The organism is Streptomyces sp. NPDC002896 (assembly GCF_040295225.1).
Classification (GTDB): domain Bacteria; phylum Actinomycetota; class Actinomycetes; order Streptomycetales; family Streptomycetaceae; genus Streptomyces.
In genome coordinates, this window is record NZ_JBEOVA010000014.1 from 56,112 (window position 1) to 171,454 (window position 115,343).

Annotated in this window: 88 protein-coding genes, 2 tRNA genes, 3 pseudogenes and 1 riboswitch (1 of these 94 only partly in view); of the genes and pseudogenes, 35 read left to right on the top strand and 58 right to left on the bottom strand. The window is 70.0% G+C overall.

Annotation, left to right across the window (positions count from 1 at the left end; translation table 11 throughout):
* Nucleotides 1-62 precede the first annotated feature (62 nt).
* The 11 genes from eno to ABT009_RS25965 form a co-directional block, all read right to left on the bottom strand.
* A complete protein-coding gene (gene eno, locus ABT009_RS25915) occupies nt 63-1,358 on the bottom strand; it encodes a phosphopyruvate hydratase (RefSeq protein WP_351299494.1) in 1,296 nt (431 codons plus the stop codon).
* A 257-nt stretch (nt 1,359-1,615) separates the two neighbouring features.
* The gene (locus ABT009_RS25920; protein ID WP_351299497.1) at nt 1,616-2,419 is read right to left on the bottom strand and encodes a transglycosylase family protein; all 804 of its coding nucleotides are present in this window, start codon (nt 2,417-2,419) and stop codon (nt 1,616-1,618) included.
* A gap of 4 nt (nt 2,420-2,423) precedes the next feature.
* Nucleotides 2,424-2,653, bottom strand: a riboswitch (cyclic di-AMP (ydaO/yuaA leader).
* 171 nt (nt 2,654-2,824) lie between these two features.
* On the bottom strand, nt 2,825-3,766 hold the full coding sequence (locus ABT009_RS25925) for a transglycosylase family protein (protein ID WP_351299500.1): 942 nt from the start codon (nt 3,764-3,766) through the stop codon (nt 2,825-2,827).
* Between the two features lie 232 nt (nt 3,767-3,998).
* Nucleotides 3,999-5,294, bottom strand: coding sequence for a cytochrome P450 family protein (locus ABT009_RS25930; RefSeq protein WP_351299502.1), 1,296 nt, complete (start codon nt 5,292-5,294; stop codon nt 3,999-4,001).
* Nucleotides 5,295-5,606: 312 nt separating this feature from the next.
* A complete protein-coding gene (locus ABT009_RS25935; RefSeq protein ID WP_351299505.1) occupies nt 5,607-6,599 on the bottom strand; it encodes a nucleoside triphosphate pyrophosphohydrolase in 993 nt (330 codons plus the stop codon).
* A 94-nt stretch (nt 6,600-6,693) separates the two neighbouring features.
* Complete coding sequence (locus tag ABT009_RS25940; protein WP_351299507.1) at nt 6,694-7,356, bottom strand: SurA N-terminal domain-containing protein; 663 nt, start codon at nt 7,354-7,356, stop codon at nt 6,694-6,696.
* Between the two features lie 209 nt (nt 7,357-7,565).
* Entirely contained in the window at nt 7,566-8,213 is a 648-nt protein-coding gene (locus ABT009_RS25945; protein ID WP_351299510.1) for a type 1 periplasmic-binding domain-containing protein, read from the bottom strand.
* A 102-nt stretch (nt 8,214-8,315) separates the two neighbouring features.
* Complete coding sequence (locus ABT009_RS25950) at nt 8,316-8,657, bottom strand: hypothetical protein (protein ID WP_351299513.1); 342 nt, start codon at nt 8,655-8,657, stop codon at nt 8,316-8,318.
* Nucleotides 8,658-8,708: 51 nt separating this feature from the next.
* On the bottom strand, nt 8,709-9,536 hold the full coding sequence (locus tag ABT009_RS25955) for a glycoside hydrolase domain-containing protein (protein ID WP_351299516.1): 828 nt from the start codon (nt 9,534-9,536) through the stop codon (nt 8,709-8,711).
* Between the two features lie 318 nt (nt 9,537-9,854).
* Nucleotides 9,855-11,588: a peptidase M16 family protein gene (locus ABT009_RS25960; RefSeq protein ID WP_351299519.1), complete on the bottom strand. Its 1,734-nt coding sequence runs from the start codon at nt 11,586-11,588 to the stop codon at nt 9,855-9,857.
* A gap of 3 nt (nt 11,589-11,591) precedes the next feature.
* Nucleotides 11,592-12,542, bottom strand: coding sequence for a hypothetical protein (locus ABT009_RS25965; RefSeq protein ID WP_351299522.1), 951 nt, complete (start codon nt 12,540-12,542; stop codon nt 11,592-11,594).
* Between the two features lie 540 nt (nt 12,543-13,082).
* Here ABT009_RS25965 and ABT009_RS25970 point away from each other — a divergent pair.
* On the top strand, nt 13,083-13,526 hold the full coding sequence (locus ABT009_RS25970) for a hypothetical protein (protein WP_351299525.1): 444 nt from the start codon (nt 13,083-13,085) through the stop codon (nt 13,524-13,526).
* A gap of 83 nt (nt 13,527-13,609) precedes the next feature.
* On the opposite strand, the gene ABT009_RS25975 is transcribed toward ABT009_RS25970, so the two are convergent.
* Nucleotides 13,610-13,975, bottom strand: a complete 366-nt coding sequence (locus tag ABT009_RS25975) for a hypothetical protein (protein WP_351299528.1) — start codon at nt 13,973-13,975, stop codon at nt 13,610-13,612.
* Nucleotides 13,976-14,330: 355 nt separating this feature from the next.
* On the opposite strand from ABT009_RS25975, the gene ABT009_RS25980 reads away from it, so the two are divergent.
* The 3 genes from ABT009_RS25980 to ABT009_RS25990 are packed head-to-tail and all read left to right on the top strand — an operon-like array spanning nt 14,331 to nt 15,361.
* A complete protein-coding gene (locus ABT009_RS25980) occupies nt 14,331-14,660 on the top strand; it encodes a hypothetical protein (RefSeq protein WP_351299530.1) in 330 nt (109 codons plus the stop codon).
* Nucleotides 14,661-14,693: 33 nt separating this feature from the next.
* Nucleotides 14,694-15,041 carry a DUF6247 family protein gene (locus tag ABT009_RS25985; RefSeq protein WP_351299532.1) on the top strand — a complete coding sequence of 116 codons (348 nt, stop codon included), beginning with the start codon at nt 14,694-14,696 and terminating at the stop codon, nt 15,039-15,041.
* A gap of 11 nt (nt 15,042-15,052) precedes the next feature.
* Complete coding sequence (locus tag ABT009_RS25990; protein ID WP_351299535.1) at nt 15,053-15,361, top strand: hypothetical protein; 309 nt, start codon at nt 15,053-15,055, stop codon at nt 15,359-15,361.
* Nucleotides 15,362-15,672: 311 nt separating this feature from the next.
* On the opposite strand, the gene ABT009_RS25995 is transcribed toward ABT009_RS25990, so the two are convergent.
* From ABT009_RS25995 to ABT009_RS26020, 6 genes are all read right to left on the bottom strand, one after another.
* Nucleotides 15,673-15,993 (bottom strand): SMI1/KNR4 family protein, encoded by a 321-nt coding sequence (locus ABT009_RS25995; protein ID WP_351299853.1) that lies wholly within the window; start codon nt 15,991-15,993, stop codon nt 15,673-15,675.
* 795 nt (nt 15,994-16,788) lie between these two features.
* Entirely contained in the window at nt 16,789-17,331 is a 543-nt protein-coding gene (locus ABT009_RS26000) for a hypothetical protein (protein WP_351299536.1), read from the bottom strand.
* Between the two features lie 167 nt (nt 17,332-17,498).
* Complete coding sequence (locus ABT009_RS26005) at nt 17,499-17,819, bottom strand: hypothetical protein (protein ID WP_351299539.1); 321 nt, start codon at nt 17,817-17,819, stop codon at nt 17,499-17,501.
* 228 nt (nt 17,820-18,047) lie between these two features.
* Entirely contained in the window at nt 18,048-18,713 is a 666-nt protein-coding gene (locus tag ABT009_RS26010; protein ID WP_351299542.1) for a hypothetical protein, read from the bottom strand.
* Nucleotides 18,710-29,746: a LamG-like jellyroll fold domain-containing protein gene (locus tag ABT009_RS26015; RefSeq protein ID WP_351299545.1), complete on the bottom strand. Its 11,037-nt coding sequence runs from the start codon at nt 29,744-29,746 to the stop codon at nt 18,710-18,712. The genes ABT009_RS26010 and ABT009_RS26015 overlap by 4 nt, the downstream gene beginning before the upstream one ends.
* A 295-nt stretch (nt 29,747-30,041) precedes the next feature.
* Complete coding sequence (locus ABT009_RS26020; RefSeq protein ID WP_351299547.1) at nt 30,042-30,767, bottom strand: HNH endonuclease family protein; 726 nt, start codon at nt 30,765-30,767, stop codon at nt 30,042-30,044.
* Between the two features lie 343 nt (nt 30,768-31,110).
* Between ABT009_RS26020 and ABT009_RS26025 the strand changes: the two genes are divergently transcribed.
* Complete coding sequence (locus ABT009_RS26025) at nt 31,111-31,305, top strand: antitoxin (protein WP_351299550.1); 195 nt, start codon at nt 31,111-31,113, stop codon at nt 31,303-31,305.
* 259 nt (nt 31,306-31,564) lie between these two features.
* Here ABT009_RS26025 and ABT009_RS26030 read toward each other — a convergent pair whose 3' ends face one another.
* Entirely contained in the window at nt 31,565-32,476 is a 912-nt protein-coding gene (locus ABT009_RS26030; RefSeq protein ID WP_351299553.1) for an SCO6745 family protein, read from the bottom strand.
* A 112-nt stretch (nt 32,477-32,588) separates the two neighbouring features.
* On the opposite strand from ABT009_RS26030, the gene ABT009_RS26035 reads away from it, so the two are divergent.
* Nucleotides 32,589-33,191: a TetR/AcrR family transcriptional regulator gene (locus tag ABT009_RS26035; RefSeq protein WP_351299556.1), complete on the top strand. Its 603-nt coding sequence runs from the start codon at nt 32,589-32,591 to the stop codon at nt 33,189-33,191.
* A gap of 56 nt (nt 33,192-33,247) precedes the next feature.
* Here the strand turns inward: ABT009_RS26035 and mfd are convergent, their stop codons facing one another.
* From mfd to ABT009_RS26050, 3 genes are all read right to left on the bottom strand, one after another.
* A complete protein-coding gene (gene mfd, locus ABT009_RS26040; protein WP_351299559.1) occupies nt 33,248-36,778 on the bottom strand; it encodes a transcription-repair coupling factor in 3,531 nt (1,176 codons plus the stop codon).
* Between the two features lie 399 nt (nt 36,779-37,177).
* Nucleotides 37,178-39,757, bottom strand: a complete 2,580-nt coding sequence (locus ABT009_RS26045) for an ABC transporter permease (RefSeq protein WP_351299561.1) — start codon at nt 39,755-39,757, stop codon at nt 37,178-37,180.
* The gene (locus tag ABT009_RS26050) at nt 39,754-40,542 is read right to left on the bottom strand and encodes an ABC transporter ATP-binding protein (protein ID WP_351299563.1); all 789 of its coding nucleotides are present in this window, start codon (nt 40,540-40,542) and stop codon (nt 39,754-39,756) included. Before ABT009_RS26050 ends, ABT009_RS26045 begins: the two co-directional genes overlap by 4 nt.
* 595 nt (nt 40,543-41,137) lie before the next feature.
* Here ABT009_RS26050 and ABT009_RS26055 point away from each other — a divergent pair.
* Entirely contained in the window at nt 41,138-41,629 is a 492-nt protein-coding gene (locus ABT009_RS26055) for a DUF485 domain-containing protein (protein ID WP_351299565.1), read from the top strand.
* Between the two features lie 35 nt (nt 41,630-41,664).
* Nucleotides 41,665-43,293: a sodium/solute symporter gene (locus tag ABT009_RS26060; RefSeq protein WP_351299856.1), complete on the top strand. Its 1,629-nt coding sequence runs from the start codon at nt 41,665-41,667 to the stop codon at nt 43,291-43,293.
* Between the two features lie 200 nt (nt 43,294-43,493).
* Here ABT009_RS26060 and ABT009_RS26065 read toward each other — a convergent pair whose 3' ends face one another.
* From ABT009_RS26065 to ABT009_RS26075, 3 genes are all read right to left on the bottom strand, one after another.
* The gene (locus ABT009_RS26065; RefSeq protein WP_351299567.1) at nt 43,494-44,393 is read right to left on the bottom strand and encodes a cellulose-binding protein; all 900 of its coding nucleotides are present in this window, start codon (nt 44,391-44,393) and stop codon (nt 43,494-43,496) included.
* 334 nt (nt 44,394-44,727) lie between these two features.
* The gene (locus ABT009_RS26070) at nt 44,728-47,730 is read right to left on the bottom strand and encodes an SUKH-4 family immunity protein (protein WP_351299570.1); all 3,003 of its coding nucleotides are present in this window, start codon (nt 47,728-47,730) and stop codon (nt 44,728-44,730) included.
* Between the two features lie 8 nt (nt 47,731-47,738).
* Nucleotides 47,739-48,725 carry an HNH endonuclease gene (locus tag ABT009_RS26075; RefSeq protein ID WP_351299573.1) on the bottom strand — a complete coding sequence of 329 codons (987 nt, stop codon included), beginning with the start codon at nt 48,723-48,725 and terminating at the stop codon, nt 47,739-47,741.
* A gap of 280 nt (nt 48,726-49,005) precedes the next feature.
* Here ABT009_RS26075 and ABT009_RS26080 point away from each other — a divergent pair, with 280 nt between their 5' ends.
* Both ABT009_RS26080 and ABT009_RS26085 read left to right on the top strand, forming a co-directional pair.
* A complete protein-coding gene (locus tag ABT009_RS26080) occupies nt 49,006-49,512 on the top strand; it encodes a YwqJ-related putative deaminase (protein WP_351299576.1) in 507 nt (168 codons plus the stop codon).
* A gap of 55 nt (nt 49,513-49,567) precedes the next feature.
* The gene (locus tag ABT009_RS26085) at nt 49,568-50,062 is read left to right on the top strand and encodes an SUKH-3 domain-containing protein (RefSeq protein WP_351299579.1); all 495 of its coding nucleotides are present in this window, start codon (nt 49,568-49,570) and stop codon (nt 50,060-50,062) included.
* A 252-nt stretch (nt 50,063-50,314) separates the two neighbouring features.
* Here the strand turns inward: ABT009_RS26085 and ABT009_RS26090 are convergent, their stop codons facing one another.
* Entirely contained in the window at nt 50,315-51,628 is a 1,314-nt protein-coding gene (locus ABT009_RS26090; protein ID WP_351299582.1) for a sensor histidine kinase, read from the bottom strand.
* Between the two features lie 167 nt (nt 51,629-51,795).
* Between ABT009_RS26090 and ABT009_RS26095 the strand changes: the two genes are divergently transcribed.
* The 7 genes from ABT009_RS26095 (at nt 51,796) to ABT009_RS26125 (ending at nt 57,611) form a co-directional block, all read left to right on the top strand.
* The gene (locus tag ABT009_RS26095) at nt 51,796-52,653 is read left to right on the top strand and encodes a hypothetical protein (RefSeq protein WP_351299585.1); all 858 of its coding nucleotides are present in this window, start codon (nt 51,796-51,798) and stop codon (nt 52,651-52,653) included.
* Between the two features lie 28 nt (nt 52,654-52,681).
* A tRNA-Gln gene (locus ABT009_RS26100) sits at nt 52,682-52,753 on the top strand.
* A gap of 117 nt (nt 52,754-52,870) precedes the next feature.
* Complete coding sequence (glmU, locus tag ABT009_RS26105) at nt 52,871-54,319, top strand: bifunctional UDP-N-acetylglucosamine diphosphorylase/glucosamine-1-phosphate N-acetyltransferase GlmU (RefSeq protein ID WP_351299588.1); 1,449 nt, start codon at nt 52,871-52,873, stop codon at nt 54,317-54,319.
* A 114-nt stretch (nt 54,320-54,433) separates the two neighbouring features.
* Complete coding sequence (locus tag ABT009_RS26110) at nt 54,434-55,408, top strand: ribose-phosphate diphosphokinase (RefSeq protein WP_351299591.1); 975 nt, start codon at nt 54,434-54,436, stop codon at nt 55,406-55,408.
* Between the two features lie 257 nt (nt 55,409-55,665).
* Nucleotides 55,666-56,256 carry a 50S ribosomal protein L25/general stress protein Ctc gene (locus ABT009_RS26115; protein WP_351299593.1) on the top strand — a complete coding sequence of 197 codons (591 nt, stop codon included), beginning with the start codon at nt 55,666-55,668 and terminating at the stop codon, nt 56,254-56,256.
* A gap of 105 nt (nt 56,257-56,361) precedes the next feature.
* Nucleotides 56,362-56,961 carry an aminoacyl-tRNA hydrolase gene (gene pth / locus ABT009_RS26120; RefSeq protein ID WP_502989954.1) on the top strand — a complete coding sequence of 200 codons (600 nt, stop codon included), beginning with the start codon at nt 56,362-56,364 and terminating at the stop codon, nt 56,959-56,961.
* A gap of 92 nt (nt 56,962-57,053) precedes the next feature.
* Nucleotides 57,054-57,611, top strand: a complete 558-nt coding sequence (locus ABT009_RS26125) for a hypothetical protein (protein WP_351299598.1) — start codon at nt 57,054-57,056, stop codon at nt 57,609-57,611.
* A 73-nt stretch (nt 57,612-57,684) separates the two neighbouring features.
* Here ABT009_RS26125 and ppc read toward each other — a convergent pair whose 3' ends face one another.
* Nucleotides 57,685-60,417, bottom strand: a complete 2,733-nt coding sequence (ppc, locus tag ABT009_RS26130) for a phosphoenolpyruvate carboxylase (protein WP_351299601.1) — start codon at nt 60,415-60,417, stop codon at nt 57,685-57,687.
* 296 nt (nt 60,418-60,713) lie between these two features.
* On the opposite strand from ppc, the gene ABT009_RS26135 reads away from it, so the two are divergent.
* From ABT009_RS26135 to ABT009_RS26145, 3 genes and pseudogenes are all read left to right on the top strand, one after another.
* A complete protein-coding gene (locus tag ABT009_RS26135) occupies nt 60,714-61,754 on the top strand; it encodes an acyl-CoA desaturase (RefSeq protein ID WP_351299604.1) in 1,041 nt (346 codons plus the stop codon).
* Entirely contained in the window at nt 61,751-62,428 is a 678-nt protein-coding gene (locus ABT009_RS26140; RefSeq protein ID WP_351299608.1) for a TetR family transcriptional regulator, read from the top strand. The genes ABT009_RS26135 and ABT009_RS26140 overlap by 4 nt, the downstream gene beginning before the upstream one ends.
* Before the next feature lie 25 nt (nt 62,429-62,453).
* A pseudogene (locus tag ABT009_RS26145) lies at nt 62,454-62,546 on the top strand (Uma2 family endonuclease); the annotation flags it as partial.
* On the opposite strand, the gene ABT009_RS26150 reads toward ABT009_RS26145, so the two are convergent.
* Nucleotides 62,533-62,901, bottom strand: coding sequence for a VOC family protein (locus tag ABT009_RS26150; protein WP_351299609.1), 369 nt, complete (start codon nt 62,899-62,901; stop codon nt 62,533-62,535). The pseudogene ABT009_RS26145 and the gene ABT009_RS26150 sit on opposite strands and share 14 nt — an antisense overlap.
* Nucleotides 62,901-63,740, bottom strand: coding sequence for a trans-aconitate 2-methyltransferase (locus tag ABT009_RS26155; RefSeq protein ID WP_351299612.1), 840 nt, complete (start codon nt 63,738-63,740; stop codon nt 62,901-62,903). Before ABT009_RS26155 ends, ABT009_RS26150 begins: the two co-directional genes overlap by 1 nt.
* A gap of 190 nt (nt 63,741-63,930) precedes the next feature.
* Here ABT009_RS26155 and tamR point away from each other — a divergent pair, with 190 nt between their 5' ends.
* Nucleotides 63,931-64,428 carry a MarR family transcriptional regulator TamR gene (gene tamR / locus ABT009_RS26160; protein WP_351299615.1) on the top strand — a complete coding sequence of 166 codons (498 nt, stop codon included), beginning with the start codon at nt 63,931-63,933 and terminating at the stop codon, nt 64,426-64,428.
* Here tamR and ABT009_RS26165 read toward each other — a convergent pair.
* Entirely contained in the window at nt 64,387-65,160 is a 774-nt protein-coding gene (locus ABT009_RS26165; RefSeq protein WP_351299618.1) for a response regulator transcription factor, read from the bottom strand. The genes tamR and ABT009_RS26165 overlap by 42 nt on opposite strands.
* A gap of 272 nt (nt 65,161-65,432) precedes the next feature.
* On the opposite strand from ABT009_RS26165, the pseudogene ABT009_RS26170 reads away from it, so the two are divergent.
* Nucleotides 65,433-65,876, top strand: a pseudogene (locus tag ABT009_RS26170) (GNAT family N-acetyltransferase).
* A gap of 9 nt (nt 65,877-65,885) precedes the next feature.
* Here ABT009_RS26170 and galK read toward each other — a convergent pair.
* The 3 genes from galK to galT are packed head-to-tail and all read right to left on the bottom strand — an operon-like array spanning nt 65,886 to nt 69,087.
* On the bottom strand, nt 65,886-67,046 hold the full coding sequence (galK, locus tag ABT009_RS26175; RefSeq protein WP_351299621.1) for a galactokinase: 1,161 nt from the start codon (nt 67,044-67,046) through the stop codon (nt 65,886-65,888).
* Complete coding sequence (gene galE, locus ABT009_RS26180; protein ID WP_351299623.1) at nt 67,043-68,017, bottom strand: UDP-glucose 4-epimerase GalE; 975 nt, start codon at nt 68,015-68,017, stop codon at nt 67,043-67,045. Before galE ends, galK begins: the two co-directional genes overlap by 4 nt.
* Nucleotides 68,014-69,087, bottom strand: coding sequence for a galactose-1-phosphate uridylyltransferase (gene galT / locus ABT009_RS26185; RefSeq protein WP_351299626.1), 1,074 nt, complete (start codon nt 69,085-69,087; stop codon nt 68,014-68,016). Before galT ends, galE begins: the two co-directional genes overlap by 4 nt.
* 282 nt (nt 69,088-69,369) lie before the next feature.
* On the opposite strand from galT, the gene ABT009_RS26190 reads away from it, so the two are divergent.
* Nucleotides 69,370-71,040 carry a sodium:solute symporter family protein gene (locus tag ABT009_RS26190; protein WP_351299629.1) on the top strand — a complete coding sequence of 557 codons (1,671 nt, stop codon included), beginning with the start codon at nt 69,370-69,372 and terminating at the stop codon, nt 71,038-71,040.
* A 21-nt stretch (nt 71,041-71,061) separates the two neighbouring features.
* Nucleotides 71,062-71,337 carry a hypothetical protein gene (locus ABT009_RS26195; protein ID WP_351299632.1) on the top strand — a complete coding sequence of 92 codons (276 nt, stop codon included), beginning with the start codon at nt 71,062-71,064 and terminating at the stop codon, nt 71,335-71,337.
* Between the two features lie 30 nt (nt 71,338-71,367).
* Here ABT009_RS26195 and ABT009_RS26200 read toward each other — a convergent pair whose 3' ends face one another.
* The 4 genes from ABT009_RS26200 to ABT009_RS26215 form a co-directional block, all read right to left on the bottom strand.
* Entirely contained in the window at nt 71,368-72,114 is a 747-nt protein-coding gene (locus ABT009_RS26200) for a helix-turn-helix transcriptional regulator (protein WP_351299634.1), read from the bottom strand.
* Between the two features lie 252 nt (nt 72,115-72,366).
* Entirely contained in the window at nt 72,367-74,313 is a 1,947-nt protein-coding gene (locus ABT009_RS26205; RefSeq protein WP_351299637.1) for an outer membrane protein assembly factor BamB family protein, read from the bottom strand.
* A gap of 46 nt (nt 74,314-74,359) precedes the next feature.
* Complete coding sequence (locus ABT009_RS26210) at nt 74,360-76,279, bottom strand: outer membrane protein assembly factor BamB family protein (protein WP_351299640.1); 1,920 nt, start codon at nt 76,277-76,279, stop codon at nt 74,360-74,362.
* A gap of 293 nt (nt 76,280-76,572) precedes the next feature.
* Complete coding sequence (locus ABT009_RS26215; protein ID WP_351299643.1) at nt 76,573-78,384, bottom strand: ABC-F family ATP-binding cassette domain-containing protein; 1,812 nt, start codon at nt 78,382-78,384, stop codon at nt 76,573-76,575.
* A 262-nt stretch (nt 78,385-78,646) separates the two neighbouring features.
* Here ABT009_RS26215 and ABT009_RS26220 point away from each other — a divergent pair, with 262 nt between their 5' ends.
* The gene (locus ABT009_RS26220; RefSeq protein ID WP_351299646.1) at nt 78,647-80,260 is read left to right on the top strand and encodes a S8 family peptidase; all 1,614 of its coding nucleotides are present in this window, start codon (nt 78,647-78,649) and stop codon (nt 80,258-80,260) included.
* Nucleotides 80,261-80,281: 21 nt separating this feature from the next.
* Here the strand turns inward: ABT009_RS26220 and ABT009_RS26225 are convergent, their stop codons facing one another.
* The 6 genes from ABT009_RS26225 to rsmI form a co-directional block, all read right to left on the bottom strand.
* Entirely contained in the window at nt 80,282-81,178 is an 897-nt protein-coding gene (locus ABT009_RS26225; protein WP_351299859.1) for a 4-(cytidine 5'-diphospho)-2-C-methyl-D-erythritol kinase, read from the bottom strand.
* A 12-nt stretch (nt 81,179-81,190) separates the two neighbouring features.
* Nucleotides 81,191-82,075, bottom strand: a complete 885-nt coding sequence (gene rsmA / locus ABT009_RS26230) for a 16S rRNA (adenine(1518)-N(6)/adenine(1519)-N(6))-dimethyltransferase RsmA (RefSeq protein ID WP_351299649.1) — start codon at nt 82,073-82,075, stop codon at nt 81,191-81,193.
* 34 nt (nt 82,076-82,109) lie between these two features.
* A complete protein-coding gene (locus ABT009_RS26235) occupies nt 82,110-83,333 on the bottom strand; it encodes a resuscitation-promoting factor (protein WP_502989955.1) in 1,224 nt (407 codons plus the stop codon).
* A gap of 134 nt (nt 83,334-83,467) precedes the next feature.
* Nucleotides 83,468-84,346, bottom strand: coding sequence for a TatD family hydrolase (locus tag ABT009_RS26240; protein WP_351299654.1), 879 nt, complete (start codon nt 84,344-84,346; stop codon nt 83,468-83,470).
* 114 nt (nt 84,347-84,460) lie between these two features.
* Nucleotides 84,461-84,868 (bottom strand): hypothetical protein, encoded by a 408-nt coding sequence (locus tag ABT009_RS26245; protein ID WP_351299657.1) that lies wholly within the window; start codon nt 84,866-84,868, stop codon nt 84,461-84,463.
* A gap of 306 nt (nt 84,869-85,174) precedes the next feature.
* Entirely contained in the window at nt 85,175-86,056 is an 882-nt protein-coding gene (gene rsmI, locus ABT009_RS26250; protein ID WP_351299660.1) for a 16S rRNA (cytidine(1402)-2'-O)-methyltransferase, read from the bottom strand.
* 117 nt (nt 86,057-86,173) lie between these two features.
* Here rsmI and ABT009_RS26255 point away from each other — a divergent pair, with 117 nt between their 5' ends.
* The 5 genes from ABT009_RS26255 (at nt 86,174) to ABT009_RS26275 (ending at nt 92,927) form a co-directional block, all read left to right on the top strand.
* Entirely contained in the window at nt 86,174-87,913 is a 1,740-nt protein-coding gene (locus ABT009_RS26255) for a dolichyl-phosphate-mannose--protein mannosyltransferase (protein ID WP_351299663.1), read from the top strand.
* A gap of 146 nt (nt 87,914-88,059) precedes the next feature.
* On the top strand, nt 88,060-89,697 hold the full coding sequence (locus tag ABT009_RS26260) for a penicillin-binding transpeptidase domain-containing protein (RefSeq protein WP_351299665.1): 1,638 nt from the start codon (nt 88,060-88,062) through the stop codon (nt 89,695-89,697).
* 135 nt (nt 89,698-89,832) lie between these two features.
* Nucleotides 89,833-91,497, top strand: a complete 1,665-nt coding sequence (locus tag ABT009_RS26265) for a penicillin-binding transpeptidase domain-containing protein (protein ID WP_351299668.1) — start codon at nt 89,833-89,835, stop codon at nt 91,495-91,497.
* 75 nt (nt 91,498-91,572) lie between these two features.
* Nucleotides 91,573-92,085: a YbaK/EbsC family protein gene (locus tag ABT009_RS26270; protein WP_351299671.1), complete on the top strand. Its 513-nt coding sequence runs from the start codon at nt 91,573-91,575 to the stop codon at nt 92,083-92,085.
* Nucleotides 92,082-92,927: a DMT family transporter gene (locus ABT009_RS26275; protein WP_351299673.1), complete on the top strand. Its 846-nt coding sequence runs from the start codon at nt 92,082-92,084 to the stop codon at nt 92,925-92,927. Before ABT009_RS26270 ends, ABT009_RS26275 begins: the two co-directional genes overlap by 4 nt.
* 40 nt (nt 92,928-92,967) lie before the next feature.
* Here the strand turns inward: ABT009_RS26275 and ABT009_RS26280 are convergent, their stop codons facing one another.
* The gene (locus tag ABT009_RS26280) at nt 92,968-93,414 is read right to left on the bottom strand and encodes an organic hydroperoxide resistance protein (RefSeq protein ID WP_351299676.1); all 447 of its coding nucleotides are present in this window, start codon (nt 93,412-93,414) and stop codon (nt 92,968-92,970) included.
* A gap of 254 nt (nt 93,415-93,668) precedes the next feature.
* On the opposite strand from ABT009_RS26280, the gene ABT009_RS26285 reads away from it, so the two are divergent.
* On the top strand, nt 93,669-96,335 hold the full coding sequence (locus ABT009_RS26285; protein WP_351299678.1) for a S8 family serine peptidase: 2,667 nt from the start codon (nt 93,669-93,671) through the stop codon (nt 96,333-96,335).
* 70 nt (nt 96,336-96,405) lie between these two features.
* Here the strand turns inward: ABT009_RS26285 and ABT009_RS26290 are convergent, their stop codons facing one another.
* From ABT009_RS26290 to ABT009_RS26300, 3 genes are read right to left on the bottom strand one after another with little or no spacing between them, the layout of a single operon-like run.
* Entirely contained in the window at nt 96,406-97,167 is a 762-nt protein-coding gene (locus tag ABT009_RS26290; protein ID WP_351299681.1) for an energy-coupling factor ABC transporter ATP-binding protein, read from the bottom strand.
* Nucleotides 97,155-97,916 carry a cobalt ECF transporter T component CbiQ gene (gene cbiQ / locus ABT009_RS26295; protein ID WP_351299684.1) on the bottom strand — a complete coding sequence of 254 codons (762 nt, stop codon included), beginning with the start codon at nt 97,914-97,916 and terminating at the stop codon, nt 97,155-97,157. Before cbiQ ends, ABT009_RS26290 begins: the two co-directional genes overlap by 13 nt.
* A gap of 1 nt (nt 97,917) precedes the next feature.
* Entirely contained in the window at nt 97,918-98,973 is a 1,056-nt protein-coding gene (locus ABT009_RS26300) for an energy-coupling factor ABC transporter permease (RefSeq protein WP_351299687.1), read from the bottom strand.
* Between the two features lie 197 nt (nt 98,974-99,170).
* Here ABT009_RS26300 and ABT009_RS26305 point away from each other — a divergent pair, with 197 nt between their 5' ends.
* A complete protein-coding gene (locus tag ABT009_RS26305; RefSeq protein ID WP_351299690.1) occupies nt 99,171-99,536 on the top strand; it encodes an SsgA family sporulation/cell division regulator in 366 nt (121 codons plus the stop codon).
* A gap of 206 nt (nt 99,537-99,742) precedes the next feature.
* On the opposite strand, the gene ABT009_RS26310 is transcribed toward ABT009_RS26305, so the two are convergent.
* From ABT009_RS26310 to ABT009_RS26320, 3 genes and pseudogenes are all read right to left on the bottom strand, one after another.
* Nucleotides 99,743-100,411 carry an MSCRAMM family protein gene (locus tag ABT009_RS26310; protein WP_351299861.1) on the bottom strand — a complete coding sequence of 223 codons (669 nt, stop codon included), beginning with the start codon at nt 100,409-100,411 and terminating at the stop codon, nt 99,743-99,745.
* A 30-nt stretch (nt 100,412-100,441) separates the two neighbouring features.
* Nucleotides 100,442-102,664, bottom strand: a pseudogene (locus ABT009_RS26315) (MMPL family transporter); the annotation flags it as partial.
* A gap of 112 nt (nt 102,665-102,776) precedes the next feature.
* A complete protein-coding gene (locus ABT009_RS26320; RefSeq protein WP_351299693.1) occupies nt 102,777-103,367 on the bottom strand; it encodes a TetR/AcrR family transcriptional regulator in 591 nt (196 codons plus the stop codon).
* 200 nt (nt 103,368-103,567) lie between these two features.
* On the opposite strand from ABT009_RS26320, the gene ABT009_RS26325 reads away from it, so the two are divergent.
* Nucleotides 103,568-106,927, top strand: coding sequence for a S41 family peptidase (locus ABT009_RS26325; protein WP_351299696.1), 3,360 nt, complete (start codon nt 103,568-103,570; stop codon nt 106,925-106,927).
* A 198-nt stretch (nt 106,928-107,125) separates the two neighbouring features.
* Here the strand turns inward: ABT009_RS26325 and ABT009_RS26330 are convergent, their stop codons facing one another.
* The 4 genes from ABT009_RS26330 to ABT009_RS26345 all read right to left on the bottom strand — a co-directional run bounded on the left by ABT009_RS26330 (nt 107,126) and on the right by ABT009_RS26345 (nt 110,919).
* A complete protein-coding gene (locus ABT009_RS26330; RefSeq protein ID WP_351299699.1) occupies nt 107,126-107,335 on the bottom strand; it encodes a hypothetical protein in 210 nt (69 codons plus the stop codon).
* 169 nt (nt 107,336-107,504) lie between these two features.
* Complete coding sequence (locus tag ABT009_RS26335) at nt 107,505-108,416, bottom strand: SDR family oxidoreductase (protein ID WP_351299702.1); 912 nt, start codon at nt 108,414-108,416, stop codon at nt 107,505-107,507.
* Nucleotides 108,413-109,366 carry an alpha/beta fold hydrolase gene (locus ABT009_RS26340; RefSeq protein WP_351299705.1) on the bottom strand — a complete coding sequence of 318 codons (954 nt, stop codon included), beginning with the start codon at nt 109,364-109,366 and terminating at the stop codon, nt 108,413-108,415. Before ABT009_RS26340 ends, ABT009_RS26335 begins: the two co-directional genes overlap by 4 nt.
* Complete coding sequence (locus ABT009_RS26345) at nt 109,363-110,919, bottom strand: flavin-containing monooxygenase (protein ID WP_351299708.1); 1,557 nt, start codon at nt 110,917-110,919, stop codon at nt 109,363-109,365. The genes ABT009_RS26340 and ABT009_RS26345 overlap by 4 nt, the downstream gene beginning before the upstream one ends.
* Before the next feature lie 176 nt (nt 110,920-111,095).
* Here ABT009_RS26345 and ABT009_RS26350 point away from each other — a divergent pair, with 176 nt between their 5' ends.
* The gene (locus tag ABT009_RS26350; RefSeq protein WP_351299863.1) at nt 111,096-111,755 is read left to right on the top strand and encodes a MerR family transcriptional regulator; all 660 of its coding nucleotides are present in this window, start codon (nt 111,096-111,098) and stop codon (nt 111,753-111,755) included.
* A gap of 22 nt (nt 111,756-111,777) precedes the next feature.
* On the opposite strand, the gene ABT009_RS26355 is transcribed toward ABT009_RS26350, so the two are convergent.
* Nucleotides 111,778-112,596: an exodeoxyribonuclease III gene (locus tag ABT009_RS26355; protein WP_351299711.1), complete on the bottom strand. Its 819-nt coding sequence runs from the start codon at nt 112,594-112,596 to the stop codon at nt 111,778-111,780.
* Nucleotides 112,597-112,645: 49 nt separating this feature from the next.
* Between ABT009_RS26355 and ABT009_RS26360 the strand changes: the two genes are divergently transcribed.
* Nucleotides 112,646-113,128 (top strand): GNAT family N-acetyltransferase, encoded by a 483-nt coding sequence (locus ABT009_RS26360; protein ID WP_351299714.1) that lies wholly within the window; start codon nt 112,646-112,648, stop codon nt 113,126-113,128.
* 82 nt (nt 113,129-113,210) lie between these two features.
* On the opposite strand, the gene ABT009_RS26365 is transcribed toward ABT009_RS26360, so the two are convergent.
* The 3 genes from ABT009_RS26365 to ABT009_RS26375 form a co-directional block, all read right to left on the bottom strand.
* Nucleotides 113,211-113,284, bottom strand: a tRNA-Ala gene (locus tag ABT009_RS26365).
* 145 nt (nt 113,285-113,429) lie between these two features.
* Nucleotides 113,430-114,962, bottom strand: coding sequence for a divisome protein SepX/GlpR (gene sepX, locus ABT009_RS26370; RefSeq protein ID WP_351299717.1), 1,533 nt, complete (start codon nt 114,960-114,962; stop codon nt 113,430-113,432).
* A 198-nt stretch (nt 114,963-115,160) separates the two neighbouring features.
* On the bottom strand, nt 115,161-115,343 hold the final stretch of the coding sequence (locus ABT009_RS26375) for a GNAT family N-acetyltransferase (RefSeq protein WP_351299866.1). The gene runs 453 nt beyond the window's last position; only the last 183 of its 636 coding nucleotides appear in the window; its start codon lies beyond the right edge, outside the window — the gene reads right to left on this strand; its stop codon occupies nt 115,161-115,163.

Here is a 115,343-nt window from a genome sequence, read left to right on the forward strand (position 1 = left end):
CGACTGGCTAGACCGGCCTTGGGAGGACTGGGCCCCCAGAGACGCGTCAGCCCTTGCTCTGCTTACTGGTTCGCAGAGCGAAACCGCGGGAACGCGCTGCGGCCGGCGTACACCGCGGCGTCGTCGAGGATCTCCTCGATGCGCAGCAGCTGGTTGTACTTGGCGACGCGCTCGGAGCGGGCCGGGGCACCGGTCTTGATCTGGCCGCAGTTGGTGGCGACGGCCAGGTCGGCGATGGTGACGTCCTCGGTCTCGCCGGAGCGGTGCGACATCATGCACTTGAAGCCGCTGCGCTGGGCCAGCTCGACGGCGTCCAGGGTCTCGGTCAGGGAGCCGATCTGGTTGACCTTGACCAGCAGGGCGTTGGCGGCGCCGTCCTCGATGCCGCGGGCGAGGCGCTCGGGGTTGGTGACGAACAGGTCGTCGCCGACCAGCTGGACCTTGTCGCCGAGCTTGTCGGTGATGACCTTCCAGCCGGCCCAGTCGTCCTCGAACAGCGGGTCCTCGATGGAGACGAGCGGGTAGGCCGCGACGAGCTCCTCGTAGTACTCCGTCATCTCGGCGGCGGAGCGCTCCTTGCCCTCGAAGAGGTACTTGCCGTCCTTGTAGAACTCGGAGGCGGCGACGTCGAGGGCGAGGGCGATCTGCTCGCCGGGGGCGTAGCCGGCCTCCTTGATGGCCTCGAGGATGAGGTCGAGGGCCTCGCGGTTGGAGCCGAGGTTCGGGGCGAAGCCGCCCTCGTCGCCGAGGCCGGTGGACAGGCCGCGGCTCTTCAGCACCTTCTTGAGGGTGTGGTAGACCTCGGTGCCCCAGCGCAGGGCCTCGGAGAAGGACTCCGCGCCGATCGGGGCGATCATGAACTCCTGGATGTCCACGTTGGAGTCGGCGTGCGAGCCGCCGTTCAGGATGTTCATCATCGGCACCGGCAGCAGGTGCGCGTTGGGGCCGCCCAGGTAGCGGAAGAGCGGGAGGTCGGAGGCCTCGGAGGCGGCGTGGGCGACGGCGAGCGAGACGCCGAGGATGGCGTTGGCGCCGAGCGACGACTTGTCCGGGGTGGCGTCCAGGTCGAACATCGCCTGGTCGATCAGGCGCTGCTCGGTGGCGTCGTACCCGACGAGCTCCGGGCCGATCTGCTCGATGACGGCGAGGACGGCCTTCTCGACGCCCTTGCCGCCGTAGCGGTTGGCGTCTCCGTCACGGAGCTCGAGGGCCTCGAACGCACCGGTGGACGCACCGGACGGTACGGCGGCACGACCGGTGCTGCCGTCGTCGAGGCCGACCTCGACCTCGACCGTGGGGTTGCCTCGGGAGTCCAGGATTTCCCGGGCTACGACGACGTCGATGGACGGCACGAGCATCTCCTTCTGGGATGTGACGCTGGAAGTGCGGGGCTGTATGACTTCGGCCTTGCGACAAGAGCCTATCCGCCTCCAGGGCAACGGCCAGCCGACCGACCGGCCCGTGGACAAACTGAAAGCAAATTGTTTCTGAACGAAACAAAGTGAGACGGCATCCCGGTGCCTACGCGCACGCACCGGGACGAACCTCGCCCCGGCGCGCGGGGGGACACGCGCCGGGGCGAGGGGTCTGGGGAGATCTACGGGAGAGGGATCTCTCAGCCGAGGTGGAGCTGCTGGCCCGGGTAGATGACGTTGCAGTCCTGGACGACGTCCTTGTTCAGCTCGAACAGCTTCTTCCAGCCGCCCTTGACCTTGTGGCTCTTGGCGATCTTGCCGAGGGTGTCGCCCTCCGCGACCTTGTACTCGCCGTCACCCTTCTTGACCTTCTCGCCGGTCGGGGTCTCGACGGTCGCGGTCGCGCCGCTGCCCTCGGAGCCGGAGGCGGTCTGCTCCTCCGTGCCCTGCTCGGTGGTGCTCGGCGCGGTCGTGCTCTGCTCGGTCGTGCTCGGCGTGGTCGTGCTCTGCTCGGTCGTGCTCTGGCTCGACTCGCTCTGCTGGGTGCCGTCACTCTGCTGAGTGGTGGCGGAGTCCGTGGTGGCGGAGTCCGTGGTGGCGGTGGTCGAGCCGCCCTCGTACGGGGTGTTGGAGAGGTTCACGCCACAGGTCGGCCAGGCGCCCTTGCCCTGAGCCGCCAGGACCTTCTCGGCGACGGTTATCTGCTGTTCCTTGGTGGCCTTGTCGGCCGTCGCGGCGTACTGCGTACCGCCGTAGGCGGCCCACGTGGAGGCCGAGAACTGCAGGCCGCCGTAGTAGCCGTTGCCGGTATTGATGGACCAGTTGCCGCCCGACTCGCACTGGGCGACGGCGTCCCACTCGGTGGCGGTGGCGGCGGAGGCGGTGCCGGCCGTCATCAGCGGAGCGGCGATGGCGACGCCGGTCACACCGGCGAGTGCGGCGATGCGAGAAGTGCGGCCGAGAACGGACGGGCGACGGTGCGTGCCCTTGCTGGAACGCAGCATGGAGTGATCCCCTCACCGACGCCTGCGAGGTGAGCTGTCGGGTTCGGGCCGATGGGGTATCCCCTGCTCCTCAGGAGCTTGGGAAGAGTTGCCCGGTCGCACGTTTCGTTGCGTGCGACTTCACCCCAAGCCGGTTCTGGCCGTCGCCAGCCGAGACCATGTGCTCAGCTGCTCAACTGCCGTTGCCGGCACAAACCTTGGGTCCCCCGCTCCTGCCTACGGCGCTGGACGCGACGACTGAACCCGCATGGCCGTCGGCAGGATTCGGCGTGACGACCGCGAGTGCTCGCTGTGGCGAGCGGTCACGACCGTAAACATCCGCCAGAGCGGATTTCAAAGACGATCAGGGCTTCTGAGACTCATCTCTCACTCGCACCAAAACGGACAATTAGCCCTGAACTATCGCTATTTACCGGCCGATTCGAGACCGAGATCCAGGGTCTGACCGGGGAGGATGAGGTCGGGGTCGGCGCCGACGGTCTTCTTGTTCTCCTCGTAGAGGGCGGTCCATCCACCCTTGACGTCATGGGCGTCGGCGATCGCCCAGAGGTTGTCACCGGTGCGCACGGTGTACGAGCCGTCGTCGCCCCGGTCCGCGTCGGAGCGCGACGCGTGGCGGCCGGAGGGGTCGGAGGAGCGCGTGTCGGCGCCCTCCTGGGCGCTGTCGCCGCGGTGCCGGCCGGCTCCCGCACCTTCGGACGGGGACTCGGCAGACTCGGCGGCGTCTGCGGCGGCCGAATCCGAGGGCGAACTACCGTCGACCTCGCTGGACTTATCGGATTTGCCCGAATCGCCCTGCTTGCCCCCCTTGGACTCGCCGGAGGCTGCCGAGTCATCGGCGGCAGCGGAGGAGTCGTCGGTCGGCTCGTCGGACGCCGAGGGCTCCGCCGCGTCCGAGGAACCGGACGACGTGTCGGACGAGGAGTCCGACGTGTCCTTCGACACACCCGTGTCGACGTCCGCCGCGGCCTCGCCCTTGGTGAGACCGACAAGGAGAGAGCACGTCGGCCACGCCTTGGGTCCCTCGTCCGCGAGGATCTTCTCGGCGACGGCTATCTGCTGCGAACGGCTCGCCTTGTCCGCGCTCGGGGCGTAGTCGAGACCGCCGTAGTTCTCCCAGGTCTCCTGTGTGAGCTGCAGACCGCCGTAGTGGCCGTCGCCTTCGTTCGCGCTCCACGCGCCGCCGCTCTCGCACTCGGCGAGGTGGTCCCAGGTGGAGGCGTCCGCGGCGCCGGCGCTGGTGGCACCGAGCAACGGGATCGCGATGGCTGATCCGGCCACCCCCGCCGCGACGATGAGGGCCGGAGCCTGGCGGGGGCGACGGTGTCGGCCGTTCCCGGAGAGCATGCGGTTGCCTTTCGCGGTCGGGGACTTACCCGGCAGACGGAGCCAACCGGGCAAGACTGGGTCGACTGGGACAGCTGATACCCGAGTCGACGGTGAAAGTAGCGGGAGTCGAACGCTTGTCACAAGTCGATGCAGCGGAGATCACGTGAAAGTCACAAGGTTGACGGAGCGTCAGCTGCCGCCTCGAGTCGCTACTCGAGTCGCTCCTCGAGTCGCTTCTTGGCCAGGTCGGCTACGGCTGCGGGGTGAAGCGCACCGGCAGCGTCCGCAGGCCCCGCATGATGAGCCCGCCGCGCCACCTCAAATCGTCGGGATCCGCATCGAGTTGCAGGTCGGGAAGGCGCTTCAGCAGCGTGGCGAGGGCCGTCTGGCCCTCCAGCCGGGCGAGCGGTGCGCCCAGGCAGTAGTGGATGCCGTGCCCGTATCCGAGGTGCTGGTTGTCGCGTCGGGCCAGGTCGAGGGTGTCGGGTTCGGCGAATCGCTCGGGATCGCGGTCGGCGGCGGCGAGCACGACGAGGACGGGGTCGCCGGGTGCGATGTGCTGCCCGCCGATGGTGAGCGCCTCGGTCGCGAACCGCCAGGTGGCGAGCTCCACCGGCCCGTCGTAGCGGAGGAGTTCCTCGACTCCCGTGGCGAGCAGGTCCGTCTCGCCCGCCGCGAGGGACTTCTGCAGCCGCTCGCGCTGGACGGGGTTGCGCAGCAGCGCGTAGGTGCCGTTCCCGATGAGGTTGACGGTCGTCTCGAACCCTGCGAAGAGCAGGATGAACGCCATCGCGGCCGCCTCGTTCTCGGTGAGGTGCTCGCCGTGGTCGGAAGCGCGGATGAGCCCGGAGATGAGGTCGTCGTCGCCGTCCTCGCGCAGGCCTTCGCGCTTGCGGTGGATCAGCTCGGCGAGATAGCCGCGCATCTTCTTCACGGACCGGGCGACGCCCCCGCGCGGCCCGCCGCCGTGCCGGATCATCATGCCCGCCCAGTCCCGGAAGTCGTCCTGGTCCTCGCGGGGAACACCGAGCATGTCGCAAATGGCGTAAATGGGAAGGGGAAAGGCGAACTCGTGGATGAGGTCGGCGGTTCCTTTGCCTGCGAACTGGTCGATGAGGCGGTCGGTGAGTTCCTGCACGCGCGGCGCGAACTCCGCCACGCGGCGCGGCGTGAACGCCTTCGACACCAGCCGCCGCAGCCGTGTGTGGTCCGGCGGGTCGATGTTGAGCAGATGCGTCATCAGCTCCGCCTTGCGCTCCCCGGGGATGCCCGTCTTGCCCTTCGCGTGCGCGGGCTCGTCGTGGTGCGCCGGGTTCTTCGACAGCCGCTGGTCGGCGAGCGCCTGCCGCGCGTCCGCATACCGGGTCACGAGCCAGGCCTCGACCCCGCTGGGCAGCCTGGTGCGGTGCACGGGCGCGTGCTCGCGCAGCCAGGCGTACGCGGGGTACGGGTCGGCGGCGAACTCCCAGGTGAAGAGCTCGGGGGCGGGTTCCTCTGCGGGAGCGGGTCCCTCTGCGGGGGTCCCGGCCGGGTTCTGATCGTGCACGTCTCGACCGTATCCGCAGTCCGCGGTGAGGGCGGACTGCGGGCGGGCTGGGCGGCAGCGAGGGGGCAGCCCGTCGCACCGGGCGCGCCCGCCTGCCCGGCCGGCGCTCAGCCCGCGGCGGCGCCCTCCTCCGCGGTGCGTGTCGCGTCACGGCCGGAGCGGGCAGCGCCGTCTCCAGGTCGACGCCAGGGGGCGGCGAGCCGCCACACCCCGCGGCTCCCGGCGGCCTGTCTTCCGGCGGTGCCGACCCGAGCCGACCACGGCGGCGGCAGGCCCGGCCGACGCGTCGGCGGCAGGCCCCCGGGCCGGCGCTCAGCCCGCGGCGGCGCCCTCCTCCGCGACCCGTATCGCGTCGCGGTACGAGCGGGCCGCCGCTCGCAGTGCTGTTTCCGGGTCGATGCCCTCCGCTTCGGCGCGTGCGGCCAGTGCCAGCAGTTCGTACCCGATGCCGTCGCCGACGGGGAGAGGGACGTCGAGCCCGGCCGTGCGGGTGCGCGACGCGAGCTTGGCGGCGAGCGCGAGGGCGGGCTGGTGCAGCGGGATGCCCTCGGTCACGGATGTGCGCTGCTTCTCGACCGCCTTGGTACGCAGCCAGTGCGCCTTGACCTCCTCGGGTGTCTCCGCGGTGTCGTCGCCGAAGACGTGGGGGTGGCGGTGGATGAGCTTCTCGACGATCGTGCCCGCCACGTCGTCGATGGAGAACGCCTCGGTCCCGTCCTCGGGTCGACCCTCCTGTGCGATACGGGCGTGGAAGACGACCTGGAGCAGCACGTCGCCCAGCTCCTCCCGCAGTTCGTCGCGGTCGCCCGACTCGATGGCCTCGACGAGTTCGTACGCCTCCTCGATGCCGTACTTGGCGAGGCCCTGGTGCGTCTGGGTGGAGGACCAGGGGCATTCGGTGCGGATGCGGTCCATGACCTGGACGAGGTCGAGGAGGCGGGCACCCGGCAGGTCGTACGAGCCGGGGAGCAGCTCCAGATCGGGCATCTGGACGCGGCCCGAGCCGGCCAGCCGCGCAAGGCCGTCGGTCAGCCGCGGCTCGCCCTCGCCCGTGGCGACGACGGTCACCGTCCGCCCGCCCGCGCAGGCGTCCACCAGCTCCTGGGCCGTGGGGGCCGCCTGCTCGACCTCGATGCCCGCGTCCCGCAGATAAGGCAGCTGCGGGTGCGCCGCGTCCGCGCACAGCACGCGGTCGGCCGTGCGGAGCACCTGCCACGCGGGCCACGACAGCAGGCCGGGCGCGACGCGATGGCTGGTGGTGAGCAGGACGATGCGGCCGGGGTCATCGGAGCTGGTTGCGTTCACGCATCGAACGTAACCCACGACACCGACATCGCCCCGGCGCTCCGGGCGCCGGACAGCGCGCACCGCCCGGCCCCGCGGTCTGCCGCCGCGACGCCTACGCCTGTTTGTTCCCCGCCGACGTCACCTCGCGGATCCACGGCGTCTTGGCGTCCGCGCGCCGGCTCTTCTCCACGTCCCAGGTGCCGTACCGCGGGTTCAGGTCGACGTCGAGCGCCTTCGACGCGTCGGAGAGCGCCTTCCAGAACGTGGCCTGGCCCGCCGACGTGTTCATGTCGGCACCGAGCCGCTTCGCGAGCTCCTGGGCCTCCAGTTCGGTGCGGAGGCTCTCGTCGACGCGCTCCGGGGCGACGCTGTACTGCTGCAGCCAGGCCGCCTCCAGCTGCTTCGCGCCGCCGGCCTGCTGCTCGAGGCCCGTCCGCGCGTCCTGGACCTGCTTGCGTGTGACGTGCACCCCGGCGTCGGTGGCCGCGCGATGCACCACCCGGTCGAGGACCAGGGTGTGGAGGGTGTCACGGGTGAGGCCGCCGGTACTGGCGATGGCCTGCGCGTACTGCGTGTCGTCCGACGTGGCGGCGCGCTGGGCGTCCCGTACCTCGGACACCCGGCTCTCCAGCTGTGCGACCGTGATCCGGTCGCCGCCGACGACGGCCGCGGCCCCGGGACGTGCATCGTTTCCGCAGGCGGTGAGCAGCGGGGTTGCGGCAAGGAGTGCCACAGAGGAGACGGCGAGCGCGATGCGGCGACGGCGGCGGTGCAAGGAAACCTCCCGAGGAGATTGTGCGACGGTGCACAAAGTCTTGCGGTGATCGATGGTAGGCAGTGGCCACGCTCTCGGCCACCCCTCCACAAGCACTTCGTGCAGGGGATGCCCCAGAACCAACGATTCGCAGCGCGTTACGGCACCGGCCAGGCGCCGCCTGTCCCGGCCCGTCCCCCGCCTGTCCTTCCCTACTCCTGCGCGTCTCCCTACTCCTGCGCGTCGACCGCTCGCTCGACCGCCCCCGCCACGTCGGCCCGCAGCCCGTCCCCGGTCTTCGTGACGGTCACGTTCCGGGGCCGGGCGCTTCCGCCCCGCTCGGCGCCTGCGCCCACGAGTACGAACCCCACCTTCCGGTACTGCGGCGCGGCCTCGGCGGCGGCCTTCACCTCGGGCCCGCCCGTCGCGAGGACGACGTCGCACGAGCGCTGCAGCAGGCCGTTCAGATACGGCCGCGCGTTGGCCGCGGACTGCTCGCCCGTCACCGGTACGTAGCTCACGCGCGCGTGCGTCTTGAGCGACGCGTCCTGCATGCCCTGCCAGACCTCGGCGGCGGTGGTCCCGGCCGTGATCCCCTTCTTGCCGGTCAGCAGGCAGGCGTCGACCTCTGTGTAGTGCCGAGCCCGGGTGTCCGGGATCGGCGGCCTCCCGTCGTCCCGGAAGACGAGGAACCCCGCAACGGCAACCGCGGCCACCACGACGAGGGCGGTGGCGGTGACCGTGATCTGCCGGCCGGTCAGCGTCCTCAGCCGGCGGACGACGCCACGAGCGCGTGCGGCGACGCGCGACAGCTGTGCCGTCTCGCGCGCCGTCTTCGCCCGCTGCGCCTGGAGCACCTGTCTGACCCGCTTGGCCACCTGTTCGGCTCGCTTCTCTCGTGTGTTGCCTTCTCTTGCCTGCCGCCTCTTGCCTGCGCCTCCGGTGCGGCCTTGTGTCCGGCTACCGGTGCCTGGGGCGTACTACCGGTACCCGGGGCGTCCCATGCGGCGGGGCCAGACCGTCCAGGCGTGCACCGAGGCTCCCGCCATCGACAGGAGGATCAGCAGCGTGTCGTCCGCGAACGCCATACCGTGCGTGGTCTCGGGCGTCAGAGCGAGCTCAAGGACCCACGCCACCAGCACCGCGCTGAAGACTCCGAAGGCGCCCCAGTCCGCGCGGCCGCCCCTCCTCAGCGCGATCACGAGCGAGGGGACAGGGCACAGCAGCCCCAGGCTGACGACGGGAAGCGCCGCAAGACCCGCCCGGACGGCGAGCGGCCCCAGCACTGGCAACCTCAGCACCGGCAACCTTTCGATCCTCATCCCCTGCTCCCTCGATCGGTTCCTTCGGATTCGGCCTCGGCTCAGCCCGGCTCAGCCGGTGATGGCCACCGGCGCGTCCCAGGCGTCGCGGTCGACGGTGATGGTGTAACCGCCGCGCGACTCCTTGCTGTTGACCATGTACTGGTGGCCGCGGTGGTGCCCGGTGTAGAGCGTCGAGGCGAACGGCCAGTCGGTGGTCGTGGTGTTGACCTGGTCCCACTTGGCGTACCAGAGGTTCCCGGGCAGGTTCGTGCGGTCGGTCGCGGTGGCCAGCGCCTTCGCGCTGGAGCTGCTGAACCCGTAGAAACCGCTCCGGTACTGCTTCGCGTTGACGGCCTTGTGCCAGGCGCGCACGTACGTCAGGACCGCGTTGTTGCAGGACGTGTTGGTGATGTCGTACGGCTCCATGTCCAGGTAGAGCCCGCTGCCCGCCTTCATGCCGAGTGCGGACGCCTTGGCGACCGCGTCCGCACCGTCGGCGGCGCCCTGCGAGGCGGCGGTGCTCGCGTTGATGGTCTCGGGGCTCGACCCCGTCTGGCAGGGCGGCTGGGCCGCCACGTAGATCGGGATGAGCTTCCAGCCGACGGAGCTGACCGACTTCACCCAGGACGCGGTGAGGTTCGGCTGGGAGCAGCCGCGGTTCTTGCCACCCACGTACACGGCGGCGGCCCCGTAGAAGCCGGTGTGCCAGGCCTTCATCGCGGACAGGGAGGGCGCGGCGCAGGTGTCGAAGGCACGGCCCGTGTAGACCTTGGCCGCCGGCCAGCTGGTGGTGGCCAGGGAGTTCTGGGCCGCGATGCCGGCTCCCGCGAGCACCGCTGCACCTGCCGCGGCCCAGGCGATGTACCGACTCTTCCTAGACGCCCGATGGCTGGACATCCCCACCCCATTCACGACACGAGGTCGACTACGAGAGAAGCTCCGCCACGTGCCCTGCACCGGGCACGCCGGACGTGCCGGACGCGCGCAGGACGCATAGGCCGGGAGCTGAACAAACACGGCTGACGCCCAGTCACGGCGGAAGGGGCATGGACGCGCCCTCCATCGCTTGCATGACACCGCTTTCTGAGCGGATCGAACCGTAACCGACCGTTCCGGGCCGGGCGGGAAACATCGCGCCTTGATCACCACAAGAATCCCCCAAGGCACAGCAAAACCAGGCACAGCAAAACCAGAGGGAGCAGACCGGCGAGACCTTCAGGACGTCCCGGCGCCTGGCCCAGAGGTACGCCGAGTCCGCCGCTGGATCCGGACGGCGGGCAACGCCAGCCCGGCGGCGACGATCCAGAGGAAGACCGTCAGGGCGGCCCATTCGCCGGTAGTGGTCTCCGGATCCGAGACCCCGAAGATGGTGTAGGCGGCGGCCACGAGGGACCAGAGACCCGCGAGCACGCCGAAGATGACCAGTCCCGCCGTCTGCGCGCCCGTGCGTCGTGCGGGTGCCGGCCGTCCGGACCGCGCCGGACTCGCTCCGTCGGCGGCGGCCCCCGCGTCGGCTCTGGGCTGCTGCCGGGGCGGCAGCCAGACCGTGGCGGCCGGGTGCACCGCCGCGTCGATGGTCGCCATCGTATGGGCGTCGATCCCGTACAGCCCCGGCTCCACCTGTACGGCCAGGCCGTCGCTGCCGACGAGTTGGCGACCGCCGTCGGGCCAGCTCAGCTGGGCGGCGCACTCGCGGTAGAGCACCGTGATCGTCCGCTTCTCCGTGGTCAGGCTGACGCCCTCGTCCCCGACGACCAGCGCCGAACCGTCCTTGCGCACCGAGGGGAACTGCTTCCCGGCGACGGCGTGGAGCGAGGCGGTCGGGGCCGCCGCGAACCCGGCCCAGTCGGCCCTGTGGCCCGTGGGCACCTGCATCAGCGCCGTCCCGGCGGCCTCCAGTGCGACCGCGTGCAGATGCCCCGGCGTCGTGGCCCACAGTTCGGACCGCAGCTCGTCGGTGCCGCGCAGCGGCCGATGCGCGAGGAGGTCCTCCGCCGCGCCGGGCAGCCGCCGTACCGCTCCGTCGGGGGCCGTCAGCGCGGCGTCGGCGCGCGTGCGCACCGCCTCCAGATCGGCCGGCTCGATCCGGCCGGCCTGGAGCTTGGCCAGGACGTCGACGAAGCCGCCGAGCACCGCGTCCTGCTTGGCGGGCAGGGCGTCCGCGAAGGCCGTGACGACCGCGAACCCGTCGCGGCGCGACTCGTAGGAGGTCGCGGCCGTGTAGGAGTAGCCGCCCTCCTGGCGCAGTGCGCGCGACAGCTCGCGCTCCAGGACCCCCGAGTAAAGGCGGGCCGCGGTGGTGTCCGCCGGTACGCAGTCCAGCAGCACACCGCCCGTGCCCTCCGAGAAGTAGGCGGGTCTCTCGGGGAGGGCGGAGGTGACGGCCGGCATGGGGCGGCGGGCGCCGGCGGGCAGCTTGAGCCTCAGCCCGGCCGGGAGCCGTTCCCCGGCGATCCACAGCGCGGCGTTGTCCCTGGTGAACCAGGTCCCCGCCCAGTGATGTACGTCCTCCGGGCGCAGCTGCCGCACTCCCCACTCCGGGTAGCTGGGCAGGCCGTAGCCCTGTGCTCCGTAGCGCCACAGCGCGAGTTGGCCGGGGTCGCGGCGGGCCTCCTCGGTGCGCAGGATCTCCTTCTCGGTCTCCAGGCGCTCCATCGGCAGGTCGGCCAGCGAGGTGCACACGCCGTCCAGATAGGCGACGATCTCGTGCTCGGCGCCCTCCACGTGGAAGTGGGTGAACGCGGCCTTGGTCGCGCCGTTGAAGTGGTAGTCGGCCAGGCCCTGGCGGTGCAGTGCCAGGTGCTCCACCAGGTGTGTGACGCCGGCCCGGCTCAGCGTCTCGTCGGCGACGCCGACGCGGAAGACCAGCCCGGCTCGCATCGGTCCTGCGGAGTACGCGAAGAGCGTGGGTATGCCGTCGACCTCGGTGGAGTGGATGGTCTGGCTCATGGTTCAGCCTCTCGCGAGTGCGGCGGCACGGTGTCGGGTGAAGGCCTCTACGGGGTCGCCGAGGTACTCCCAGGGAAATTCGGAGGCCAGGTTGCCCATCGCCCGGAAGTGGACGGCGGCGCTCTCCGTGTCCCCGATGAGGGAGAAGAGCGCGGCGAAGGCGCCCTGGACGCTGACCCATCCGTAGGGGCGTTGAAAGGCCGGGTGGAGCACGGACCGCTGGGCGGCCTCGGTGAGTTCGGACCGGACGTAGGCCTGGCGCAGGTATTCGGTCCGCTTTTCCTTGTCGCGGAGGTCGAGCCAGTGCTCGAGGTGCGCCTCGGCCACGAGTCCGCCGTTCAGCGCGCCTTCGGGAGCGTTCAGCATGCACTCCCGGGCGAAGCCGTGCGCCGCTTCCCAGCTGCCGCTCCACTTCGGGCACAGCTGCTGCAACAGCCGTGACTGACCGGAGAAATGGCTCGGGTGGTACGCGGCCAGCCGGTCGTACCGGCGCCGCGCCTCGTTCTGCCCGAGCTGGAGTCCCCTGGCGGTGTTGAGGCGCTCGGACCAGGCCGCGTCGTGGGACGGGTCGAGGGCGGTGGCCCGGATGAGCAGTTGCTCGGCACGCCGCAAGTACGCGTGGAACTGGGCGAACTGCTCCCTGCTCACGTGCTCGGCGCGGGCCGACGTCCTGACGTCCCAGCCCAGCCGCACCTCACGGGTCCCGAGAAGCGTCAGGGCGAAGACGTCGGTCGGTACCGCGGCGACGAACTCGCGCAGGGGTTGTTCCACACCCGGGACGTCTGCCAGCACACCGAAGGCGAAGCTCCGGTTGGTCCCGTGCGGAAGCCCGTCGACGTACTGGCGAACCGCGGCCCAGTCGTTCGCGGCGGCGGCCTGCTCCAGCCAGGCGGCCTCGGGGAACGCCGAGGCGAGCTGGAAGTCGGGGGGCGGCAGGGGTGCGGCGGTTGGCATGGAGCGGATGGTAAATGGCGTAAGTGACCGGCTATCGGTGGCGATGGGGCGACCACACGACGGACATAAGGGGGCACGTGGGGCTACTGGCCGTCGATTTGGGTTCGGCTTGGGTCTGGTTTGGGTGTGCTTGACCCCGCCTTGATGCTCACTTGGCACTGCCTTGCCCTGAGCTTGCTTCTGGTCTGCACCTTGCGTGGAAGACTGACTGCGCGAGCGAGCGGCCCCGGCACCTGAACCGCGATGGGCGGCCGGGACTGGAGCCCGCGTCGGGGGGCTTGGCGTGTTCGCCTCCCCGCACCTCCATGCGCTCCGCTGCGCGCCCACGAAGTGCCATGAACCCGGCGGTCATGCATTTCTGCTGCGGCTCGCTTCGCACCACCCCCCACACATGCTCGGGACGCGCTTCGGTCACGCGTCTTCAGTTCGTCCTGCGCCTCCGCCGACCGGACCGGCGGGCCGGTAGGCACGCCCCGTGACCCACTGCCCCTGACCGTCCCCATCCATCCCCCGTCCGTCCTCTATCCACCGGAGTCCACCGTGGCACTCAACGCCCGCCGCAACCGCCAACTGCTCGAGACCGCGGCCCCCTTGCTGATAGAGGGCGAGCAGGTCGAACTCACCACCCTGGCGGCGGTCGGTTCGGTGTCCGTGCGCAAGCAGGCCCTCACGGCGGCCGTGGTCGGCGTACTCAGCGCGGGAACGGTGGTGGCGACCGTCCGCCCCCGCCCGATGTACATCGTCGTGACCGACCAGCGTCTGCTGTTCTTCGACGGCGCGGGCGGCGGCAAGCCGGGCCGCCTCCAGATGAACCTCCCGCGCCCCTACGTCTCGGCCGCGGAACCCAAAAAGGGCTTCCTGGGCCTGACCATGGTCACGCATCTGACGGTCGCCGGCCAGGAGAAGGGCCTGAAGGTCACGTTCCCGGTCCAGACCCGGGGGGACGGCCGACGGTTCACTTCGGCGCTCCCGGTCACTCGCTGAGGGATCGCGGGGTCGGCGTAGACCGCCGGGCGCCTCCGCCCGGCGGCCGAGCGTCCCGCAATGGAACCCGGGAAGCCGGGGGCTCATTGTTCGACCCATGCGTACCGATTCCACACCGCATCCCGGTCCTCGGCCTCCAGCAGAACTTGGACGCCCATCTCCCGGGGCAGGAGACAACCTTTTGGCCAGGTGATCTCCTCACCGGCGGCGGTTATCACCACATCTTCGGAGCCGTCGGAGATCTGGAGGTTGTAGAACGTCCGCTCCCGAAGTGCCGTGACCGTCGAGAAATCAGACTCGACAGTCACCATGACACAGTCGTCCTCACCATCGTCCAGTGTCAGCCCGAGGGATGCGGTCGCTGGAATCGATCGGTACACGTCCGCGAGGTCCGACAGAGGAACCTTTGAGTGCTGATACGAGGGATCCCAGACCTCGACGGTCACCATATTGGACATTCAGGCACCCTTCGCCTCACCCACTCGGTTCTGCCGCCGACCATCAGCGCGAATGGACTGCGGATTACAGACGACCCACGCAGATTTGCCGACTCGCGCGGACAGCCGCTATACCACTCCGGCCCGAAATCGATGAGGCATGGTCGGCGCGGCGTGCGCGCCGTACGAGCGCCGGCGGTCGCCGCGTGACCGGTGTTGTCCGATCACAGCGGCGGGGCGTCAAACACGGGCCACCTGTCACCTGTGGCCCCGTCGGGCCGCGGATTGCCTCACGGCCCTCCACGCCAGAGTGCATACCGGCAGAATCAATTGTTAGGCGCGACAGTCGTGTGTCATGCTCGGCCGCATGAGCGCTGAGGACGCGCGGTACCAGGAAGACCTGAGGACGCCGACACTGATCGCCATCGCACGCCAGCAGGAGGTCATCCGCCAGGCGGAAGAGACGATGCGGCAGGAGCGGGAAAGGCTCGCCGAGCTCGTCTATGCCGCCACCACGAGGACTCCGGCCAACCCCATCCCGTACGGCCGCGTCGAACACGGCGCGCGACTGCTCGGAGTCAAGCGCGACCGCGTCGCCAAGATCCGCGCCGCGGTACGAAAGAGCCGAGCCAGGGAAGCGGAGCCGTATCCCGAGGCAGGCGGCCCCGTAACCCCCTCGCTCCCCGCCGCAGCCTGACCGATCCGCTCCGCAGAGAGGAACCTGCCGCTCATGACCACCGCGCCCCTCGGGGGCGGGACATCCGTTCCCCCGATGCCCGAGAGGAACCCGAAGGCGCTCCGCGCCGCCATCGCCCAGTACGCGCCGAAGCTCCTCGTCGACTTCGACCGGCACTGGCGCCGGGACATCGCAGACGCCTACGACCTCGCTCCCGTCCCCGCCTTCATGGCCCGCTGGTGGAGCGAATACGCCCTCGCCCGTGACCCACAGCTCGAAGCCAGGGTCCATCAATTGGAGGACGAGGCCGCCCAGGAATCCGACTACGCCCGTGCGAAAGCCCTCATCGAAGAGGCCGGCGGCATCCGCCGTACGGCCGCGAAGACGGAACCCGGCCAGTGACAAGCGAATTCATGGGGCCACCCTGGCAAGCCGACTGGACGAAGGAAGCCGACGACAACAGGAACGCCCTTCCCGCCCAGGCCCGTGCGCTGGTCGACGCCGCACGCGCGGAGCTCGTCACCGCGAAAGACCCGTACTTCCGGGGCATCGACAGCGACCGCGATCTACCAGCCGGAATGAGCGTCGAACCCGTCCAGTCCACCCGCCCCGGCGGTGAGCACGTTCTCTACTTCGACCACGGACGCGGATGGCTGCGGTACCACTTCGTACCCCGCACCACCGATCCGCAGATCGTGATCGACGAGTGCTTCTGGCAGTAGCCCGGACGCCCCGCACTCCCCACCCCGGACTTCTCCCGCTCTGTGCTGTCGCCAACCCAACGGACGGTTTCGCAGGCACTCCGCAAGGCTTCCAGCGTGCCATCGGCGCCGAATTCGAGCGTGAGGCCGAGGGCGGGGTAGCCGTCGGCGAGCTGGCTCTCCCAGGCCGACCTCCGGAAAGAAACCCCGGCTGTCCGAGGACTTCCTGGCAACTCGCCCGACTCATACCGAACCGGAGTGGACCAAGGCCCGGAGCGGTTCGATATGAAGGAGCGACACCTCAGTCATCGGTAGCACCAGCGGCACAACCGTTAACCGGCCCTGAACCAGTCGCCTCCCGCCTCGCTAAGAGAATACTCAAGGTACTCCTGCAGCGAGAATGCCACACGCCAACGTCCGTCACTTTCGTGATCCCATACGAAGACATCGCCATCGCGCTGTGGCTCGCGAATAAAGCCGAACAGATCGCCACCCGGCCCTCCCCCGAAAAACAAGATCGGGTCGAACGGCATATAGAGCTCTCTTAGATCCGAAGACCTTCTCAGATCAATGTTCTCCCGAAGGATCTCCCGCGCTCCCCAGACGACAGGAAGTCCGTTGCGCCCGGATACGCCTCCGACCTCCAGAAGCAGGTGCGCAAATCACTCGGGATGCTGCACGCTAGAGCCGCCTCAATCTCTGCAAGCGCCCCCCCTCGGCCCCGTGCACAGCAGCCTCCGGGGAGAGACTTTCAATGATCTCGGCCCACATGGGATACCCCTAGCCTTCCCTCGAACAGTCCCCAGCCTCCAACCTAGCGAATCCGCGGCGAGAACCAGTGCCCCAATTGATCATCGACCAGGATCTAATCAGCCTAGAAAGGGACTCACTCCGTTACGGAAAGGCGGAGAACCCACCTCTTCCCATGTCTCGTGGTACAGATTCCGCCAATAGCCTTCCGGGTCTTCGAAGGCGGCAGGATCCACATCGCGCACCAACCAAAGATACTTCTCGCTCACAGCCCAAAGAAGTTCGTCGTCCGGATCGGGTGAGGCCTCCTCCCTGAGCTGGTCAGATGTGGCCCCAAACAGCTCTTCGTGCTGAATTGACTCTGCCCTTTCAGCTTCCTGCTCCGGGTGGGACTCGCCATACGGTAGCGAAGGCGTCCGAAAATTCGTGGAGTTGTCGACCACCCTCCATGGCCATTCCAGCGTGATGTACCGCGAATTCACCGCGGCGACCCGAGCGCTTGCCGACTCACAGGAGACGATGACTTCGATGCCTACTTGGGGAAACATATCTCGTCACCGCTGATCTGGCCGTGAGACGGGACTGGTGCGCGCGGCGTTCGACCCACGCACCGTTTATGGTATATGCCTAGGAGAGTCTCATGCAGGAACGGCAGGTGGACGTTCGCCCTGGCCTCAGCCCACAATCCGCTCTTGGTGTTAGGAACCGACCGCTTCGGCGAGGTCATTCCGCAACTGATCCATGAACGACCACAGGTCGTCGGCGGCGACGGACCATCCCGCATCATCCACTTCATAGGTAGAGCCGATAAGCGCGCCGAGAGACAGTCGATATACACAGCCCTTGGTTGCGCTCACCGCGAACATCGCACCCCCTCCGTCCGTTGCAAAAACGGTAACCGAATCCTGCAGAGAACCTTCCAACCGGGTTGGGTAGTTTCCTGCAGCGATCCCTTCGATGACTGAAGGCGCATCGTCGATCCAGATCCCGCTTTCAAGGTCGGGGAGTGTCACTGCCCCAAGCTTGGTGTAGTAGCCCAGCAGGTCACCTCGAATTCCCGCGGCCGACAAAGCATCCACGGCCTCGGCGCCTTCCGAAGAAGATACCCGGACCACCTCGTGCTCACCTGGACTGAAGCCATGAATTCGTTCAAAGCCGAACACGAATTCCTGCACCAATCGCTGCATCTCCCGAATCCAGGAGTCCCAGTCACTTGCGCTCGCCTCAAAATTAGTGACCATACAACTCCTCCACAATATCGGGATCAAAATTGCTCGAGATCGCTGTGCCGTCCAGTGGCAGGCGCGTCGTTCACGTCAGGAACTGCGCCGCTTCGGCGAGGCCATTCCGCAATCTCACTCCTCAACATTCACACATCCAGACGGCCAATCGAAACTGCCGCAGCTTGTCACTGTCCGGCGAAATTCATCACCATGTCGCGCTGCATTTCAAGAGCACGCCGACAGTTTTCATTTTCACGTTCAGCGTCGGGGGTGACTCTTGGAATGCGCTCCTCGTTGAGGGCGGCCTCATAGCAAGACGACAGAACGCCCAGGACCTCCCGGCTGCCCAGTGGGCGATTTCGCAGGCAATCCGCATACTCGGACACGGCCATTACGAGCGCAGCGAGGCCTGGCGCTGGGTCTTGATCAACCAGCGCATGGAGGTTGTCGAAGAATTCCTCTTCATCCCGAACTGCGACACTGGAGCCAGGATCCTGCAAGTTCACCCTGAAGTCTCTCAGGGCAGCCCTGATGAAGTGGACAGTATGAGCGCGGAAAGATGCTTCAAACGAGGGATGAAAGCTTTCCACTGTAGCTTCGATGCAGCTGATTTCTTCGTCTCTCTTCTGGCATACCAAAGATCGACGACTCCCAGCCTTCGCTTTCATAATCCCAGAGCAGCATCGCTACCTCTTGCCGCGCCTCGAATGATCAGCCTACATCGCCCCGAGATGCTAAACCTTCACAACCTTCGCGAGTTTATGAAAGGAGATCTGCTGCTCAACGACATCCGACAGGACAGAGGGATCGGCAATGCGTTCTTCCAAGCCGGTGAGCCAGATGTCGCTTCCCTTCCAGTCCAGCGGTAGCCGGGCCTTGGGCCACACGTCCACCATCTGACGCGCCAATCGAAGCCCGAACTCGACCAGCGACGGTTCTCCGGCCGCGGCGGCAATGAGTACCCCGTCTTCGAGTTCCCGCACCGCCGGCGGGAGGCCTCTCTCTTGCTGCAGGCTCACGTGTTCATACAGCGCATCGACGATGCTTGAAATCGTCGGCGGCTCCTCCAACGACAACCTGCTCTGCGCGACAAGACGCCGAGCGGCTGATTGATATTCGCCGGAGTGGCGCGCAAACGAAACGCTCTCTTGAATCCCGGAGGGAGTGACCAGTCGCTGACCAAGCGTCAATGCGATAACCGGAAATTCCCGAACCAGCGCATGGATATGCGTAGTGGGAAAGTATCCGTCGCCTGCCGTTGTACGGTCAAGAGTCACACCCTGAACGACTGGACCGATACGTCTCAGCAATCGCAAGGGCCGCCATTCCGAAAACCCCGGGAGGGCCGCACCCCAATCAGAGGTGACACGTTTTGCGGTTGCCGTGTCAGACTTACTCACGGATTCACCTCTATTGTCACATTCACGCCCGGAACGTTGATCGCGTTCTTATCAGCCTGTGCCTTGCCGATTCCCCGCCCGGGTTTTAGCACGAATTTATAGTCCCACACGGTTCCCGAGGCCGGATCATAGACGTCCGGCCGAGCGCTGCCGGCAGTCCCTCTAGCAACCGGAACACCACCCAGGTAGCTCTGTTCAGTCACTAGCCCACGATTCCCGTAGATGCCCTGGTAACGCTGCAGCAGCTTATCCGCGTAAGCGTGCTTAGCAGTTCCCTTGACCGGCCCACTGCCTCCCACCTTACGCGCGGCCCGCGTTGCAATGGCCTGAATAAGGTCTGAGTCCGACGGGTTCGTTGAGCCATTGCAGGCGCAGGCGACGCCGTTGGGCGCAACGCCTCCGTTGCAATTGTGAACCAGGACCGGCGTGTCGCCGGCCTCCACGTAGTACGTGTGGAGGGTGCCGATGGTGAGGTCGTAGGTCGTGGTGTTCGCGTGGTAGAGGCGGACACCGGTGACCTCGGCCGTGCCGGTCGGGGTCTGCAGGACGTCTCCGGTGTGGAGGTCCTTGGCCTCGACGAACGCCGACTGGGTCTCGTCGTAGAACGGGTGGTGGAACGTCGTCGTCAGACGCGCGCCCTCGGCCTCCCGGCCACTCGTGCCGGCCTTCGCGTCCTGGCCCGGCGATGCCGTGCTGACAGCCGCGACCGGAGCCGTCGCCGGCTCCTGGCCGCCATGCCCGTGACCGCTCGCTCCCAGTGCGCCGAGCACCGCCGCCGACGCCGCCAGGCCGAACGCCGCCTTGCGCGCCGCCTTCTTCGCCAGGGACTTCGCCCCGGCCCTCACTCCGTCCTTCAGCGCGCGCTTGGCACCGGACTCCGCCGTCTTCTTGATCGTCAGGTCGACGAAGTCATGGTCGGTATGCGTGACGATGACCGCGGTGACCTTGTGCGCCTCCGTACCCGCAACTCCCGGCACCGAGTTCGCGATCGTGTCACCCACCCGCACCTGGTCGATGGCCTTCGTCGAACCGTCGGCCATCAGCACCCGGGTCGCTCCGGTGAAGCTGTGCACGGGAACCCGGCAGCTGTCTCCTGAGTGCGACTGGCTCCGCGTCCCGGCCGCCTCCGACTCCGCCCCCGAAGCCGCCTCATCCGTGGCATCGGCTGCCGCCGAATCCCCGGCTTCCGTGGCCCCCTTGCCGAACAGCCCGCCCACGGCCTCCATCGCCTTCGGAGCCACCTTCGCCAGCAGCTTGCCGCCGAGCTCGCCCAGCTTGCCGCCCGCCGCGCCCACGACCGCGCCCTCGACCGCCGACCCCGCGAACGCCCCCACGCTGCAGTCGTCCCCGCCGTCCTGGGCGCACTTGAAGCCCTGCTCCACCAGGGAGCCCGCGGCGCCCGCGATGGCCGCGCAGCCGATCGTGCCGACGCCCCAGGTCGCCGCCTCGCAGCCGGCGAACACCGCCGTGGAGACCACGAACGAGGTGATAGCAGCGGCGTGGTGCTTGACGAACTTCGCCGCCGTCTTCGCCGCGCTGACCGTGGCGTGGTACGCCGTCCTGGCCGCGTGCGCCACCGCGTGGGCGGCCTTCTTGACCTTGCTGACGACCTTGTGCGCCGCGTGCTTGACCGCATGCACCACCCGGTGCACCACATGCGAGACCTTGTGGTACGCGGAATGCACCGCATGGACCGCCGCGTGATACGCCCGTCTCACATGTCGTGACGCGTAGTGGTAGACGCGCCGCGTCACCCGCACCGTCGCGTGGTACACGTCCCGCACCCGGTGCGCGATCTTGTGGGCCGCGTGCTTGACCGCGTGGACCACGCGGTGCGCCACGTGCTTGACCGCGTGGTACACCTTGTGCGCCACGTGGTGCACCGCGTGCGAGACCTTGTGCGCGACCTTCTTCGCGCCGCACACCACGTCGTACCAGGAGCAGTTGCCGGACTCGTCCGTGCCCGCCATCGGGTTGTCGTCGACGTATGCGAACGGGTTGGCCGCCACCGAGTTGGGCACCGCGTCCAGCGAGACGCTGTCCTTGTTCAGGAACTGGCCCGTGTCCGGGTTGTACCAGCGCGATGCCGTGCCCACGTCGCCCGTGCCCGGCTCCGTCCAGCCCGACTGGAAGCCCAGGTGGCCGGTCATGGAGCTGGTCGACAGCACCTTGCCCAGCGGGTCGTACGACGCCGAACCGGACAGGCCCGTCGCACCCGAGGTGAAGGTGCCGACCACGTCGCTGTGCTGGTCCGTCAGGGCCAGGACCGCGCTGCCGCCGCTCGGCTTGATGCCGATGACGCCGCCCGCCGGGTCGTACGTGTAGGTGTTGTCGCCGTCGGAGGCGATCGTGTTGTCCGCGCCCGAGTAGGCGAAGGTGCGCGTGGACTGCGCGCCCGTGTCCGTGTCGGTGACGTTCCGGCCGAGCGCGTCCAGCGTGTAGGACTGCGTGCCCGCCACGATCTGGTCGCCGAACGCGTCCGTCTTGTACGCCACCGAGCCGCCCGACGACGACTCCTGCGTCATCGTGCCGCGCGCCGAGTACGAGTACGTGTTCGTGCCGTCCGACGTCAGCTCGTCCCGGGCGTCGTACGTGTACACGTCCGAGCCGACCCGGATGCGGTTGCCCGACGCGTCGTACGTGTACTGCTTCGTCGTGCTGCCGTTGTTCCACGACGTCAGCCGGTCCGACCAGTCGTAGGTGTACGTGTTCGACGAGGCGCCCGACACACCCGTCGTCGTCTTCGACGTCAGGTTGCCGTTGTTGTCGTAGCCGTACGCGAAGCTCGCCGGCGTCGAGGCGCCCTGCACCAGGACGTCACCGGTCAGCTCGTGCGCGCTGTTGTAGCTGAAGGTGCGGGTCTGGCCCGTCGAGCCGTACTTGACCGTCTTCAGGTCGTTCAACTGGTCGTAGGTGTACGTCAGCTGGGTGCCGGTCGCCGCGTCGTTCAGCGATGACAGCCGGCCTGCCGTGTCGTAGCCGTACGACGTCGTGCCCGCCGCGTCCGTGCGCGTCAGCATCGAGCCGTCGTTGTTGTACGTGAAATTCGACGAACCCGCCGAACCCGACGCCGTGAGCACGTCGCCCCGGTCGTCGTACGTGAACGCGTCGTGCGTGGCGGCCTGGTAGTCGGCCTGGCCTGCGGTGCCCGCCACGTCTGTGTCCGCCGACAGGACCCGGCCGTCCGCGTCGTAGGTGAAGCTGCGCTTCGCCGTCGCCGCGTCCGCGCCCGAACCCGACATGGTCTTCAGCTGACCGTTGTTGTCGTACGTCATCGCCGACGTGACGCCGCCCGGCAGCGTGGCCGACGTGAGCTGGCCGTCCGCGTCGTAGGCGAAAGTGGTCGTCGAGTCGGCCGCCGACGTGTACGTGGACGTCGTCGGCTCGATCACCTTCTCCTGCTGGCCCCACGGCGTGTACGTGTAGCGCCAGGAGTTGCCGCGGCCGTCCGTGAAGCGGGTGCGGTTGCCCGCCGCGTCGTAGCCGAACGTCGTGGTGATCGACGTCGAGGCGTCGACCGGCTCGACCTCCTGCGTGATCGTGCCCGCCGCGTCGTACGTCCAGCGCGTGGTGTGGCCGTTCGCGTCGGTCGCGGCGGTCAGGTTGCCCACGCCGTCGTACGTCTGCGAGGTCTGCGTGAGCAGGTTGTTGTTCGCGTCGTACTGCTTGTTGTAGGTCGGGTCGCCCGAGGCGTTGTAGTCCGTCTCGGTCCAGGTGCCGTCCGGCAGGATCGTCTTCTGCTGGTTGCCCTCGAAGTCGTACGTGAAGTGGGTGGCGTTGCCCGCGCCGTCCGTCACCGAGGTGACGTCGCCGGCCCGGTTGTAGCCGTACGAGGTGGTCACCCCACCCGGCGACGTGGTCGACGCGACGTGCGCGCCGTACGGGTTGCCGGTGTTGACCGCGTACGAGTTCGTGGTCGTCAGCGTCTTCGTCGACGGGTAGCGCTCCAGCGTCGTGGAGGTCAGCTGCCTGCCGAGGAAGTCGTATGTGGCCTGACTGGCGGCACCTGTGGCGTCCGACGCCGACAGCTGGTCGCCGTTCGTGTCGTACGTGGCGTGCGTCTTCGTGCTGTCCGGCGCCGTGATCTGGGCGACGTTGCCCATCTGGTCGTACAGGTACGAGGTCGTCTTGCCGCCGGGAGTCGTCTCGGAGGTCTGGTTGCCCTCGCTGTCGTACGTCCACACGGTGGTGCCCGCGTTGGGCGAGGAGCCGCCCGCCGGGGTGTACGAGGGCAGCGTCTCGGAGACCTTGTCGCCGTTCGCGTCGTACGCCGTGGTCGTCGTCAGGCCGTTCGGGTCCTGCTCCTCGACCGCCTCACCGAAGGTGTTGAAACCGCTGGTGGTGACGGGGTGCACGGTCGCCGGATTCGTGCCGTCCGCCTCGGCCTGGACGGCGGGCGCGGTGGTGACCGCGAGGTTGCCCGCCTCGTCGTAGGCGTAGGTGGTCGTGTTGTGCTCGGCGTCCGTCATGGACGTCTGCAGGCCCTGCTTGTCGTAGGCGTACTTGGTGGTCTGCTCGTCCGAGGAGCCGACGGTGCCGCCGCTGCGGCCCTTGCCGTAGAGGGACGAGACCTCGGAGGCGGACAGGGCCCGCTGGTAGGTCTGGACGTTGTCGACCTCGCCGTTGACCACGTCGCTGGTGGTGCCGCCGGCGGTCTTGGTGCCGCCGATGGACAGCGGTCCGGTGCCGGTCCACGGCGAGGTGTCGGTGGCCGAGCCCGCCTGCGCGCCGTTGACGTACAGCTTCATCGAGCCGGTCGTCGCGTCGAAGACGCCGACCAGGTGCGTCCAGGTGTTCAACGTCGGCGCCGTGGAGGCCGTGGCGTCGTAGAACGCGGACGGGGAGGCTACGTCGGAGCTCGCCGCGTGGAGGCGGAACGCGTTGTCCGCCTTCGAGTACTGCAGGTAGAAGGAGGCCCGGTTGGTGCCGCCCTGTGCGACGAACGTGCGGTAGGTGGAGGTGTCGGCCAGGTTCACCCAGGCGGACACCGTGTAGGAGGCCGTGGTGTCCAGGACCGGACTGCTGGTCGCGATGACGTCGCCGGTGCCGGTGCTGGTCCCGTTGAACTTGGCCGCGTCGTCCGCCCAGGTCACGCCGGATCCGGCGGTCGCCGTGTTGCCGGTGCCGGAGGCGTCGGTGACGTTCGTGCCGGACGTCTGGTTGAGCTTCCACCAGCCCGCCGGGTGACCCGAGGCGTCCCCGTACAGGGTCTCGCTGAGCACATTGCCCATGTCGTCGTACGTGCTGGTGGTGGTGCGGTCGTATCCGGACGAGTCGTGGTCGTTCTCCGTCGCGATCTCGTCGTCCGGCGTGTACGAGACGGTCGAGACGCGGTCCACTCCCGTCGGGTCGACCGTGGTGGAGGTGGTCCGGGAGGCCGCGTCCACCTTGTAGTTGGTGACGGTCTCGCCGTTGTCGGTGGTGGAGGAGAGCAGGTTGCCGGCGGCGTCGTAGGTGTCCGACTCCAGCACGTACGTGCTGTTGGCGTCGGCACTGGTCTTCTTCACCGAGGCGGTCAGGCCGTCGTCGGTGTAGGTGTAGGACGTCGTGTTGCCCATGGCGTCGGTCACCGACGCGAGGCGCCCGGCCGGGTCGTAGGCGCGCGACGACTCGGTGAGCAGGGTCGCCGTCTGCGGGTTGACCGGGTCGCCCGTGTACATCAGGCCCTGCGTGAGCAGGTTGCCGTTGTCGTCGTACGTGTAGCGGGTGTCGACGCCCGCCGACGTCACCTCCTTGGTCTTGTTGCCGGAGGTGTCGTACGTGTACGTCGTGGTGTTGCCGTTGGACGCGCCCGCGGCTGCGTTGGCGTCCGACTCGGTCAGCACCTGGTCGTAGGCGTCGTAGGTCTGCGTCTCGGTGCGGGACTGGTCGCCGCCGCTCGCGTCGGAGACGGTCTGCGAGGTGACGTCGCCGTCGTCGTCGTAGACGGTGCTGGTGACGGCGGCGTGCGTGGCGCCCGTGACGCGGTCGGTGAGCTGCGGGTCGTGCTCCTCGATGACCTGGCCGCCCGCGTCGTACTTGTACGTCGTGGTCAGCCCGTTCGGATAGGTGTCCGAGACGACCTTCTGGCTCAGCACCTGGCCGAGACCGTCGTAGGCGTACGACGTGACGAGACCGATGGCGTCGGTGGTCGACGCGACGTCGCCGTTCTTGAAGTACGACACCGTGTTGACGGCGCCGCCGGGGCTGATCGTCTTCACGGGCAGGCCCTTGGGCACCGCTCCGCTGTCAGCTGCCGGGTAGGTGCTGGTGCCGTCGCTGTAGACGGTCGTGGTGGTACGGCCGTTCGGGAAGCCGGCCACGGCCGGACCCGTGATCGCGGTCTGGTTGCCCGCCGAGTCGTAGGTGTACGACGTCAGATACGTGGTGTCCGTAGCCGACGTCGAGCGGCCGTCGCGCTCGGTCAGCAGCTGGTCGTTGCGCGGGTCGGCGGTGGTCAGCTGGGCCGTGGTGTCGTCCGGGTAGTACGTGTAGTACTCGGTGTTGCACTTGTTCGCGGCCTGGTCCTGGCAGGACGTCGAGGACACCACGTTGCCGCGCACGTCATGACCGGTGACCGTCATCGAGCCGTTGGGGTCGGTGACCGTGTGCTCGAAGCCGCCGGTGTCGTAGCCGAAGCTCGTCTTGTTGCCGAGGCCGTCGGTCTCGGTCAGCGCACGGTTGCCGTTGGTGACGTCGTATGTGTAGGTGAGCGTGGCGTTGGTCGGCGAGGTCACGTTGACCGTCTCGACCGGGAGGAGCCCGGTGGAGTTCTTCGCGGCCTCCCACTGCTCCGACACGTCCGCGGCGGACAGCTGGGAGCGGTAGACGGCGGCCTCGGCGATCGAGCCGTTGAAGTAGGTGGCGTAGCCGGTGTTGTCGGTGGTGCTGTGGTGCGTCTCGTCAGGCCAGTTGCCGCCGAGGAAGCCGGCGCCCACGTAGGTGTAGGGCTGGTTGGTCATGGCGGCGGTGCCGCTCTGCGAGCCGACCAGCGCGTCGTCGAGGTACAGCGACTGCGTGCCGGCCGACGCCGACAGGACCACGTGGTGCCACTTGCCGTCGGTCACGGCCGAGGAGGAGACCAGCGGATTGTCGGAGCCGGTGGAGAACCAGAACTCGCCGTACAGCTTTCCGCTGCTGCCGACATACAGGACAGGGGTGTAGCCGGTGGCTGTCGTTCCGGAGCTCAACGGGTCACGCGAGGCGCTGAACAGCACTCCGTTCGCGGTCGAGGTCTTGAACCACATGCTGACCGACTCGTTGCCCGAACCGGGTACCAGCCCGGAGGGCAGGGTCACGGACGAACTGCTGCCGTTGAACGACGCCGCCTTCTGGTCGCTGAACGGTCCGGTGACGCCGAGGGTCGCCGCGTTGTACGTGCCGCTTCCGCCCCGCACCTCGTCGACGGCCGTGCTCGCGCCCGCCGCCTCGCCGAGCCGGAAGTACGCGGAGGGGGCGGCGCCGAGGACAGCGCCCCGGTACGTCTGGCTGGACCCGGCGACCGTGGGCGCCGCGAGCTTCCAGACGCCGCCGTTCTCGTCGGTGAGCTGGGTGAGCGTGGTGGTGGCCGTGTCGTACGTCATGGCCGCGTACGTCTTGCCGGACGGCCGCTTGATGGAGGTCAGCAGGCTCGCCGCGTGGGTGCCGTACTGGTAGAGGGAGTTGACGTCGGCGGCGACGAGCGGACGGCCGTACCAGGCGGCGTCCGCGATGGAGCCGTTGAAGTAGGTCGCGTAGCCGTCCTTCTCGGTGGAGCTCTGGTGCGGCTCGTCGGGCCAGTTGCCGCCGAGGAAGCCGGTGCCGAGGTAGTTGAACGACTGGTTCTTGCCGAAGGCGTCCGCGCTCTGGATGGAGACGGTGCCGGTGCGCGAGCCGACCTTGGCGTTGTCGAGGTACAGCGTCTGCGAGTTGCCCGCGGCCGACAGTACGACGTGGTGCCAGTGGCCGTCGGCGACGGAGGCGGAGGAGACGATCGGGTTGATGCCGCCGCTGTACCAGAACTCGGCGTTCAGCTTGCCGTCCGTACCGACGTAGATCGACGGCGTGTAGAACCCGGCGGCCTGCCCGGAGCCGATGGGCTGCGACGCGTACGAGTAGAGGACGCCGGGACCCGCAGAGGTCTTGAACCACAGGGAGAGCGCGCCCGAGTCGGTGTCGTTGCCGAGGTTCTTGGGCAGCGAGATGTCGGACGAGGTGCCGTTGAACCCGGCGGCCTTGGCGGAGGAGCCGGTCAGCGGGCCGGTCTGGCCCAGCGTCACGTTCTCGTACGTCGCGTTGGTGGTGCCCTCGTTGGCGAGGACGGTGTCCTTCGCCGTGGTGCCCGAGGTCTCCGACAGCGGCCAGTACGTGTGCGGGTCGAGGTCGAGCGAGGCGTTGTTGTACTGCGAGCCGCTCGTGTAGCCGTACGTGGTGCACGCCGTCGTGGACAGCGGCGAGCACACCTTCGTCAGCTGGTCGCCGGTGTAGCTGTAGGTCCAGGTCTGGGCGGTGGAGGAGTCGCCGGCGGTGACCGGGTCGGTGACGACGGTCGCGACGTGCGCTGCGGACGCGCCGCTCGGCGTGGACCAGGTCAGGTTCAGGGAGCGGCCGGAGACGGCGGAGGCCATCTTGGTGACGTGGCCGGTGGTCCAGGTGAGGTTGATGGTGCGGCCGTTGGCGTCGGTGACGGAGGTCAGGCCGTAGCCGCCGGAGCCCAGGGACTGGGTGAAGGTGTAGACCGTGTCGTCCTTGTCGGTCAGCGAGTAGCCGCCGGTGACCGACTTGAAGGTGGCGAAGCGGCCGTTGCCGGGCGTGAAGGTGCCGTCGCTGTTCTTGCCGTAGCCGACCTGCGAGCCGTCCGGGTAGGTGACGTAGACGCTGGAGACAGCTCCGGACGCGGTGTACTGCTCGGTGGCGCGCGAGTCGAAGATGCTCGACCAGCCGGCGCCGAACGCACCGGTCCAGCGCGGGTCGCGGGAGTTGTAGTCGCGTTCCACGTCCAGCGACGGGCCGACCGTGGAGATCGACGCGTCGGTGTCGGAGGTCGTGTAGTTGCCGATCGAGGCGTCGAAGCCGTGGTCACTGCTGTTCTGCGACAGCCCGGACGTGATCACGGGCTGCGGTACCTGCACGGACATGGCGTACGGGTCCGCGGGTGAGTACAGGCCGCCGTCGTACGCCTGAACGGTCCAGGTGTAGTTCTTGTTCCAGGCCAGCTTGCCCGCCGGGACGGTCCAGTCGCCCGTGGAGATCAGGCCGGAGTCGGCGATCTTGGTCCCCGTGCTGTCGTAGACCTTGAAGACGTACTGGTCGGTGCTGCCGCTCGTCGAGTTGGCACCGCCCGCCCAGGCCGTCAGCTCGGGCTGGGTGGTGTTCACGACCGCGTTGTCGCTCGGGAACTGCTCGTACAGCTGCGGAGCGGTGTTGCCCGTGTAGGTGACCAGGATGTGCGGGCCGTCGGCCGGGTCGTTGAAGGAGCCGAACTGCTTCCAGTGCAGGTTGTCGGTGGTCGACGCGTAGACGGCGAGTCCGTAGTCGGCGGTGGTGCCGCTGAACCAGCCCTGGATGGCGGAGGTGGACAGCGGAACCTGCACCCAGTCGCCGACGGTGCGGTCGGCGGCGGTGTTCGCGCAGGCGTTGGGCACGTTCGGCGTCACGTTGCCGATCGAGGAGCCGTGCGACGGGCCCGGATAGGTGGTGGCGGACTCCGGTGTCCACGCCTGGGTGACCAGGGCGACGTCGAACCGCTCGGGGGTGCAGGTGGAGGCCCAGGTGTCGAAGATGTCCAGATGCGCTTCGGTGACGGTGGCGTTGCTGCCGTCCCAGGCGGTGTCCCAGTGGTTGGAGAACCCGATCGCCTTGTGGGTGCCGGAGTCGTACGAGCCGGTCTTGATGGTCTGCTCGAAGGAATGGTCCTGGGCGTCGGGCGACTCGACGTAGGTGGTGGTCCAGCCGTCGTCGACGGTCGGGTCCACGGTGACCGGGAAGACGCGGCGCGGGTCGTGCAGCCAGCTGTCGTCCAGGGTCACCTTGAGCGCGTAGCCGCTCTTGTCGTGCAGGAGCTTGTACGTGACGTCGTAGGTGGTGGCCGGGTCCCCGGAGCGGCGGTTCACCTTCGAGTCGTAGGCGTACGCGGCGGGAATGCGCTCGACGGTCTTGCCGGCGGCGTTACGCAGGGCGACCGAGCCGTTCTTGGTCAGGACGGGCGTGAGGCCCTTGAGGGCGAGCGGGAAGGTCCAGCTGTTCCCGGCGTCCGCCGAGTGCAGGACGACCGCTTCCTTCAGCCCGGTGGCGATGGGGGCGAGCTCGAGATCGGTCCCGTCCAGGACGTTCTTGTACGTGACGGTGGAGCCGTCGGCCGTCCCCTTGACGGAGGCGGCGCCCTTCAGGCCGTACGCGAGGGAGTGCTTGCCGTCGACGGCGAAGGTGGCGAGGGCGGAGTCATCGGCCTTGCGGGCGAAGTCGACGGCGAGGGAGTTGGCCTTCTCGTGCCAGCGACCGTCCGGCCCGGCCCGCACGTCGACATCTATCGGCGCCCATTTCCCCTTTCTCACCTGGTAGTTGACGGGCGTCGGGGATATGTCCCGGGTCGTACTGCCGTCCGCGTTGTTGAAGACGGTCTCCGTACGGGACGACTTGCCCGCGTTCCGCTTGCTGGTCTTGGCGTTGAAGCCGGCACCGCCCTGGCTCCTGCCGCGCACGACGGCCGACTTGTGCGCGTGGTAGGCGGCGAGCTCTCCGCGTCCCTTGCCGGGGGCGTGGCCCGCGCCGCGGTGGGCCTCGGTGGCCTTCGCGGACACATGGTGCTTGTGCCCAGCCGCGGTCCCCGACTGCTGGTGCGGCAGCTTGCCCCATCGCGGGTCCTTGAACCAGGACGACAGCGAGGTGAGGCTCGGCAGCGAGATGGCGTCCAACTCCGCGCCGTCGGCCATGGCCTGCTGGGTCGTCAGCATCACCGCGAGCGCGGTCAGGACGAGAAACGCGATGCCGCGCCGCAGGCGGTGGACGCGACCGGTAGGGCGGACGCGACGAATGCGACGGACGGGGCGGAGACGGCGGAAAGGCCGAGCGCGCACGGCTTTGACTCCCGGACTCAGGAAGGCCACAGAAACGCGCTGATCTTGCACGCCGCGAACATCCCGTGCACAGGTAGGCGGACCGATCTTGGCCTTGCTTTGACCGTTTCTTGCTCAACCAGACCGACTTATACCGACTATCCGATTCATCCTTGTCAACTTCTTTGCGAGTTGGCCACCTTTGCGACCGGGTATCTTCATCCGACCGCGCCCGTACCGCACCGCACCGCGTCCGGACACGTGAACGCTCACGACTGGTTCGACGTCGACCCCCGCCGAGGCCGACGGGCACGCCTCAGCCCGCGTGGAACCGGCTCGGCGCCTCGGTCGGGGCGTCCCCGGGGGCCGGCAGCGGCTGCTGCGGACAGCCGGAGAGGACGCGCTTCATGGCGGCCTTCTCGGCGGCGGTCACCCACAGCCCGTACTTCTTCTTGACGGCCACCTGACGCGCCACGTAATCGCAGCGGAAGGCCTTGCGGGGCGGCAGCCACGTCGCCGTGTCGCCGTCCCCCTTGCTCCGGTTCTGGCTCGCACCCACGGCGAGGAGGTTCAGCGGGTCGTTGGCGAGCGCGATGCGCTTGCTCGCGTCCCACTGCTGGGCGCCCTTCTGCCAGGCGTCCGACAGGGCGACGAGATGATCGATGTCGACCTGACTGCGGCCGCGCACGAAGGTGATGTCCTCGCCGGTGTACGGATCGGGCGCAAGCGTCCCGGAGGCCACGGAACAGCCGTCGTCCCCGGCCTTGAACCTCACGTCCTTCAGGTCGCGTTTCAGCACGTCGTCGCGGGTTCCGCAGCCGTTCGAATCCGTGTCGGCCCATGGGCTGCCGAACTCGTCCCGGTCGAAACCGGTCTTGGGCGCCCTGCCCTTCACGGTGAGCGAGTCCACGGCGGCGAGAGCGGAACCCGCCGGCCCCGTGGCCGACGGCTCCTTCGAACCGGTGCCCGGACCGGCAGCCGGATCGTCGGGGACGCAGCCGGCGGCGGCCGCGGCGAACAGCACAGCGGCCAGGGCCGCCACGGCCGCCCGGGGTCCCCGCTTCGGATGCCGGGCACCTCCTGAGTCGCCGCGCGCGCCTCCCGAGTCGCCCCGTGCACCCCCTGAGTCGCCCGCGCCGCGCGACATTCGCGCTGCCGAGGGCCGGCCGGGGCCCTCCGTGCCGCCTATGTCGCTCCCTATGTCACCCACGCTCCCGAGCGTCACGGCGCTCTCCTCCCCTGTCCGCTCCCCGCACTCCGATAGACGCGGATCCGCCCGCCCACCGTAGCGGCGGGCTGGTTCGGGCCACGCCGTGACCCAGGCGAGCATTCTTCGCAACTCGGGCGTATGGTCGTGGGTGAATCCCTCCGGAAGGAGCTCTGGAATGGGCATCTTCGACAGATTCAAGGGCCAGGGCCGCCACAGGGCCGGGCACGCCTCCGAGACGACCGCCAAAGAGTCCGAGGAGAGGACCGGCGGCTTCTACGAGGACCGGGGCGGCCAGGGCGAGGCGGCCCAGCAGCAGCTGAACGAGAGGCTGACGGACCGGGAGCACGAGTCCGACCGGCCGCAGCCCTGACGGAGGGCGCAGCGCACGGAGGTGCAGCGCTCGCGACCGACGCCTCCCGATCGACACCTCCCGGCCGTCAAGTGACGAAGCCGTCCGCGGAGCCCGACTCCCGTGGGCGGCTTCCCGGTTGGAACGCCGGTCCGCCCGCGCAGGGCTCCGCGGCGGACCGTCCACAGGCAGACCAGGCGCGGTGACCGCCCTCTCACACCTCGGCGAGCAGGCGCCCGTGCCCGCCGCAGGCGCCCGCAACCGCCTCAAGCCCGCCCTGTCACACCTTGCCGATCCCCAGCGTCGTCTCCGACGGCAGAAGCCCCGAGCCGAGTACGGCGACCCAGAACTCCCCCAGCAGATCGGCGAGCCGGGCGGTGGCGTCCGGGCCGAGGGCCTCCCACGGGCCGGCGGCCAGCTCGTCCGTGTGCCGCTCCACCTCCGCGCGCAGGGCACGGCCCGCCTCGGTGGCCACGCCGTCCTCGTCCAACAGCCCGCGTGCGAAGAGCCGTTCGCGGGCGGACGTCCATCCCTCGTCGCTCCACCCGCGGCTGCGGAACGTGTCGGCCGAGGCCGCGCCTATGCCCGCGAAGGAGACCAGCGCCTCGGTCGGGTCGAGTCCGGCTATGAGCAGGGCGGCGAGGTGGCCGTCGCCGCGGTGCTCGCGCAGGATCGTCGCCGCGTGCCACAGCTGCTCGTGCGGGGCCTCGGGCCACGGCAGCTCGGCGTTGGCCGCGGCGAGCGGGCGGCCCGCGGTGTTCGCCGCCTCGGCGGCCCGGCGGGCGAGCGCGGCGGCCTCCGCGAGCTCCGGACTGTCCACCCGGTCACCGAATATCGCCCGATACGCCCGGTCGATCGCCCGCTCCCGTGCCTTCAGTACGTCCCCAGGCGCGGCTGTGCGCCAGGCGGGATCGACGTACTCGGCGACCATGCGCGGGCTGAAGCTGTAGAACGCGGAGGTCACACGCGCGGGCCCGGCCTCGCCCAGCGGGGCCGCACGGAACGGGAAGTAGCTCGGCCAGCGGAGCTCGGTCCCGTAACCGAACGCGGCCGCTTCCTCGAAGGACTCGGGCGCGTAGTAGAGCACGGCGTGCAGCGGCTCCAGCAGATGCCACATCTGCCTGACCCGGCCGAGCTCGATCCCCCTCGGCTGCGCCACCGTCCCGCTCGTCTTGCTGACGTTCTCCGACATGGCTTCGCTCCTCGTCGCACCTGTCGCACCCCACCCAAGAACTTGACAGTGACTAGATTGGCCGCCCAAGCCGCAACTTGTCAATGCCTAGATTCGGCGTAATCTGCTGGGCATGAACCCTCAGCGCTCCTACCACCACGGCGACCTGCGGCGGGCCGTGCTGTCGGCCGCCCTGGACGTGATCGCCTCCGACGGGCCGTCCGCGCTGAGCCTGCGCGACCTGGCCCGCCGGGCGGGCGTGTCGCACGCCGCTCCCGCTCACCACTTCAAGGACCGCACGGGCCTGCTCACCGCGATCGCGGCCGAGGGATACGCCCTGCTGGCCACCGCGCTCGAGGAGGCGAAGGACCTACGGGACGCGGGCGTGCGCTATGTCCGGTTCGCGCGCGAGCATGCGGCCCACTTCCAGGTGATGTTCGCGCCGGAGCTGCTGCGCGAGAACGACCTCGAACTCGCCACGGCCAGGGCGCTCGCAGGCGAGCGCCTGCGCACCGCGGTGGCCGCCGTCCCCTCGTCGGGCCGCGGCCCCGACGCCCGCCTCGCCGGCGTGGCCGCCTGGTCCCTGGCCCACGGCTTCGCCACGCTGCTGCTCAGCCACAACCTGGACGGACCGGTGGGCGACCGCGATCCCGAGGACGTCTTCCGCGCCCTGACGGGGATGCTGTTCCGGTCGGGCGCCACACCGGAACAGACAGCCGCGACTCCGGAGTCGTAAAACCCCGGAGTCGTGCAAACCCTGGTGCCGTGATAACCCCGGAGTCGTAATACCTGCTACGACCCGAGAATCGACGTCAGGAACTCCCCGGTCCACCCCAGCAGTTCCCGCCCGACCAGCGGCTTCCCGCCGACCTTGGCCGTCTTGGGCCGCGGCACGAGCACCTGGTGGACCGCGGGCTTGATGACCGTGCCCGGGTAGAGCCGCTTCAGCCGCAGCTCCTGCGACTCGCGCAGCTCCACAGGGGCGAAGCGGATGTTGTTGCCCTGCAGCACGATCTCGCCGACTCCGCACGCGCGCGCGAGCATGCGCAGGCCCGCCACCAGCAGCAGGTTCTCCACCGGCTCCGGCAACTTGCCGTAGCGGTCCACCAGTTCCTCGCGTACGGACTTGATGTCGTCCTCCGTGTTGACGGAGGCGATCGCGCGGTATGCCTGCAGCCGCAGCCGCTCGCCGGGCGCGTAGTCGTGCGGGACGTGCGCGTCGACCGGGAGCTCGATCTTGACCTCGAGCGGCGGCTCCTCCTCGACACCGCCCTCCAGCGACGCCCGGTAGTCCGCGACGGCCTCGCCGACCATGCGTACGTACAGGTCGAAACCGACGCCCGCGATATGACCGGACTGCTCTCCGCCCAGCAGGTTTCCGGCGCCGCGGATCTCCAGGTCCTTCATCGCCACGTACATGCCCGCGCCCATCTCCGTGTGCTGGGCGATGGTCGCGAGCCGCTCGTGTGCGGTCTCGGTCAGGGGCTTCTCCGGCGGGTACAGGAAGTAGGCGTAGCCGCGCTCGCGGCCGCGGCCGACGCGGCCCCGCAGCTGGTGGAGCTGCGAGAGGCCGAAGTTGTCGCCGCGCTCGACGATCAGCGTGTTGGCGTTGGAGATGTCGATGCCCGACTCGACGATCGTCGTGGAGACGAGGACGTCGTACTTCTTCTCCCAGAAGTCCACGACGACCTGCTCAAGCGTCGATTCGGACATCTGGCCGTGGGCCGTGGCGATACGGGCCTCGGGCACGATGTCGCGCAGCCGCGCGGCCGCCCGGTCGATCGACTCGACACGGTTGTGGATGTAGAAGACCTGGCCCTCGCGCAGCAGTTCACGGCGGATCGCGGCGCCGATCTGCTTCTCCTCGTACGGCCCGACGAAGGTCAGCACCGGGTGCCGCTCCTCCGGCGGGGTCGTGATCGTCGACATCTCGCGGATGCCGGTCACAGCCATCTCGAGCGTACGGGGAATGGGGGTCGCCGACATCGTCAGTACGTCGACGTTGGCGCGGAGCTTCTTCAGCTGCTCCTTGTGCTCGACGCCGAAGCGCTGCTCCTCGTCGACGATGACCAGGCCCAGGTCCTTGAACTTGGTTTCGGAGGAGAAGAGGCGGTGCGTGCCGATGACGATGTCCACGGAGCCTTCGCGCAGCCCCTCCAGGGTCGCCTTCGCCTCGGTGTCCGTCTGGAAGCGGCTCAGGGCTCGGACGTTCACGGGGAACTGGCCGTACCGCTCGGAGAACGTGCCGAAGTGCTGCTGCACCAGCAGCGTCGTGGGCACCAGCACCGCGACCTGCTTGCCGTCCTGGACGGCCTTGAAGGCGGCGCGGACGGCGATCTCCGTCTTGCCGTAGCCGACGTCGCCGCAGATCAGCCGGTCCATCGGGACCGTCTTCTCCATGTCCTCCTTGACCTCGGCGATCGTGGTCAGCTGGTCGGGCGTCTCCGCGTACGGGAAGGCGTCCTCCAGCTCTCGCTGCCAGGGCGTGTCCGGGCCGAAGGCGTGGCCGGGCGCCGCCATGCGCGCGCTGTAGAGCCTGATCAGGTCCGCGGCGATCTCCTTGACCGCCTTCTTCGCGCGCGCCTTGGTCTTGGTCCAGTCGGCGCCGCCGAGCCGGTGCAGCGTGGGCGCCTCACCGCCGACGTACTTGGTGATCTGCTCCAGCTGGTCGGTGGGGATGTACAGCCGGTCGCCGGGCTGGCCGCGCTTGGCGGGCGCGTACTCGACGACCAGGTACTCGCGGGTCGCGCCCTGCACCGTGCGCTGCACCATCTCGATGTAGCGGCCGACGCCGTGCTGCTCGTGGACGATGTAGTCGCCCGCCTCGAGGGTCAGCGGGTCGATGGTCTTGCGGCGGCGGGCGGGCATGCGCGCGCCGTCCTTGCCGGCCGCCTTCTGCCCGGTCAGGTCGGTCTCGGTGAGGACCGCGAGTTTCAGGGCGGGGTCGACGAAGCCGTAGTCGATCGAACCGCAGGAGACGTGCACGACGGACGGGGTGAGCTCGCCCAGGTCCTGGTCGAAGCGGGCCGCGATGCCCTCGCCGCCGAGCACCTCGACGGTGCGGGACGCGGTGCCGTGCCCCTCGGTGACGTAGACGGTGTGCCAGCCGTCGGAGATCCAGCCCTTGGTGTCGGCCAGCGCTCTGGCCGTGTCGCCGCGGTACGTCTCGGGGGCGTGCATGCCCAGCTTCAGCGTGTCGGCGTCAAGCTCCTCGTCGGCGGCGAACGGGGACACCGACCACCACATCATGTCCAGCTCACGGGCCCGGTCGCGGACGTCGGCGATGGACCACAGGGACGCGGCGCCGACGTCGATGGGCGCCTCGCCGCCCCCCGCGCTGGCCGCCCAGGAGGCCTGCAGGAACTCCTGCGACGTCGCCACCAGGTCCGCGGCTCGCGTCCGTACCCGCTCCGGGTCGCAGACGACGGCCATGCTGCCCTTGGGCAGGACGTCGAGGAGCAGCTCCATGTCGTCGACGAGGACCGGGGCGAGGGACTCCATGCCCTCGACCGCGATGCCCTCGGCGATCTTCCCGAGCAGTTCGCCGAGCTCAGGATGCTGCTCGGCAAGGGCTGCCGCGCGCTGCCGCACGTCGTCGGTGAGCAGCAGCTCGCGGCAGGGCGGCGCCCACAGGCCGTGCTGGGCGACTTCGAGGGAGCGCTGGTCGGCGACCTTGAAGTAGCGGATCTCCTCGACGTCGTCGCCCCAGAACTCCACGCGGAGCGGATGCTCCTCGGTCGGCGGGAAGACGTCGAGGATGCCGCCGCGGACGGCGAACTCTCCGCGCTTCTCGACGAGTTCCACGCGCGCGTACGCCGCGGCGGCCAGCGCGTCCACCGTCTCTTCGAGATCCGCCTGCTGTCCGGTGCGCAAAGACACCGGCTCGAGGTCGCCGAGGCCCTTGACCTGCGGCTGGAGCACGGAACGCACGGGTGAGACGACGACGGAGACCGGGCCGGTCTCGGGGTCGTCGGCGCTCGGGTGGGCGAGGCGCCGCAGGACGGCGAGGCGGCGGCCCACGGTGTCGGACCTCGGCGAGAGCCGCTCGTGCGGGAGCGTCTCCCACGACGGGTACTCCACGACTTCGTCGGCGGGCAGGAGGGACCTGAGCGCCGCCGCGAGGTCCTCCGCCTCCCGGCCGGTCGCCGTCACCGCCAGGACGGGGCGGTTCGTCTCGCGCGCCAGCGCCGCCACCGCGAAGGGGCGGGCCGCGGGCGGGCCGACCAGGTCGACGTGCATGCGGTTGCCGTCGGTGGCGGCCCTTACCGCTTCGGCGAGTGCGGGGTCCTTGACTACGGCGTCGAGCAGACCGTGCAGGCTCATGAAGGGCATCCGTCCGGAGTGAGAGGGGGCAACGCGAACCGCCCGACACGTTGTACGGGCCGGGGGCCTCCAGCGTACGACGCCGACGAGGCACTCACCCGTCCGAGCGATCGACTCGCCGCCCTGAAGGACGCCCCGGACGGGCTGCGCCAGGGTCTACGCCGCCGTCGATCTGCTGACCGACGACCCCCGCCCGGCCGGAACCGTCGCCTACCGCTCGCCTGAGGTCCGCCGCACGCATGTCGGCTTGTACTGCCTGCTCTACGAGATCGACGAGGGCACCATCACCAGCGTCGTCCTCCACATCGGACGCGTACCCCAGCTTTCAGGCAAAGGGGGCCGGGCCCGGTGGATCACTCCACCGGGCCCGACCCTTCCCCGTTCCCCCGCCCGCGGTGGCTACTCCGTCGCGATCGCGTTCAGCACGTTCATCCGGCCTGCCCGGAACGCCGGGACCAGTGCCGCGAACAGGCCCACGAAGGCCGAAGCCACGAAGACCGCGGTGATCGTCGGCCAGGGGATCTCGAGGACGGTCAGGCCCTCGAGGGCCAGCAGCTTCTGGGCCGTGGCGCCCCAGCCCATGCCCAGGCCGAGGCCCAGCAGGGCGCCGAAGAGGGCGATGACGACCGACTCGAGGCGGATCATGCGGCGCAGCTGGCGGCGGGAGAGACCGATCGCCCGCATCAGGCCGATCTCGCGGGTGCGCTCCACCACCGACAGGGCCAGGGTGTTCACCACGCCCAGGATCGCGACGATGACCGCCAGGGCCAGCAGGCCGTAGATCATGTTGAGCAGCTGGCCGATCTGGTCCTTCAGCGCCTGCTTGTAGTCGGTCTGGTCGCGGACCGTGTACTGCGGATAGTCGTGCAGGGCCGCCTTCAGCGACTTGTACGCGGCTGCTTCCTGGCCGTCCTTCGCCGAGGCGAAGAGCAGGACGTCGAGGGGCATCTTGTCGGCGGGCACGTACCGGGCGGCCGTCGCGATCGACGCGTACATCGCGCCCTTGTCGATGACGACGTCGTCGCTGGTGATCGCACGGACGGTCAGCTCGGCCGTCGACCCGTCCTTGAAGTCGACCTCGACCTTCGAGCCGACCTCGATGCGGTGCTTCTTCGCGAAGCCCTCGAAGACGGACATCGAGTCGGGTCGGTAGGCGTCCGAGAGATCACCGGCCACCGTCTCGGTCCGCAGGTCCTGCGCGTACGACGGGTCCGCGGCGTTGATCGTCTCGCCCTTGGACGTCCTGCCGTCCGGCGTGGTCAGTGTGGCGTCGAGCACCTTGTACTCGGTCACCCGCTCCACGTCCTTCGCGGACTTCGCCGCCTCGACCGCCTGCGGGGTGATCGGCTGCCCACGGTCGGACTGCACGATGAAGTCCGTACCGACGGTCTTGTCGAGCTGGTCCGTCGCGGAGGCCACCATCGAGGAGCCGACCACCGACAGGCAGGCGACCAGCGCGAGGCCGATCATCAGGGCCGCGCCCGTGGCGCCCGTGCGGCGCGGGTTGCGCAGCGCGTTGCGCTCGGCCATCCGCCCGACCGGGCCGAAGAGCCGCAGCAGTACGGCGCTGATGACCCGGACCACTCCGCCCGCGAGCAGCGGGCCGATGACGACGAAACCGATCAGGGTCAGGACCACACCGCCGCCGAGCCACAGCGAGCCCTCGCTGGCCTTGTCGGCGGCGGCCGCCAGGTACAGGCCGTAGCCGCCGGCGCCGGTGAGGAACAGGCCCAGCAGGACCCGTACCCGTCCGGCCCTCGCGTCGGCCGGGGCTCCGGCGTCGCGCAGCGCGGCCATGGGCGAGACCTTGCCCGCGCGCCGGGCGGGCAGATACGCGGCGAGCACGGTGACCACGACGCCGAGCACCAGGCCGACCACCGGCGTGGTCCAGGCGACGGTCAGGTCGTCGGTGGACAGGTGCATGCCCATCATGCCCATGAGCTTCATCAGGCCGATGGCGAGGCCCACGCCCGCGCCGACGCCGAGGACCGACCCGGAGAAGCCGAGCAGCAGCGCCTCGGCCAGCACCGAGCGGTTGACCTGCCCGCGGCTCGATCCGATGGCGCGCATCAGGCCGATCTCGCGGGTCCGCTGGGCGACCAGCATCGAGAAGGTGTTGATGATGAGGAAGATGCCGACGAGGAAGGCGATCCCGGCGAAGCCGAGCATCGCGTACTTCATGACGCCCAGGAAGCCCTGGACGTCCTCGGCGTTGGCGTCCGCGACCTCCTTGGCCGTCTGCACCTTGTAGGCGCTGTCGAGTCCGGCGGCGACGTCCTTCTTCAGCTGCGCATCGCTTACTCCGGAGGCGGCGGTGACGTTGATGTTGGTGTAAACGCCCCTCTCGCCGACGAGGGTCTGCTGGGCGGTCTTCGTGTCGAGGTAGAAGATCGCGGCACCGGGGTTGGTGACGGTGAACTCCGCGATGCCGGAGACCTTCGCCTTGTGGGTGCCGACCGCGGTGATGACGCCGATCTCGTCTCCGAGCCCCAGGTGGTGCTTGTCGGCGGTGTCGGCGTCCACCATGATCTGGCCGCTGCCGCGCGGCGCCGCACCGGAGGTGATCTTCATGGTGCGGGCGTCGTTGGCGTTCCAGTTGCCGACGATGGTCGGGGCACCGCTCGTGGGCGAGAGGCTGTCCTTGTCGGCGTCGACGACGGTCACCGAGGTCGAGAAGACGGTCCCCTCGGCGGACTTGACCCCGTCGACCCCGCGTACTTCACCGAGCACGGAGGCGGGCATGACCGGCGGCTTGCCGTTGCCGGCCTGGGTCTCACCGCTGTCCGACGCGCCCTTCGCGCTGACCGTGACGTCGGACGCGGTGGTCGCGAAGAGCTTGTCGAACGTCGTGTTCATGGTGTCCGTGAACACGAGCGTGCCGCACACGAACGCCACCGACAGCACAACGGCGACGGCGGACAGCGCCATGCGTCCCTTGTGCGCGAAGAAGTTGCGCATCGAGGTCTTCATGACGGTCATGACGTACGTCCCCGGGCGTCGAAGTCCTTCATGCGGTCCAGGACGGCGTCGGCGGTCGGGCGGAGCATCTCGTCGACGATGCGGCCGTCCGCGAGATACAGCACGCGGTCCGCGTAGGAGGCGGCCACCGGGTCGTGCGTGACCATCACGATGGTCTGGCCGAGTTCGTCGACGGAACGCCGCAGGAAGCCGAGGATCTCGGCGCCGGCCCGGGAGTCGAGGTTTCCGGTCGGCTCGTCGCCGAAGATGATCTCGGGTCGCGATGCGAGGGCGCGGGCCACCGCGACACGCTGCTGCTGGCCGCCGGAGAGCTGCGTCGGCCGGTGCTTCAGCCGTCCGGCGAGGCCGACGGTCTCCACGACCCGGTCCAGCCACTGCCTGTCCGGCTTGCGGCCGGCGATGTCCATCGGCAGCGTGATGTTCTCGATGGCGTTGAGCGTCGGCAGCAGGTTGAACGCCTGGAAGATGAAGCCGATCCGGTCCCGGCGCAGCTGGGTGAGCTTCTTGTCCTTGAGGCCGGTGATCTCGGTGTCGTCCAGGTAGATCTGCCCGGACGTCACGGTGTCCAGGCCCGCCAGGCAGTGCATCAGCGTCGACTTGCCGGACCCGGACGGGCCCATGATCGCGGTGAACCGGCCGCGGGCGATGTCCACGTCGACCTGGTCGAGCGCGACGACGCGGGTCTCGCCCGAGCCGTAGGCCTTGACGACCTGCCGCGCCCGCGCGGCCACGGCCGTACTCCCGCCCGTGCCCCCGTGCTTGGGAATGGTTACAGCCGTTGTCACGGTAAGTCTCCTATGTCGGTCAGCAGATAGCGCAGTGATGGGCCATGGATGTCGTTCAGCGATGAGTCGGGGTCCGGCAGGCGGCCGGACCGCCGTGCCGTACGCGCTTCAGTCTGGTCTCGTCGGGCGGTCCGGCGCGCTGGTGCCCAGCGCAGTCTTGTACGGGGGAAAACCCCACCCCCGAAAGGGCGGTGTGTACGACCCGGCGGCCGATCGCCGTGCCCCGACCGCGTAAAGCCAGATTAAGGACCGGCCACTCGCCTTCTCGTCCTCCGGCGGTACGAACCCTCCCCCGCCCCAAGTACGGAGACACCCCTAGGGGTTCTCCACCCGCCGGTGGAGGGGGACTCAGGGTCCCCTCCACCCCCGCTGCTCCGAGGCTGCACCCTGACGCGACGAGAGGGTCAAGACGGGAGTCATGACGAGAGGGTCAAGTAAGAGTCCTCCGGCGGCAGTAGCGGTAGCAAGCGCATACCGACTACTCAGTTTGTCGAAACCGTCGCGCACTCGGATACCTGCGAGTAACGTCTCGCCCCGCCCTCACCCGCTCCCTGCGGTCCCCGACGGGACCCTCAGCCGCGCAAGGAGAACCGGGATGTCAGATGTGCCGCACCACTCGTTCCACGCACGGCCCCCGCAGCACCCCTCACCGCTCGACGGACAGCCCTCGCAGCACCCCTCACCGCCGTCACCGCCCTCGTACCCGACCTACCCCTGGCAGCCGCAGCGGCCGCATCCAGCCGAGAGGCCTCCGGCGCGCCGGCTGCCCCGCCACCCCGCGCTCGGGAACCACAGCGACCTGCGGATCCTGCGCAGCGCGTACCGCCGGCAGCGCCGCGTGGCGACACTCACGGCACTCGGCTACTTCGTCCTCTTCCTCGTCCTGTCCGCCTTCGCGCCCTCGCTGATGACGGACACCGTCTCCGGAGGGCTCTCCACCGGGCTCCTGCTGGGACTGTGCCAACTGCCGGTGACCTGGCTCGCGCTGGCGCTGTACGAGCACACTGCGCGCCGTCGTGTCGATCCGCTGGCGGACCGGCTGCGCAGGCAGGCCCGGCTGGACGCGATGCGGGAGGCCGCCCGATGAGCGCCGCGCCGGACGCCGGCGGCGCCGTGGGCGTCATGTGGAAGGCTGCCGGAGCCGTGACCGGTTTCAGCGACTCCGCGCAGGCCATGTCCCTGGTGGCCTTCACCGCGCTGGCCACCGTCACGCTCCTGCTGTGCGTGATGACCGGCCCCGACCGCGACGACCTCGACGAGTTCTACACCGGGTACGGGTCGCTGTCGCCGATGCGCAACGGCCTCGCCATCGGCGGCGACTACATCTCGGCCGCCACCGTCCTCGGCACGGGCGGCATCATCGCGCTCACCGGGTACGACGGGGTCGTCCTCGCCCTGAGTACCACACTGTCGCTGATGCTGCTGATGTTCCTGCTGGCCGAACCGCTGCGCAACGCGGGCCGGTTCACCATGGGCGACGCTTTCGCCCGCCGGATGCCGGGACGTTCGGCGCGCATCGCCGCGTGCGCCGCGACGATCGCGGCGCTGCTGCCGATGATGCTCGTACAACTCGCGGGCGCGGGCGATCTGCTCGCGTTCATCCTCGGATTCAGCGGCGACGGACTGAAGACGGGGTGCGTCGTCGCACTCGGCGCACTCATGATCAGCTATGCGGCGATCGGCGGGATGAAGGGCACCGCCCTGATCCAGATCCTGAAGATGGTGATGCTGCTCGGCTCGGGTGCGGTCGTGTCCGTGGCCGTCCTGCACCGCTTCGACTGGGACCCGGGGGCGCTGTTGTCCGCGGCCGCGCAGGGCAGCGCCGCCGGTCCCGCCTTCCTGCACTCCGGACTGCAATTCGCCGACGGTGCACACCCTCGCCTTGACATGATCACGTCTGAGCTGACGGTGGTGCTCGGCGGTGCGTGCCTGCCGCACGTCACCATGCGCATGTACACAGCCCGCAGCGCACGCGAGGTGCGCCGCTCGATGTCCTGGGCGGTGTCGACCGTTGCGCTGTTCATGCTGATCATCTCGGTCGTCGGGTTCGGCGCGGCGGCCCTGGTCGGGCGGGCCGGGACCACGGCAGCCGACCCGCAGGGCAACACCGCGTATCTGCTGGGCTCACAGGCGGCGTTCGGCGCCGACGCCTCGTGGGCGGAGACGATGCTGTTCACGACGGTGACGACGGCGATCTTCCTCACACTGCTCGCCTCGGTCGCGGGCATGATCCTGGCCTGCGCCAACTCCCTCGCCCACGACGTCTTCGCGCACCGCAGAAGGCAGATCTCCAAACGCACGGAGATGACGCTGGCCCGCGGCTCCGCTCTGGTGGTCGGCCTGGTGGCGATCGGCCTCGCCACGCTCGTGCAGCACCGCAACCTGCAGCCCCTGGTCACGCTGTCGTTCTGCATCGGCGCCTCCGCACTGGCGCCCGCCCTGGTCTACGTCCTCTTCTGGCGACGCTTCACCCGCACAGGCCTGGTGTGCACCCTGACCGGCGGCACGCTCGGCGTCCTCGTCCTGATGACCGGCACCAACCTGGTCTCCGGCTCCCCCACGTCGGCCTTCCCCGAACACGACTTCAACTGGTTCCCCTTCACGACGACGGGCCTCGTCTCCATCCCCCTGGGCTTCGCCCTCGGCTGGCTCGGCACCGTACTGTCGGCCCGCCGGGCGTCCGACGAACAGCGGAGGCAGTACGAGGCGGTGGAGGGGTGGATTCTGGCGGGGGTCGTACGGCGAGGGTGAACTCCAGCCTGTCCGGCGAAAATTCAGCCCGTCTGGGGGCACCTCCCAGCGTTAGCTGGGGGCGTTTGAGGACGAGCCCGTCAGGGCGACGGGGGCCTGGGGGCGAAGCCCCCAGCGGGGTCCAGGGGCTGGCCCTTGCCACGCGGCGGAGCCGCATATCAGATGCAGCGGGAAGGGGCGGGGTGGGGGAAAGAACCCTGCTAGGACGTCCCCTCCGCCCGTGCCGCCCGCCCGGTCAGGGCCGCAAGACTGTTCCGCACATGATCCATATGGGCGCGCACCTCGTCCCACTGCTCCCCGTGCAGCCGAAGCACCCGCTCCGTCTCCCGCCCGATCGCATCCTCATGCGCACGCGCATCCGCAAGCAGCTCCCCCGCACGGGTCTGCGCCTCCTCCTGGATGCGCCAGGCCGACTCCTCCGCCTCAGCGAACCCCCGCTCCGCCTCGGACAGACGCCCCTCTGCCGCGGCCGTCAGTTCGTCGTTCTGCTTGTCCGCCGCCGCCTCCCGCCCGGCGATCTCGAGCTCGGCGGCGTCCCAGCGCTCGGCGTGCTCCTTCTCCAGGTCGGCGAGCATCTCCGCGGTCCGCTCCCGCATCTCGCGCAGTACGGCCAGCGCCTCGCCCCGCCGCTCCTTCACATCGCGCCGGGCCGCGATCCGGATCTCGTCGGCGGTCGTCCGGTCGGCGAGCAGCCGGTGCCGGGCACGCTCGTCGGCCTCTGCGCGCACGGTGTCCGCGTAGACGCGCGCGGCCTCGCCCATCTCACGCACCGCCTCCTCGGCGGCCGCGGTGACCCGCGCGGCATCCTCACGCGCCGCGGCGAGCACGGCGGCCGCCTCCTCCTTGCCCAGCGCGAGAATCCGCTGCGCACGCTCACCGAGCGTCTCGTACGTCTGGGGAGCAAGCCCGGTGACGACTTCCCGCAGCCGCTCCGCCTCGGTCTCCATGCCCTTGGCCAGCACGGTCAGCCGCGCGGCGCGCTCCCACGCCTCGTCGCGCTCCTTCGCCAGGCGGGTGACGTACGCGTCCACCTGCCCGGGCCGGTAGGCGCGGCCCCGCACGACGACGAAGCCGTGGGGCGACACCGATGCGCTGCTCATCCTCGAATCCCCTCTCGGCTCACCGGATCCGGCGGTCCGGCAGTCCCGAACCCGGCATGACGTACACCACTCCGTACAACCCGTCAAACAACTCGACGTGGCGCACATCTTGATGGATCAAGAGGAAACACTCATAACGCGACACTCCGCCCGGCCATCCGGTCAAGGATGAGGCACAAAGCAGTAGAAACCGCAATCGCGCGCGGGTGTCGCCGAACCGACCGCCGGCACCCGCGACGAAACGAACGAGGCGCCCGACCCGTCTCACGGGTCGAGCGCCTCGTTCATATGGTCTTCGTACGGCGGACCGTGCCCGCCCGTACGCGCAGCCGAGCTACAGCAGCCCGTCCCACATCTGCTCGAGCAGGACCGACCACCAGCTCTCCGGCGACGCGAGCGCCGCCGGGTCGGTGGCGGCCAGCTGCGCCTGGAAGTCGACGGTCCAGCGGCCCGCCTGCTCCTGGTTGAGCCCGAACCGCAGCCGCCACATCCGCCCCAGCAGGGCGAGGCAGCGCACGAACTCCGGCAGCCCGCTGTTCACGAACTGCGGCGGTACGGGAGCACCGCCCGGGCCCGCCTCCACCGGCACCGCGACGATGTTCGCCGTGCCGTACTGGACGCAGATGGCGCGGCCGAAGTCGCTGCCCATCACCAGATACGAACCGGCGTCCGGCGCGGGCTGCACCCCGCGCTCCTGCGCCAGCTCGGCGAGCGTGGGCACCGGCCGGCCCGGCTGGGCCTGCGCCCAGAAGAACGGGCCCATGTCGACGGGCAGTCCGGCCACCACCAGGGTGTGCGCCACGATGTCGGGCACACCCTGGCGGGACACCGCCCGCTGGTCGAACCGGAAGACGCCAGGACCGAACGCGGCCGCCAGCTCCTGCCCGACACCCTCCGGCGGGATCGGCGGCGCGGGCTGCACCTGCGGCAGCGGAGCCCGCACCGGCGCCGGACGCGCCGGCCCGTCCGCGACCTGGTGCAACTCACCCTGGTGCGCGAGCAGTTGCTGCATACCCTGCCGGCGCGATGCATGGTCCTTGCCGTAGGGCGCGATCGACGTGATCCGTGCCTGCGGCCAGTTCTCGCGGATCATGCGCGCGCAGTACGCGCCGGGCAGCTCGCACGACTCCAACTCGGTGTGCAGCTCGAGGACCTGGTCCGGCGGGACATTCATGGAGCGCAGCTCGTGGAAGATCTGCCACTCCGGGTGCGGTGTACCGGGCGCCGAGCGGCGGATGAGCTGCTGCTCGGAGCCGTCCTGCGCGCGGTAGCGCAGCACGGCCTGGTAGCCGGGGCCGACGGTCGGCTGACCGTGCGGCTGCTGCGGATAGCCGTACGCGGGGGGCTGCTGGCCGGGCATCGGCTGTCCCGGTACGGGCTGTCCGAGCCGGCCCGGCATGGGCTGACCCGGGATCGGCTGGCCCGGTACAGACCCTGGCACACCAGGGGGCGGCATGCCCGGAACACCCGGGGCTCCGGGAGCGCCCGGGGCGCCGGGGGGACCCGGCGGCGGTGGCGTGCCGGGCCCGCCCGCCGGTCCGGAGAGCACGGTCGCCGCGTGATGGACACCGCCCGGAGGCGTGCCCGGCGTACCGGGGGCACCCGGAGCTCCCGGCGCCTGCGGCGGCAGCGGCGTACCGGGACCGCCCAGGCTCGAATCGGCCAGCACGGTATTGGCGTGGTGGACACCACCCGGCGGCGTACCCGGCGTGCCGGGAGCGCCCGGAGGCTGCGGCGCACCAGGGGCACCCGAAGCTCCCGGTGCGCCAGGTGCACTCGGCGGAGGTGGCGTGCCGGGGCCGCCCGTACCACCCAGGCTGGGGTCGGCCAGCATCGTGGCCGCGTGATGGACGCCGCCCGGAGGCGTACCCGGAGCACCGGGCGCACCAGGAGCGCCCGGAGGCTGCGGCGCACCAGGAGCGTGGGGCCCGCCCGGTGCCTCAGGCCCGTCGGGACGCAGCTGCGACACGAGTTGCGTCGGCACGTAGCCGCCCGCCGGGGTGCCGGGGGCGCCGGGACCGCTGGTCGGAGGCGTACCGCCCGGACGTGCGCCCGGGGTACCCGGAGCGCCCGGAGGCGGCGGCGCCGACGGCCGACCGCCCCGCGCACCCCGCGGCGGGCCCTGGGCCTTGCTGGTCGCGGCATCGGCGATGTCACCGGCACCGGGAGGAAGCGGAGCGCCCGGGGCGCCAGGAGCCCCTGGGCCGCCGGGAGCAGCCGGCGCGCCCGGAGCAGCCGGAGGCTGGGGCCCACCGGCCCCGGGCGCACCCGAAGGTGCGGGCGGCCCGGCCGCATCGGGCCCCGGATAGCCGTACGACGCCGGGGCACCCGGCACACCCGGCCCAGGGACGCCCGGCACACCCGGCGCAGGCGTGCCGGTCGGGGCGCCCGGACCCTGCGGATAGCCGTACGCGGGCGCACCCGAACCGCCCAGGGCAGGTGCCACCGCGGTGGGCGGCAGCTGACTGCCGCCCGACATCAGCGCCGTCTTCGCGTCCGGCGCCACACCGGGCGGCGGGGTCCCCTCGTCGTCCGCGCCGACCAGGGGCGGCGCGAACACCGTCGCGGGAGGCGGCACGGAACCGTCGTCGCCCGCGTCCGCGTTGGTGTCGGTACCCGCCCACGGCGTCGCCCCGGCCGGAGTACCCGGCGCCGTCGGGGGCAGCCCTTCGCCAGCAGCCGGCCCGCGGCCACCGCCGGACGCCCCCGCGGGCGCCCACGGCGCGCCACCGCCCGGCGTCGCCGAACCGGCCCCGGAAGCCGCCGAACCGGCAGCGGCGGCCGACGCGTCGTGCCCCGCAGGCGCGGCGTGCGCAGGGGACGCCGAAGGCACCTGCGGCACCGAACCCCCGCCCGCCGAAGCCCCGTTGGGCACGTCGCCCGAACCGCCAGAACTGCCAGAACCGCGCATGTCCGAGGAAGATCCGGACCCCCCGGACCCCCCGGCCCCGCGCCGATCCGGAATCCCCAGCCTGTCCGCCGCCTCCTGCAGCCACTCCGGCGGAGTCAGCAGGAACGACGTCTGATTGAGGTCGACCCGCTCGGGCACCGGAGGCGCCGGCGCCGCGGACTCCTCCGACGTGCCGTACTCCTCCTCGTACCGGCGGATGACCTCGCCCACCGGCAGCGCCGGCCACAGCGTCGCCTCGCCGCTGTCCCGTGCGATGACCAGCCGCTGCCGGCCACCGTCCGAACGCGGACCGTCCGCGCGGTCCTCCGCCCACACCACGAAGCCCAGCTCGAACTCCCGTACCCGCACCTCGCGATGCTGGTACGCGGGCAGGTCACCGTTGATCCACTCTTCCGCGCGCTCCTGCGCCTGCGCAAAGGTCACCATCGACAAGCTCACTTCCCCGCCGAGGACACCGGGACGGCACGCGCGAAGCCGCCGTCCACCATCAGGTTGGCCACGGTCTCCAGCTCCGGCGGATTGCCCGCGAGCCGCGCCAGAAACGCATCGAAGTCGTCACCGCAGGGCAGCAGCAGCCGCTCCACCCGCTCGGCCGCCGGCCAGCCGTCCCGGTCCCGGGCATCGTCGTACGCGCAGAACCACACCGAACCGATCCGGTCGCCCTTCACCTTCACGGCCAGCAGACCGCCCTGCACGAACCCGACTCCCAGATAATCCTTGGTCAGATGGTCACGCAGGCACTTGTTCACGTACACAAGGTCGTTGACCGCGGCCTCGTCCCGCACCGTGAAGAACGGCTGATCGACCAGCAGGCCCAGCTCGGCGTCCAGCGCGGCACCCACCGGGGCGCAGCCACCGGCCGCCTTCAGGAACGACCGGTACGCACCCGGCAGGCGGTAGCCCAAGTCCTCCTCGACACCCAGGATCTGCTGCTCGGTCACCGCCACCGACGACTTCGGCAGGCCGAAGTGCACAGGGCGCGTCTCCTGCAACGGGCGCGTGCCGCGCTTGTTCTGGTCGACGGGCGCCGTCGCGAGACCGCCGTGGTGCCGCAGAAGCGCCTTCACCTCGACCGGCACCAGCTCGAGACGCCGCGCGCGCGGCACGTGATGCCACGTCCAGCCGTGCGGAGTCGCCACCGGCGGAATCGTGTCCCACAGCTCATGGCCCTGCGCCGCCATCGCCGCGTTCGCCGAGACGTAGTCCGTCAACCGCAGTTCGTCGACCCCGAACCCCTCCGGAGGATCGGCGATTTCGGCCGCCGCACGCGCATAGTGCGAGAAGTCCGGAAAGCCCTCCTCGTCCACCCGCACACCCTTAGGATGGCGAGCGGCCCGTACCGGGTCCGGGAAGTGCACGACCTGCCCGGCGTAAGCCGCGTTCGGCGACGCGGCTTGCTGCCCGAGCCGACCTGTCGTCATGACCGTTGCCCCCTGCGGCACTGAAAGTTGGATCGCGGATGTCGACAGCCTATGCGGTAGAACGACACCGGTCACCGGGCCTCCGGTTCCGTGACCAGCGGTCACCTGTCCGTGACCTCCCCCAGTGCCTTGAGGGCCTGGGAGGCACCTCCATGCCGAACCACCAGCGTGTCGCACAGCCCCCAGCTTCCGTACCGCGCACCGCATTTGGCAGGCTGTCCCCGCACTCGGCGGCGATCCGTACTGGCGGCAGCCACCGCGGGCAAGAGGGGAGCACCACATGCACACAGCACAGACAGACACCGCATCCGGCGACCCCCGGATCGGCTGGAGCAGCGCCGAGGCGCCGCACGCCCCCGCCCTAAACCACCGCCGCGACGGCATCCTCCCCACCGTCGCCGCCGCGCTCTCCGTCCGCGGCACCACCCTCACCGGCACCCCCGCCCGCGGTGAACAGCCACCCGCACTCCACCCGCTCGTACAGGACTTCCTCGACGCCCTGACGAGCGGTCAGCGGGAACGCTTCACCGGACGCTGCGCCGAAGCCATCCTCATCTCCCGGCACCTGGGCGCCGCGGACGGCGAGCGCTCCAAACGCGCCCGGCGCAGACCCATGACCAACGGCGAAGCCCGCAAAGCCCTCAAGAACGCCAAACTCACCACCCGGCGCATCCGCGAGGACGGCGACCCCCTCCACGGCAGCTTCGCCCGGCCCTGCCGCTCCTGCACCGCGCTCGCCGCCCACTTCGGCGTACGCATCGTCGACCCCACCCAGCCCGACGACTGACACCGACCCCGGGCACGACCGGATCCACCCAGGCAGGACGACCGAACGAAGGCCGATGCACCCCGACCGCACCTCCACCACCCGCTTCCCCGTATCCGTCGACGCCGCCCTGCGCGCGGCGGGCTGGCAGCAGGGACGCTGGGACATCAAACAGGCCGAGTACTGGGCCGACACCCTCCGCGGACACGTCTCACCCGCAGGACACGAACACAGCGTCTTCCCCGCCGCCGTCGAGGCATGGGCCGAGTTCGGCGGACTGCACATCACGCCCTCCGGACCCGGACGGCAGATCGCCCCCGCCGCCCTCCACCTCGAACCCCTGCACGGGCTCCACATGGCCCGCACCCTCGGCGACCTCGGACGGGCCCTCGGCAGCGAGGTCTGCCCCCTCGGCGAGGAGAGCGAAACCCAGGCGCTCCTCGCCATCGACGCCGAAGGCCGCGTCTACAGCCTCGACCACAGCGGCGACTGGTACCTCGGGGACACCATCGACCAGGCCCTGTCGTCCCTGCTCACAGGGGTCCAGCCGGCCCGACTGACGGTCGGCTGACCCTCCCCGTCTCCCAGTCCGCTGAGACCCGCACCCGCGACAGCCGTCTCACAACCGGCACCGCTCCGCCCCCGCAGCCCAGCTCACCACCAGGCACCGCTCCACCCGGCGGCCCGGCCCACAACCGGTCATCACCCCACCCCGGCAGCCCGGCAGCCCGGCTCACAGCCAAGCACCGCTCTCCCCCGGCCCGCCCACGGAGCACCGCGAAGCCCCGCAGCCCCAACACAAGGGGAGCCGGTCCGGTCCGGCTCATCGCCCCGCCGGAATCACCGCCGACACCCGGAAACCCCCCGCATCCGTCGGGCCCGACACGAACACCCCGCCCAGCGCCGCCACCCGCTCCTTCATGCCCACCAGACCGTTGCCCCCACTCGGCAACCGCGCATCCGACGCAGAATCCAACGCCGGCGGCGGCTCGTTCTCCACCTGCATCGCGATCTCCGCCGCCCTATGCGCCAGCCGCACACGCGCCTTCGCCCCCGCCGCATGCTTGTGCACGTTCGTCAGCGCCTCCTGCACCACCCGGTACGCGGTCTGCTCGACCACCGGCGCATACACCCGGGACTCCCCCTCGACCCAGAGCTCCACCACCATCCCCGCCTCCCTGGACTGCCCCACAAGCTCATCCAGCTCGGCAAGCGACGGCCCCTCCGCCCCCTCGTCCACGGCCGCCCGCGACGCCGCCGCAGCCGCCGCCGCACCCACCCCCGCCAACGGCACCGGCTCGCCGACAGACACCGGGCTCTCCCCCGCCCGCAGCACACCCAGCATCTCCCGCAGCTCCGTGAGCGCCTGGCGGCCCATGTCACCCACCAGCGCCGCGTTCTTCACGGCCTTCTCCGGATCCTTCCGCGCCACCGCCTGCAACGCCGCCGCATGCACCACCATCAGACTCACCCGATGCGCCACCACGTCGTGCATCTCACGCGCGATACGCCTGCGCTCCTCACTCCGCGCCCACTCCGCACGCTCCTCAGCCCGCTCGGCAAGCAGCTGCAGCTCCCGCTCCAGACTGTCCGCACGCTCCCGCAGGCTCTCCATGAGACGGCGCCGCGCCCCCACATACAGACCCAGCAGCACCGGCGGCGCCGTCATACCCAGCGACATGGTGATCGCCACAAACGGAACGAACCAATCACCTATGGTCAGGCCCCCGCCCGCCATGTCCTGATGCGCCCGCACAAACCCGACGATCATCGTGCCCGCGAAGGACATACCGGCCAGCGCCCCGATGATCCGCCGCGGCAACTCCGACGCCGCGAGCGTGTAGAGCCCCACCAGACCCAGCAGAAACCCCATCTGCGCCGGCGTGATCGCGACCGACACCAGCACCACGGCGACCGGCCAGCGACGCCGCAACACCAGCACGGAACCGGCCAACAGCCCGAAGATCACCCCCACCGGCACCGGCAGCCCGGCGTTGTGAGCGAACCGAAGCCCCTCCGCCGCACACTCGACGGCCGACACCACCGCCAGCCCCACATCCAGCACGGCACTACGCCACCGCGCCCACCACCACGGCCCGGTCACGGCCGCACTGTGAGCTTCCCCCGTCGTGGTCATGCCTCTCAGCGTACGGGCGGGCCCCTCCCCTTTTCCGGCGAGTTTCCGGGTGACACCACCGGACGCCCGAACATTCGAACAGCGCCGAAACACACCGCTACCACCCGAACTGTTGAATCGAGCGCCTTTCGAGCCGGACGCTCAAATTCCGCCACGACGGTATGCCTATGGCACAGATCACCGGCAAGTACGCCGACTTCGAGGGCCTGCGCGAGCAGGCCGTCGCCCTGCGGAGGGCGGGCCTCAGCCGCCGCCAGATCCGCGACCGGCTCCACGTCGACAACAACGACATCCTCAACCGCCTCCTGGAAGGCGAGCCCCCTCCCGAGTGGACGAAGCGCCCGAACGCAAAGGACGACCTCCGCGCGAAGGCCCGGGAGCTACGACTCCAGGGCTGGACGTACGACCAGATCCAAGTCGAGCTGGGGTGCTCGAAGAGTTCGATCTCGCTTTGGGTACGGGATCTGCCGAAGCCGGAGCGCAAGCGCAGCTACGAAGAGGCGGCGGCGATCGCGAGGCGGGGCTGGGAGGCCAAGCTCCGCATCCGCGACGAGGAGCGGCAGCAGGTCAAGGAGACTGCCGAACAGGCGATCGGCGGACTCTCGCCCCGCGAGCTATTCCTGGTAGGCGTAAGCCTCTACTGGGCTGAGGGCAGCAAGGACAAGCCGTACGACCGCCGCGAGAATGTCACATTCGTCAACAGCGACCCGGGAGTGATCAAGGTCTCCCTTGCCTGGCTCGACCTTCTCGGAGTCGAACGCGAGCGCCTCCGATACACCGTCATGATCCATGAGACCGCAGACGTAGCAGGCGCCGAGTGCTACTGGGCCGATCTCGTCGGCACCGACCTCTCCGCGTTCAACAAGACGACGCTCAAGAAGCACAGCCCCAAGACGATCCGCAAGAACGTCGGCGACTCCTACCGAGGCTGCCTCGTGATCAAAGTCCTGAAGGGTGCCGACTTGTACCGTCGCATCGAGGGGTCTTGGTGCGGCATAGTAGAGGCGGCCAAGTCGGCGGAGTGATCGGTTGTCCGCTTTGGTCGCTTTGCCATCCCCTGTGGTGTAATCGGCAACACTGGTCACTTTGGATGACTTATTCCAGGTTCGAGTCCTGGCAGGGGAGCTTCTCGGTTCGGGTCCTGACCTCCCAGGTCAGGACCCGCCCTCGTTTCCGCCCCGCTACGCCCCGGTATCCTGCGGGTGTCCACCACCCGAAGCACCGAAGCCGAAGGGCATCCCCGTGAGCTCCAGTCGCCCGGCCGCCGTCGTCGTCCTCGCAGCGGGTGAGGGCACCCGTATGAAGTCGGCCACCCCGAAGGTTCTGCACGACATCTGTGGCCGTTCCCTGGTGGGGCATGTTCTGGCCGCCTCTCGGGAGTTGGAGCCGCAGGAGCTCGTGGTCGTCGTGGGGCACGCGCGTGAGCAGGTCGCGGCGCATGTCACGGAGGTCGATGCGGCCGCTCGTACGGCTGTGCAGGAGAAGCAGAAGGGCACCGGTCACGCGGTGCGCATGGCTCTGGAGGAGCTGGGCGGGGCGGTCGACGGGACTGTGATCGTCGTCTGTGGCGACACCCCGCTGCTGACCGGCGAAACGCTCCAGCGGCTGGCCGGGACGCATGCGGCCGACGGCAACGCGGTGACGGTGCTGACGGCCGAGGTCCCGGACGCGACGGGGTACGGCCGGATCGTGCGGGACGAGGCCTCGGGCGCTGTGACGGCGATCGTGGAGCACAAGGATGCGACCGACGAGCAGCGTGCGATCCAGGAGATCAACTCCGGCGTGTTCGCGTTCGACGGCCGGCTGCTCGCGGACGCGCTGGGCAAGGTGCGTACGAACAACAGCCAGGGCGAGGAGTACCTGACAGACGTTCTCGGGATCCTGCGTGAGGCGGGGCATCGGGTGGGTGCGTCGGTGGCGGGGGATCATCGTGAGATCGCGGGGATCAACAATCGGGTGCAGCTGGCGGAGGCGCGGCGGATTCTGAACGACCGGTTGCTGGAGCGGGCGATGCTCGCGGGTGTGACGGTGGTGGATCCGGCGTCGACGTGGGTGGATGTGACGGTGACGTTCGGGCAGGACGCGATCGTGCATCCGGGTACGCAGTTGCTGGGGGCCACGCATATCGCGGAGGGCGCCGAGGTGGGTCCGAACACGCGGCTGACGGACACGAAGGTCGGTGCGGGTGCGCGGGTCGACAACACGGTGTCGGTGGGTGCGGAGGTCGGTCCGCAGGCGAGTGTGGGGCCGTATGCGTATCTGCGGCCTGGTACGCGGCTGGGTCTGAAGGCCAAGGCGGGTACGTACGTGGAGATGAAGAACGCCAGGATCGGTGAGGGTACGAAGGTCCCGCATCTGTCGTATGTGGGTGATGCGACGATCGGTGAGTACACGAATATCGGCGCGGCGAGTGTCTTTGTGAACTACGACGGTCAGGACAAGCACCACACGACGGTGGGGTCGCACTGTCGTACCGGTTCGGACAACATGTTTGTGGCTCCTGTCACGATCGGGGACGGGGCGTACACCGCTGCGGGTTCGGTGATCACGAAGGATGTGCCGCCCGGTTCGCTGGCTGTGGCCCGTGGTCAGCAGCGGAATATCGAGGGCTGGGTGGCTCGTAAGCGTCCGGGGAGCGCGGCTGCGAAGGCGGCTGAGGCGGTGTCCCGGAAGCCGGAAGGCGAAAGCTGACCGGAAACAGGTGCGTCGGACTCGGCGTACCGTGATAGGTGCACACAATTCGGCTGGCTCGTTGCGGACGGGTGCGCGGGCGGCAGTAGAGAACTCGTCTGAGGAGACAGTGCTGTGACCGGAATCAAGGCCACCGGGCAGAAGAAGATGATGCTCTTTTCCGGCCGCGCCCATGCCGAGTTGGCCGAGGAGGTCGCCCACCAGTTGGGGGTCGGCATTGTGCCGACGAAGGCGTTCGATTTCGCCAATGGCGAGATCTATGTGCGCTATCAGGAGTCGGCTCGTGGTGCGGACTGTTTCCTGATCCAGAGCCACACGGCTCCGATCAACAAGTGGATCATGGAGCAGCTGATCATGATCGATGCTCTGAAGCGGGCTTCGGCCCGGAGCATCACTGTGATCGTGCCGTTCTACGGGTATGCGCGCCAGGACAAGAAGCACCGTGGTCGTGAGCCGATCTCGGCCCGCCTGATCGCGGACCTGATGAAGACGGCGGGTGCGGACCGGATTCTCACGGTCGATCTGCACACGGACCAGATCCAGGGTTTCTTCGACGGCCCGGTGGACCACCTGTTCGCGCTGCCGATCCTCGCGGACTACGTGGGTGCGAAGGTCGACCGCGACAAGCTGACGGTGGTGTCTCCGGATGCCGGTCGTGTGCGGGTCGCGGACCGCTGGTGCGACCGTCTGGGCGCGCCGCTGGCGATCGTGCACAAGCGGCGTGACAAGGACGTCGCGAACCAGGTCACGGTGCACGAGGTGGTCGGTGATGTGAAGGGCCGTGTGTGTGTCCTGGTCGACGACATGATCGACACCGGTGGCACGATCTGCGCGGCGGCGGATGCTCTGTTCGCGCACGGTGCGGAGGACGTCATCGTGACGGCGACGCACGGTGTGCTGTCGGGTCCGGCAGCGGACCGGTTGAAGAACTCGAAGGTGAGTGAGTTCGTGTTCACGAACACGCTGCCGACGCCGAACGAGCTGGAGCTGGACAAGATCACGGTGCTGTCGATCGCTCCGACGATCGCGAGCGCGGTGCGTGAGGTCTTCGAGGACGGTTCGGTGACGAGCCTGTTCGAGGAGCAGTGACCTTTCTCCGACCCGGTGATCGATTCGGTGATCGACCGGTGATCCCGGCGATCCCGATGATCCCGACCTGGTGATCCCGGATCCCTGAAGATCGTTTTGGGTGCGGCCTCCCCCGCCGAGTAGACTGTCGAAGTTGCTCGGCGAGGGAGGCCGCATTCATTGCGTGCGGCGGTCCGTTATCGACGCGCTCTTCGTAGCAGGCCAGTCGTGTGGCCGGGTAACCGCCACTGTTTCCGTCTGACTTACGAGGAGTGCACATGTCCGAGGTGAAGCTCGCCGCCGAGACCCGCACCGAGTTCGGCAAGGGTGCCGCGCGCCGCATCCGCCGTGACAACAAGGTTCCGGGTGTTCTGTACGGCCACGGTTCCGACCCGATCCACATCACGCTGCCGGGCCACGACCTGCTGCTGGCGCTGCGTACGCCGAACGTTCTGCTCTCCCTGGACATCGAGGGCAAGAACGAGCTGGCGATCCCGAAGGCCGTGCAGCGTGACGCGATCAAGGGCTTCCTTGAGCACGTCGACCTGCTGCTGGTCAAGCGCGGCGAGAAGGTCTCCGTCGAGATCCCGGTCCACACCGAGGGTGAGCTGGCCCCGGGCGGCAACCTGCTCGAGCACGTGCTGAACGCCCTGCCGGTCGAGGCCGAGGCGACCCACATCCCCGAGGCTGTCACCGTCTCCGTGGAGGGCCTGGAGGCCGGTGCCTCCGTGCTCGCCAAGGACATCACGCTGCCGAACGGTGTGACGCTGGCCGTCGAGGAGGACGCTGTCGTCCTGCAGGTGCTGGCCGCGCAGGCCGAGGAGGCGCCCGAGGGTGCCGAGGAAGAGGCCGCCGAGGCCGCGGAGTAGTTTCCGCCCGCCGGGGTTGCTTCCGGCCGGTTGTTCTTCAGCCGCCGTTTTCCGTGCCGAGAGGCGCGGAAGACGGCGGCTGGCGCGTATGAAGGAGACATGCGGATGACGACGTCGGATGCCAACGCCCCCTGGCTGATCGCGGGGCTCGGCAACCCCGGGCCGGGGTATGCGATGAACCGGCACAACGTGGGGTTCATGGTCGCGGATCTGCTCGCCGAGCGGATGGGCGGCACCTTCAAGCGGAGCGGCAAGGCGCAGGCGCAGGTCGTCGAGGGGCGGATCGGGGCGCCGGGTCCGGCGAGCCGGCGTGTGGTGCTGGCGAAGCCGATGTCGTACATGAATCTCTCGGGCGGCCCGGTGACGGCGCTGCGGGATTTCTACAAGGTGCCGACGGCGAACATCGTCGCGATCCATGATGAGCTGGACATCGACTACGGCACGCTGCGGCTGAAGCTGGGTGGCGGCGACAACGGCCACAACGGTCTGAAGTCCATGACGAAGGCGATGGGGCCGGACTACCACCGGGTGCGCTTCGGGATCGGGCGTCCGCCGGGGCGTATGCAGGTCGCGGACTTCGTCCTGAAGGACTTCTCGTCGGCGGAGCGCAAGGAGCTGGACTACTTGGTGGACCGGGCCGCGGACGCGGTCGAGTGTCTGGTGACGGAGGGCCTGGAGCGGGCGCAGAGCGCGTACAACTCATGACGTCTGTGCGCGTTTGCGACGTGTTGTGGCACTCGCGGCGTCTCGCCCGCCGAGGTTGACCGGGCGCCACACCATGGCCAAGGATCGCGGCCATGCCAAGCACGTCAGCCTCCTCAGCCACTCAGGCCACGGCTTCTTCGCGTCGCCCTGGCACCGTCAAGCGCAGCCGTACCCGAAGAGCGGGCGAGAGTGCGTATGGGCTGCTGCTGCTCGGACGGCAGGTGGCGATGGCGGGGATCGTGCTGCTCCTGCTGGTCGGCGGCGTCTGGCAGTCGTGGGGTTCGGCGCAGCATGTGATGTTCACGAAGGGGCGTGAGCGCGGCACGATGACGGTGACGCGGTGCGGTGAGGAGCAGTGCACGGGTTCGTACGCTCCTCTGTCGCCCGGTTCGCAGCCGCGCGATCGTGTGGTGATCGAGCGGTCGATCGCCGAGGAGAAGGGCGCGAAGGTTCCGGTGGTGATCAAGCCGGGCACGGACGAGGTGGTCCGCTCGGGGGTGGCCGGCCTTCTCCATGCGTGGGTTCCGCTGGGCGGGGCGCTGTTGCTGGCCGCCGTCGTCATCGCGGGCGGGCTGCGGATGCGGCGTACTGCGTGGGTGGCGGCGGGGTTGGGTGTCGCGTTGCTGACGGCTTCGTTCGCAACGCTCTGACGATGAAGAGAGCGGGTGCCTGGGGTTCTCCCCAGGCACCCGCTCTCTCCGTTGTGGGCGATCGTTCCGAAGGTCAGCCCGTGTTGCGCAGCCCCGCCGCAACACCGTTGACCGTCAGCAGCAGCGCCCGCGCCAGCAGCGGATCCGGGTTCTCCCCGGCCGCCGCGGCGTCGCGCTGCCGCTTGAGCAGCGCGACCTGGAGGTACGAGATCGGGTCGAGGTAGGCGTCGCGGATGTCGAAGGTCTGCTGGAGCACCGGGTGGGTGTCCAGCAGCTTCTCGCCACCGGTGACGCGCAGCACCTCCCGCACGGTGAGCTCGTGCTCGGCCTCGATCGCGGAGAACACGTGCTTGAGCTCGTCGGGCACGAGGGTGTCGACGTAGTGCCGGGCGATCCGCAGGTCGGTCTTGGCGAGTGTCATCTCGACGTTGGAGATGAAGTTGCGGAAGAAGTGCCACTGCTCGTGCATCTCGTCGAGCACGGTGTCGAGGCCCGCTTCGCGCATCGCCTTGAGGCCGGAGCCGACGCCGAACCAGCCGGGCACGATCTGCCGCGACTGGGTCCAGCCGAAGACCCACGGGATGGCCCGCAGGCCGTCGAGCCCGGCGCCGCTGTCGGGCCGGCGCGAGGGCCGGGAGCCGAGGTGCAGGTCGGCGAGCTGGTCGACGGGAGTGGACGCGAAGAAGTACGCGGGCAGGTCGGGGTCCTCGACGAGCTTGCGGTACGCGGCGTGGGCGGCGTCGGAGACGACGTCCATGGCGGCGTCCCAGCGGGCGAGGGCCTCGTCGGACTGGCGGGGGGCGGTGTGCAGGGCGGAGGCCTGCAGCGTTGCCGCGACGGTCAGTTCGAGGTTCTCCCTGGCCAGGGACGGGATGAGGTACTTGTCGGAGATGACCTCGCCCTGCTCGGTGACCTTGATCTCGCCCTCGAGGGTGCCCCAGGGCTGGGCGAGGATCGCGTCGTGGGTGGGGCCGCCGCCGCGGCCGACGGTGCCGCCGCGGCCGTGGAAGAGCCGCAGCCGGACCCCGTAGCGGTGGGCGACGTCGCGCAGCCGCCGCTGTGCCCGGTGGATCTCCCACTGGCTGGTGGTGATGCCGCCGAACTTGGAGGAGTCGGAGTAGCCGAGCATGACCTCCTGCACGTCGCCGCGCAGGGCCACGAGCCGCCGGTAGGAGGGGTCGGCCAGCATCTCGTCGAGGATCACGTCGGCGGCGCGGAGCTCGTCCGTCGTCTCCAGCAGTGGCACGATGCCGATCTTCGCCCAGCCGGCGTGCAGGTCGATCAGCCCGGCCTCGCGGGCCAGCACGGTCGCGGCGAAGACGTCGTCGGCGCCCTGGCACATGGAGATGATGTACGACTCGATGACCTCGGGTCCGAAGACCTCGAGGGCCTTCTTGACGGTGAGGAAGACGCCGAGGGTCTTCTCGCCGGCTGCGTCGAGGGGCGCCGGGGTGGGGGCGAGGGGCCGCCGGGACCGCAGTTCCTTGGCGAGCAGCTTGGTGCGGTAGTCGCGCGGCATGTCGGCGTACCGCCAGGACTCCTCGCCGAGCCGGTCGAAGAGCTGGCCGAGGGCGTGATGGTGGGCGTCGGCGTGCTCGCGTACGTCCATGGTGGCGAGCTGCAGGCCGAACGCGGCGAGCGTGCGGATGGTCCGGTTCATGCGGCCGTCGGCGAAGAGGGCGCCGCGGTGCTGCCTGAGCGAGGTCTGGATGAGGGTGAGGTCGTGCAGCAGCTCGCTCGTGCCGAGGTAGTCGCGGCCGGGCTCGTGCCGGGTGGCCTTGGCGAGGCGCTGCTTGGTGTTGACGAGCTTCTGCCGGATGCAGGTGGCCTTGAGCCGGTAGGGCTCCTCGGCGTTGAGGCGCTTGTAGCGGGGGCTGATCTCCGGGAGGTTCTCCAGGTCGGCCTGGAGGGAGGTCAGGAGCTCCTCGGTGGCGCCGGTGTAGCGGATGGAGTTGGAGAGGAAGCCGCGCAGCTCGTCGATCATGTCGAGCGCGTCGTTGATGCCGTGCTCGTGCTGGAGGATCAGCACGTCCCAGGTGACCTGGGGGGTCACGTTGGGGTTGCCGTCGCGGTCGCCGCCGATCCAGGTGCCGAAGGTGAGGGGGCGGGTGGTCGCGGGCAGCTTGACGCCGACGCGCTCCAGTTCCGCTGTGAGGTCCTCGAGTACGTCCCCGACGGCGTTGGCGTGCAGCTCGTCGAGGTAGTAGATGGCGTTGCGGGCCTCGTCGGCGGGCTCGGGGCGGACGACGCGCAGCTCGTCGGTCTGCCACACAAGGTCGATGTTCTCGGCGAGCCGGGTGTCGTAGCGGCGCCGGTCGGCCTCGGTGACCGGGGTCTCCAGGAGCGCGGCGATGCGCCGCAGCTTGTTCAGTACGGAGCGCCGGGCCGCCTCGGTCGGGTGGGCGGTGAAGACGGGCCGGACGTTGAGGTGCTCGACGGTCTGGCGCAGGTGCTCGGCGTCGGCGTCCTTGAGGTGGTCCGCGGTCTGGGCCAGCAGGCCGCCTTCCGCGGCGCGCTTGGCGCGCAGCTCGCGGCCGCGGTGCACCTGCTCCGTGACGTTCGCCAGATGGAAGTACGTGGAGAAGGCGCGCACCAGCTTGCCTGCGGTCTCCAGCTCCGTGCCGCGCAGCAGCTCGGCGGCGGCCTCGCCGTCCTCGCGGGTCAGCCGGCGTACCCGCTCGACGAGCTCGAGCAGCTCGGGGCCTTCCTGCCGTACGAGCGTCTCGCCCAGCAAGTCACCCAGTCGGCGGATGTCGGCGCGCAGCTCCGCGCTCGTCGTCGTTGTCTGGTCGTCGGCACTGCTCACAGGTGCGGCTCCTTGCAGTGTTGAAGCACTTCGGGGAGGGGACCCGGGTCCTGCCGCGGCGTGGGCCGCATCAGGGACCGGGCGCCCGGGAAGAAAACAGAGCGGACCGCGCTGTCCGACCGAGTCCAAGGATAGGTGTCCTTGCGGGCGCGCCGTCTCGAGGCCTCTCACCGGACCGCGGGAGGCCAGCGGGACGCCACACTTACGATGCCGTAGGTTACGGAAGCGTAGGAAACTGTTATCCAGGACACCCGCCGGAACACCTGCCACCATCTCGATCCCATAGGGGACGCCCCATGACCACAAGCTCCGATGTGATCCGAGACGCCCCGCAGGCGTCGTCTGACAAGTCCGGGACTCCACTCCCATCGGCCACGCTCGGCGGTGAGAAGAAGCGGTCGATCGAGCAGATCACGCTGCTGCTGTTCATCACGGTGCCCTTCCTTGCCCTGCTTGCGGCGGTGCCGCTGGCCTGGGGCTGGGGCGTGAGCTGGCTCGACCTCGGTCTCCTGGTCTTCTTCTACTACCTCGGGTGCCACGGCATCACGATCGGCTTCCACCGCTACTTCACGCACGGCTCGTTCAAGGCCAAGCGCCCCTTGCGTATCGCGCTGGCGGTCGCGGGTTCGCTGGCCGTGGAGGGCCCGCTGGTGCGCTGGGTGGCCGATCACCGTAAGCACCACAAGTTCTCGGACGCCGAGGGCGACCCGCATTCGCCCTGGCGTTACGGCGAGACGGTCCCGGCGCTGATGAAGGGCCTGTGGTGGGCCCACGTCGGCTGGATGTTCGACGAGGAGCAGACTCCGCAGGACAAGTACGCACCGGATCTGATCAAGGACGGTGCGATCCGGGCGATCTCGCGTCAGTTCGTCCTGTGGACGGCCCTCTCGCTGCTGCTGCCGGCGCTGATCGGCGGCCTGGTGACGATGTCCTGGTGGGGCGCCTTCACGGCGTTCTTCTGGGGCTCACTCGTACGGGTGGCGTTGTTGCACCACGTGACGTGGTCGATCAACTCGATCTGCCACGCGGTGGGCAAGCGGCCGTTCAAGTCGCGCGACCGCTCGGGCAACGTGTGGTGGCTGGCCGCCCTCTCCTGTGGTGAGTCGTGGCACAACCTCCACCACGCCGACCCGACCTCGGCCCGTCACGGGGTCGAGCGCGGCCAGATCGACTCGTCGGCCCGGATCATCCGCTGGTTCGAACAGCTGGGCTGGGCGTATGACGTGCGCTGGCCGTCGAAGTCCCGTATCGACTCCCGCCGCAAGCCGGGCACCGATGCTCCTGCCCGGCCCGAGTCCGACTCCCGCCGCAAGGCCGAGGCCGCCGACCGGGCATGATTGACGGCGTGGCGACCGACTCCAGCAGCACCCCGAGCAACGAGAAGCCGCGGCGCACGCGCCGTACCCGCATGACCGGTGCCGAGCGCCGTCAGCAGCTGCTGGAGATCGGCCGCACGCTGTTCGCCGACAAGGGGTTCGAGGGCACATCGGTGGAGGAGATCGCGGCCCGCGCCGGGGTCTCGAAGCCGGTCGTGTACGAGCACTTCGGCGGCAAGGAAGGGCTGTACGCGGTGGTGGTGGACCGCGAGATGCGACGCCTCCTCGACATGGTCACCGGCTCCCTCACCGCCGGCCACCCCCGCGAGCTGTGCGAGCAGGCCGCCTTCGCCCTCCTCGACTACATCGAGGAGTACACGGACGGCTTCCGCATCCTGGTCCGCGACTCCCCCATTCCCCAGTCGACGGGCTCCTTCGCCTCTCTGATCTCCGACATCGCGACGCAGGTCGAGGACATCCTGGGCCGCGAGTTCAAAAGCCGCGGCTTCGACCCGAAACTGGCCCCGCTGTACGCCCAGGCCCTGGTCGGCATGGTCGCCCTGACCGGCCAGTGGTGGCTGGACGTCCGCAAGCCGAAGAAGGCGGAGGTGGCGGCGCATCTGGTGAACCTGGCATGGCACGGCCTGGACGGTCTGGAGCAGAAGCCGCGGTTGATAGGGCACCGGAAGAACTGACCGCGTTCCGCGATACCCGCGATCGGCGCTCACCGGCATCCACCATGACCGGCTCAAGGTCGGCGTCCCGTACGACGTCGACTTCGACATCACGTCCGCCGCGCTCAATCGGCTGTGACCCGCTCCAGGAACTCCAGCCGGTTGCCCACCGGATCTTCCGAGTAGAAGCGTCGGTGACCCGGGAGGTCGTCGTCCCAGGTCACCTCCACCCCGCGGTCCGCGAGGCGGGTCGCGTACGACTCGATGTCGCGTACTCGCAGCCCTGGGTGGGCCTTCTTCGCGGGCCGGAAGTCCGCCTCCACGCCCAGGTGAAGCTGTACCTCCCCCGCCTGGAACCAGCAGCCGCCCCGGGCCGCCGGCACGGGTGGTTTGGGGATCTCCGTCATGCCGAGTACGTCCACGTAGTACGTCCGCAGCTCGTCCTCCGAGCCAGGTGGGGCCGCCAGCTGTACATGATCGACCGCCACCAGCATCAGGCGGCCGCCATCCGCGCCACCGCGAAAAGCCTCCGGAACGGGAAGACCGTGCCGTGCGGCGTCGCCGGGTAGGCCTCGCGGAGCAGGGCGCGGTATTCGGCGACGAAGGACTCCGAGGCCGACGGGTCGTCGGCGAGGGCCGTGAGGACCGGGCGCAGGCCCGTGCCCTTGACCCAGTCCAGGACCGGGTCCTCGCCCTCCAGGAGGTGGAGGTACGTCGTCTCCCAGACGTCGGCCTCGCAGCCGAGGGCCACCAGCCGCTCCAGGTAGTCGGACGCCGTCAGTACGGCGTCCGCATGGCGCAGGACCCCGGCCAGGCGGTCCTTCCACTTCTCCGACTCCGCCAGTTCCCGCATCAGTACGTGGCTGGGCGCGTCGAAATTGCTCGGTACCTGGAAGGCGAGCGTGCCGCCGGGGGCGAGTCCGGCGATCCACGCAGCGAAGGATTGCGCGTGGTCCGGCACCCACTGGAGGGTCGCGTTCGAGATGATCAGGTCGTACGGCTCGTCCGGGGATGGCGCCCAGGTGCGCGCGTCCGCCGGCCTGAAGTCCAGGCGGCCGCCGCCCGCCGTGGGGCCCGCCAGCGGCTCGGCGCGGGCGAGCATCTCCGGCGAGTTGTCGAAGCCGGTGATGTGGGCCGTGGGCCAGCGGTCCGCGATGAGCTGCGTCACGTTGCCCGGGCCGCAGCCCAGGTCGGCGATACGGGGCGGGCGGGCAGCGGCCCCCGCGGCCGGCAGTTCCGGCACACGCGCCAGCAGGTCGACGAAGGGCCGGGCGCGGTGGCCCTCGTGGCGGAGGTACTGGCGCGGATCCCAGACGGGGACGGTAGCGGGCATGGCGAGGCCTCCTTCGCGCCAACCTCCATGGGGTCGGCCTCCATGGGGTCGGCCTACAACAGCGTCGGCGTACAACAGGGTCGGCGGAGTCCGGCGGCCCGGGGGTCCGGGGCGCCGCAAGACCATCCTCACGCCCAGATATCTTGACGTCAAGAGACTTCATGTCGACAGACCCTCTACACTTGATCGCATGGAGGACGAGGTCGATCGGCTGGTCGCAGCATGGCGCCGGGAGCGCCCTGACCTCGACGTGGAACCGCTGGAAGTGCTCAGCCGGGTGAGCAGGTTGTCCCGGCATCTGGACCGCGCCCGCCGCCTGGCGTTCTCCGAGCACAATCTCGAGCCGTGGGAGTTCGACGTGCTGACGGCGCTGAGGCGCGCCGGAGCCCCGTATCAGCTCTCGCCCGGGCAGCTGCTCACACAGACCCTCGTCACGTCCGGGACGATGACGAACCGCATCGACCGGCTCACGAAGAAGGGCCTCGTGGAGCGGCTGCCGGACCCCAGCGACCGGCGCGGTGTGCTGGTGCGGCTCACGGACGAGGGGCGCGACCGCGCCGACCAGGCGCTCGCCGGGCTGCTCGACCAGGAGCGGGCGATCCTCAGCGAGCTGTCGCGCGCCCAGCGCATCGAATTGGCCGCGCTGCTACGCCAGTTGACCGCCCCGTTCGACAACATTCCCGGCTGAGGCCAGATCGACCGGGCCGACGCCGGCCCGGCGCGCCAGCGCCACGGCGGCCAGCGTGGAGTGGACGCCGAGCTTCCCCAGCACGTTCTGCATGTGCGTACGCACCGTGTGCGGGGAGAGGAAGAGCCGCTCGGCGACGGCCTTGCGGCCCAGGCCGGCAACCATGCAGCGCAGCACCTCGCGCTCGCGCGGGGTGAGGGCCTCCACGAGGCGTTCGCTCTCGGTGCGGTGCTTGCGGGCCGCCGTCAGCTCGCGCAGTACGCCCGTGAGCAGGGCGGGCGGCAGGTGCGTCTCGTCGCGCAGGACGCCGCGGATGACGGTGAGCAGCCGGGCCAGCGAGCAGTCCTTGGCGACCCAGCCGGAGGCGCCGGCGCCCAGGGCGAGCGCGGCGCGCCGCGGGTCGTCCTTCTCGGCGAGCACGACCGTGCGTACCGCGGGCTGGGCCGAACGGACGCCGGCGACCAGCGAGATGCCGTCGACCAGGCCGTCCGCGTTGGACTCCTGGACGGGCACGGCGGGGCGTCCGCCCGGCACCATGCCTCCCAGGTCGGCGTCGACGAGCAGTACGTCGAATCTGCGGCCCTCGGCGGCGGCCCGCTCCAGGCAGCGCAGCGCGGCCGGGCCGCTGCCGGCTGCGGAGACGTCGACGTCCGGCTCGGCGGCGAGAGCCGCGGCGAGCGACTCGGCGAAGATACGGTGGTCGTCGACGACCAGGACTCGGATGCGAACCACGTGAAACCCCCTTCCCCAAGCTCCTTGAGGAGCAGGGGAGAACGATCGTAGGGGGACGGCCGGCGCAGGTACGGCGCCCGGAGAAAGGATCACCGCAGCAGCACGGCCGCCGCCGTGCTCACACTGCTACCCCACTCCGGGCGTCGTACCCGACTGTCTCGCCCCCTGATCAGCACCGGCCCCCACCGGCGCTGCCATCAGGGTACGGGCGGGCGGCCGGAGCGGAAGGAAATTCGCAAAACTGGGTGGCCAGCGCGTTTATCGTGAGCCGCATGTTTCGTATAGAGACAGAAGTCGACAGACAGCGACGTGATTTGCTCCGAACTCGGCTGCGAGACACCAACACGGAGGCATCACCGGTGCTCCGGGCGCTGCGCGGAACAGAGCTGGATCGGGAAGCTCCGTTGCAGGTCTGGGCGTTGGACGAGTCCGGCGAGCTCGTCGCGGGTCTCGACGCGCACACGTGGGGGCGGTGGCTGCACGTGAACCTGCTGTAGGTCGACGCCCGCCACCGCGGTACGGGGCTGGGCTCGCAGCTCCTCGCGGACGCCGAACGAACGGCTCGCGAGGAGCGCGGCTGCGTCAACTCCCGTGTCTGGACATGGGACTTCCAGGCGCCGGATTTCTACCGTAGATACGGGTATGAAGTGGTGTGCGTGATCCCCGACTATCCGGCGGGGATCACTGAGTACACCTTGACCAAGCGACTCGGCTGAGCAGGCCGCTCAGCGAAGGCGGCGCGCCCCCGCCGAAGGCACCGCCGGGAACACCCGCGGTGCCGTGTAGCCGGCCGTCGCGAAAGCCTCCAGGACCGACTTGGTCACCGTGTCCGCGTCGGTCGTCTCGACGAGGACGATCGCCGAGCCGCCGAAGCCGCCGCCCGTCATGCGGGCGCCCAGCGCGCCGGCCGCGTTCGCCGTGTCGACGGCGAGGTCCAGCTCGGGGCAGGAGATCCGCAGGTCGTCGCGGAGCGAGGCGTGGCCCTCGGTGAGGACCGGGCCGATGGCGCGCACGTCACCGGCGTCGAGCAGTGCGATGACCTGGTCCACGCGGTGGTCGTCGGAGACGACGTGGCGTACGTAGCGGCGGACCCGCTCGTCGTCCAGCTTGGCCAGGGCCGCCGGCAGCTCCTCGTACGCGATGTCGCGCAGGTGCGAGACGCCGAGCGTCCGCGCGCCCGTCTCGCAGCCCTCGCGCCGCTCGGCGTACGCGCCGTCGCCGAGCGCGTGCTTCACGCGGCTGTCGACGACGAGCAGCTGCAGGCCCTGGGCGGCCAGGTCGAAGGGGACCTGGCGGATCGACAGGTCGCGGCAGTCGAGGTGCAGGGCGTGGCCCTCGGTGGCGCAGGCCGATGCCGTCTGGTCCATCACGCCGCAGGGGACGCCGACGAAGTCGTTCTCGGCGCGCTGGGCGAGCTTCGCCAGCTCGGGCCGGGACAGACCGAGTTCGAACAGGTCGTTCAGAGCGAGGGCGGTGACGACCTCCAGGGCCGCCGACGACGACAGGCCCGCGCCGGTCGGCACGGTCGAGGCGAGGTGGATGTCCGCGCCGGTGACGGCGTGGCCCGCCCCGCGCAGCACCCACACGACGCCCGCCGGGTACGCCGCCCAGCCGGTGTCCGTGCCCGGCTCGAGCTCGTCGACGCGCAGCTCGACGATGGGGCCGTCGATGTCGGCGGAGTGCAGCCGCAGCACCCCGTCCTCCCGGCGGGAGACGGCGGCGACCGCGGTGTGCGGGAGCGCCAGCGGCATCACGAACCCCTCGTTGAAGTCCGTGTACTCGCCGATCAGGTTGACCCGGCCCGGCGCCGCCCACACACCGTGCGGCGCGGCCCCGTACAGCCCCTCGAAGCCCTCGGCGACAGCCGCCGCGACACTCTCGCTCACGATCCGCTCTCCTCCTGACGTGCCTGCGCGAACGCCCAGGCGTCGGCGACGATTCCCGCGAGGTCCGCGCGGGACGGGTTCCAGCCGAGGCGCTCGCGCGCCGTCTGGGCGGAGGCGACCAGGACCGCCGGGTCGCCGCCGCGGCGCGGGGCCATGACCTCGGGGATCGGGTGGCCGGTGACCTGGCGGACGGTCTCGATGACCTCGCGGACCGAGAAGCCGTTGCCGTTGCCGAGGTTGCAGATCAGGTGCTCGCCGGACGTCGCGGCGTCCACGGCGAGGAGGTGGGCCTCGGCCAGGTCGGCGACGTGGATGTAGTCGCGGATGCAGGTGCCGTCGGGCGTCGGGTAGTCGTCGCCGAAGACGGAGATGGCCTCGCGCTTGCCCGCCGCGACCTGGAGGACCAGCGGGATGAGGTGCGACTCGGGGTCGTGCCGCTCGCCGTAGGCGCCGTAGGCACCCGCGACGTTGAAGTAGCGCAGCGACACCGCGCCGAGCCCGTGCGCGACCGCCTCGCTGGTGATCATGTGGTCGACGGCGAGCTTCGACGCGCCGTACGGCGAGGTGGGCGCCGTCGGGTCGGACTCGGTGATGGGCGTGTTGACCGGCTCGCCGTACGTGGCCGCGGTGGAGGAGAAGACCAGCTTGCGGACGCCGGCCTCGCGCATCGCGGCGAGCAGCGCCATCGTGCCGCCGACGTTGTTGTCCCAGTACTTCTCGGGCTTCACGACGGACTCGCCGACCTGCGAGAACGCGGCGAAGTGCAGCACGGCGTCGTAGGAGCCGTCGAGCCACTTGGCGGCGTCGCGGATGTCGCCCTCGATGAAGGCGGCGCCCGCCGGGACGCCCTCGCGGAAGCCGGTGGAGAGGTTGTCGAGGACGGTGACCTCGTGACCGGCCTCGATCAGGTGCTGGGCGACCACGCTGCCGACATAGCCCGCACCACCCGTGACCAGGTACTTCCCACTCATGAACTCGCTACCTCTCGCAGTCGCTGGGCCGCGGCCTCCGGCGGCACGTCGTTGATGAACACGTTCATGCCGGACTCGGAACCCGCGAGAAACTTCAGCTTGCCGGAAGTGCGGCGGATGGTGAAAAGCTCGAGGTGGAGCGCGAAGTCGTCACGGCTGACAGCTGCGTCTCCATCGAATTCCTCCAGCGCACCGAACGGCGCCTGGTGCCAGGCGGCGATGTACGGCGTCGGAGGCTCACCCTCACCGAAGATCCGGTCGAAGCGCCTCAAGAGTTCCAGATAGACCTTGGGGAACTCTGTGCGTGCGCCCTCGTCCAGCGCGAGCAGGTCGGGCACGCGCCGCTTGGGGTAGAGGTGCACCTCGTACGGCCAGTGGGCGGCGTAGGGCACGAAGGCCACCCAGTGCTCACCCTCCAGGACGATCCGGGAGCCGTCGGCCAGCTCCTGCGCGACGACGTGGTCGAAGAGGTTGCCGCCGCCGGTGGCCTCCTTGTGCGCGGCGGCCGAGCGCAGCATCAGGGCCGTACGCGGGGTGGTGAAGGGGTAGCCGTAGATCTGGCCGTGCGGGTGGCCGAGGGTGACGCCGATCTCAGCGCCGCGGTTCTCGAAGCAGAAGACCTGCTGGACGGACGGCAGGTTCGACAGCTCGGCGGTGCGGTCCGTCCAGGCGTCCAGGACGAGGCCCGCGTGCTCCTCGGTGAGTTCCGCGAAGGACGCGTTGTGGTCGGACGTGAAGCACACGACCTCGCAGCGGCCGGAGTCGCCCGCGAGCGACGGGAAGCGGTTCTCGAAGACCACGACGTCGTAGGACGAGTCGGGGATCTCGCTCAGCCGGTCACCCTCGGAGGGGCACAGCGGGCACTCGTCGGCCGGCGGGTGGTAGGTGCGGCCCTGACGGTGCGAGGCGATGGCGACGGAGTCGCCGAGCAGCGGGTCGTGGCGGATCTCCGACGTGGTGGAGGTCGGGTCGAGCGGCCTCCGGTCCACGGCATCGCGTACGACGTCGTCACGCGAGTCGTAGTAGATGAGCTCACGACCGTCGGCGAGCCGGGTCGAGGTCTTCTTCACTAGCGGGCTCCTCACCACACCCTCAAACAGAACTACACATAACAAACCACAATGCAACAGCAGCGTCAATGGGCATGCAGAGCGGCCGGAAGACCCGGGCGGGCGCCATACCCCCGAGGTGAGACCCGCGTTACAAGGTGCATGCATCTGCCACGGAAAATCCGGACAAAGCCGTGAGGTCGCTCACAATCAAACAGAGAACATCAGCTGAACTGTTCAGATCTTGAAAGATTCGGCGTAGGTTTCGGCGAGTTAAGTTCGCGCAACGAAGCGAGTTCCCCCATGCATTACCTCGCCGACGGGCTCCGGCTCCCCACCAACGGGCTGGATTACACGATCCTGGCGATCTACTTCATCGTCGTTCTGGGCATCGGCTTCGCCGCCCGGCGCTCCGTGAAGACCAGCCTCGACTTCTTCCTCTCGGGTCGCTCGATGCCCGCCTGGATCACCGGCCTCGCCTTCGTCGCCGCCAACCTCGGGGCCACGGAGCTCCTTGGCATGGCCGCCACCGGCGCCCAGTACGGCGTCGCCGTCGTGCACTGGTACTGGATAGGCGCCATCCCGGCGATGGTCTTCCTGGCCCTGGTGATGATGCCGTTCTACTACGGCTCCAAGGTCCGGTCGGTGCCGGAGTTCCTGCTGCAGCGCTTCGACAAGTCGGCGCACCTGCTGAGCTCGATCCTGTTCGCGTTCGCCGCGGTCCTGATCGCCGGCGTCAACCTGTACGCCCTCGCGATCGTCGTCGAGGCGCTCCTCGGCTGGCCGCAGTGGATGGCGATCGTCGTCGCCGGCTTCCTGGTCCTCGCGTACATCACGATCGGCGGCCTCTCCTCGGCGATCTACAACGAGGTGCTGCAGTTCTTCGTGATCCTCGCCGCGCTCATCCCGATCACCATCCTCGGCCTGAAGAAGGTCGGCGGCTGGGACGGCCTGACCGACTCGCTGCAGAAGAGCCACGGCGACAACTTCCTCTCCGCCTGGGGCGGTACGGGCATCGGTGAGGCCAACGCACTGGGCGCCAACTGGCTGACGATCGTCCTCGGCCTCGGCTTCGTGCTCTCCTTCGGCTACTGGACCACCAACTTCGCCGAGGTGCAGCGCGCCCTGTCCGCGAAGAACCTGTCCGCCGCCCAGCGCACCCCGCTGATCGCCGCGTTCCCGAAGATCTTCATCGTCTTCCTGGTGATGATCCCGGGCCTCGTCGCCGCCGTCCTCGTCCCGAAGATCGGCACCGCCGGCTCGGATCTGACGTACAACGACGCGATCCCCTACCTGATGCAGGAGCTGCTGCCCAACGGCGTGCTCGGTATCGCCGTCACCGGTCTGCTGGCCGCCTTCATGGCGGGCATGGCGGCCAACGTGTCGTCGTTCAACACCGTGTTCACCACGGACATCTGGGCGAAGTACGTGGTCAAGGACCGCGAGGACGCGTACTACGTGAAGTTCGGCCGGCTGATCACCGCGATCGGTGTGCTGGCCTCCATCGGCACGGCGTTCCTGGCGTCCAGCTTCTCCAACATCATGGGGTACCTGCAGACCCTGTTCTCGTTCTTCAACGTCCCGATGTTCGTGGTGTTCATCATCGGTATGTTCTGGAAGCGCGCGTCCATGAAGTCCGGTTTCTGGGGCCTGATAGCGGGCACCGTCGCCGCGATGGTCAACTACTTCGTGATCTACAAGCAGGGCATCATCGACATCCCCACCGACCAGGGCGCCAACTTCGTCTCCGCGATCGCCGGTTTCGTCGCCGGTGCGGTCGTCATGGTCGTCGTCTCGCTCTTCACCAAGCCGAAGCCGAAGGCCGAACTGGCCGGTCTGGTCTACGGAACACGCTCCCCCGGCATGGAGGAGCTGCCCGGGAAGGGCGACGACGCCTGGTACCGCAAGCCGGCCCTGCTTGGCTGGGGCGCGATCGTGATCGCCGCCGCCTGCTACATCCCCTACTCGTTCTGACCTGATCGGAGGCACTGAATCATGTCTGACCTGCAGCGCGAAGTCTCCGAGCTGGAGAGCAAGTCGGCGACCGCCGCCCGTCTCTTCGACCTCCGCCGGATCATCGGCTACCTGTTCGTGCTCTACGGAGTGATCGTCACGATCGCCGGGATCAACCCGTCCGACGCCGACCTGGCCAAGGCGCAGGGCGTCCACATCAACCTGTGGACCGGCATCGGCATGCTGGTCCTGGGCCTGTTCTTCCTGGTCTGGGTGAAGCTGCGCCCGACGGCGCCGCCGACGCCGGACGAGGAGTAGTCCCCGGAAGTCCCCTGGCGGGGCCGGAGTTCACTGCGCTGACGGTGACTCCGGCCCCGTCGGCGTATCCCCGGCACCCGGCGTACCGGGCAGGTCCGGCAGGACGCCCGTCGCCGGGCCCGCACGGTCCAGCAGCCCTGTGCGCGCCGCGAGCGCCGCCGCCTCCAGCCGCGAGCCGACCCCCAGCTTCATCAGCACCCGCTGCACATGCGTACGCGCGGTGCTCGGCGCTATCCCCATTCCGGCCGCGATCAGCCGGGTGTCCTCACCGTCCGCGACCCGCACCAGCACCTCGATCTCGCGCGGAGTGAGCATCTCAAGGAGGCGCTGCCCCTCGTCGTCCGGCTGCGCCGCCGGATTGAGCAACTCGCTGAAGGCCCCCTGCAGCAGCTGCGGCGCCACCGCCGCCTCTCCCGCCCGCGCCTTCATGATCGCCCGCTCGACACCCTCGATCCGCTCGTCATGCCGCACGTAACCGGAGGCGCCGGCCGCGAAGGCCGCGGCGATCCCGCGCGGCGACGGCACGGGACCGAGGACCAGAACCGCCACCTGCGGCCGCTCCCGCTTGATCTTCAGTATCGGATCGAAGATGCCCGGCTCCGCAGGCGTCGCCGTACCCAGCAGGCACACCTCCGGCGCCCTGCTGATGACCAGCTCCGCCGCCCCAGCCGCAGGCGCGGCGGCGGCGAGCACCCGGTGCCCGCGCAGCTTCAACGCCGAGGCGAGCGCCTCGGCGAGCAATCGGTGATCGTCGACCACCATGAGACGCACGCCCATCGAGAACCCCCCAGTTCCCCCCACTGATCCCCCCAGGATCCGGAGGCCCCCCGGTCTCCGTTCATCGGAAGCTACACGCTCGTTCTACATTGCGCTTCCCCTACCGGTGATAAGTGCCCCGGAATACCGAGATTCCTCGCATTGGGGAGTGAGGGGCTCGGAATCCCTTCCTTTCGAGGCAGCGCCCAGGAACACGAGAGCGGCCCCGCCCTGCGAGGGCGGGACCGCTCCGGACGACGGCTCGGAAACCCGCTACTGGGCTCCAAAGCCGATCGCCGTGTACGACTTGTCGTCGTCCGAGTACGGCTTGCTGATCAGCTTCTTGCCCATGAAGAGCCTGCCGTTCGAGTACAGCAGCTCACTGGAATCGGGAACCATGCTGCTCACCGCGGACTGGACGGCCTCGGCCGCGGGCGTCTCCAGCAGCGTCGTCTCCTTCATCGTCTTTCCGTTGATGGAGACGACCTGGCTGCCCTTGTCGTACGGCCCGTTCTTGAACGCGAGGATGTTTCCGCCGTCCATCCGGATCGGGAACATCGTGTACCGCTCGCCCGCGTCCGCCCTGTCACCCGTGGACTTGCCGGTGGCCAGCGAGAACGACACGATCTCGTTCGTCATGCCGTAGTCGCTGCTGCCGTCGTGCTCGCGGGTCGGCACATAGACACGGTCGTTGCCGACGACGATCCCATGGCAGGCGTGTACCTGATTGACCTCGCAGTCGTGGTCGTACTTGCCGTCCTCGAGCGTGATCTTGATGCGCAGTTTGCCGCTGTCGTCCAGCGAGAAGATGTCCGTGGCACCCGTCGAGCTGACGGAGTCGTCGCCGTCACCGGAGTCCACGCCGAACACGACCGGCTTCGTGGAGATCACCTTGGCGTTGTCGACGCCGGCGGGGAGCTTGTAGGTCCATTTGACCGCGCCGTCCGCCGGGTTCAGCAGCTGGACCTCCAGCCGCTCGTTGTCGTAGTTGCCGCAGGCGCGGACCGCGACCAGCTGCTCGCCGCCCGCGTAGCCCTGGTCCCGGCAGGTGTCGGAGGACTTGGGGGCCCACAGCTCCTTGCCGGACTGCAGATCGAAGGCGGCACCGCCGTAGATGCCGCCGACTCCCACGGTCGCACCGCTGATGGTGACCTCGTCGAACCTGATCTTCTCTGTCTGGTCGCCGACCGACGCGGTCTTCGTCCACAGCTTCTCGCCGGTGTCGACGTTGAACGCGGTGACGTTGGTGCAGGCCTGGTAGTCGCCCTTCTTGTTGCGCTTGGCCTCCTCGTGGATCACCACCGCCACGCCGTCCTTGCTGACCTCGGGCGAGGCCGCGCAGGTCTGGCCGGCCAGCGGCAGCGTCCACTGCTTCGCGCCGGTGGCCGCGTCGTAGCCGACGATCTCGTTGATACCGGCCTTGGCGTACACCTTCTCGGTGAGCCAGGAGCCCGTGACGCTGCTCACCTGGTCCTTGCCGACCTCCGGAGCCGGCAGCTGGAACAGCACCTTGGCGCTGGTATTGGCGGGCACCTTCTCCTTGCCGCCGCCGCCCGCGTTGTTCTCGCCGCCTCCGTTGTCGTCGTCTCCGCCGCCCGTCGGGCCCGCTGAGCTCTGCTCCCTGTCGTCGGACCCGGACGACGACGAGTACCAGACGCCGCCGCCGACGATCAGCGCGATCGCGACGACCGCCGACACGATGATGGCGACCTGGGCGTTGATCTTCCTGCCGCCGCTTGCGGCCTGGGGCCCCAGGGGCATGGTGGTCGGCTGCTGGTACGCGCCGTACTGCGCGTACTGGCCCGGATAGCCGTACCCGGGCTGCTGTCCCGGCTGGCCCATCGGGGGCGTCGGCGGCTGGCCCGGTGCGGGCGGCTGGGGTGCGCCCGGGTAGCCGTAGTGCGGCTGGCCCGCCTGGGGGTGGGGGGGCGGCGGGGTGCCCGGGGCCTGAGCCGGGGGCGGCGGCGGGCCGGGGGCCTGGGCCGGGGGCGGCGGGGTACCGGGCGCCTGTGCCGGGGGCTGCTGCGGGTAGCCGTAACCGGGCTGGGGTGCGGGCGGCGCCTGGTCCTTGCCGAAGCCGCCCGCCGGCGGCGGAGTGGGCGCGCCGAAACCGCCGGGCGGGGGATCCTGCGGTGCGCCGAAACCACCCGGTGGGGGGTCCTGCGGTGCGCCGAAGCCTCCCTGCGGCGGCTCGTTGGGCGGCTGGGGCGGCTGCGTCATGACGTCTCTACCTCTGGGGACGGGGAGTTGGGGATGCCGGGCGCGGTCACTTGCCGAAGGCCAGCATGAGCTTTTCCTTCGAGTCGTCGTTGCCTGTCAGCCGTGTGGTGGAGATGTAGAAGCGCCCGTCGACGTAGTCGATCGCCTTCGAGTAGAAGCCGTTCTCGATCCGCGCGGTGGACTGCGGGTTCTGCAGCAGCTTCTTCGGCGTGTGGCTGCCGGCGCCGGTCGCGATCGAGGCGATGGTGCCGCCCTGGTCGTACGACGGCTCCTCGTACACGATCAGCGAGCCGCCCTCCACCCTCAGCGGGAGCATGCTGCGGTCGCCGGAGGGCTTGGCGCGCCACTTCTCCTTGCCGGTGTCGAGGCTGATGGCGACGATCTCATTGGCGCCGCTCTTCGCCTCGGTCGGCAGGTAGAGGGTGTTCGCGTCCGCCGCGACGCCCGTGCAGCCCTGCAGATCACGCTCCAGGATCGCCCAGCCGCACTCCGGCGCGAAGGACTCGTCGACGCTGACCTCCGAGCGGACCGCGGCACTGCCGTTCTTCAGCGTGCTGATGTTCCACTGCTTCTTGTCCTCGTTGGTGAGGTACAGGATCACCGGATCGATCGAGTAGACCCGGGCGACCTTCCAGCCCTTGGGGATCGCCTTGGTCCACTTGGCCTTGCCCGTCGTGGGGTCGAGTTCCTGGATCTCGTCGTGCTCGTTGGACTGGCCGGCGGCGCAGGAGGCTACGGACAGCAGCTTCCCGCCGCCGGTGAAGGCGCTGGGGAAGCAGGCGGCGCCGTACTTCTCCTTGGTGAACATCTTGCTGCCGTCGCTGACCTTGTACGCGGTGCCGGACAGGTCGCGGCCGACCATCAACGTGTCGCCGCTGATGGACAGTTCGATGTTGAGGGTGCTGTCGAACAGCCCGCCCTCCTCGACCTTCTTCGTCCAGCCCTGCTTGCCGGTCCCGAGGTCTATCTGCACCAGCTGGTTGCACTTGGCGCGGTCGCTGGTGCCGCTCATGTAGGCGATGACGACCTTGTCGTCGGCCGACTTCTGCGGAGAGACCGCGCAGATCTTCTGCGGGAATGTAATCGGGTCCCAGACCGTCTTTCCGTCGGCGACGTTGTAGGAGAAGACCTGCTTGTACGCCGCCTTGACCGCGACCTTGTCCGTGATCCACATGCCGGGGGCGTCGGCGCCCGAAGCCGGCGCGTCCGGCGCCTCCTTGTACCAGAGCACCTTCGACTCGCCGGGCTGGCGGCCCGCGTTGAGATCCTCCGGATCCTCGCCGCCGTTGCCGCTGCCGTCACCCGGGTTCTCGGAGGCCGAGCCGGTGGCCTTCGGGTCCGAACTCTTCTCCGCGACGGGCTTCTTGTCGTCGTCCCCGCCGCTGGTGACGGCCCATACGGTGCCGCCGACGACGAGCAGCGCTGCCACGGCCGCGGTGATGATCACGGCGGGCTTGCCCTTGAACGGATTGCCGCCGCCACCGCTGCCGCCCGGCGCGCCCGGGAACTGCGGCTGCTGCGGATAGCCGTAACCGGGCTGGCCGTACGGGCCCGGCTGCTGCGGCTGTCCGTACGGACCCGGCTGCTGGGGATAGCCGTACGGGCCGGGCTGCTGCGGCTGCCCGTACGGGCCGGACTGCTGGGGCTGTCCGTACGGGCCCGGCTGCTGCGGCTGGCCGTAAGGGCCCGGCTGACCGGGCGGGTTGGGCTGGCCATAGGGGCCCGGCTGCTGCCCGTACGGGTTGCCGTCCGCGGGCGGCTGCTGCGGGTAGCCGTACCCGGGCTGGGGCGCGGGCGGGTTCGCCGGAGCGGACGGCGGCGCGGGCGGCATCTGCGGCGGCTGGGCGGGAGGCCCGGCGGGCGGCTGGGGCACGCCCTGCTGCGGTTGCTGCGACTGCGGCTGCTGCTGCGGGTCCTGCGGTGCTCCGAAACCGCCCTGCGGCGGCTGACTGGGCGGCTGACTCATCAGCGCTTCCCCCCTCTGTCACTGACTCTTGCCACGCCCGGCGCTCGCCGGACGCCGCCCCCGGCCTGGCCGACAGCAGCCCAACGGCCGCGGCGGCAGCCGTCGGTGACACAGCCCCCGGAGAGCACAGCACTGATTTTCGGCGCGCCTGGTCGAACTCAGACTTCTGTTCTCAGGCCGCCCTTTCTATCACCATGACGCCCAAGCACACCGGGCCGGTTCGCCCCCTGTACCCAAGGACGGACCGGCCCGTGACGGCACTGGTATCAAAACTTCACGCGTTCTCCGCGAGCTCACGCGTTCTCTGCGAGCTCCAGCCAACGCAGCTCCAAGTCCTCGCGCTCCCCCACCAGTTCGCGGAGCTCGGCGTCCAGTCCGGCGACCTTCTCGAAGTCCGTCGCGTTCTCGGCGATGGCGGCGTGCAGCTTGGACTCCTTCTCCGAGATCCGGTCCAACTGCCGCTCGATCTTCTGGAGTTCCTTCTTGGCGGCGCGGGCCTCGGCGGCGGAGACGGTCTTCTCCTGGGGAGTCGACGGCTGGGGAGCCGGGGTGGCCGCCGCGGCCGCCTCGGCCATGCGGTGGCGCCGCTCCAGGTACTCGTCGATGCCGCGGGGCAGCATCCGCAGGGTGGCGTCGCCGAGGAGCGCGAACACCCGGTCCGTCGTCCGCTCGACGAAGAACCGGTCGTGGGAGATCACGATCATCGAGCCGGGCCAGCCGTCGAGGAGGTCCTCGAGCTGGGTGAGCGTCTCGATGTCGAGGTCGTTGGTCGGCTCGTCGAGGAAGAGGACGTTCGGCTCGTCCATCAGCAGGCGCAGCAGCTGCAGCCGCCGCCGCTCACCGCCGGAGAGGTCGCCGACCGGCGTCCACTGCTTCTCCTTGCCGAAGCCGAACGTCTCGCAGAGCTGGCCCGCGGTCAGCTCGCGGCCCTTGCCGAGGTCGACCCGGTCGCGCACCTGCTGCACGGCCTCCAGCACCCGCCAGCTGGGGTCGAGCTCGGCGACCTCCTGCGAGAGGTAGGCGAGCTTCACGGTCTTGCCGACGGCGACCCGGCCGGCCACCGGCTGCGTCTCGCCGTCCGAGCGGGCCGCGTCCCTCATGGCCCGCAGCAGCGAGGTCTTGCCCGCGCCGTTCACGCCCACCAGGCCGATGCGGTCGCCCGGGCCCAGCTGCCAGGTCAGATGCTTGAGCAGCACCTTCGGACCGGCCTGCACGGTCACGTCCTCGAGGTCGAAGACGGTCTTGCCGAGCCGGGACGACGCGAACTTCATCAGCTCGCTGGTGTCGCGCGGTGGCGGCACGTCCTTGATCAGCTCGTTGGCGGCCTCGACGCGGAACCGCGGCTTGGACGTACGGGCGGGGGCGCCGCGCCGCAGCCAGGCGAGCTCCTTGCGGACCAGGTTCTGCCGCTTGACCTCCTCGGTCGCCGCGATGCGCTCGCGCTCGGCCCGCGCGAAGACGTAGTCGGAGTAGCCGCCCTCGTACTCGTAGACCGTGCCGCGCTGCACGTCCCACATGCGGGTGCAGACCTGGTCGAGGAACCAGCGGTCGTGCGTGACGCAGACGAGCGCCGAGCGGCGTTCCCGCAGGTGACCGGCGAGCCAGGCGATGCCCTCGACGTCGAGGTGGTTGGTGGGCTCGTCGAGGACGATCAGGTCCTGCTCGGCGATGAGCAGCTTGGCGAGCGCGATACGCCGCCGTTCGCCGCCGGACAGCGGGCCGATGACCGTGTCCAGGCCGCGTTCGAACCCGGGCAGGTCGAGACCGCCGAAGAGGCCGGTCAGGACGTCGCGGATCTTGGCGTTGCCCGCCCACTGGTGGTCGGCCAGATCGCCGATGACCTCGTGGCGCACGGTCGCCTCGGGGTCGAGCGAGTCGTGCTGCGTGAGCACGCCGATGCGCAGGCCGCCGCTGTGCGTGACGCGCCCGGTGTCGGCCTCCTCCAGCTTGGCGAGCATCCGGATCAGCGTGGTCTTGCCGTCGCCGTTGCGCCCGACGACACCGATCCGATCCCCCTCGGAGACGCCGAGGGACACGCCGTCGAGCAGTGCACGGGTGCCGTACACCTTGCTGACTGCTTCGACATTGACGAGATTGACCGCCATTTCGCTCCTGCTCTGGGGATCGACCGACTTCCCAGAGTACGGGTGCGACGGACCAGGCCGATCCCTCGCCCTTGCTGCAGCCCCTACCGGACGTCCGACGAGGGTTTAGGGATTCCCCTCATTGATGCGGACCTGCCAAAACCATCACTCTGTTACCGACGGGAACCGGCTACCCCCCACACCGCACCCGGCCGCCCCGCGACGCGTCCGGCCACCCCCCACACCTCATCCGGGCACCACCGAACGAGAGGGGACCTCCCCCATGTCAGTGATGCACTCCCCCGCGAATCCCCCCACACGCCGCCGCAGACGGACCACCACCGCGGCGGGTCTCATCGCCGCGGCCGCCGCCATGGCGCTCGGCGCCGCGGCCGTCGCCCCCTCGGCCGCGGCAGCCACCTCGGCCGAGGGCGTGATCATCGGCGCCGACGCGGCAGGCGCCATCAAGGACAGCTACATCGTCATGCTCAAGGACGACGCGGGCTTCCGCGGCGACTCCAAGAAGGGCAAGGCGCTGGCCGCGAAGTACGGCGGCGAGGTCAAGCGCGCCTACAAGGAGGCGCTCAACGGCTACGCCGCCGAGATGAGCGAGACCGAGGCCAAGCAGCTCGCCGCCGACCCCGCGGTCGCCAAGGTGGTCCAGAACAAGACCGTCCACACGACCGACACCCAGACCAACCCCACCTGGGGCCTGGACCGGATCGACCAGCCGAGCCTGCCGCTCAGCTCGTCCTACACCTACCCGGCCAGCGCGGGCGCGGGCGTCACCGCGTACATCATCGACACCGGCGTCCGGATCACCCACTCCAACTTCGGCGGCCGCGCCTCCTACGGCTATGACGCCGTCGACAACGACAGCACCGCGCAGGACGGCAACGGCCACGGCACGCATGTCGCGGGCACGGTCGCGAGCACCACCTACGGTGTCGCCAAGGCCGCGAAGATCGTCGCCGTTCGCGTGCTCGACGACGACGGATCCGGTACGACGGACGGGGTCGTCGCGGGCATCGACTGGGTGACCCAGAACGCGGTCAAGCCCGCCGTCGCCAACATGAGCCTGGGCGGCGGCGCCGACACCGTGCTGGACACGGCCGTCGCCAACTCCATCGCCTCCGGCGTCACCTACGCCGTCGCGGCGGGCAACGACAACGCCAACGCCTCCTCGTACTCGCCCGCCCGGGTCGCCTCGGCCATCACCGTCGGCTCCACCACCAGCTCGGACGCCCGGTCGTCGTTCTCCAACTACGGCAGCGTCGTCGACATCTTCGCGCCGGGCTCCAGCATCCTCTCGACGTACAACACGTCGGACACCGCCACCTCAACGCTGTCCGGTACGTCGATGGCGACCCCGCACGTCACGGGCGCGGCCGCCGTCTACCTGGGCGAGAACCCCTCGGCCACCCCGTCCCAGGTCGCCTCGGCGCTGACCTCGGCCGCGGCCACCGGCGTCATCACCAGCCCGGGCACCGGCAGCCCCAACCGGCTGCTGCAGATCACCCCGAGCGGCTCCGGCGGCGGCACGGACCCGGGTACGAGCTTCGAGTCGACGACCGACGTCTCGGTCCCGGACGCGGGCTCCGCGGTCTACTCGCCCATCACGGTCAGTGGGCTGAGCGGCAACGCGCCGAGCGACCTGTCGGTGTCCGTGAACATCGTCCACACCTACCGCGGTGACCTGGTGATCGACCTCGTCGCCCCGGACGGTTCGACGTACCGGCTGAAGAACAGCAGCAGCAGCGACTCCGCGGACAACGTGAGCGCCACCTACACGGTCAACGCGTCGAGCGAGGCGGCGAACGGCACCTGGCAGCTCAAGGTGCAGGACGTCTACAGCGCGGACACCGGCTACATCAACAGCTGGAAGCTGACCTTCTGACCGATCCTCGGATCTGCTGAGTCAGAGGACGGTCGCTCCGGGCGCGGGGGCCACCGCGACCCGTGCCGTACGACAGGTGGCGGAGGCGGTCAGCGCCTCCGCCACCGCCGTCGCCGACTCCGCGTCCTTCGCCAGGAACGCGGTGGTCGGGCCGGAACCCGACACCAGCGCCGCCAGGGCACCGGCCTCCGTCCCCGCCCGCAGGGTCTCGGCGAGGGATGGGCGCAGCGAAAGCGCGGCGGGCTGAAGGTCGTTGGCGAGGGCGGCGGCGAGCGCGGAGGGGTCGCCGGTGCGCAGGGCTTCGAGCAGGGCGGGCGAGGGCTCGGGTTCCGGGACGGCGACGCCCTCGGTGAGCCGGTCGAATTCCGCGTACACCGCCGGGGTCGACAGCCCGCCGTCCGCGACGGCGAACACCCAGTGGAAGGTGCCGCCCACCTCCAGCGGGGTCAGCAGCTCGCCCCTTCCGCGGCCGAGGGCGGCCCCGCCGACCAGGCTGAACGGCACGTCGCTGCCCAGTTCGGCGCAGATCTCCAGCATCTCGTCCCGGCCGGCGCCGGTGCCCCACAGCGCGTCGCACGCCACCAGCGCCCCCGCGGCGTCCGCGCTGCCGCCCGCCATGCCGCCCGCGACGGGGATGTCCTTCGCGATGTGGATGTGCACACCGGGGTCGCCGAGGCCGTGGCGGGCGGCGAGCGCGATGGCCGCCCGGGCCGCCAGGTTCGTACGGTCGAGCGGCACCTGGTCCGCGTCCGGGCCCGAGCAGGTCACCCGCAGCGTGTCCGAGGCCGTCACCGTCACCTCGTCGTACAGCCCGACGGCGAGGAACACGTTGGCCAGGTCGTGGAAGCCGTCGGGTCGGGCGGCGCCCACGGCCAGCTGGACGTTGACCTTCGCCGGTACTCGTACGGTGACGCTCACGTTGCCCTTCACTTACGCGCTTCCCTCGCTGTCCAGGGGCTGCTTGTTCTCCGCGATCCGCGCGAACTCCTCGACCGTCAGCGACTCGCCGCGCGCCTGCGGCGAGACGCCCGCCGCGACCAGGGCCGCCTCGGCCGCCGCGGCCGACCCCGCCCAGCCCGCCAGCGCGGCCCGCAGCGTCTTGCGCCGCTGGGCGAAGGCCGCGTCGACGACGGCGAAGACCTCGCGCTTCGAGGCCGTCGTGTCGAGCGGCTTCGCGCGCCGCACCAGTGACACAAGGCCCGAGTCCACGTTCGGCGCCGGCCAGAAGACGTTGCGCCCGATCGCGCCCGCCCGCTTCACCTCGGCGTACCAGTTGGCCTTGACCGACGGCACGCCGTACACCTTCGAGCCGGGCGGGGCGGCGAGCCGGTCGGCGACCTCCGACTGGACCATGACGAGCGTGCGCTCGATGGTCGGGAAGGTGTCGAGCATGTGCAGCAGCACGGGGACGGCCACGTTGTACGGAAGGTTCGCGACGAGGGCGGTCGGGGCGGGGCCCGGCAGCTCGGTCACGTGCATCGCATCGCTGTGGACCAGCGCGAAGCGGTCCGCCTTCGCGGGCATACGGGCGGCGATCGTCGCGGGGAGTGCGGCCGCGAGGACGTCGTCGATCTCGACGGCCGTGACGCGGTCCGCCGCCTCGAGCAGCGCCAGGGTCAGTGAGCCGAGGCCCGGGCCGACCTCGACGACGACGTCGTCCGGCTGGACGTCCGCGGTGCGGACGATCCTGCGGACCGTGTTGGCGTCGATGACGAAGTTCTGGCCGCGCTGCTTGGTCGGGCGTACGCCCAGGGCGGCGGCCAGCTCGCGGATGTCTGCGGCGCCTAGGAGGGCGTCGGGGTGGGGCGTGCTCACCGCCCCAGGGTACGTGGGGTGGACACGGCGGTTGTTACCTGTACAGGCGGCGGCCGCAGTGCGGCCACGGTGCGGCGCCTCGGTTTGCGTACAGCTTCTTCGCTCGGTAGGTCTGTTCCGCGGGTGTGGCGTCCTGGGGGCGGCCTGTGCCGCCGACCGAGCGCCAGGTGCGGCGGTCGAACTGGTAGAGGCCCGCGTACGTGCCCGACGCGTCCACCACGCGGGCGCGCCCGCCCGACTCGCACTGGGCGAGCCCGTCCCAGTTGAGCCCCTCGGCGCCCTCGACGGACCTGGGCAGGGCCCTGGTACCGACCCTCACCTGCCGCGTCTCGGGTTTCCGCAGCACCTCGGCGTTGAGCGGCCGGGGCCGCTGTTTGACGCCGTTGACGGTGCGCAGGGCGTAGGTGACCCGCCGCGTGCCCTGCCGCCCGGCCCGCTCCACGACCTGCGTACCGCGGGACAGCGTGGGGTCCGAGGTCCTGTGCACCTCGAACGGGATGGGTTCCTCGCGCACCTCCCGGCCGCCGATGACGCGCAGGACCGTGATCGTCTGCCCGTCGTCCGGGAAGCTGTCGGGCGCAGCGGACGTGGTGTCCTGGCCGCTCAGCAGGATCCCGGCCTCCTCCACCGCCTCGCGGACCGTCGCCGCGTTCGTACGGAAGTTCCACTCCAGCCCGTCAGCCATGATCGTGACCGTACGTTTCGTGCGTACGTCGAGCCGCAGGCCGCTCCGGCCGATCGGCTCGGAGCGGGAGACGGACAGATACGCGCCCTCCGCCCGCACCCTGAGCTGCCTGAGGGCTTCGTCGACGCTTCCTGCGGTGGTCCAGAAGCTGCGCCGCTGTCCGTCGAGGGTGAGATGCATCAGCCGGCCGAAGCGGACGACGACCTCGTCACCGCCGGCCAGCGCCGTCGCGGGTGTGGGCGCCACGATGTCGTGGTCGCCGACGTCCAGTCCTTCACCGGCGAGCAGCTCGCCGACGCTGTCGGCGAAGGTGTGCAGGGTGCGCGGTCTGCCGTCGACGGTGAGGTGGACCACCTTGTCGTCGGCGACGAACGCGGTGGTGCCGCCCGCGAGTAAGGCCACGACCAGCGCCTGCGGCACGATGCGGCGCAGCGTGTCATGCCGATCGGTTGTCCTCCTGTGGCGCGCGGCCTGCCGCGCCGCCACGCGTCCGCCGGGCCGCGGGCCGCACCGGGCCGCGAATTCGGCGTATCCCCCCGCCGTACCGTACGTCTCGTCCTGCGAATTGCTCACGTGACGCTCCCGGGGTCCTGATGTGGGGTCAGAACCTAACCGAGCATCGTCACTCTCCAAAGCAACGCGGATACGCGGTGTCGCGGCCGCGCCGCACGCTCGCGTGCCGGGAGGCGGGACCGGCAAACGGTCCGTCAGTAGCCGAACGCACGGGCAGTATTGGCGGATACGGCCGTCGCGAGGGCGTCCTCCGAGACGCCCTTCACGTCCGCCATGGCCCGCAAAGTGACCGGAATGAGATACGGCGCGTTGGGCCGTCCGCGGTATGGCGCGGGGGTCAGATAGGGGGCGTCGGTCTCCACGAGCACGAGCTCCATCGGGGCGACGGCGAGGGCGTCGCGCAGAGGCTGGGCGTTCTTGAAGGTGACGTTGCCGGCGAACGACATGAAGTAGCCGTTCTCGGCGCAGACCCGTGCCATCTCCGCGTCGCCGGAGTAGCAGTGGAAGACCGTGCGCTCGGGCGCGCCCTCCTCCTTGAGGATGCGCAGCACGTCGTCGTGGGCGTCGCGGTCGTGGATGACGAGAGCCTTGCCGTGCCGCTTGGCCATCTCGATGTGGCCGCGGAAGGACTTCTCCTGCGCGTCCTTGCCCTCGGGCCCGGTGCGGAAGTAGTCCAGGCCGGTCTCGCCGACGCCCCTGACCTGGGGGAGCGCCGCGAGCCGGTCGATCTCGGCGAGCGCGTCGTCGAGGGCCGCGTCACCGCCCGCCTGCCGTGCGCCCTGCCTGGACCATCCGTCGGGGTCACCGAGGACGATGCGGGGCGCCTCGTTCGGGTGCAGGGCCACGGTCGCCCATACGTTCGCGTGGGCGGCCGCCGTGTCGGCCGCCCACCGTGAGCCGCGGATGTCGCAGCCGACCTGGACGACCGTGGTCACGCCCACCGAGGCGGCCTTGGCGAGGCCCTCCTCGACCGTGCCGGACTGCATGTCGAGATGGGTGTGGGAATCCGCGACGGGCACCCGGAGCGGCTCCGGGAGCGGTGGAGCGGCGTCTGCGGCGGCTTTCGAAGGCATGTCCCCGATCCTACGAAGGGGGCCGGGGGTCCTGCGAAGAGGTCCGTGAGTCCTGCGAAGAGGGCCGCGAGGCCCTCACGTCGCCCGGGCCGCCCCCGCGCCTCGCCGGCCGGTTCACCCGGCCTTGCGGTGGAATGCGTGCAGCAGATCGGAGAGGTGCCAGTGGTGGTCCTTGGGGTCACCCTCCACGCCCGGGGCCTCCTCGCCCGAGGCCTCCTCCGGGTGCTGCGGGACGTGGTGCCGGCGCATCGAGTCCAGCACCGAGGACACCTGCCCCGCCCGCATGATCCGCACCACGTGTCCGTCGCAGTTCAGGCAGGTGGGCCTGGTCAGCGGTGACGGGACACGCTCTCCGTCCACGGTGTACATCAGGAACTCGGTGCCGTCGACGTCGAAGTGGTGCTCTATGACGTACGACTGCTCCCAGCCGTGTCCGCAGCGCATGCACGCGAACGAGTACGACTCGTGGACGATGGGGGTCGCCGAGGTGTGGTGGCCGGTGGTCCCAGCGCTCTCACTCATGCCAGCTCCTCTGGTCCGCTGGACAGCAGTGACCTGGACCAAATGGTCCAAGGTCGTCCTCTCCAGGAGACACCCGCAGAGCCGGGAAGGCACCGCGCCTTTACTGGATGCTGGACGAAGTTTTCGCTTTCGGCGGGCTGCCCGGCTTCGAACACCTATGTTCTCGGTCACAGAGCGTGAGACTGACCGATATCAGGCGCCTCAGCTGCGAGGAGTCGCGGGCGGCTCCGTGACGGACAGTGGCGACGCGGAGCCGCGATCAAGGTCTCCGGGCGGCCCTGAAGCCCGTGACGGCCCTTTGCTCACCTATGCACGGGCCGAGCCGAGTTGTGAGCTGTTCTTTGCCGCGACCACAGCATCGAAGACCTCGCGCTTGGGCAGCCCCGCCTCGGCGGCGACGGCAGCGATGGCCTCCTTGCGCCGCTCCCCCGCCTCCTCGCGCACCCGCACCCTGCGCACCAGCTCATCGGCGTCGAGCTCCTCCGCGCCCTTCTCGGGTGCGCCCTCGACGACGACGGTGATCTCACCTCGTACGCCCTCGGCCGCCCACGCGGCGAGCTCGCCCAGCTGTCCGCGCTTGACCTCCTCGTACGTCTTGGTGAGCTCACGGCACACGGCGGCGCGGCGGTCCGCGCCGAAGGCCTCGGCCATGGCGGCGAGGGTGTCGTCGAGCCGGTGCGGCGCCTCGAAGTAGACGAGGGTCCTGCGCTCGTCGGCGACCTCCCTCAGCCGCGAGAGCCGCTCGCCGGCCTTACGCGGCAGGAAGCCCTCGAAGCAGAACCGGTCGACGGGCAGCCCGGACAGCGCGAGCGCGGTGAGCACGGCGGACGGCCCCGGGACCGCGGTGACCCGGATGTCCTTCTCGACGGCGGCCGCGACCAGCCGGTACCCGGGGTCCGACACCGACGGCATCCCCGCATCGGTCACCAGCAGCACCCGCGCGCCGCCCACCAGGGCCTCGACGAGTTCGGGGGTGCGCGCCGACTCGTTGCCCTCGAAGTACGACACGATCCGCCCGGCCGGCTGCACGCCGAGCGCCTGGGTGAGCCGCCGCAGCCGCCGGGTGTCCTCGGCCGCGACGACGTCCGCGGAGGCCAGCTCCTCGGCGAGGCGGGGCGGCGCGTCGGCCACGTCCCCGATGGGGGTGCCGGCGAGTACGAGGGTGCCGTGGGGGCTGGTTGCTGTCACCGTTCCATCCTCGCAGGGGCGGACCGGGCCCCGCCGGTCAGGCCGGACGCCGACCGGTCTGGGCCGGATCAGGCCCGTCCACGGGTATCGCACAGAACGGTTCCCTACGATGGCGCGGTGACCAGTACCGCGTCCTCCACGGACACCCGGCAGGGCCAGGCCACCGAACAGCGACCGCCGTCGTGGCAGCTCCGGCTGCGCCGATTCGGCTACACACCGCGGACCACGACCGACGTCCGCGACCGGCTGGTGCCTCCCTACACCCGGCCCGGCCCCCGGCTGTGGGCTGCGCTCGGGGTGCCGAAGGACCTCGCGGACCTGCTGGTGCGCTGGTCGGGCTGGCTGGGTCCGCTGCTGGTCACGCTCGTCGCGGGCCTGATGCGGTTCTGGAATCTCGGCAGCCCGAAGGCCGTGATATTCGACGAGACGTACTACGCCAAGGACGCGTGGGCGCTCATCCACCGCGGGTTCGAGGTCAACTGGCCCAAGGAGGCCAACGACCAGATCCTGCAGAACGGCGATGCCGTCACCCTGCCGTCGGACGCGGCCTATGTCGTGCATCCGCCGGTCGGGAAGTACGTCATCGGGATCGGCGAGTGGCTGTTCGGGTTCAACCCGTTCGGCTGGCGGTTCATGACGGCCGTGCTCGGCACGCTGTCCGTGCTGCTGCTGTGCCGGATCGGGCGGCGGCTCTTCCGCTCCACGTTCCTGGGGTGCCTTGCGGGCGCCCTGATGGCCGTGGACGGGCTGCACTTCGTGATGAGCCGCACCGCGCTGCTCGACCTGGTGCTGATGTTCTTCGTGCTGGCGGCGTTCGGCTGCCTCGTCGTCGACCGGGACAAGGCGCGGGCGCGGCTCGCCGCCGCCCTGCCCGTCGGTCCGGACGGCGTCGCCCGCCCCGATGCCGGGATCGCCGAGTCGCTGCGGCACGGCTGGCGGCCATGGCGGCTGGCGGCCGGGCTCTGCCTCGGACTGGCGTTCGCCACGAAGTGGAACGGCCTCTACATCCTGGCCGCGTTCGCGCTGATGTCCGTGTTCTGGGACGTGGCCGCACGCCGGGTCGCCGGCGCCGAGCGGCCGTACGCCGCGGTCCTGAGGCGGGATCTGGGCTGGGCGTTCCTGTCGACCGTGCCGGTGGCCGTGGCGACGTATCTGCTGTCCTGGCTGGGCTGGATCCTCTCGCCGGACGACGGCACCGGCGGGTACTTCCGCAACTGGGCGGTGACGGACGGCAAGGGCGGCAGCTTCACCTGGCTCCCGGACTGGCTGCGCAGCTTCTGGCACTACGAGCACGAGGTGTACGAGTTCCACGTCGGCCTGAGCTCCCCGCACACCTACCAGTCGAACCCGTGGAGCTGGATCGTCCTCGGCCGCCCCGTCTCGTACTTCTACGAGGACCCGTCGGCCGGCAGCGACGGCTGCCCCGCCGACGCGGGCGAGAAGTGCGCCCGCGAGGTCCTGGCGCTCGGCACCCCGCTGCTGTGGTGGGCCGCCTGCTTCGCGATCCTCTACGTGCTGTGGCGCTGGTTCTTCCGGCGCGACTGGCGCGCGGGCGCGATCGCGTGCGGCATCGCGGCCGGTTATCTGCCGTGGTTCATGTACCAGCAGCGGACGATCTTCTTCTTCTACGCCGTCGTCTTCGTGCCGTTCCTGTGTCTGGCCGTCGCGATGATGATCGGCGCGATCCTCGGGCCGCCGGGATCGTCGGAACGGCGCCGGGTCGTGGGCGCCGCGGCCTCCGGCGTGCTGGTCCTGCTCATCGCCTGGAATTTCATCTATTTCTGGCCGATCTATACCGGCCAGGCAATTCCGATGGATTCCTGGCGATCCCGGATGTGGCTGGACACCTGGATCTGACCTCTACCTGGATCTGACCTCTATTCGGACAACATCCGGCAACTCACGTCCCGTTCATCACCCCTGCGTTTACAGTGCTGCCTCGGGATCGCCCTTGTGAACGTCTTTGCGACGGTCGCCGGGGCAATGGGGAGGGGGAGCGCGTCATGCGCAAGGGGGCAAAGGCTGCCCTGGTCGGCGGGGTGTTCGCCGTCATGGTCGGGGGCGCGGGGTACGGCGCGTACAACCTGGTGACCGCGGTCACCGGGGGAAACACGTCCGGGGAAGAGGCGGGCGCGGTGAAGACCGGGCCGCTCACCCGCGAGGAGATCCGCGACACCACGCGGAAATTCTTCGCGGCATGGGAGAAGGGCGACGCGGCGGGCGCCGCGGCCCTCACGAACAACGACAAGGCCGCGGAGAGTGCGCTCACGGGCTACCGCGACGACGCGCACATCACCGAGGTGAAGGTCACACCGGGCACGGCGAGCGGCGCGAACGTGCCGTTCTCGGTCAAGGCCACCGTCTCGTACGAGGGGAAGACCAAGCCCCTGTCGTACAAGACCGGGCTGACCGTCGTCCGCGGCCTCACCACCGGTCAGCCCCTCGTCGACTGGCAGCCGTCCGTCGTGTACCCGGACCTGGAGAAGGGCGACGAACTCGTCACGGGCGAGGCGTCGGCGCCGCCGATCGAGGCGGTGGACCGCAACGGCACGGTGCTGAGCGAGAAGAAGTACCCCTCGCTGGGCCCGATCATCGAGCAGCTGCGCAAGCGGTACGGCGACGAGGCGGGCGGCACGCCCGGCATCGAGCTGGTCGTGCGGCACCAGAGCGAGGACGTGCCGGACAAGACGCTGCTGACGCTCGACAAGGGCACGCCCGGCAAGCTGCAGACGACGCTCAGCGCGAGCGTCCAGGCCGCGGCCGAGAAGGCCGTGAAGCGGTACGCCGAGTCGTCGGTGGTCGCCGTGAAGCCGAGCACCGGAGAGGTGCTGGCGGTGGCGAACAACCGCGGGGACGAGTTCAACGCGGCGTTCCAGGGGGAACTCGCACCCGGCTCCACGATGAAGATCATCACCGCGGCGATGCTGATCGACAACGGCGTCACCTCGATGAACGGCCCGGCACCCTGCGACGACAGCGCGGTGTGGCAGAGCCAGACCTTCCACAACCTCAAGGGCATGGCGCCGAACGAGAACGCCACGCTGGCCGACAGCTTCGCGCGGTCGTGCAACACCGCCTTCGTGAAGCTCATCGACGAGAAGCCCCTCACGGACGAGTCGCTGACCCGCGAGGCCCAGGACCGTTTCGGGCTCGGGCAGGACAACTGGAAGACGGGGATCGCGTCGTTCGACGGCTCGGTGCCCGCCTCCCCAGGGCCCGACCGCGCGGCCAACGCGATCGGCCAGGGTCAGGTGCAGATGAGCCCGTTGAACATGGCCTCGGTCACGGCGACGGCCATCACCGGCGACTTCCGGCAGCCGGTGATCGTCCCCCAGGAGCTCGACGACCGTGAGCTCGCCACCGCCCGGGGCCTTGACGCGAACACCGTCGCGCAGCTCAAGGCGATGATGCACCGCACCGCCACGAGCGCCACCGGCACCGCCACGCGTGTGATGGCCGGGCTCAGCGGCGACATCGGCGCGAAGACCGGCTCCGCGGAGGTCGACAGCCAGGCCACGTCCAACAGCTGGTTCACCGGATACCGCGGTGACATCGCCGCGGCCGCCGTCACCCAGGAGGGCGGGCACGGCGGCGACGCGGCGGGACCGATCGTGGCGGACGTGCTGCGGGCGGGCGGCTGAGGCCGAGGGACGGCCGCCCCTTGCTTCCCCCCTCCTCTTGCCCACCCTTCGGGCGGGAGTAGGGGGGTTTGGCCACAGGGCCTTAGTGTGGGTGCCTCGGTGAGGCGTTTGGGGGACCAGAGCAGCGGAGGACCCGTGGGGAAGAGAAGGCGCGCCGCGCGCAGAAGAACGCACCCCGCCGTGATCGGCGGGGTGGTCGCAGTGGTCGTGGGCGGCGCGGGATTCGCCGCGTACAGCCTTCTGTCCGACGCGCCGAAGGACGAGAGCACCGCGGCCGGCAGCGTCGTGAAGAAGGTCAAGACGGGCCCGGTGACGACCGCCGAGGTCCGGGCCACGGCCGACGGGTTCCTCACCGCGTGGCAGTCGGGCGACGCCGCGAAGGCCGCCGCGTACACGGACGCTTCAGCGGCGGCCCAGACCGCGCTGACCGGGTACCGCAAGGACGCGCACATCGACGAGGTGACGCTGACCCGCGGCAAGGTGTCCGACGCCACGGTGGCGTTCAAGGTCGCCGGCACGGTCGCGTACAAGGGCAAGAGCAAGCCCCTCGCCTACGAGTCCGATTTCACCGTGGTGCGCCGGGCGAAGGACGGCAAGCCGCTGGTCCGCTGGCAGGCGTCCGTCGTCCACCCGGACCTGAAGGACGGCGACACGCTGGTCACGGGTGCGGCCGGGGACCCGCCGATCAAGGCGGTGGACCGGGGCGGCGCCGAGCTCACCGCGGCGAAGTACCCCTCACTGGGCACCGTCCTGGACGGGCTGCGCGAGAAGTACGGCAAGAAGGCCGGGGGGACGGCGGGGATCGAGCTGCGCATCGTGCGCAAGGAGACCAAGAAGAAGAGCGAGCAGACCCCCGACAAGACGCTGCTCACGCTCTCCGAGGGCACGCCCGGCACGGTGAAGACCACGCTCAGCGCGACCATGCAGGCCGCGGCCGAGCAGCAGGTGAGCAGCCGGGAGCGGGCGTCCGTCGTGGTCATGAGGCCGTCGACCGGCGAGATCCTCGCCGTCGCCAACTCGAACCCGAACTTCAACACGGCGTTCCAGGGCTCCCTGGCGCCCGGCTCCACGATGAAGATCGTGACGTCGTCACTGCTGCTGGAGAAGGGACTCGCGGAGGCCGACAAGGCGCACCCGTGCCCCAAGTACGTGACGTACGGCGGCTGGAAGTTCCAGAACGACGACAAGTTCGAGATCAAGAACGGCACCTTCAAGTCGAGTTTCGCGGCGTCCTGCAACACGGCCTTCATCAGCCAGGCGAAGGAACTCAGCGATGACGACCTGACCAAGCAGGCCCAGCAGGTCTTCGGGCTGAGCATGAACAACTGGGCCATCGGCGTCCCGACCTTCGACGGCTCCGTCCCCGTGCAGAGCAACGCGCAGATGGCGGCCTCGCTGATCGGCCAGGGCGGGGTGCGCATGAACCCGCTGAACATGGCGTCGGTCGTCTCGACGGCCAAGACGGGCGTCTTCCACCAGCCGTACCTGGTGTCCCCGACGGTGGACGGCCGCGCGCTGGCCAAGGCGTCCCGGACGATGTCCGCGTCCACCGTGTCCCAGCTCCGCGAACTCCTCACCTACACGGCCGCCGCCGGCACCGCCGCCGAGGCCATGTCCGGGCTCGGTCCCGACTACGGCGCGAAGACCGGCTCCGCCGAGGTCGACGGCCAGAAGGAACCGAACGGCTGGTTCACCGCCTGGCGCGGCGACCTGGCCGCCGCGGCGGTGGTGCAGCAGGGCGGCCACGGCGGTGACTCGGCGGGGCCGGTGGTGGCAGCGCTGCTGCGGGCGGGGGGCTGATGCGAGCGGGGAACTGACATTCGGGGGCTGGAACTCGTTAGCGTGTCCCATACACCCACCGCTAGCGTGCCGCTCATGACCGCTTCCGATGCCGCCGCCGAGGCCTCCGCCGCCCACCCCCGCTTCGCCGAGGCCCTCCAGGAGCTCGGGCTCGACGAGCTCCTGCCCCTGATCCGCCGCTTCCCCGAGGCGACCCGTACCGCCGCCGAGGCCGCCGCCGCGATCGGCTGCGAGCTCAGCCAGATCTGCAAGTCGCTGATCTTCGCGGCCGACGGCGTGCCGGTCCTCGTCCTCATGGACGGCGCCTCCCGCGTCGACGTGGAGCTGGTGCGGCGCGAGTTGGGTGCGGAGAAGGTCGGCCGCGCCAAGGCGGACGTCGTGCGCGAGACGACGGGGTACGCGATCGGCGGCGTACCGCCCTTCGGCCACCGCACGAAGACCCGCGTCCTGGCCGACCGTTCCCTGCTCGACCACGACGTGGTGTGGGCGGCGGCAGGCACCCCGCACGCCGTCTTCCCCATGGATCCCAAGTCGCTGATCGCCGCCGCGGGCGCCACCCTGGTGGACGTCCGCGAGCAGCTCGCGTGACGCCGGGCGTCGCGGCCGCCGTCCTGCTGGCGGCCGTCACCCACGCGAGTTGGAACGCCATCGCCCACCGCATCACGGACAAACTGGTCGGCTTCACACTGATCTCGGGCGGCGGCTCCCTCATCGGCTTCGCCGCAGTCCCGTTCGTCCCCGTGCCTGCGCCCGGCGCCTGGCCGTATCTGATCGCCTCGGTCGTGCTGCACATCGTGTACTACGCCCTGCTGATGCGGTCCTTCAAGCTCGGCGACTTCGGTCAGGCGTACCCGATCGCGCGCGGCTCGGCACCCCTCGTGGTGACCGTGCTGGCCGCGGTCTTCGCCAAGGAGACGCCGAGCGCCTGGCAGGCGGCGGGCATCGCCCTGTCCTGCGCCGGACTGACCGGCGTCGCACTGTGGGGACTGCGCGGCCGCAGGCCGGAGTGGGCGGCGATCGGGGCGGCGCTCGCGACGGGCCTGTCCATCGCCGCGTACACCGTCGTGGACGGCCTGGGCGTACGCGCCTCCGGCTCATCGCTCGGCTACATCGCCTGGCTGATGGCCCTGGAGGGCCTGCCCGTCCCGCTGTACGCCGCCTGGCGGTGGCGCGGCGAACTCGTCGGGCTGCTGCGCCCGTTCGCGAAGCTCGGTCTGCTGGGCGCCATGCTCTCCGTCCTGGCGTACGGCCTGGTGCTGTGGGCCCAGACGCGGGCGGAGCTCGCGCCGATCGCGGCGCTGCGGGAGTCCAGCATCATCGTCGGCGCGGGGATCGGCGCCCTGTTCTTCAAGGAGAGGTTCGGGGCGCCGAGGATCGCGGCGGCGGGTCTGCTGGTGGTCGGGATCGGTCTGATGCTGCGCGCAGGCTGACCGTACGGAAGGAACGCGAGGATTCGTTCAGTCCCGCCTGCTAGCTGAGCAGGATCGACACGTCGATGTTCCCGCGGGTCGCGTTGGAGTACGGGCAGACCTCGTGCGCCTCGTCCACGAGCTGGGTCGCGAGCTCCTGGTCGAGGAGGGGCAGCGAGACGTTGAGGGCGACGGCGAGGCCGTATCCGCGCTGTGTGTTGGGGCCGATGCCGACCTTCGCGGCGACCGCGGAGCCGGTCAGGTCGTAGCCGGCGCGGCGCCCCACGAGCACGAGGGCGCTGTGGAAGCAGGCGCTGTACCCGGCGGCGAAGAGCTGTTCCGGGTTGGTGCCCTGCCCGTCGCCGCCGAGCGCGGGCGGCATCGCGACTCTGAGGTCCAGCTGCCCGTCGTGGCTGGTGACATAGCCGTCGCGGCCCCCGTGCGCGGTGGCCTCGGCCACGTACACGATCTTTGTCGGGCGAGTGTCGGCAACGGCACCGTCGGTCATGGCTCCAACTCCCCCAAGGCGGGCGCGAGAAGAGTGCGCAAGTTCATCGCGCACAATGTATCGGCGTCGCACAGCGGGAAGTTACCCGGGGGTAGCAATCACGGATCACCCGCGGTCTGACCGTCGCGGCGTCCCCGTTCGGCCCATGGCGCATTTATGACAAGGCGTCAAACCGCCAGCTCACAGCAGTGATCGACGGGTTCCCCGGGTGGCACGGTGTCGGTGTTCGAATACCCCCGAGCACAAGGACGCTGATGTTCCGTCCCAGAACCCGCACTCCGAGACCCCGGCGGACCGCCACCGCGATAGCCGCCGTCCTGGCCGCCGGCGGGGTATCCCTCGCCTCCGTACCGGCCAACGCGGACACCGCGGGCGCACAGTCCGTCACCGTCGACAAGCTCGGCGACCACGACCGTGCCCTGATCGCGCAGTACGCCAAGCAGTACCGCACCCGCAGCCTTCCGGCCGGCGCCGAGCAGGCCGTTCCCGACTTCGTCACCCTGATGCTGGCCGTCAAGGACGGCCGCACGGAGGAGACCAAGCAGGCCCTGACCGACCTCGGCGCGGAGGTCACCGGGAGCGACGCGAAGATCGGCTACATCAAGGCCAACGTGCCGTTCGCCGACGTCGACAAGGTCACCGCCCTCGACGACGTCCTGCGCGTGGACGCCGACGAGCTCCTCGAACTGGAGGAGACCGAGGCCGATTCCGGCAGCACCACCACCGCGGCGGCCCAGGCGGCCGACTCGGCCGGCCTCCCGGCGGCCCCGTCCGCGAAGACCCCGGACGACAACGCCTACATGCCGACCAACGAGACCGGTTCGGTGGACTTCAAGAACGACAACCCCACCTTCGACGGCCGGGGCGTGACCATCGGCGTCATGGACACCGGAATCGACCCCACCCACCCCGCGCTGGCCAAGACGACGACCGGTGAGCGCAAGCTGGTGGACACGGTCAGCGGCACCAACCCCACGAACATCATCGACCTGCTCTTCGACCGCACCTGGTCGCTGCTCACCGCGAGCAACAAGGTCACCGGGGCGACCGTCGACAAGAACAACATCACCTGGACCCTGCCCGCCGGCGACGACCTGTCCCTGTCGACCCGGCTGCTGAGCTCGACGAGCTTCGCGGACCCGACGCTCAACAAGCAGTACCTCGGCACCGTGTACCGGCCCTCCGACGGCGCCATCTTCGTGGACACGGACTTCGACCACGTCTTCTCCGACGACGAGCTGCTCCGCCCGTACAAGGTCGACCAGGACATCGGCTACGTCGGCACCGACAACCCGGACACCGCGGTCGACGAGCGGCAGCCGTTCACCGTCGAGTTCAAGAAGTTCTCGGCGACGCTCTCCGGCGTCAACATCAACGCGATCGACGAGTCCCACGGAACCCACGTGGCCGGCATCACGGCCGCCAACGGGATGTTCGGCGGCGACATGGACGGCCAGGCGCCCGGTGCCAAGCTGGTCTCCATGCGGGCCTGCGGCGCCGCCGGGTGCTCCAGCGCCGCCCTCACCGACGGCATGGTCTCCCTCGCCACCGACCACGGCGTGGACGTCATCAACATGTCCATCGGCTCCTCGCCCGCCCTCAACGACGGAAACAGCGCCCAGGCGCTGCTCTACAACCGCCTGATCGACGAGACCGGCGTCCAGATGTTCATCTCCGCCGGCAACTCGGGTGCGGGCACGAACACCGTCGGCGACCCGACCGCCGCCGACAAGGTCGTGAGCGTCGGCGCCTCGGTCTCCGGCGCGACCTGGTGGGCCAACTACGGCTCGGCGGTGGACTTCAAGGAGGGCGTCTTCCCGTTCTCCTCACGCGGCCCGCGTGAGGACGGCGGCATGAAGCCCGACATCACCGCACCGGGCTCCGCCGTCGCCCCCACCCCGGACTGGCTCGCCAGCTCCTACGTCGCCGACACCGGCTACACCCTGCCGGCCGGCTACTCCATGCTGAACGGCACCTCGATGGCCTCCCCGCAGGCCGCCGGCGCCGCGGCACTGCTGCTCTCCGCCGCCAAGCAGAAGGACGTCAGCGCCACCCCGGCCGAGCTGCGCAAGGCCATCTACACCTCGGCCGACTACAACAGCCAGGTGGACGCCATCGCCCAGGGCCGCGGCCAGTTCGACGTCGAGCAGGCGTGGAAGGTCCTGTCCAAGGGCGTGTCCACCGACGAGGACATCACCGTCTCCGCGCCGGTCTGCACCGTGCTCTCCGGCCAGCTGGCCACGCCGAACACCGGCAGCGGCCTGTTCAACAGCTGCGCCCCGGGCAGCGGCGGCCAGGCCGTCGGCGAGTCCCGTACGTACGACGTCACCCTGACCCGCAACGGCGGCAAGGACGGCGCCCAGGCGTACGGGCTCGGCCTCAAGGGCAATGACGGCACCTTCTCCGCGCCGGAGCAGGTCACCCTGGAGAAGGGCGTACCGACGGTGATCAAGGTCACCGCCGAGCCGAAGACCCAGGGCACGCACAGCGCCGTCCTGACCATCGACGACGTCGACGCCCGCGGTCTCGAGCAGTCCGCGCTCCTGGCCGTCGAGGCCGCCACCCCGATCACCGTGGGCACCACCTGGTCGGCGAGCGGCAGCGTGAACCGCAACGAGACGGTCCACTACACCGTGGCCGTCCCGGCCGGCACCAAGAGCCTGACGGTGGACCTCTCCGGCCTCGCCGACGGCAGCCAGACCCGCTGGTGGGCGTTCAACCCGCAGGGTGTGAGCGGTGAGAAGTCGTCCGCCGGCAGCATCTACTGCTACGCCAACTACCTCGACGGAAACGGCTGCAACCCGGGCACCCGCACCTACACCAACCCCAAGGCGGGCGTGTGGGAGTTCGTGGTGGAGTCCCGCCGCACCAGCCCACTGCTGGGCAACACCTTCCAGCTGGAGGCGTCCATCACCCAGTAATGGCGTGAAAACGCACGGACCGGCCGGGACCCGTGGTCCCAGCCGGTCCGTCTTTTCCGTTTTCCGTGACTCAGCCCGTGGGTGCGCTCACCGACCGCGGATCGAACCCGAACGGCAGCTCCAGCCGGTGCGCGCGCATCAGCTCGTCGTCCGCGAGCAGCTCACCGGTCGCCCCGTCGGCGGTGATCGTGCCCTCGCTGAGGATCACCGAGCGCGGGCAGAGCTCCAGGGCGTACGGCAGGTCGTGCGTGACCATGAGGACGGTGACGTCCAGCGACCGCAGGATGTCGGCCAGTTCGCGCCGGGACGCCGGGTCGAGGTTCGACGACGGCTCGTCGAGTACGAGGATCTCGGGCTCCATCGCCAGGACCGTCGCGACGGCGACGCGGCGGCGCTGCCCGAAGGAGAGGTGGTGCGGCGGCCGTTCGGCGAACTCCGCCATGCCGACCTGCTCCAGTGCCTTCCGCACGCGGGCCTCGAGCTCGGGTCCCTTCATCCCGCCCGCGGCGGGCCCGAAGGCCACGTCCTCCCGCACCGTCGGCATGAACAGCTGGTCGTCCGGGTCCTGGAAGACGATGCCGACCCGCCGCCGGATCTCCGCCATGTGCTTCTTCCCGACGGGCAGTCCGGCGACCGTCACGGTCCCGGCGCCGCCGGTGAGGATGCCGTTGAGGTGCAGCACGAGCGTCGTCTTGCCCGCGCCGTTCGGCCCGAGCAGCGCGACGCGCTCGCCGCGCTCGATGCGCAGATCGACCCCGAAGAGGGCCTGGTGCCCGTCGGGGTACGCGAAGGCCAGTCCGGCCACTTCGAGAGAGGGGGTCACAGGGTCCATCCCAGCAGACAGATGACGAGGGCGGCGGACGGGAGGGCCAGTGCGTACGACCACTGGGCCCGGGACGCGGTCACCTCGTCGATGACCGGCATCGAACCTGCGTAGCCGCGGCTGAGCATCGCCAGGTGCACCCGCTCCCCCCTCTCGTACGAGCGGATGAAGAGCGCGCCCGCGGACTTGGCGAGCACGCCCCAGTGGCGGATGCCGCGCGCCTCGAAGCCGCGTGACTCGCGCGCGATCTTCATGCGGCGCATCTCGTCCGTGATCACGTCGCCGTAGCGGATCATGAAGGACGCGATCTGGACGAGCAGTGGTGGCAGTTTGAGGCGCTGCAGGCCCAGCAGCAGCTCGCGCAGTTCGGTGGTGGAGGCGAGCAGTACGGAGGCGGCGACGCCGAGGGTGCCCTTGGCGAGTACGTTCCAGGCGCCCCACAGGCCGTTGACGCTGAGGGAGAGGCCGAGGACGTCGACGCGCTCGCCCTGTGCGACGAACGGCATCAGCACCGCGAAGGCCACGAACGGGATCTCGATCAGCAGCCGCTTGAGCAGGAATCCGGCCGGGACGCGGGCCGCATACGCGACTCCTCCCAGCAGCACCGCGTACAGCCCGAAGGCCCACATCGCCTCGCGCGGCGTCGAGACGACGACCACGACGAAGGCGAAGACGGCCGCGAGCTTGGTGTGCGGGGGCAGCCGGTGCACGGGCGAGTGCCCGTGCCGGTAGAGCCGGTGCGCGTGGCCTGCGCCCATGTCAGACGGTCTCCTGCTGCGGTACGGCGGTGGGGCCGGCGTCCGCGGTACGGCGGCGGCGGACCGCCCAGAAGACGCCGCTGCCCGCGACGACCGTGACGCCGACGCCGATCACGCCCGCGAGGCCGCCGGAGAGCCGGGCGTCGCTGACGTCCTTGACGCCGTAGTCGGCGAGCGGCGAGTCCGAGGTCGCGTGCTCCTCGGTCTTCTTGTCGATGCCCTGGTCCTGGGCGACCTTCTCCAGGCCGTCGGGGTTCGCGGAGGCGTAGAAGCTGACGAAGCCCGCGAGGACGAGCGAGGTGACCAGGCCGGTGATCCAGACCTTGCGGGTGGACCGGGCGGCGACCGGCTGGGGCCCTGCGGCGGGCGCGTCGACCAGCTCGCCGCCCACGCGGAGCTTGAGCGGTGTGGTGAGCCCGCGGGCGCCGTACACGAGGTCGGGCCGGACGGCGACGACGGCGCCGACTGTGAGGGCGGTGATCGCGGCCTCGCCGATGCCGATCAGGATGTGCACGCCGACCATGGCGGTGGCGACCTTGCCGATCGCCACGTCGGTCGTGCCGCCCACGGCGTAGATCAGCGTGAAGGCTACGGCCGCGGCGGGCACGGAGAGCAGGGCGGCGGCGAACGAGGCGATGGTGATGGACCGGCGCGTCCGCGGCAGGACCTTCACCAGGCCGCGGAAGACGGCGTAGGCGACGACGGTGGTGACGACCGCCATGTCCGTGATGTTCACGCCGAGCGCGGTGAGGCCGCCGTCCGCGAAGAGGACGCCCTGCATCAGCAGGACGACGGAGACGCACAGGACTCCGGTGTACGGGCCGACGAGTATCGCCGCGAGCGCGCCGCCGAGCAGATGGCCGCTGGTGCCCGCCGCGACCGGGAAGTTCAGCATCTGTACCGCGAAGATGAAGGCGGCGACGAGCCCGGCGAGCGGCGCGGTCCGCTCGTCAAGCTCCCGCCGGGCGCCCTTGAGGCTGACCGCCACGGCACCCGCGGCGACCACGCCGGTGGCAGCCGAGACGGGGGCGTTGATGAATCCGTCAGGGACATGCATGGGTGGGCTCTCTCCTGCTCCGGCGTCTCCGGGTCCGTTCGGTTTCGGCATGCGTGGGAACGCATGGCGAACCGTTCGATGATAGAGCCTTGTTGCGAACAGCTTGCAAGAGCGGGGTGAAACAAATAGCCGAGGGGCACATTCAGGAAAATATGCGACATTAGATGACAAAGGGGGGCGACCGTGAGGAGTCTCCGATGTCAGCCGCCACCGTCGAGCAGCACGCACGAGCCCATCTGGTGACCGACGCCGCAGACGACCAGCCGCTCCCCGTGGAACTGAGCTACGACCCGCAGTCCGACCCGGATTCCGTACGGGTCAGCCTCCCCGGAGTCCCGGGTTCCCCGCAGCGGCACGACTGGATCTTCCGCCGTGCGCTGCTCGAGGAGGGGCTGCGCGCCCCGGCCGACAGCGGTGACGTGCGCATCTGGCCGTGCGGCCGTGTGCAGGCCGTGATGGAGTTCCACTCCCGCGAGGGCGTGACGGTCGTGCAGTTCGACTCGTCCGCCCTGATCCGCTTCCTGCGCCGGACGTACATGGCCACGGGCCCGATCACGCACTGAGAACGGCGGACGTACGGGGCGGCGTAGTCCGGGCCGTCCCGGCCTCCACGCGCGCGTGGGGCCCGGCGGCAGCGCCGCTCGCGCTGCCGCCGGGCCCTTCCCCTTGCGCCTGCCCCGTCCCCACGGGCGGCGCGCCCGGGTCCTCCCAGGCCCTTAAGGCACTGGGGGAGGACCCGGAGGTCATGCGTCCTGGGGTGGTGGGTGGACTACTCGTCCGCGTGGTGCAGCCGGATGTCGTAGCCGTCCACTCCGGCCCCGTCCACCTGCAGCGCGCTCGCCACCGGCGGGTAGCCACTGGCGACGATCGAGTACTCACCGGCGGCCAGGCCGGTGAAGGCGTACGCGCCGTCCTCGCCGGTGGTGGCGCTGGCGACCACATGGCCCGCCGCGTCCACCAGCGTGACCCGTGCATCCGGCAGCGGCCGGCTGTCCGCGCCGGCGCCCGCACACACGGTGCCCCGCACCGACGCGCCCGCCGGACCGCTCGTACCCGAGAGCACGATGTCGTGGCCCAGCGCCTCCTCGCCCACAGCGATCGTGGACGCGTGCGGCTGGTGCCCCTCGGCCGCCACGATCACCACGTAGCTGCCCGGCCCGGGGGCGTCCACCGCGTACGAGCCGTCGGCGCCCGCCACGGCACGGCCCAGCTGCCGTCCGCTCGGCGAGATCAGCGTCACCGCGGCACCCGCCACGCCGGCACCGCTCGCGTTGCGGACGGTTCCGCGAATCCCACCGCTGTTCGGCAGGTACAGCTCCTCACCCGAACCGGCCGCCGTACCGGCCAGTGCGTACCCCTGCAGCTCCGCGGCGAGCCCTGAGTCGGACGCGGACGCGGCCACACCCACGGCCACGGGCTCGCGCACGGCCACGGGCACCGTGTCTCCGGAGGACAGGACGGTCGCCCCGACGGGCTCCGGGTCGGCGTCCTTCCGGGTGTCGTGGATGTCGCGCAGGCCCTCGCCCTCGACGTCGACGTTCGGCAGGGCGCGGTCGAGCCACCTCGGCAGCCACCAGGCCCCCTTGCCGAGCAGCGCCAGGACCGCCGGGACGATGGCCATCCGCACGATGAACGCGTCGAAGAAGACGGCGATGGCGAGGCCGAAGCCGATCATCTTGACCATCGACTCGCTGGAGCCGATGAAGCCCGCGAACACCGCGATCATGATGATGGCCGCGGCCGTCACCACCCGGGCGCCGTGCCGGAACCCGGTCACGATCGCCTCCCGGGCCTGCTCCCCGTGCACGTACGCCTCTCGCATACGCGTGACCAGGAAGACCTCGTAGTCCATCGCCAGGCCGAAGACGACGCCCACCATGAAGATCGGCATCATCGACATCACCGGGCCGGTCTCCTCGACGCCCATGAGGTCGGCGAGCCAGCCCCACTGGAAGACCGCGACGACGGCGCCGAGCGCGGCGAGCACGGAGAGCAGGAAGCCGAGCGCGGCCTTGAGCGGCACCAGGATCGAGCGGAAGACGACGATCAGCAGCAGGAACGCCAGGCCGACGACCAGCCCCAGATACGGCAGCAGTGCGTCGTTGAGCTTCTGCGAGACGTCGATGTTCATCGCGGTGGAGCCGGTGACCAGCAGCTTCGCGTCGGTGTCCGCCTTGATGTCACCGCCCGCGTCACGGATGGCGTGCACCAGGTCCTCGGTCTCGGCCGAGGACGGCTTGGAGTCCGGGACCACGGTGATCATCGCGGTGTCACCGGCCTTGTTGTACGTCGCCGGGGTCACCGCGGCCACGTCGTCGAGGCCCTTTATGGTCGTGGTCACTTCCTTGACGGCCGTCTTGGGGGCGTCGCTGGACTTCGCGTCGACGACGACCATCAGCGGCCCGTTGAAGCCGGGTCCGAACCCCTCGGAGAGCAGGTCGTACGCCTTGCGCTGCGTGGTGCTGGTCGGCTGCGAACCGTCGTCGGGCAGACCGAGCTCGAGCGAGGCGGCCGGGACCGCGGCGGCACCCAGGCCCACGACGCCGAGCAGCAGCACGGCGACCGGACGGCGGACCACGAAGCGCGCCCAGCGCGTGCCCATGTTCGGCTTCTCCGCGATGTGCCCGCCGGACTCGCCCTTGGCTTTCTTGCGGCCGCCGCCCAGCAGCCTGCTCTTCTGGCCCGCGGGCTTGACCTTCCTGCCCACGTATCCGAGCAGTGCCGGGATCAGGGTGAGCGCGATGAGGACCGCGATGACGACGGTGCCGGCGGCCGCGATGCCCATCTTGGTGAGCATCGGGATGTTGACCACGGCCAGGCCCACCAGCGCGATCACGACCGTGAGACCGGCGAAGACCACGGCGGAGCCCGCCGTGCCGACGGCCCGTCCCGCCGCCTCCTCGCGCTCTCGTCCCTCGGCGAGCTCGGCGCGGTAGCGGGAGACGATGAAGAGGGCGTAGTCGATGCCGACGGCGAGGCCGATCATCATCGCGAGGGTGGAGGTGGTGGAGCCCAGTTCGAGCGTGTTCGCGAGCGCGGTGATCGTGGAGATACCGATGCCGACGCCGATCAGCGCGGTGAGCAGCGGCAGTCCGGCCGCGATCAGCGAACCGAAGGTGATCACCAGCACGACCGCGGCGACACCGATGCCGATGACCTCGGTGGCGCCCGTCTCGGGGACCGCCTGGAGCGCGTCACCGCCGATCTCGACGGTCAGCCCCGCGTCACGCGCCTCCTGCGCGGTGTCCTCGAGCGCGTCGCGCGAGGAGTCCTCGAGCTCCATGCCGGAGACCTTGTACGACACCTGCGCATAGGCGATCGTGCGGTCCTGGCTGACGGCCTTGACCTGGAACGGGTCGGCCACGGAGGCGACCTCGGAGCCCGTGCCGAGCTCCTTGACGGTCTCCTTGACGATGGCCTTGTTGGCGGAGGAGGTGATCTTCTCGCCGTCGGGCGCCTTGAAGACGACGCGCGCGGTGGCTCCGTCGGCGCTCGCACCGGGGAAACGGTCCTCCAGCAGGTCGAAGGCCTTCTGCGCCTCGGTGCCGGGGATCGAGAAGGAGGTGGAGCCCGCCGCGGGCGCCTGTGCGGCGCCCACACCCGCGAGGGTCAGCAGAGCCACCCAGATCAAGGCGACGAAGTGTCGTCGCCGAAAGGCGAATCGGCCCAGTTTGTAGAGGAATGTGGCCACGAGGAGGCACTCCCGGGTCAGGTCGTGGGGTCTTGAAGGGCAGGGGGCATCGGCCCGACGACGTGAGCGGTCGCGTCAGGTGAAGCAGGAGGGTTGCGGGGACCCTGGGGTGTCAGGCGCCGAGGGCGGGGAGGACCACGGCGTCGATGTACGAGGTGAGGAAGTCCTGCGTGGGCGGCCTGTTGTCGATCAGGCCCCGGACGACGAGGCCGCCGACCAGCATGTGCGGGACGTAGCTCAGCGCGGGGTTGTCCGCGCGGATCTCGCCCCGCTCCACGGCCCGCCGCAGTATCCCGTCGAGGCCGGTCATCTCCGGCTCGATCAGCAACTCACGGAGGGCCCGCAGAAGATCGGGGTTCTCGTGCACCGCCATGGCCAGTCCCCGCATCAGTGCGGAGTCCTGCTCCATCCGGCAGTCATCCTCACGCGTCACCATCTCGTGGAAGTCGCCCCGCAGGCTCCCGGTGTCGATCTCGCCTATGGTCACCGGCTTCTGATGCCTGAGCGCCTTGACGACCAGCTCCGCCTTGCTCCCCCACTGTCGGTAGAGGGTGGCCTTGCTGGACCGGGTGCGGGATGCCACGGCGTCCATGGTCAGGGCGTCGTAGCCGACCTCGCGGAGCAGGTCGAGCACGGCCGCGTAGAGCTCGGCCTCGCGCTCGGGCGTGATCCGGCTGCGGCGCACTGTTGCGGCTTCAGCCATGCTCATCCACTCCCACTCCGAACGAAACGGTTTCGTACAGCGGAGAGCCTACCCCCCGACCTAGCGAAACGAAACCGTTTCGTACGTGTCCCGCATCACGCCCGCCTCGAAGCCGCCGAACCGCCGCGCCGGAAGTCCGCCCGAAAATCCCCATAACGGCATAACTTGCCATGACCCGTTCTGAGTAAAAGCATGGTTGGGTGAGCGACGAGAGCGACTACACACCTGGGTATCTGCGGTTTCCGCACCTGCACCGCGATCGCCTCTGCTTCGCGGCCGAGGACGATCTCTGGATGGCGGCTCTGACGCCCGAGGGCAAGACCCCGGAGCGGGCCTGGCGGCTCACCGTCGACCGGACCAAGGTCAGCCACCCCCGCTTCTCGCCCGACGGCCGCCACGTCGCGTTCACGACGTGGCGCAGCCTCGATCCCGAGATCCATCTCGCCCCGGTGGACGGCGGGCCGGCACGCCGGCTCACCTACTGGGGCACCATCGACACACGCGTGTGCGGCTGGGCACCACCCGAGAAGGACGGCAGGGCCGACATCCTGGCCGTCGCCTCGCATGGCCAGCCCTTCTCCTACTTCTCCTGGGCCTACCGCCTCCCGACCGACGGCTCCCCCGGCAACAAGCTGCCCTGGGGCCCAGTCTCCGACATCGCCATCGCCGACGTGGGCGGCGAACACCTCACCCTGCTCCTCACCGGCAAGCCGCCGCACGAGCCGGCCAGCTGGAAGCGGTACCGGGGCGGCGCCACCGGCCGGCTGTGGCTGCAGGGCAAGCAGATCGCCGCGGACCTCAACGGGCATCTCGAGTCCCCGATGTTCGTCGACGGCCGGATCGCGTTCCTCTCCGACCACGAGGGCGTCGGCAATCTGTACTCCTGCCTGCCCGACGGCTCCGATCTGCGGCGCCACACCGACCACGACGCCTTCTACGCCCGGCACGCCTCGTCGGACGGCATGCGCGTCGTGTACCAGTGCGCGGGCGAGCTCTGGCTCGTCGACGACTTCTCCCCCGGCGGCGAGCCGCTCCGCCTGGACGTACGCCTCGGCGGCCCCCGCGCCGGACGCCGCCGCTACCAGGTGCCGGCCTCCAACAACATCAACGCGATCTCCGTGGACACGACGGGCCGGGCCAGCGCGGTGGTCGTACGGGGCAGCCTGTACTGGCTCACGCACCGGGACGGTCCGTCGCGCGTGATCACGGACACCAAGGGCGTACGGGTGCGCATGCCGGAGATGCTCGGCACCGGCGGCCAGGTCGCCTACGTCACGGACGCGGACGGCGAGGACGCGGTCGAGATCGCCGATCTGCCGCGGGCCAGTGGCGCCCGCGAGCCGCGCCGCCTCGCCTCGGGCCGACTGGGCCGTGTGCAGGAACTGGTGTCCGATCCCGCGGGCGAGCGGATCGCCATCGCCTCGCACGACGGGCGGCTGCTGCTGATCGACGTGTCCGGCGAGGAGGCCGCCGAGGAGCCCGAGGCCGCCTCCGCGACGGAGGCCCCGAAGGACGAGGTGACCGAGGCCGCCTCCGGAACGGAGGCCCCGAAGGACGAGGTGACCGAGCTGATCCGGTCCATCAACGGGCCGGTGCGCGATCTCGCCTTCTCGCCCGACGGCGCCTGGATCACCTGGTCCCACCCGGGCATCGGGCGCTCCCTGCGCCAGATCAAGATCGCGCGGATCAGCGACCGGGCGATCGTGGACGTCACCAACGGCCGTTTCGAGGACGAGAACCCGGTGTTCACGCGGGACGGCCGCTATCTGGCGTTCCTGTCCTGGCGCGGCTTCGACCCGGTCTACGACGTGCACACCGGCGACCTGTCCTTCCCGCTCGGCTGCCGCCCCTACCTCGTACCGCTGTCGTCGGCCACGCCATCGCCCTTCGCGCTCTCGCCCGACGGGCGCCCCGCCGCCGGCGGGCTCGATCCGGACGAGAGCGGACCGGGCGGCGGCACCGTCATCGTGGAGATCGAGGGCCTTGAGAACCGGGTGACGCCGTTCCCGGTGTCCGCCTCCAAGTACTCGGCGCTGCGCCCGGTCGCGGGCGGCGGCCTGGTGTGGCTGCGCTGGCCCATCTCCGGAGCCCTCGGTGAGACGTTCGTCAATCCGAGCGACACCACCGGCCGGCCGACGCTGGAGCACTTCGACCTCACCAAGGCCAGGAAGTCGGAACTGGTCGTCCACCTCGACTCGTTCGCCATCAGCGGCGACGGCACCCGGCTCGTCGTGGTCGACGAGGGAGACCTGCGTGCCGTACCCGCCACCGAGCCCGGCGACAGCGACTCGACCGTCTGGATAGACCTGCGCCGCATCCTGCACGAGGCCGACCCGGCCGCCGAGTGGCGCCAGGCGTACAACGAGGCCGGGCGCATCATCCGCGACTACTTCTGGGAGCCGCACATGTGCGGCATCGACTGGCCGGCCGTCCTGGATCAGTACCGGCCGCTGGTCGAACGGGTCGCATCCCCCGACGAGTTCGCGGACCTGATGCGCGAGGTCCTCGGCGAACTGGGCACATCGCATGCGTACGTCACCCCGGCCCGTCGCAACGAGGGCCCGCCGCACTACCAGCGCGCGATCGGGCTGCTCGGTGCCAACCTCGTCCGCAGGGACGACCACTGGGTGGTCAAACGCGTCCTGCCCGGCGACTCCTCCGACTCCAAGGCGCGCTCGCCGCTGGCAGGCATGGGCATCCGCGAGGGCGAGATCCTCACCCATGTCGACGGCCGCCCGGTCGACCGCGTCACCGGCCCCTATCCGCTGCTGGCGGGCGCGGGCGGCACGACGGTCGAGCTGACCTTCGCCACGGCGGAGGGCGAGGGCCACGCCCGCCGGGTCGCCATCATCCCGCTCATCGACGAGCGGCCCCTGCGCTACCAGGACTGGGTCGCCAAACGCCGCGCGGTCGTACGCGAGTTGAGCGGCGGCAAGTGCGGCTACCTGCACATCCCCGACATGGGCGGCTCCGGCTGGGCACAGTTCAACCGCGATCTGCGCATGGAGGTGTCCCGCCAGGCCCTGATCGTGGACGTACGTGGCAACGCGGGCGGCCACATCAGTGAACTCGTCATCGAGAAGCTCACCCGCAACATCCTCGGCTGGGACCTGACGCGCAACGCGCAGCCCGTCTCGTACACCTCGAACGCGCCCCGCGGCCCGATCGTCGCCCTCGCCGACGAGGCCACCTCGTCGGACGGCGACATGATCACGGCGGCGTTCAAGCTGCTGGAACTGGGCCCTGTGGTGGGCCAGCGCACCTGGGGCGGCGTGGTCGGCATGACGGGCCGCCACCGCCTCGGCGACGGCACGATCATCACGGTCCCGATGAACGCGGCCTGGTTCGACGCCTACGGGTGGTCGGTCGAGAACCACGGCGTCACCCCGGACATCGAGGTGGCCCGCACCCCCGTCGACTGGGCGGAGGGCCGCAACACCCAACTCGACAAGGCAGTCCAGGTAGCCCTGGACCTCCTGACCCACCACCCGGCAGCAAGCCCCCCGGACTACTCAAGGGTCCCGAAACGCACTCGCCCGAAACTCCCGCCGCGGCATTGACCGTTGTGGGCGGCGAGCGCGCCGCAATCCCGTTGCCGTTGTGGGCAGGCGTTCCGCAGGGCTGGGGGCACCTCCCAGCGGTAGCTGGGGGAGGGTGGGCACAACACCACGACGGCGGGCGCCCTCAACACCTAGGGCACCAACGCAAACAGAAGGGGCGCCCCAAGAGTTGGGGCGCCCCTTCAGGCACAGCGCAGGTCAGACCTCGTCGAACCGGTCCTCGTCAGCATCCCGAGGCATCCGCCGCGAAGACTCCTCCTCGGGCATGTGCGAGCCACGCTCACGCTTGCCACGCTCACCCGGCGTCTGCGGAGACCGCCCACGCTCACGCTTCTCCCGGGCGATCTTCTCCTTGGCCTGCTCGGAGAGCTGCTCACCCTTGTCCTTGAACTGGTCCATCGTGCCCATGCGGGTTCACTCCCAAATGGCTGAGGGGATGGGGCCTCTGTCAGAGTGACACGCCCGGACATACGCCGCATTTCGATCTATAACCAAACGACTACGGACCGTACAAACCCCAGCTGAGAGGGGCAAAATCAGCCGTCTGAGCAAGCGCCGAGGGCCCCGCGGCGGAAACCTACCCGCCCCGCACACCCCGCGCCTGCTCGTCCGCCGCGCCGCCCGCCCCGACAAGCCCCTTCGACACGCCCTCGAGCCGCGCCCCGAACCGCCGCATCTCGCGCTGCCCCACCGTGCCGATGATTCCGGGCAGATACCCGCGTACCGACTGCATCCCGCGCAGCCACCACTGCCCGTACACATGACCGGCCCGCCGTTCGATCCCCGCGACGATCCGGTCGACCGCCGGCCCGAGCGGATACGTCTTGTTCGACGGCCACGGCAGCCGCTGCCGCAACTCCCGCATCACGTCGTCCTGATCGGCACCCCGCACCATGTCCGTGTCGGTCCAGGACAGATACGCGACCCCGACCCGCACGCCCTTGTACCCGACCTCGGCGCGCAGGCTGTGCGCGTACGCCTCCACACCGGACTTCGACGCGCAGTAGGCCGTCATCATCGGTGCCGGAGTGACGGCGGCCAGCGAGGCGATCTGCAGGAGATAGCCCCGGCTCTCCGTCAGCGCCGGAAGGAACGCCCGCGCGGTGACGGCTGATCCGATCAGATTGACCTCGATCACCCGCCGCCAGGCCACCGGGTCGGAGTCCGCGAACGGCCCGCCCGTCGCGACGCCCGCGTTGGCGACGACGACGTCGACCCTCCCGAACCGTTCCTTGACCTCCTGCGCGACTCGCGCCATCGCCTCGTGGTCGGTGACGTCGGCGTGCCAGTGGTCGCTGTCGGAGTGCAGCCGCTCGGACACCTGCTTCAGCGCGTCCGGCTCCAGCCCGACGAGCGCGATCCTGGCGCCGCGCGCCGACAGCTTGCGCGCCAGCAGCTCGCCGACGCCCCGCGCGGCACCGGTGACGACGACGACCTGCCCCTCAAGGCTCGCCCTGCCCCTGCTGCCCGTACTGCCCCTGCTGCTCATGGCGATGCTGTCCCCTTCACCTCTGGCTGGGTCGCGTTCGGCTGTGCGTACGTCGTGACGAGTTCACGGATCCGGCCGGTGACCGCCTCCGGCGCCTCCACCGGCGTCATGTGGCCGAGCCCGGGAAGTTCGGTCAGTCCGGCGCAGTCGGGCAGCGCCGCAGCGATGGTGCGGGCGTGTACGACCGGGGTGAGCCGGTCGGCCGTCCCCGCGATGACCGCGGTGGGCATCGTCAACCGTCGTACGCCCGTGTCGAGATCGAGCTCATTGAGCACGTGCGACCACCCGTACCGCACCGCGCTCGGACAGGCGTGCACGATCCGCGCACACGCCTCGACCATCTCGGGCGACGATCCCGCGCCCATCGTCGCGTACCGCAGGATCCGCTTGGCCGGGGCGCTGACGGGCCCGAGCGGCGCCCGCGCGCCGAGGATCGACCGGGTGATACGGGTGCGCAGCGCCCCCGCCCGCATCGGCACCACCAGCGACTCGGCGACCAGCCGGGAGCTGCCCGTGCTGCACAGCAGCACCGCGGCCGCATGCTCCTGGAACGCGGCCCGCCCGGCCGCCGCCATCATCGTCATTCCGCCCATGGAGTGCCCCGCGAGGACGGCCTTCTCACCCGGTTCGAGGGTCGCGGCCAGCACGGCTTCCAGGTCGTCGGCGAGCGCGCGCGTGCTGTAGCCGTCCGGTGCGGCGGCCGCGGGACTGCGCCCGTGCCCCCGCTGGTCGTAGGTGATCACGCGGTGATCGGTGGCGAGGGAGCGTATCTGCGCAGCCCAGAACGCGGTCGAGCAGGTCCAGCCGTGCGCCAGCACCACGGCGGGTGCGCCGTCGGGCCCGTGCGTCTCGACGTGCAGGCGGGCTCCGTCGGCGGACACGGCAGTGAGCTCGTGGGCAGGCGCGGGCGGCGCGTAGGGCCCGGAGGCCACGTACATGAGTCGGCTCACGCTCCGGCCTCCGCCTTCTCGGCCTTCTCGGTACGAGCTGCGCGAGCCGTGGCCGGAGAGGCAGTCTGCTCCGTGGATTTCGGCGGCCTCATCACCTCGTACTCGGAGAGGTCGACGCGGCGCGTGGCGTTCCGGAACTCGGTGGTCGTCCCGGGCCAGATCGTCGTGTTGCGGCCGTTCGCGTCCAGGTACCAGCTGGTGCAGCCACCGGTGTTCCACACGGTGCGCCTCATGCGCTCCTGAACGCGGTGGTTCCAGGCGGTCACGGCGCTGCGCCGCGCGCCGAGCGCGACCCGGCCGCCCAGGACGTCGAGCTGCCGCAGATAGTCGACCATGTAGTTCAGCTGGGACTCGATCATCAGGATCATCGACGAGTTACCGAGGCCGGTGTTCGGGCCGATGATCGTCATCCAGTTGGGAAAGCCGGGCGCCGTCGCCCCGCGCAGCGCGGCCATCCCCGAAGCGCTCCAGCTCTCGGCCAGCGTCTTCCCCTCGGCGCCGACGATGCGCTCCGCGATCGGCATGTCGGTGACGTGGAATCCCGTACCGAAGATGATCGCGTCGACCTCGGCCTCGCTGCCGTCGGCGGCGACGACGGTCGACCCGCGCACCTCGGCAAGCCCGCTCGCGACGACGTCCACATTGGGCTGCGCCAGCGCCGGATAGTACGAGCTGGAGAGCAGGATGCGCTTGCAGCCGATGCGATACGAAGGTGTGAGCCTGGCCCGCAGCTCCGGGTCCTTGACGGCCCGGGCGATGTTCCGCTTGGCGAGCTGCTCGACGAGTCCCAGCTCGCTCGGCCGCTTGGTGAACGCCTGGACCTGCAACTCCCGGATGCCCCACAGCAGTCCGCGGCGCACCTGCGTGGTGAACGGCAGCTGCCGGTGCAGCCACCGCTCGAGACCGCCGATGGCCCGGTCCATACGCGGCATCACCCAGGCCGGGGTCCGCTGGAGCAGCGTCAGCCGGGCGACGTCGGGCTGGACGGCCGGCACGATCTGGATGGCGGAGGCCCCCGTACCGACCATCGCCACGCGCTTGCCGCGCAGGTCGTAGTCGTGGTCCCAGCGGGCGGAGTGGAACACCTTGCCGGGAAAGGTGTCGAGCCCCGGGATGTCCGGCACCTTGGGGTCGGAGAGCGGACCGGTGGCGGAGACGACGACGTCCGCGGTGAGAGTGCCGCTGCTGGTCTCCACCTCCCAGTGCAGCTTCTCGTTGTCCCAGCGCATCGTCTTCACCTCGGAGTCGAGGCGGATGTGCGGCCGCAGCCGGAACACGTCCGCGACATGCTCCAGGTACTCGCGGATGTGCTCCTGCCCCGAGAAGACGCGCGGCCAGTCCGGGTTGGGTGCGAACGAGAACGAGTACAGGTGCGACGGCACATCGCACGCGCACCCGGGATAGCTGTTGTCCCGCCAGGTGCCGCCGACCGAACCGGCCCGCTCCAGTACGACGAAGTCGGTGATGCCCTCCCGGCGCAGCCGGACGGCGGCACCGAGCCCGCCGAACCCGGACCCGATCACCGCCACGCGGACATGTTCGTGCTCGGCCATGCCTGTGCCTCCCCGGTCCCGCGACTCTGCCAGTGAACACTGGCGCAGTGGGGAGGTTAGAGCAGCGACGTACTCAGGGGTAGGGGGCGGACGAGGAAAAGTTACCGGCGGTATCACCCAGCCGTACGACATAGTCTGCTGCCGTGGCAGAGGGACGAGGGGAACGCGAGTACCGCATGACGGAGCTCGCCAGGGAGGCCGGCATCACGGTGCGGACCCTGCGCTTCTACCGCGAGCGCAAACTCCTCCCGCCACCGCGCCGCGAGGGCCGCATCGCCTGGTACGGCGAACACCACCTGGCCCGCCTGCGCACCATCTCCGGCCTGCTGGAGCGCGGCCACACACTCAACGGCATCGCCGAACTCTCCGAGGCCTTCGACCACGGCCGCGACGTCGGCGAACTCCTGGGCTTCAACGCCCCGTCGGAGGAGACCCCGGTCCGCCTCACCCCCGAGGAGCTGGCCGACCACTTCGCGGGCGAGGTCACCCCCGAGAACCTCACCGCCGCCCTCGACCTCGGCTACCTCGGTACGGACGGCGGCGAGATCGTGCACCTCAGCCGCCGCCTGCTGGAGGTGTCGTCCGCACTGGTCCGCGAGGGCATCCCCCTGGCCGCCGTCCTGGAGGCGGGCCGCCGCGTCCGCGAACACGCGGACGCGCTGGCCGAGATCTTCACCGAGCTCATCGCCGCCCACGCCTCACCGGGGGACGCCCAGCGACTCCGCCCACTGGCGAAGAGCGTGGTGGAGGCGGAGCTGTCGCTGGCGTTGGACCGCAGGCTCACGTCCGGCCGGAAACCTGAGCCGGACGAGGATGGGCAAGCCGGCCCCGGCTAGGCCGCGCTCAGATCTCCGGCACTCACATCTCGTACACCGCAGTCACCGGCGCATGGTCCGACCACCGCTGGTCATAGCTGGCCGCGCGCTCCACGAGGGCCTTCACCGCTCGTCCGGCTAGACCCGGGGTGGCGGCGTGGTAGTCGATGCGCCATCCGCTGTCGTTGTCGAACGCCTTGCCGCGGTAGGACCACCACGAGTACGGTCCCTCGACGTCCGGATGCAGCGCCCGTACGACGTCCACGTACCCGACCTCGCCGAAGATCTCCCCCAGCCACTCGCGCTCCTCCGGGAGGAAGCCGGAGTTCTTGCGGTTGGCCTTCCAGTTCTTCAGGTCGGCCTCACGGTGGGCGATGTTCCAGTCGCCGCACACGAGCACCTCGCGCCCGTCCGCGGCGGAACGCTCCTTCAGCGCCTTCAGATACGCGCGGAACTCCCCCATGAACCGGATCTTCTCGTCCTGCCGCTCCGTGCCCACCTCGCCGGACGGCAGGTAGAGGCTGGCGACCGTGACGCCTGGCAGATCCACCTCGACATACCGCCCACTGCCGTCGAACTCGCTCGACCCGAAGCCGATCTGGATGCGCTCCGGCTCGCGCCGCGTATAGAGGGAGACGCCCGCGCGCCCCTTGGCGGCGGCCGGCGCGTGGACGACGTGCCAGCCGTCCGGTTCGCGCACCTCCTCGGGGAGCTGCGATGGCTCGGCCCGCACCTCCTGCAGGCACAGCACATCGGCGGAGGTGTCGGCGAGCCACTCCACGAAGCCCTTCTTGGCGGCGGCGCGCAGCCCGTTCACATTCACGCTTGTCACTGTGAGCACCCCGGCACGATACCGGCACACTGGTTAAAGCAAGCCACACCGGGCGACGCATAGATGTACCATGCTCCGCATGAATATCCGCCGAGTCTCCTTCGACCACCCCGACGCCGTCAAGCTCAACGACCGCGTCCAGCTCGAGTACGCCGAGCGCTACCAGGACGAGGGCGACGTCACACCGCTCGACGCCACGATGTTCGAGCCGCCGAAGGGCCTGTACCTCATTGCTTACGACGAGTACGGCACCCCGCTCGCGACCGGCGGCTGGCGCGCCCAGGACCTGAACGACGAGGGCTACTCGGACGGCGACGCCGAACTCAAGCGCATGTACGTCGCCCCCGAGGCCCGCGGCCTGGGCCTAGCCCGCCGCATACTCGCCGCCCTGGAGGACGATGCGCGCGCGGCGGGCCGCGTCCGCATGGTCCTGGAGACCGGCACGAAGCAGCCGGAGGCGATCGGCCTGTACACGTCGAGTGGCTACGAGCCCTGCTCCAAGTTCGGCCACTACCGCTTCGACGAGCTGAGCCGCTGCTTCGCCAAGCCGCTCACGGTCTGACGCGCTGCGCTCGCGGCCGGCACCCGTCGGCCACACACGCAAGAACCCCGTCGGACGGATCCGACGGGGTTCTGAATTGCAGTGGACCTGAGGGGATTTGAACCCCTGGCCCCCTCGATGCGAACGAGGTGCGCTACCGGACTGCGCCACAGGCCCTTGCAACGAGTGAAACTCTAGCATCCCGGTCCGGGTGCTTGGAAATCCGTTCCCTGGCTGGTCAGCCGAGGGGGCTGCCGGGCCCTGACCGAGCCAGGCCGGGCCCTGGACCGTCCCGGACGGCCCGCTCCTGCGCGGCCGCGTCTCACTCGTTGGCGGCCCTGGGCCGGTCCCCGTCCGCGTACTGATCGAACAGCGGGGTGCGGCCGCGCTCGCGGGAACGCCGCGCGGACGCCGCACGGCGGGCGTCGCTCCGGTCACCCGGGGCAGCGTCCTGCGGGGCTGCCCCGCCGTCCTGCCCCTCCGTCGCCGAGCCTGCCTCGGTGTGCTCCTGCGCGCCTGAGCCGACGCTCCCCGCCGGGTCCGATCCCGCCGCGGCACCGTGATCGCGGTCCGCGCCGGACGCGGGGCCCGGCACCCGGGCGGAACGGTCAGCGCCATCCGACCGGCCGGAGTGGTCGGCGGCGCCCGTCGTCGGCTCCGCCGCGCTCGACCGCGCGGAACTCCACACGTCGGGCGCGCCCAGGTCGACACCGCCGGTGGCGCGCGGGGCGACCGGCGCGGTCACATACGTCGGCAGCGGCACGGGCACGGGCTCCCAGCTGTCGCCGTGGCCCGGGCCGCCCGGCCGCTCGCGCTGCTGGTCGAGCCACTCCGCGTGGTCGGTCTGCTCGACGATGGCGCGGCGGTCGGCGGCGAGTGACGAGAGGTCGGCGCCGGCGGCGGGCGCCGATTCCTCCTCCGTTTCGTCGCCGGCCGGCCCGTCGGCGGACGGCCGGCGACGCGGCTGCCGCGCCCGCTCACGCAGGCTCTGCGCCGCGGCCTCGGCCCGGCGCCGGTCCATGACGTACGCGAAGCGGCGCCGCTCCTGGGAACGCAGGTACGCGATGTAGCCGCTGAGCAGCAGGGCCGGTACCGCGGGCGCCCACAGGAACGCGAGTCCTCCGACCGCGGCGACGATCGCACCGAGCGTGAAGGCGAGGAACAGGACCACCGTCGTGCGGCGTCGGCGCGCGAGCACCTTCGTACGCCGGGCACGCGTGTCGGCGTCCCGCGCGGCGGCGCGGCGTGCGGCCGACGGCTGCTGCCGGGGCGCGTGCCTGGCGGGCGGGCGGTCCGCGGGCTGGGCGTGTGCGTGCACCTTGGGCGGCTGGGTCCGGGCCTCGGCGTGCACCTTGGAGCGACCCTTGGAGGGGCCTCCCGCGTCGGGACGCACCGCGCCCCCGCGGGCCTCCCGCTGCGCGTCCCCGCGGGCGTCTCGTCGTACACCCCGGCCGTCGCGCAGCCCCGCGTCCCGGCCCTCGTCGCGCCGTGCGGTGCCGGCCGCGTCGCGCGTCTCCCTGCGTGCCCTGGGCACGTCCTTGCGCGACGGAGACGACGACGGAGAGGACGGAGACGACGGAGAGGACGGAGACACGGCGAATGCCCGGACGTCCACCGAGTCGGTGACGCCGTCCGGGTCGACGCGCGGCTCAGCCTCTCCGGCCGAGCGCGCTTCCAGGTCCTTGGCGTATCGGCGCTCCATCCCCGCTCGTCCGGACAGCAGCCGGATGGCGGTGCTGAAGCGTTCCGTCGGACGGGCTTCGTTCAGCTCGTCCTGCCTACGGAGCCACATCGGCACCAAGTAGGCGGCCCAGGCCCCGACGATGACTGCGTAGATGAGGCCGCTGCTGCTCACGCCTCACACCGTAGAGGGGTTTGCGTGAGGCCATCTGCCAATTCCGCCGGTGTGTCGCACGATCTGGCTGATATTCCGAGCTTTTTTTGCGACTCATGCGATCAGCAGCGCCACGGCAGCGGGAAATTTAATGGCCTAGGCGATCGACTGCCGATCATTTTCGAACACTTATTTTATTTCGCATCGCCGAGCGGCATCTCAGGCGGTGTTCTGCCCGCTGTTCCTGGAACGCGCCTGGTGCCAGCGGCGGAGCAACCCCTCCGGCACTTCCTCGGCAGTGAGCGCGAAGACGAGATGATCACGCCAGGCACCGTCGATGTGAAGATAGCGTGGACGCAGTCCCTCCTCGCGGAATCCGAGTTTCTCCACGACCCGTCGGCT

Bases quoted from the DNA above. Each gene is read 5' to 3' on its own strand.
- ABT009_RS26090 (WP_351299582.1), bottom strand. From the start codon at position 51,628: ATGACCACGACGGGGGAAGCTCACAGTGCGGCCGTGACCGGGCCGTGG.
- ABT009_RS26140 (WP_351299608.1), top strand. From the start codon at position 61,751: ATGATTGACGGCGTGGCGACCGACTCCAGCAGCACCCCGAGCAACGAG.
- ABT009_RS26000 (WP_351299536.1), bottom strand. From the start codon at position 17,331: ATGGTCACTAATTTTGAGGCGAGCGCAAGTGACTGGGACTCCTGGATT.
- ABT009_RS26305 (WP_351299690.1), top strand. From the start codon at position 99,171: ATGTCAGCCGCCACCGTCGAGCAGCACGCACGAGCCCATCTGGTGACC.
- ABT009_RS26335 (WP_351299702.1), bottom strand. From the start codon at position 108,416: ATGAGCAGCAGGGGCAGTACGGGCAGCAGGGGCAGGGCGAGCCTTGAG.
- ABT009_RS26030 (WP_351299553.1), bottom strand. From the start codon at position 32,476: ATGTCGGAGAACGTCAGCAAGACGAGCGGGACGGTGGCGCAGCCGAGG.
- ABT009_RS26065 (WP_351299567.1), bottom strand. From the start codon at position 44,393: ATGAGCAGCGCATCGGTGTCGCCCCACGGCTTCGTCGTCGTGCGGGGC.
- ABT009_RS26330 (WP_351299699.1), bottom strand. From the start codon at position 107,335: ATGGGCACGATGGACCAGTTCAAGGACAAGGGTGAGCAGCTCTCCGAG.
- ABT009_RS25980 (WP_351299530.1), top strand. From the start codon at position 14,331: ATGAGCGCTGAGGACGCGCGGTACCAGGAAGACCTGAGGACGCCGACA.
- ABT009_RS26045 (WP_351299561.1), bottom strand. From the start codon at position 39,757: ATGACCGTCATGAAGACCTCGATGCGCAACTTCTTCGCGCACAAGGGA.
- ABT009_RS25990 (WP_351299535.1), top strand. From the start codon at position 15,053: ATGGGGCCACCCTGGCAAGCCGACTGGACGAAGGAAGCCGACGACAAC.
- tamR (WP_351299615.1), top strand. From the start codon at position 63,931: ATGGAGGACGAGGTCGATCGGCTGGTCGCAGCATGGCGCCGGGAGCGC.
- ABT009_RS26135 (WP_351299604.1), top strand. From the start codon at position 60,714: ATGACCACAAGCTCCGATGTGATCCGAGACGCCCCGCAGGCGTCGTCT.
- ABT009_RS26155 (WP_351299612.1), bottom strand. From the start codon at position 63,740: ATGCCCGCTACCGTCCCCGTCTGGGATCCGCGCCAGTACCTCCGCCAC.
- mfd (WP_351299559.1), bottom strand. From the start codon at position 36,778: ATGAGCCTGCACGGTCTGCTCGACGCCGTAGTCAAGGACCCCGCACTC.
- ABT009_RS26115 (WP_351299593.1), top strand. From the start codon at position 55,666: ATGTCCGAGGTGAAGCTCGCCGCCGAGACCCGCACCGAGTTCGGCAAG.
- ABT009_RS26345 (WP_351299708.1), bottom strand. From the start codon at position 110,919: ATGGCCGAGCACGAACATGTCCGCGTGGCGGTGATCGGGTCCGGGTTC.
- ABT009_RS26070 (WP_351299570.1), bottom strand. From the start codon at position 47,730: ATGGTGACCTTTGCGCAGGCGCAGGAGCGCGCGGAAGAGTGGATCAAC.
- ABT009_RS25975 (WP_351299528.1), bottom strand. From the start codon at position 13,975: ATGGTGACCGTCGAGGTCTGGGATCCCTCGTATCAGCACTCAAAGGTT.
- ABT009_RS26210 (WP_351299640.1), bottom strand. From the start codon at position 76,279: ATGAGTCAGCCGCCCAGTCAGCCGCCGCAGGGCGGTTTCGGAGCACCG.
- ABT009_RS26190 (WP_351299629.1), top strand. From the start codon at position 69,370: ATGCATTACCTCGCCGACGGGCTCCGGCTCCCCACCAACGGGCTGGAT.
- ABT009_RS25925 (WP_351299500.1), bottom strand. From the start codon at position 3,766: ATGCTCTCCGGGAACGGCCGACACCGTCGCCCCCGCCAGGCTCCGGCC.
- ABT009_RS26080 (WP_351299576.1), top strand. From the start codon at position 49,006: ATGCACACAGCACAGACAGACACCGCATCCGGCGACCCCCGGATCGGC.
- ABT009_RS26095 (WP_351299585.1), top strand. From the start codon at position 51,796: ATGGCACAGATCACCGGCAAGTACGCCGACTTCGAGGGCCTGCGCGAG.
- ABT009_RS26280 (WP_351299676.1), bottom strand. From the start codon at position 93,414: ATGACCGACGGTGCCGTTGCCGACACTCGCCCGACAAAGATCGTGTAC.
- ABT009_RS26360 (WP_351299714.1), top strand. From the start codon at position 112,646: ATGAATATCCGCCGAGTCTCCTTCGACCACCCCGACGCCGTCAAGCTC.
- ABT009_RS26195 (WP_351299632.1), top strand. From the start codon at position 71,062: ATGTCTGACCTGCAGCGCGAAGTCTCCGAGCTGGAGAGCAAGTCGGCG.
- ABT009_RS26085 (WP_351299579.1), top strand. From the start codon at position 49,568: ATGCACCCCGACCGCACCTCCACCACCCGCTTCCCCGTATCCGTCGAC.
- ABT009_RS26320 (WP_351299693.1), bottom strand. From the start codon at position 103,367: ATGGCTGAAGCCGCAACAGTGCGCCGCAGCCGGATCACGCCCGAGCGC.
- ABT009_RS26220 (WP_351299646.1), top strand. From the start codon at position 78,647: ATGTCAGTGATGCACTCCCCCGCGAATCCCCCCACACGCCGCCGCAGA.
- pth (WP_502989954.1), top strand. From the start codon at position 56,362: ATGACGACGTCGGATGCCAACGCCCCCTGGCTGATCGCGGGGCTCGGC.
- ABT009_RS26150 (WP_351299609.1), bottom strand. From the start codon at position 62,901: ATGCTGGTGGCGGTCGATCATGTACAGCTGGCGGCCCCACCTGGCTCG.
- cbiQ (WP_351299684.1), bottom strand. From the start codon at position 97,916: ATGGGCGCAGGCCACGCGCACCGGCTCTACCGGCACGGGCACTCGCCC.
- ABT009_RS25920 (WP_351299497.1), bottom strand. From the start codon at position 2,419: ATGCTGCGTTCCAGCAAGGGCACGCACCGTCGCCCGTCCGTTCTCGGC.
- ABT009_RS26125 (WP_351299598.1), top strand. From the start codon at position 57,054: ATGCCAAGCACGTCAGCCTCCTCAGCCACTCAGGCCACGGCTTCTTCG.
- ABT009_RS26240 (WP_351299654.1), bottom strand. From the start codon at position 84,346: ATGCCTTCGAAAGCCGCCGCAGACGCCGCTCCACCGCTCCCGGAGCCG.
- ABT009_RS25965 (WP_351299522.1), bottom strand. From the start codon at position 12,542: ATGCCAACCGCCGCACCCCTGCCGCCCCCCGACTTCCAGCTCGCCTCG.
- ABT009_RS26035 (WP_351299556.1), top strand. From the start codon at position 32,589: ATGAACCCTCAGCGCTCCTACCACCACGGCGACCTGCGGCGGGCCGTG.
- ABT009_RS25955 (WP_351299516.1), bottom strand. From the start codon at position 9,536: ATGTCCAGCCATCGGGCGTCTAGGAAGAGTCGGTACATCGCCTGGGCC.
- ABT009_RS26215 (WP_351299643.1), bottom strand. From the start codon at position 78,384: ATGGCGGTCAATCTCGTCAATGTCGAAGCAGTCAGCAAGGTGTACGGC.
- ABT009_RS26270 (WP_351299671.1), top strand. From the start codon at position 91,573: ATGACCGCTTCCGATGCCGCCGCCGAGGCCTCCGCCGCCCACCCCCGC.
- ABT009_RS26260 (WP_351299665.1), top strand. From the start codon at position 88,060: ATGCGCAAGGGGGCAAAGGCTGCCCTGGTCGGCGGGGTGTTCGCCGTC.
- ABT009_RS25950 (WP_351299513.1), bottom strand. From the start codon at position 8,657: ATGAGGATCGAAAGGTTGCCGGTGCTGAGGTTGCCAGTGCTGGGGCCG.
- ABT009_RS26060 (WP_351299856.1), top strand. From the start codon at position 41,665: ATGTGGAAGGCTGCCGGAGCCGTGACCGGTTTCAGCGACTCCGCGCAG.
- ABT009_RS26200 (WP_351299634.1), bottom strand. From the start codon at position 72,114: ATGGGCGTGCGTCTCATGGTGGTCGACGATCACCGATTGCTCGCCGAG.
- ABT009_RS26245 (WP_351299657.1), bottom strand. From the start codon at position 84,868: ATGAGTGAGAGCGCTGGGACCACCGGCCACCACACCTCGGCGACCCCC.
- ABT009_RS26205 (WP_351299637.1), bottom strand. From the start codon at position 74,313: ATGACGCAGCCGCCCCAGCCGCCCAACGAGCCGCCGCAGGGAGGCTTC.
- ABT009_RS26350 (WP_351299863.1), top strand. From the start codon at position 111,096: ATGACGGAGCTCGCCAGGGAGGCCGGCATCACGGTGCGGACCCTGCGC.
- ABT009_RS26290 (WP_351299681.1), bottom strand. From the start codon at position 97,167: ATGGACCCTGTGACCCCCTCTCTCGAAGTGGCCGGACTGGCCTTCGCG.
- ABT009_RS26075 (WP_351299573.1), bottom strand. From the start codon at position 48,725: ATGACGACAGGTCGGCTCGGGCAGCAAGCCGCGTCGCCGAACGCGGCT.
- ABT009_RS26025 (WP_351299550.1), top strand. From the start codon at position 31,111: ATGGGCATCTTCGACAGATTCAAGGGCCAGGGCCGCCACAGGGCCGGG.
- ABT009_RS26055 (WP_351299565.1), top strand. From the start codon at position 41,138: ATGTCAGATGTGCCGCACCACTCGTTCCACGCACGGCCCCCGCAGCAC.
- ABT009_RS25960 (WP_351299519.1), bottom strand. From the start codon at position 11,588: ATGAGCCAGACCATCCACTCCACCGAGGTCGACGGCATACCCACGCTC.
- galE (WP_351299623.1), bottom strand. From the start codon at position 68,017: ATGAGTGGGAAGTACCTGGTCACGGGTGGTGCGGGCTATGTCGGCAGC.
- eno (WP_351299494.1), bottom strand. From the start codon at position 1,358: ATGCTCGTGCCGTCCATCGACGTCGTCGTAGCCCGGGAAATCCTGGAC.
- ABT009_RS26285 (WP_351299678.1), top strand. From the start codon at position 93,669: ATGTTCCGTCCCAGAACCCGCACTCCGAGACCCCGGCGGACCGCCACC.
- ABT009_RS25985 (WP_351299532.1), top strand. From the start codon at position 14,694: ATGACCACCGCGCCCCTCGGGGGCGGGACATCCGTTCCCCCGATGCCC.
- ABT009_RS26300 (WP_351299687.1), bottom strand. From the start codon at position 98,973: ATGCATGTCCCTGACGGATTCATCAACGCCCCCGTCTCGGCTGCCACC.